97 protein-coding genes, 1 tRNA gene and 1 pseudogene (1 of these 99 running past the window's edge) are annotated in these 115,343 nt (G+C 41.7%); 56 read left to right on the forward strand and 43 right to left on the reverse strand.

What is annotated here, in order from left to right; genetic code table 11:
• From GO009_RS11615 to GO009_RS11665, 11 genes are all read left to right on the forward strand, one after another.
• A partial coding sequence (locus GO009_RS11615; RefSeq protein ID WP_163626372.1) for a gluconate 2-dehydrogenase subunit 3 family protein occupies positions 1-276 on the forward strand: 276 nt, incomplete at its 5' end.
• Positions 277-475: 199 nt separating this feature from the next.
• Entirely contained in the window at positions 476-3,229 is a 2,754-nt protein-coding gene (locus GO009_RS11620) for a Two component regulator three Y domain-containing protein (protein ID WP_163626373.1), read from the forward strand.
• Between the two features lie 234 nt (positions 3,230-3,463).
• Complete coding sequence (locus GO009_RS11625) at positions 3,464-6,514, forward strand: TonB-dependent receptor (RefSeq protein WP_163626374.1); 3,051 nt, start codon at positions 3,464-3,466, stop codon at positions 6,512-6,514.
• Positions 6,515-6,525: 11 nt separating this feature from the next.
• Entirely contained in the window at positions 6,526-8,076 is a 1,551-nt protein-coding gene (locus GO009_RS11630) for a RagB/SusD family nutrient uptake outer membrane protein (protein ID WP_163626375.1), read from the forward strand.
• 23 nt (positions 8,077-8,099) lie between these two features.
• Entirely contained in the window at positions 8,100-10,472 is a 2,373-nt protein-coding gene (locus tag GO009_RS11635) for a LamG-like jellyroll fold domain-containing protein (protein WP_163626376.1), read from the forward strand.
• A gap of 38 nt (positions 10,473-10,510) precedes the next feature.
• Complete coding sequence (locus tag GO009_RS11640; protein WP_163626377.1) at positions 10,511-11,887, forward strand: glucoamylase family protein; 1,377 nt, start codon at positions 10,511-10,513, stop codon at positions 11,885-11,887.
• Positions 11,880-13,259 carry a glucoamylase family protein gene (locus GO009_RS11645; protein WP_163626378.1) on the forward strand — a complete coding sequence of 460 codons (1,380 nt, stop codon included), beginning with the start codon at positions 11,880-11,882 and terminating at the stop codon, positions 13,257-13,259. The genes GO009_RS11640 and GO009_RS11645 overlap by 8 nt, the downstream gene beginning before the upstream one ends.
• A gap of 1 nt (position 13,260) precedes the next feature.
• Positions 13,261-14,064 carry an alpha/beta hydrolase-fold protein gene (locus GO009_RS11650; protein ID WP_163626379.1) on the forward strand — a complete coding sequence of 268 codons (804 nt, stop codon included), beginning with the start codon at positions 13,261-13,263 and terminating at the stop codon, positions 14,062-14,064.
• Between the two features lie 25 nt (positions 14,065-14,089).
• On the forward strand, positions 14,090-16,357 hold the full coding sequence (gene bglX, locus GO009_RS11655) for a beta-glucosidase BglX (RefSeq protein ID WP_163626380.1): 2,268 nt from the start codon (positions 14,090-14,092) through the stop codon (positions 16,355-16,357).
• An 11-nt stretch (positions 16,358-16,368) separates the two neighbouring features.
• A complete protein-coding gene (locus tag GO009_RS11660) occupies positions 16,369-17,997 on the forward strand; it encodes a sulfatase (RefSeq protein ID WP_163626381.1) in 1,629 nt (542 codons plus the stop codon).
• Positions 17,998-18,037: 40 nt separating this feature from the next.
• Positions 18,038-18,964, forward strand: a complete 927-nt coding sequence (locus tag GO009_RS11665; RefSeq protein WP_163626382.1) for a TerC family protein — start codon at positions 18,038-18,040, stop codon at positions 18,962-18,964.
• A 159-nt stretch (positions 18,965-19,123) separates the two neighbouring features.
• Here the strand turns inward: GO009_RS11665 and GO009_RS11670 are convergent, their stop codons facing one another.
• The 3 genes from GO009_RS11670 to GO009_RS11680 form a co-directional block, all read right to left on the reverse strand.
• On the reverse strand, positions 19,124-21,301 hold the full coding sequence (locus tag GO009_RS11670) for a TonB-dependent receptor (RefSeq protein WP_239057452.1): 2,178 nt from the start codon (positions 21,299-21,301) through the stop codon (positions 19,124-19,126).
• Between the two features lie 70 nt (positions 21,302-21,371).
• Positions 21,372-21,701, reverse strand: coding sequence for a DUF6660 family protein (locus GO009_RS11675; RefSeq protein ID WP_163626383.1), 330 nt, complete (start codon positions 21,699-21,701; stop codon positions 21,372-21,374).
• 92 nt (positions 21,702-21,793) lie between these two features.
• A complete protein-coding gene (locus tag GO009_RS11680) occupies positions 21,794-22,369 on the reverse strand; it encodes a Crp/Fnr family transcriptional regulator (protein ID WP_163626384.1) in 576 nt (191 codons plus the stop codon).
• A gap of 225 nt (positions 22,370-22,594) precedes the next feature.
• Here GO009_RS11680 and mgrA point away from each other — a divergent pair, with 225 nt between their 5' ends.
• Positions 22,595-23,602 carry an L-glyceraldehyde 3-phosphate reductase gene (mgrA, locus tag GO009_RS11685; protein WP_163626385.1) on the forward strand — a complete coding sequence of 336 codons (1,008 nt, stop codon included), beginning with the start codon at positions 22,595-22,597 and terminating at the stop codon, positions 23,600-23,602.
• A 197-nt stretch (positions 23,603-23,799) separates the two neighbouring features.
• Here mgrA and GO009_RS11690 read toward each other — a convergent pair whose 3' ends face one another.
• The 14 genes from GO009_RS11690 to GO009_RS11755 form a co-directional block, all read right to left on the reverse strand.
• Complete coding sequence (locus GO009_RS11690) at positions 23,800-24,180, reverse strand: group III truncated hemoglobin (protein WP_163626386.1); 381 nt, start codon at positions 24,178-24,180, stop codon at positions 23,800-23,802.
• Between the two features lie 19 nt (positions 24,181-24,199).
• Entirely contained in the window at positions 24,200-24,523 is a 324-nt protein-coding gene (locus tag GO009_RS11695; protein WP_239057453.1) for a hypothetical protein, read from the reverse strand.
• Positions 24,524-24,621: 98 nt separating this feature from the next.
• Positions 24,622-25,338, reverse strand: coding sequence for an iron-sulfur cluster repair di-iron protein (ric, locus tag GO009_RS11700; protein ID WP_163626388.1), 717 nt, complete (start codon positions 25,336-25,338; stop codon positions 24,622-24,624).
• Between the two features lie 65 nt (positions 25,339-25,403).
• On the reverse strand, positions 25,404-25,838 hold the full coding sequence (locus tag GO009_RS11705; protein WP_163626535.1) for an Rrf2 family transcriptional regulator: 435 nt from the start codon (positions 25,836-25,838) through the stop codon (positions 25,404-25,406).
• Positions 25,839-25,981: 143 nt separating this feature from the next.
• Positions 25,982-27,187: a hypothetical protein gene (locus GO009_RS11710; RefSeq protein WP_203532445.1), complete on the reverse strand. Its 1,206-nt coding sequence runs from the start codon at positions 27,185-27,187 to the stop codon at positions 25,982-25,984.
• Positions 27,188-27,212: 25 nt separating this feature from the next.
• A complete protein-coding gene (locus tag GO009_RS11715; RefSeq protein WP_163626389.1) occupies positions 27,213-27,995 on the reverse strand; it encodes an ABC transporter permease in 783 nt (260 codons plus the stop codon).
• Complete coding sequence (locus GO009_RS11720) at positions 27,988-28,698, reverse strand: ABC transporter ATP-binding protein (protein WP_163626390.1); 711 nt, start codon at positions 28,696-28,698, stop codon at positions 27,988-27,990. The genes GO009_RS11715 and GO009_RS11720 overlap by 8 nt, the downstream gene beginning before the upstream one ends.
• Entirely contained in the window at positions 28,695-29,894 is a 1,200-nt protein-coding gene (locus GO009_RS11725; protein WP_203532450.1) for a nitrous oxide reductase family maturation protein NosD, read from the reverse strand. The genes GO009_RS11720 and GO009_RS11725 overlap by 4 nt, the downstream gene beginning before the upstream one ends.
• Positions 29,895-30,026: 132 nt before the next feature.
• A complete protein-coding gene (locus tag GO009_RS11730) occupies positions 30,027-30,494 on the reverse strand; it encodes a pyridoxamine 5'-phosphate oxidase family protein (protein WP_163626392.1) in 468 nt (155 codons plus the stop codon).
• Positions 30,495-30,496: 2 nt separating this feature from the next.
• Positions 30,497-30,931 (reverse strand): nitrous oxide reductase accessory protein NosL, encoded by a 435-nt coding sequence (locus GO009_RS11735; protein WP_163626393.1) that lies wholly within the window; start codon positions 30,929-30,931, stop codon positions 30,497-30,499.
• Entirely contained in the window at positions 30,928-31,551 is a 624-nt protein-coding gene (locus GO009_RS11740) for a hypothetical protein (protein WP_163626394.1), read from the reverse strand. The genes GO009_RS11735 and GO009_RS11740 overlap by 4 nt, the downstream gene beginning before the upstream one ends.
• Before the next feature lie 125 nt (positions 31,552-31,676).
• Positions 31,677-33,629, reverse strand: coding sequence for a Sec-dependent nitrous-oxide reductase (gene nosZ / locus GO009_RS11745; protein ID WP_163626395.1), 1,953 nt, complete (start codon positions 33,627-33,629; stop codon positions 31,677-31,679).
• A 26-nt stretch (positions 33,630-33,655) separates the two neighbouring features.
• Positions 33,656-34,237, reverse strand: coding sequence for a fasciclin domain-containing protein (locus GO009_RS11750; protein ID WP_163626396.1), 582 nt, complete (start codon positions 34,235-34,237; stop codon positions 33,656-33,658).
• A gap of 5 nt (positions 34,238-34,242) precedes the next feature.
• On the reverse strand, positions 34,243-34,755 hold the full coding sequence (locus GO009_RS11755) for a cytochrome c (RefSeq protein ID WP_163626397.1): 513 nt from the start codon (positions 34,753-34,755) through the stop codon (positions 34,243-34,245).
• A 115-nt stretch (positions 34,756-34,870) separates the two neighbouring features.
• Here GO009_RS11755 and GO009_RS11760 point away from each other — a divergent pair, with 115 nt between their 5' ends.
• Complete coding sequence (locus GO009_RS11760; RefSeq protein ID WP_163626398.1) at positions 34,871-35,302, forward strand: Rrf2 family transcriptional regulator; 432 nt, start codon at positions 34,871-34,873, stop codon at positions 35,300-35,302.
• A gap of 10 nt (positions 35,303-35,312) precedes the next feature.
• On the opposite strand, the gene GO009_RS11765 is transcribed toward GO009_RS11760, so the two are convergent.
• From GO009_RS11765 to nirB, 6 genes are read right to left on the reverse strand one after another with little or no spacing between them, the layout of a single operon-like run.
• A complete protein-coding gene (locus tag GO009_RS11765; RefSeq protein WP_163626399.1) occupies positions 35,313-35,906 on the reverse strand; it encodes a molybdenum cofactor guanylyltransferase in 594 nt (197 codons plus the stop codon).
• On the reverse strand, positions 35,900-36,277 hold the full coding sequence (locus GO009_RS11770; protein WP_163626400.1) for a hypothetical protein: 378 nt from the start codon (positions 36,275-36,277) through the stop codon (positions 35,900-35,902). The genes GO009_RS11765 and GO009_RS11770 overlap by 7 nt, the downstream gene beginning before the upstream one ends.
• Entirely contained in the window at positions 36,267-38,114 is a 1,848-nt protein-coding gene (locus GO009_RS11775) for a type IV pili methyl-accepting chemotaxis transducer N-terminal domain-containing protein (RefSeq protein ID WP_163626401.1), read from the reverse strand. The genes GO009_RS11770 and GO009_RS11775 overlap by 11 nt, the downstream gene beginning before the upstream one ends.
• Positions 38,115-38,140: 26 nt before the next feature.
• The gene (locus GO009_RS11780; protein WP_163626402.1) at positions 38,141-38,728 is read right to left on the reverse strand and encodes a DUF4202 domain-containing protein; all 588 of its coding nucleotides are present in this window, start codon (positions 38,726-38,728) and stop codon (positions 38,141-38,143) included.
• Between the two features lie 20 nt (positions 38,729-38,748).
• Entirely contained in the window at positions 38,749-39,126 is a 378-nt protein-coding gene (gene nirD, locus GO009_RS11785) for a nitrite reductase small subunit NirD (RefSeq protein WP_163626403.1), read from the reverse strand.
• Between the two features lie 11 nt (positions 39,127-39,137).
• Entirely contained in the window at positions 39,138-41,657 is a 2,520-nt protein-coding gene (gene nirB, locus GO009_RS11790) for a nitrite reductase large subunit NirB (protein ID WP_163626404.1), read from the reverse strand.
• A 122-nt stretch (positions 41,658-41,779) separates the two neighbouring features.
• Here nirB and cobA point away from each other — a divergent pair, with 122 nt between their 5' ends.
• The 7 genes from cobA to GO009_RS11825 all read left to right on the forward strand — a co-directional run bounded on the left by cobA (position 41,780) and on the right by GO009_RS11825 (position 53,237).
• Complete coding sequence (cobA, locus tag GO009_RS11795; protein WP_163626405.1) at positions 41,780-42,556, forward strand: uroporphyrinogen-III C-methyltransferase; 777 nt, start codon at positions 41,780-41,782, stop codon at positions 42,554-42,556.
• 207 nt (positions 42,557-42,763) lie between these two features.
• On the forward strand, positions 42,764-44,164 hold the full coding sequence (locus tag GO009_RS11800) for an MFS transporter (protein WP_163626406.1): 1,401 nt from the start codon (positions 42,764-42,766) through the stop codon (positions 44,162-44,164).
• A gap of 42 nt (positions 44,165-44,206) precedes the next feature.
• On the forward strand, positions 44,207-45,496 hold the full coding sequence (locus tag GO009_RS11805) for an alginate export family protein (protein ID WP_163626407.1): 1,290 nt from the start codon (positions 44,207-44,209) through the stop codon (positions 45,494-45,496).
• 103 nt (positions 45,497-45,599) lie between these two features.
• On the forward strand, positions 45,600-46,283 hold the full coding sequence (locus GO009_RS11810) for a response regulator transcription factor (protein WP_163626408.1): 684 nt from the start codon (positions 45,600-45,602) through the stop codon (positions 46,281-46,283).
• A gap of 134 nt (positions 46,284-46,417) precedes the next feature.
• Positions 46,418-49,951 carry a nitrate reductase gene (locus GO009_RS11815; protein ID WP_163626409.1) on the forward strand — a complete coding sequence of 1,178 codons (3,534 nt, stop codon included), beginning with the start codon at positions 46,418-46,420 and terminating at the stop codon, positions 49,949-49,951.
• A gap of 4 nt (positions 49,952-49,955) precedes the next feature.
• Positions 49,956-51,395 (forward strand): rubredoxin, encoded by a 1,440-nt coding sequence (locus GO009_RS11820; RefSeq protein ID WP_163626410.1) that lies wholly within the window; start codon positions 49,956-49,958, stop codon positions 51,393-51,395.
• Positions 51,396-51,620: 225 nt separating this feature from the next.
• Positions 51,621-53,237 carry a carboxylesterase/lipase family protein gene (locus GO009_RS11825; RefSeq protein ID WP_163626411.1) on the forward strand — a complete coding sequence of 539 codons (1,617 nt, stop codon included), beginning with the start codon at positions 51,621-51,623 and terminating at the stop codon, positions 53,235-53,237.
• A 90-nt stretch (positions 53,238-53,327) separates the two neighbouring features.
• On the opposite strand, the gene GO009_RS11830 is transcribed toward GO009_RS11825, so the two are convergent.
• From GO009_RS11830 to GO009_RS11850, 5 genes are all read right to left on the reverse strand, one after another.
• Positions 53,328-54,371 carry an LLM class flavin-dependent oxidoreductase gene (locus tag GO009_RS11830; RefSeq protein ID WP_163626412.1) on the reverse strand — a complete coding sequence of 348 codons (1,044 nt, stop codon included), beginning with the start codon at positions 54,369-54,371 and terminating at the stop codon, positions 53,328-53,330.
• A 36-nt stretch (positions 54,372-54,407) separates the two neighbouring features.
• A complete protein-coding gene (locus tag GO009_RS11835; protein ID WP_163626413.1) occupies positions 54,408-54,677 on the reverse strand; it encodes a helix-turn-helix transcriptional regulator in 270 nt (89 codons plus the stop codon).
• Between the two features lie 190 nt (positions 54,678-54,867).
• Complete coding sequence (locus GO009_RS11840) at positions 54,868-56,265, reverse strand: Gfo/Idh/MocA family protein (RefSeq protein WP_163626414.1); 1,398 nt, start codon at positions 56,263-56,265, stop codon at positions 54,868-54,870.
• A gap of 25 nt (positions 56,266-56,290) precedes the next feature.
• The gene (locus GO009_RS11845; protein ID WP_163626415.1) at positions 56,291-57,649 is read right to left on the reverse strand and encodes a PD40 domain-containing protein; all 1,359 of its coding nucleotides are present in this window, start codon (positions 57,647-57,649) and stop codon (positions 56,291-56,293) included.
• A gap of 55 nt (positions 57,650-57,704) precedes the next feature.
• Positions 57,705-58,406 carry an arylesterase gene (locus GO009_RS11850; RefSeq protein WP_163626416.1) on the reverse strand — a complete coding sequence of 234 codons (702 nt, stop codon included), beginning with the start codon at positions 58,404-58,406 and terminating at the stop codon, positions 57,705-57,707.
• 43 nt (positions 58,407-58,449) lie between these two features.
• Between GO009_RS11850 and GO009_RS11855 the strand changes: the two genes are divergently transcribed.
• The 7 genes from GO009_RS11855 to GO009_RS11885 all read left to right on the forward strand — a co-directional run bounded on the left by GO009_RS11855 (position 58,450) and on the right by GO009_RS11885 (position 70,083).
• Entirely contained in the window at positions 58,450-59,127 is a 678-nt protein-coding gene (locus GO009_RS11855) for an ABC transporter ATP-binding protein (RefSeq protein WP_163626417.1), read from the forward strand.
• A 1-nt stretch (position 59,128) separates the two neighbouring features.
• Complete coding sequence (locus GO009_RS11860; RefSeq protein ID WP_203532446.1) at positions 59,129-61,666, forward strand: FtsX-like permease family protein; 2,538 nt, start codon at positions 59,129-59,131, stop codon at positions 61,664-61,666.
• A gap of 306 nt (positions 61,667-61,972) precedes the next feature.
• On the forward strand, positions 61,973-63,427 hold the full coding sequence (locus GO009_RS11865; protein WP_163626418.1) for an efflux transporter outer membrane subunit: 1,455 nt from the start codon (positions 61,973-61,975) through the stop codon (positions 63,425-63,427).
• Complete coding sequence (locus tag GO009_RS11870) at positions 63,417-64,625, forward strand: efflux RND transporter periplasmic adaptor subunit (RefSeq protein WP_163626419.1); 1,209 nt, start codon at positions 63,417-63,419, stop codon at positions 64,623-64,625. Before GO009_RS11865 ends, GO009_RS11870 begins: the two co-directional genes overlap by 11 nt.
• An 8-nt stretch (positions 64,626-64,633) precedes the next feature.
• Positions 64,634-67,780: an efflux RND transporter permease subunit gene (locus GO009_RS11875; protein ID WP_163626420.1), complete on the forward strand. Its 3,147-nt coding sequence runs from the start codon at positions 64,634-64,636 to the stop codon at positions 67,778-67,780.
• A gap of 85 nt (positions 67,781-67,865) precedes the next feature.
• Entirely contained in the window at positions 67,866-68,708 is an 843-nt protein-coding gene (locus tag GO009_RS11880; protein ID WP_163626421.1) for an ATP cone domain-containing protein, read from the forward strand.
• Positions 68,709-68,712: 4 nt separating this feature from the next.
• Positions 68,713-70,083: an MBL fold metallo-hydrolase RNA specificity domain-containing protein gene (locus tag GO009_RS11885; RefSeq protein ID WP_163626422.1), complete on the forward strand. Its 1,371-nt coding sequence runs from the start codon at positions 68,713-68,715 to the stop codon at positions 70,081-70,083.
• A gap of 4 nt (positions 70,084-70,087) precedes the next feature.
• Here GO009_RS11885 and upp read toward each other — a convergent pair whose 3' ends face one another.
• A complete protein-coding gene (gene upp, locus GO009_RS11890) occupies positions 70,088-70,741 on the reverse strand; it encodes a uracil phosphoribosyltransferase (RefSeq protein ID WP_163626423.1) in 654 nt (217 codons plus the stop codon).
• 177 nt (positions 70,742-70,918) lie between these two features.
• On the opposite strand from upp, the gene GO009_RS11895 reads away from it, so the two are divergent.
• The 3 genes from GO009_RS11895 to GO009_RS11905 all read left to right on the forward strand — a co-directional run bounded on the left by GO009_RS11895 (position 70,919) and on the right by GO009_RS11905 (position 73,093).
• Entirely contained in the window at positions 70,919-71,833 is a 915-nt protein-coding gene (locus GO009_RS11895; RefSeq protein WP_163626424.1) for a DnaJ C-terminal domain-containing protein, read from the forward strand.
• 6 nt (positions 71,834-71,839) lie between these two features.
• The gene (locus tag GO009_RS11900) at positions 71,840-72,130 is read left to right on the forward strand and encodes a chaperone modulator CbpM (protein WP_163626425.1); all 291 of its coding nucleotides are present in this window, start codon (positions 71,840-71,842) and stop codon (positions 72,128-72,130) included.
• A gap of 141 nt (positions 72,131-72,271) precedes the next feature.
• Positions 72,272-73,093 carry a universal stress protein gene (locus GO009_RS11905; protein ID WP_163626426.1) on the forward strand — a complete coding sequence of 274 codons (822 nt, stop codon included), beginning with the start codon at positions 72,272-72,274 and terminating at the stop codon, positions 73,091-73,093.
• Here GO009_RS11905 and GO009_RS11910 read toward each other — a convergent pair whose 3' ends face one another.
• Positions 73,094-73,501 (reverse strand): hypothetical protein, encoded by a 408-nt coding sequence (locus GO009_RS11910; RefSeq protein ID WP_163626427.1) that lies wholly within the window; start codon positions 73,499-73,501, stop codon positions 73,094-73,096.
• A gap of 86 nt (positions 73,502-73,587) precedes the next feature.
• On the opposite strand from GO009_RS11910, the gene GO009_RS11915 reads away from it, so the two are divergent.
• From GO009_RS11915 to GO009_RS11965, 11 genes are all read left to right on the forward strand, one after another.
• Complete coding sequence (locus GO009_RS11915; protein WP_306770404.1) at positions 73,588-75,117, forward strand: PAS domain-containing sensor histidine kinase; 1,530 nt, start codon at positions 73,588-73,590, stop codon at positions 75,115-75,117.
• Positions 75,095-76,144, forward strand: a complete 1,050-nt coding sequence (locus GO009_RS11920; protein ID WP_163626428.1) for a response regulator — start codon at positions 75,095-75,097, stop codon at positions 76,142-76,144. Before GO009_RS11915 ends, GO009_RS11920 begins: the two co-directional genes overlap by 23 nt.
• An 88-nt stretch (positions 76,145-76,232) precedes the next feature.
• Positions 76,233-77,069, forward strand: coding sequence for a universal stress protein (locus GO009_RS11925; protein WP_163626429.1), 837 nt, complete (start codon positions 76,233-76,235; stop codon positions 77,067-77,069).
• A gap of 151 nt (positions 77,070-77,220) precedes the next feature.
• Entirely contained in the window at positions 77,221-78,063 is an 843-nt protein-coding gene (locus GO009_RS11930) for a universal stress protein (protein WP_163626430.1), read from the forward strand.
• A gap of 15 nt (positions 78,064-78,078) precedes the next feature.
• A complete protein-coding gene (locus GO009_RS11935; RefSeq protein ID WP_163626431.1) occupies positions 78,079-78,888 on the forward strand; it encodes a universal stress protein in 810 nt (269 codons plus the stop codon).
• A 58-nt stretch (positions 78,889-78,946) separates the two neighbouring features.
• Positions 78,947-79,798: a universal stress protein gene (locus tag GO009_RS11940; protein WP_163626432.1), complete on the forward strand. Its 852-nt coding sequence runs from the start codon at positions 78,947-78,949 to the stop codon at positions 79,796-79,798.
• Positions 79,799-79,812: 14 nt separating this feature from the next.
• Entirely contained in the window at positions 79,813-80,241 is a 429-nt protein-coding gene (locus tag GO009_RS11945) for a hypothetical protein (protein ID WP_163626433.1), read from the forward strand.
• Positions 80,242-80,324: 83 nt separating this feature from the next.
• Positions 80,325-80,729: a hypothetical protein gene (locus GO009_RS11950; protein ID WP_163626434.1), complete on the forward strand. Its 405-nt coding sequence runs from the start codon at positions 80,325-80,327 to the stop codon at positions 80,727-80,729.
• 77 nt (positions 80,730-80,806) lie between these two features.
• Positions 80,807-81,247: an Hsp20/alpha crystallin family protein gene (locus tag GO009_RS11955; protein ID WP_163626435.1), complete on the forward strand. Its 441-nt coding sequence runs from the start codon at positions 80,807-80,809 to the stop codon at positions 81,245-81,247.
• A gap of 51 nt (positions 81,248-81,298) precedes the next feature.
• Complete coding sequence (locus GO009_RS11960) at positions 81,299-81,742, forward strand: hypothetical protein (protein ID WP_163626436.1); 444 nt, start codon at positions 81,299-81,301, stop codon at positions 81,740-81,742.
• A 21-nt stretch (positions 81,743-81,763) separates the two neighbouring features.
• Entirely contained in the window at positions 81,764-82,771 is a 1,008-nt protein-coding gene (locus GO009_RS11965) for a 2-hydroxyacid dehydrogenase (RefSeq protein WP_163626437.1), read from the forward strand.
• Here the strand turns inward: GO009_RS11965 and cls are convergent.
• The 3 genes and pseudogenes from cls to GO009_RS11980 form a co-directional block, all read right to left on the reverse strand.
• A complete protein-coding gene (cls, locus tag GO009_RS11970) occupies positions 82,766-84,172 on the reverse strand; it encodes a cardiolipin synthase (protein WP_163626438.1) in 1,407 nt (468 codons plus the stop codon). The genes GO009_RS11965 and cls overlap by 6 nt on opposite strands.
• A gap of 90 nt (positions 84,173-84,262) precedes the next feature.
• On the reverse strand, positions 84,263-85,591 hold the full coding sequence (locus tag GO009_RS11975) for a rhodanese-like domain-containing protein (protein ID WP_163626439.1): 1,329 nt from the start codon (positions 85,589-85,591) through the stop codon (positions 84,263-84,265).
• Positions 85,592-85,643: 52 nt separating this feature from the next.
• Positions 85,644-86,309: pseudogene (locus GO009_RS11980) on the reverse strand (peroxiredoxin).
• Positions 86,310-86,715: 406 nt separating this feature from the next.
• Between GO009_RS11980 and GO009_RS11985 the strand changes: the two are divergent.
• Positions 86,716-87,570: a DUF2911 domain-containing protein gene (locus GO009_RS11985; protein ID WP_163626440.1), complete on the forward strand. Its 855-nt coding sequence runs from the start codon at positions 86,716-86,718 to the stop codon at positions 87,568-87,570.
• Positions 87,571-87,622: 52 nt separating this feature from the next.
• Here GO009_RS11985 and GO009_RS11990 read toward each other — a convergent pair whose 3' ends face one another.
• The 6 genes from GO009_RS11990 to GO009_RS12015 form a co-directional block, all read right to left on the reverse strand.
• Positions 87,623-89,332, reverse strand: a complete 1,710-nt coding sequence (locus tag GO009_RS11990) for a sodium:solute symporter (RefSeq protein WP_163626441.1) — start codon at positions 89,330-89,332, stop codon at positions 87,623-87,625.
• Between the two features lie 111 nt (positions 89,333-89,443).
• Entirely contained in the window at positions 89,444-91,975 is a 2,532-nt protein-coding gene (locus tag GO009_RS11995) for a PIG-L family deacetylase (protein ID WP_163626442.1), read from the reverse strand.
• 92 nt (positions 91,976-92,067) lie between these two features.
• Positions 92,068-93,024 carry a septum formation inhibitor Maf gene (locus GO009_RS12000; RefSeq protein ID WP_163626444.1) on the reverse strand — a complete coding sequence of 319 codons (957 nt, stop codon included), beginning with the start codon at positions 93,022-93,024 and terminating at the stop codon, positions 92,068-92,070.
• 35 nt (positions 93,025-93,059) lie between these two features.
• Positions 93,060-93,659 carry a Maf family nucleotide pyrophosphatase gene (locus GO009_RS12005; protein WP_203532447.1) on the reverse strand — a complete coding sequence of 200 codons (600 nt, stop codon included), beginning with the start codon at positions 93,657-93,659 and terminating at the stop codon, positions 93,060-93,062.
• Positions 93,652-94,179, reverse strand: a complete 528-nt coding sequence (locus tag GO009_RS12010) for an HAD family hydrolase (RefSeq protein ID WP_163626448.1) — start codon at positions 94,177-94,179, stop codon at positions 93,652-93,654. Before GO009_RS12010 ends, GO009_RS12005 begins: the two co-directional genes overlap by 8 nt.
• Positions 94,163-94,924, reverse strand: coding sequence for a Rossmann-like and DUF2520 domain-containing protein (locus tag GO009_RS12015; protein ID WP_163626450.1), 762 nt, complete (start codon positions 94,922-94,924; stop codon positions 94,163-94,165). The genes GO009_RS12010 and GO009_RS12015 overlap by 17 nt, the downstream gene beginning before the upstream one ends.
• 133 nt (positions 94,925-95,057) lie before the next feature.
• Between GO009_RS12015 and ccsA the strand changes: the two genes are divergently transcribed.
• Positions 95,058-98,225 carry a cytochrome c biogenesis protein gene (gene ccsA / locus GO009_RS12020; protein ID WP_163626458.1) on the forward strand — a complete coding sequence of 1,056 codons (3,168 nt, stop codon included), beginning with the start codon at positions 95,058-95,060 and terminating at the stop codon, positions 98,223-98,225.
• Between the two features lies 1 nt (position 98,226).
• Here ccsA and GO009_RS12025 read toward each other — a convergent pair whose 3' ends face one another.
• A complete protein-coding gene (locus GO009_RS12025; protein ID WP_163626460.1) occupies positions 98,227-99,522 on the reverse strand; it encodes a M14 family metallopeptidase in 1,296 nt (431 codons plus the stop codon).
• Positions 99,523-99,753: 231 nt separating this feature from the next.
• Here GO009_RS12025 and GO009_RS12030 point away from each other — a divergent pair, with 231 nt between their 5' ends.
• From GO009_RS12030 to bshB1, 5 genes are read left to right on the forward strand one after another with little or no spacing between them, the layout of a single operon-like run.
• Positions 99,754-101,163: an MATE family efflux transporter gene (locus tag GO009_RS12030; protein WP_163626461.1), complete on the forward strand. Its 1,410-nt coding sequence runs from the start codon at positions 99,754-99,756 to the stop codon at positions 101,161-101,163.
• Positions 101,164-101,214: 51 nt separating this feature from the next.
• Complete coding sequence (locus tag GO009_RS12035) at positions 101,215-101,448, forward strand: hypothetical protein (RefSeq protein WP_163626463.1); 234 nt, start codon at positions 101,215-101,217, stop codon at positions 101,446-101,448.
• Entirely contained in the window at positions 101,432-101,734 is a 303-nt protein-coding gene (locus GO009_RS12040; RefSeq protein WP_163626465.1) for a type II toxin-antitoxin system RelE/ParE family toxin, read from the forward strand. The genes GO009_RS12035 and GO009_RS12040 overlap by 17 nt, the downstream gene beginning before the upstream one ends.
• Before the next feature lie 19 nt (positions 101,735-101,753).
• Positions 101,754-102,923: a PLP-dependent aspartate aminotransferase family protein gene (locus GO009_RS12045; protein ID WP_163626467.1), complete on the forward strand. Its 1,170-nt coding sequence runs from the start codon at positions 101,754-101,756 to the stop codon at positions 102,921-102,923.
• A 7-nt stretch (positions 102,924-102,930) separates the two neighbouring features.
• Positions 102,931-103,653: a bacillithiol biosynthesis deacetylase BshB1 gene (bshB1, locus tag GO009_RS12050; RefSeq protein WP_163626468.1), complete on the forward strand. Its 723-nt coding sequence runs from the start codon at positions 102,931-102,933 to the stop codon at positions 103,651-103,653.
• On the opposite strand, the gene GO009_RS12055 is transcribed toward bshB1, so the two are convergent.
• A complete protein-coding gene (locus GO009_RS12055) occupies positions 103,654-105,603 on the reverse strand; it encodes a tetratricopeptide repeat-containing sensor histidine kinase (protein ID WP_239057455.1) in 1,950 nt (649 codons plus the stop codon). It abuts the gene before it with no gap.
• A gap of 404 nt (positions 105,604-106,007) precedes the next feature.
• On the opposite strand from GO009_RS12055, the gene GO009_RS12060 reads away from it, so the two are divergent.
• Positions 106,008-106,083 (forward strand) — tRNA-His (locus GO009_RS12060).
• A 228-nt stretch (positions 106,084-106,311) separates the two neighbouring features.
• Here the strand turns inward: GO009_RS12060 and GO009_RS12065 are convergent.
• Positions 106,312-107,868: a M28 family peptidase gene (locus tag GO009_RS12065; RefSeq protein ID WP_163626472.1), complete on the reverse strand. Its 1,557-nt coding sequence runs from the start codon at positions 107,866-107,868 to the stop codon at positions 106,312-106,314.
• A gap of 133 nt (positions 107,869-108,001) precedes the next feature.
• Here GO009_RS12065 and GO009_RS12070 point away from each other — a divergent pair, with 133 nt between their 5' ends.
• On the forward strand, positions 108,002-109,258 hold the full coding sequence (locus tag GO009_RS12070; RefSeq protein ID WP_163626473.1) for an FAD-binding oxidoreductase: 1,257 nt from the start codon (positions 108,002-108,004) through the stop codon (positions 109,256-109,258).
• A gap of 77 nt (positions 109,259-109,335) precedes the next feature.
• Positions 109,336-110,262, forward strand: coding sequence for a hypothetical protein (locus tag GO009_RS12075; RefSeq protein WP_163626474.1), 927 nt, complete (start codon positions 109,336-109,338; stop codon positions 110,260-110,262).
• Positions 110,263-110,265: 3 nt separating this feature from the next.
• Here GO009_RS12075 and GO009_RS12080 read toward each other — a convergent pair whose 3' ends face one another.
• Positions 110,266-110,910, reverse strand: coding sequence for an alpha/beta hydrolase (locus GO009_RS12080; RefSeq protein ID WP_163626475.1), 645 nt, complete (start codon positions 110,908-110,910; stop codon positions 110,266-110,268).
• 62 nt (positions 110,911-110,972) lie between these two features.
• Here GO009_RS12080 and GO009_RS12085 point away from each other — a divergent pair, with 62 nt between their 5' ends.
• The 5 genes from GO009_RS12085 to GO009_RS12105 form a co-directional block, all read left to right on the forward strand.
• Positions 110,973-111,395 carry a PaaI family thioesterase gene (locus tag GO009_RS12085; RefSeq protein ID WP_163626477.1) on the forward strand — a complete coding sequence of 141 codons (423 nt, stop codon included), beginning with the start codon at positions 110,973-110,975 and terminating at the stop codon, positions 111,393-111,395.
• On the forward strand, positions 111,376-112,437 hold the full coding sequence (locus tag GO009_RS12090) for a chorismate-binding protein (RefSeq protein ID WP_203532448.1): 1,062 nt from the start codon (positions 111,376-111,378) through the stop codon (positions 112,435-112,437). The genes GO009_RS12085 and GO009_RS12090 overlap by 20 nt, the downstream gene beginning before the upstream one ends.
• Before the next feature lie 54 nt (positions 112,438-112,491).
• The gene (menD, locus tag GO009_RS12095) at positions 112,492-114,234 is read left to right on the forward strand and encodes a 2-succinyl-5-enolpyruvyl-6-hydroxy-3-cyclohexene-1-carboxylic-acid synthase (RefSeq protein WP_163626479.1); all 1,743 of its coding nucleotides are present in this window, start codon (positions 112,492-112,494) and stop codon (positions 114,232-114,234) included.
• Positions 114,235-114,272: 38 nt separating this feature from the next.
• Positions 114,273-114,614, forward strand: coding sequence for a DUF2853 family protein (locus GO009_RS12100; RefSeq protein ID WP_163626480.1), 342 nt, complete (start codon positions 114,273-114,275; stop codon positions 114,612-114,614).
• 107 nt (positions 114,615-114,721) lie between these two features.
• Positions 114,722-115,343, forward strand: partial view of a S1 RNA-binding domain-containing protein gene (locus GO009_RS12105; RefSeq protein ID WP_163626482.1) — the 5' portion only. Its footprint extends 209 nt past the window's final position; only the first 622 of its 831 coding nucleotides appear in the window; its start codon is at positions 114,722-114,724; the stop codon falls past the right edge of the window.

The following is a 115,343-nucleotide window of genomic DNA, read 5'->3' on the forward strand; positions in this document are numbered from 1 at the left end:
TACGACCCTGAGGTACCGGGCAACGAGCGTCCCTTTGAGGTGAACTTCTTCTCCTTGGTGAGGAACCTGACGATGACGGGCTTCTACACGAGCAAGATCGGGATCGAGGAGATCGGTTACAAAGGGAACCAGCCGAACGTATGGGACGGCGTTCCGGAGGATGTACTGGAACAGCACGGGGTAAGCTACGACGAGGAATGGCTCGCCAAGTGCGTGGACCAGAGCAAGCGGGGCATCATCGCAGAGTGGGACGAGGATGGAAACCTCTTAACGTAATGTATATGGAATAACCAAAGCTTCTTTATGGAAAATTCAGCCATAGATTGGATTTGAGTTAGTTTAGTTAATTTGATACAGGCTCCTAAAAAGGAGCCTGTATTCATTAATTCACATCACTTTTTAAATAAATTGAAAATTCCTGTGGTTTTGTATATTCAAAGATTCGAAAGATCTTTACCATACATAACTATACAGTATGCATTTCAGGCTTTTATCAATTGTATTATTGATCTGTTTATCGGTTAACGGACAACAATTATTACCACCGATCCAAAATTATCAATTACTGGATTATAAGGGGGGAAGTAAAAACTGGGATGTTTCTGTAAATGATAAGGGTGAACTTTTTGTAGCCAATAATAAAGGATTGCTTCATTTTAATGGGGAGCAATGGACTTTGAACAAATTACCGAACAATACCATAATACGATCTGTAGAGAGTATTGGCGATAGAGTGTATACAGGTTCGTACGAGGAGTTTGGTTACTGGACCAAAAACAAGTTTGGAGAGTTGGGCTATACCTCTTTAACACACCTTATTAAAGACCATACTTTTACCAGTGAGGAATTTTGGGAAATTTTTCCATCTAAAGATGGAAAGGTAGTGTTCCGCTCTTTTTCAGCAATCTATTTCTATGATAACAATGATATATCCGTTGTAGACCCTCCAGATGTGGTCTCTGATTTTATTGAGTTCAATGATAGATTAATTGTGGCAGGGGGATCTGTAGGGCTTTTTGAGGTTAAGAATGAGGGATTGGTGTCCTTGCCAAATCAAGATCTTTTGTTGGGAAAGACAGTTAATGATATGGCCATTTTCCAAGATAAACTTTTGATTGGGACTAAATTGCATGGTTGTTTTTTGTATGATGGCAGCACATTATCACCATGGTCTGCTCCTATAAATGAAGACCTTAAACAACATCAACTAAATAAGATAACCGTTTTGGGCAACGGTCTTCTAGCTTTAGGAACCATTAAAAATGGAATGTACCTATACGATACGGTTTCCAAGCGTTACAGCGTATTGAATAGGGAATCTGGTCTTCAAAATAATACGGTACTATCTTCTCTATTGTTCAAAAATCAATTGTGGTTGGGGCTGGATAACGGAATTGCCCGGGTGAAACTGAACAACCCAATATCATACTATACCGATTATACCGGTACGTTGGGCATGGTCTACGATATAGCATGGTACAACGGTAAATTATTTTTAGGGAGCAATACGGGGGTCTTTTATTTTGAGGGCGACGAACTTAGGTTTGTAAGTGGTTCACAAGGTCATGTTTGGGACTTGGAAGTTATAGAGGGTGATTTGCTCTGTGGGCACAACACAGGTACTTACAGGGTAACCGAGAATAGCTTTGAACTTGTGGGAGCAATAGCGGGGGGATATCAAATAATCAAAGTACCGGATGCAAGCTCAGCCTATGTTCAGGGCACGTACAACGGACTCGCAAAGTTCAAAAAAATGGATAACGGCAAATGGGAAGTGACAAAAATTGAAGGATTTGATGATCCCATTAAACAGTTATGTTTTGAAACACCCAATATTCTTTGGGCAGCACACCCCTACAAAGGTTTTTATAGGATTCATTTGGAAAAGGGAGCAAACAAAAAGGTCAAAAGGATTCAAGGTTTTGAAAACGATGGCGCTCCGAGCGAATACAATGTAAAGCTCTATAATATCAAAAATAATATTGTACTCAACAGTGAGGGCAATTGGTTTACCTATAACCCTATCGTGGACCACATGGAAAAGTTTGAAGCGTTCAAGAATTACCAGAATAAAGAGCTGTTGTTTTTTGATGAACAATATTTCTGGTTTGTAGATGATAAAGAGCAGAAGGCCATTATCCATACCAATTTAAAAGGCGATAGCCTAATAATCACGGATCTTCCTTTACGGGAACGATTGGCACCGGATTCACAGAAAGTGATAAGGGTGAACGATAGTACATCCTACATTACTTTAACGGATGGATTTGCCAAGATAAACACCCATGAGCTAAAGAGTCTCTCTGAAAATCAGGAGCTTCCTGTGCCTAATTTTGTTGTATTAAAGGATCAGAAAGTCAAATATTCCGTTTTAGGTGGAACCGTGGAGATACCTTTTGGGCGTTCCCAATCCTTGGCTATAGAGGTGGCATCACCAGAATATATAACCCCCCATTATTATTATAAATTGGAAGGACCTAAAGAATATTCGGAGTATGCGGAGAACGGGTTCATCAACTTTCAAAACCTACCCTATGGAGCATACACCCTTAAAGTGGCTACTATAGGTATGGGCAATGCCTTATCCAACTACAATAGCTTAAATTTTGAAATCTTGCCACCATGGTATTATTCATGGTGGAGTCTTTTCCTTTATGCAGCATTAGGGGGCTTGGCAATTTATTTGGTAAGGCGGTACAACAGAAAAAAATTGGAAAGAAAGCATAGGGAACTTATGGAGCGAATGGAGAAGGAGCAACAAGAGCGAATGGCAAAATTGGAAAAAGAAGAACTGGCAAAGGAAGTAAAGCTCAAACAAAATGAATTGGCCAGTACAACACTGAACATCGCCAAGAAAAATGAAATGATATTGGAGCTTAAGAACATGTTGGTGATGAACAAAGATAAATTCCCCAATTCCCAGCGATACAGGTCCTTTATTAAAAAACTGAACAGTTCCATCGAGGATACGGAAGATTGGAAACGTTTTGAGGTCAATTTTAAGGAATTGCACGAGGATTTCTTTGAACGATTGCTCAAATCATACCCGGTATTGACCCCAAAGGATCTTAAATTATGTGCATACCTTAAAATGAATCTTTCTACCAAGGAGATCGCACCTCTTATGGGGATAACAATTAGGGGAGTGGAAATACACCGTTACCGACTGAGAAAAAAACTCGATATGGACAGTTCGGAGAACCTTTCCAATTTTCTTATCACTTTTTAAAAACCATAGAATTGCATGCTTAGGGATGTTAAAAGCGGCTTAACAAACTACATCAACACTACATCATTGTGTTAATTCTTTTTACATCAAAACTTGGAATACTACTGCAAACGCGATGAAACAAGGGTTTTGGGCCCTTTGTTTGATGATGTATTTTTTATGTATTCCAACTAGCCCTTAAGCACAAGTTACTTTGTTAATTTAGTAAAAATCTAACTCTATTTTTGCACAATTATGAAAATAAAAAGCAAACTATTGCTAATCTCGTTTTTGTTGTTTCAAGCTGTACTTTTAGCTCAAGACAATATAACGATTTCTGGGACGGTCATGGATGATCAAGGACAACCGTTGCCCGGGGCAAGCATAGTGCTACAGGGCACTACTACAGGAATTCAAACAGACTTTGATGGCAATTATCGTTTGGAGAACATTCCGGGTAACGGAACATTGGTGTTCAGTTACGTCGGATTTACAACTCAAACTGTACCTATTAATAATAGGACAACCATTGATTTGACCATGCAGGAAGACACCCAAAGTTTGGACGAAGTTGTCGTGGTAGGTTACGGTACCCAAAAGAAAGCCGATTTAACAGGTTCCATTGCCACAGTAGATGCGGAACAAATTGAAAAAACACCATCCGCAAACCCACTTCAGTCTTTGCAGGGTAAAGTGGCCGGGGTACAGATTGTTACCACCGGTACGCCAGGTGGTTCACCTAATGTGCGTATTAGGGGGCTCGGAACATACGATTCCGAAGATTCAGCAGCAACAAAGGTGCTCTATGTGGTAGACGGCATGTTTTACAGCAATATAGATTTCTTGAACCCCAACGACATCAAGTCGATGAACGTGCTAAAGGATGCTTCCTCTTCAGCCATTTACGGGGTAAGGGCGGCCAACGGTGTTATCATCATTGAAACCAAGTCCGGCGGAAAAAACAGAAAACCCACCATAGAGTATAATGGCTATACAGGTATTCAGCGTGCCCAAAATGTTTTACAAATGGCCAATGCCGAACAATTTGTCACCATGGCTGTTGAGTCTGGCTCCGAAGCGGACGTCCAATTTATATTGAATGCCATGCAACGCTATGGCAGAAGTCGTATTAATCCGAACGTGCCCGATGTAAACACGGATTGGTACGATGAGATCATTCGTGATGGACTTATTCAAAATCACAGTATAAGTGTTACCGGAGGTACCGATAATGTATCCTATTCCCTTGGTACAAACTACTTCTCCCAAGAAGGTCTGTTGGATATGAAAAACGAGTACGAACGGTTCAATATCCGCTCCAAACTGGATGTGGATGTTATGGACAACTTAAGAATGGGGGTGAACACGGTTTTTAGTAACGCGACCCAGCAAAAACCGGAAGATGCAGCATGGTTCAAGGCATATTTTGCCGTTCCCATCCTCCCTGTTTTTGATGAAATGAATACTGAGGCAACGCCGACCCGCTATGCGAATGCGCAAGCGCTTGGGTATAGGAGTACACAAAACCCGTTCCCGGATATGGACTACAACGATAACAGATTGAAGATTCGTAAGTTGTTGGCCAATATCTATTTGGAAACAGACCTGATAAAGGACAAGCTTACCTTTAAGACAACCTATAATATAGACTTTTCCGCACTGGAAGAGCGCTACGTAAACCTTCCTTACAATATGGGCTTTGGAGATCAGCGAATCTCGGACATCAATAGAAAGCAGAACAATTACTATAACCAAATTTGGGACAACGTTCTTACCTATTCCGATACCTATGCCGAAGACCACAATGTAACCGTAATGGCAGGTACATCTTTTAGGGACGAGGCTTCCAATAGGTTTGAGGCAACTGGTAGCGATATTGCCGGAATCAACTATGAGACATCGTGGTATTTGGATTTTGCAGACCCGTTGTCGTTCAACAACAATGTAGAAGAAGAAAACAAAAGGATTTACGGACAATCCTATTTTGGAAGGGTATCTTATAACTTTAAAAACCGCTACTTGCTCTACGGAACATTTAGGGCAGATAGATCCTCGAAGTTTACCAAGGAGCAGTGGGGGTATTTCCCTTCGGTAGGTGCCGGTTGGGTAATTTCCCAAGAACCGTTCATGGAAAACGTGGGCTTCTTCGATTTCTTAAAATTAAGGGCCGCATGGGGTCGATTGGGTAACGACAATGTTCCTGCAAGTGCCGGAGCCAACACTATTGAAAATGAAACTGTTGATTTGGGCGATACCCCGAATACAGGGGTTACCGCTACAAGTACATACACCGATTTAACCTGGGAGGTAGTGGAAGAGTTGGACTTTGGTTTCAACATGAATACCTTCAACAATCGTTTATCGCTTGAGGCTGATTACTACATAAGGGACACCGAAGATGCCATTATGCCCGTGTATATTCCCATTGCGGACCAAACAATTTCAAGAAACTCGGGGGTTATCCGCAACTCGGGAGTAGAGATCGCATTGAATTGGAGTGATGAAATTACGTCCGATTTCACCTATACTGTTGGAGCCAATTTTACCACGGTAAAAAATGAGGCCATCGAGATTGAGGACGAAAGAGGTTATATTGATTCAGGTTCTGCCGAGTATAGACAGCGAACTATGGAGGGAGAACCATTGTATGCATTTTATGGATACGAAACCACCGGAGTTTACCAAAATCAAGCCCAAATTGATGCCGACCCTGTGGCACAGAGCGCGATTGCAAATGGACAGAATATTCAACCCGGTTACTTGATATTTAATGATAGGGATGGGGATGGCGCCATTACAGATCAGGATAGAACCGTATTGGGCTCTTTCCTTCCCAAGTTTACCTACGGAGGTAACCTCGGATTAAATTATAAAGATTTTGGTTTCTCCATGAATTTTTATGGTCAATCAGGAAATAAAATCTTGAACAGAAAACGGGGCGAGGTCATCTTTACCAACGATACCAACATGGATGCCGATTTGGCCAAAAACCGTTGGCATGGCGAAGGTACTAGCAACAGCTACCCTTCATCGGCAGGACTTAGAAACAGTTGGAACCAACGATTGAGCAATTTTTGGGTAGAGGACGGAGATTTCTTCAGAATCCAGAACATACAGTTGGCTTACACCTTACGTGGTGATAAACTTAAGGGCAACATGCCCGATTTTAAATTCACATTGACAGCCGAAAGACCTTTGACCATCTTCAGTTACAATGGATTTAACCCAGAAGTATCCGATGGGGTTGATCGTCAGACCTATCCCGTTCCTGCGATTTACACCATAGGTGTTAATGTTAAACTATAAAAAAAATTGAGATGAAACGTAATAATAACCTATTATATAAAGTAGTATTTCTCCTGATTGCGATGATTGCCATCCAATCATGTTCGGACAAGTTCGAAGAAAGAGAAGGACAGCTCAATGCCGATGATTTGGATTACACCGCGACCGAGGATATGGTCCAAGCATTGATCGGCTCCTATTATGTAATTGCCACAAGAGGATGGGAAGAACCCTTATTGCTTTCCGTTCGTGGAGACGATGTAAACGCAGGGGGACTCGGAGACCAACAACCTTTTGCGGACACCGATAATTTTGTTTACGATCAAGGGTATTGGATGTACAACTCACTTTGGAATGTCCATTATGGTGACATAGTCGAATTGAACACCCAGATAGAGCTGATAGAAAATTTCAAGGACTTCGCCGATGAAAGCGAGAAGGCAACAGCAGACCAATACATTGCAGAGATAAAAGTGATGAGGGCGTGGTTGCATTTCAACCTGGCAAGGGTTTGGAACGATGTTTTTATCATCGAGTCCACACAACCCGATGCCGAGATCGCCAATGGACCTGCAACCAAGCAAGAGATGATGCAATACATATCTGACCAAATGGATGAGGCCATTCCGGTATTGCCCAACTTAAGACCAAATGAAAGAACGGACATTCCCGGTGGTGTAACCCGCTATACGGCTTATGCATTAAAAGCCATGGCCCACATGGAAATGGAAGATTATCAAGGTATGGCAGATGCCTGTGCCGCAATAATCAACTCCAATAAGTTTTCATTGTACCCCGATTTTTATAGCCTTTTCAAAAAACCTGGCGAATTGAGCGACGAAAGCCTGTTCGAGCTACAATTTTCCGATTACGGTTCCAGTACCAGTGATGAGTTTTACCATCTTTATGCACCTTTTGGCCCCCAAGGTTGGACCCCCGCAAGGGAAAACGCATCCGATGGGTGGGGCTTTTACGAACCAAGTATGAAGTTCATCAAGTTTATGTTGGACAGGGATGAAGCTGTTCGTTTGGAGACCAGTGTATTGTGGACAGACCGTGGCATTGCAGAATTACAGACTGACCCCAATTATGCCACGCTTCCTTCTTTTGTAAATAACACAACAAGAGATGGGGATGTCATAAATGATTATGCAAGAGCATTATTCTCTAGTGGCAAACACTACCTGCCATCAGTACAGCTCACTGATCAACGAAATGATTACGGAGGAGGAAAAAACATGATTGTAATACGTTATGCAGAAATATTGCTGATGTATGCCGAAGCCTTGACCAGAGGAGCCAGCGGTTCAGGAATGACCGCAGACCAAGCCGTAAACTTGGTTCGTAGCAGAGCGGGAATGCCTTCGTTGTCTGGAGTTTCATCCAGTGACGTAATGGACGAAAAATTTGCCGAGTTAGGTATGGAATGGGGAATCCGCTATTATGATATGATTCGTCTGGACAATTATTCAGAGCTCAGCTATGACGGACGCACTTTTACAGCGGACAAGGAACTATTGCCATATCCACAAGCACAAGTGGATGCACTTCCGACCTTGGGTGGTGGAAGTAGTGAAGATTAAACTAACTAAATAAACAGCATAAGATGAAATATATAGTTAAATCCATAATGATGCTTCTGGGGCTTCTGGTGGTTTCATGTAACGAGGGAATCGACCCTATAACGGCTGTAGATGCCGGAGTGGATGAAACAGCTCCTCAGGTTACCATAACCTATCCTACCGAAGGGGTGGAACTCATGCCATTTGAAGAAGAAACCTCAATAGACATTACTTTTGAGGTAACCGACGATATCGAAGTGGTCAATGTGACCGTGTCCATGGATGGCTCACAAATAGCAACATTCAATTCTTTTAAAGATTATAGGATCGTATTGGAAGAAGTAACCTACGACGGATTGGGCAATGGAGAGCACACAGTTACCGTATCGGCTACCGATGCCGAAGGTAAAACAACGACTCAAGAGGTGAATTTTACCAAATTGGCTCCGTACAGTGCACAATTTGATGGAGAGGTTCTTTATATGCCGTTCAATGCAGATTATATGGACTTTATTAGCTTCCAAGAGGCTGGGGAAGTAGGCAATCCAGGTTTTGCTGGAGATGCCTTTTTGGGTGCAGATGCTTTTCAAGGTGCTGTAGATTCATATTTGACTTTCCCGATGGATAACCTAAAAAGTACAGAATTTAGTGCCGCATTCTGGTACAAAGTCAACCCAACACCAGATAGAGCTGGAATTTTAGTAGTTGGCGACGATGCCGAAGACAGAAACCAAGGTTTCCGTTTGTTCCGCGAAGGAAACGCCGACGAACAGCGAATTAAATTAAATGTCGGTACCGGTTCCGGCGAAAGTTGGAACGATGGTGGAGTGATTGATGTAACTGCGGGGGAGTGGGTTCACGTAGCCATTTCAATCTCCCAGACCCAGAGTACCATATACTTTAACGGAATAGAAATGCTAACTTCCGATATGGCAGGACCAATAGATTGGTCAGGTTGTGAGGAATTGCATATTGGTGCAGGAGGACCAACTTTTGACTATTGGGATCATGGCTATGACGCCAGTCAAATGGACGAGCTACGCATTTTTGACAAAGCATTGACGCAAAGCGATGTTCAAATTATGATAAATGCCGCCAATCCATACATCCCTCAATACGATGGCGAATCATTTTATATGCCATTCGATGGAGATTACATTGATCTAATGGGAAGCAAAGCTGCCACCCAGGTAGGTTCGCCAAGTTTCACCGATGAAAGTCAAGTAGGGGAACAGGCGTATTTGGGTGCCACCGATTCCTATATCAACTATCCAGCAGAAGGATTGATGACTTCCGAGTTCAGTGGGTCTTTCTGGTACAAAGTAGACGCCAGCCCAGATAGGGCGGGAATCATAACAATTGGAGATGACGAAGTAGATCGTTTTCAAGGTTTCAGACTTTTCCGAGAAGGAAGTGCCGACGAACAGCGTATTAAGCTAAACGTAGGAACAGGAGCTGGAGAAAGCTGGAACGATGGAGGTGTAATAGATGTAACCGCAGGTGAATGGGTTCACATCACTTTTACCATATCAAATAGTGAAAATGTTATCTATTTCAATGGGACCGAAGTATTGTCATCTGCTATGTCGGCACCGATTGATTGGACGGGTTGTGATACCTTCACTATAGGTGCAGGCGGACCAACCTTTGATTATTGGGGACATGCATCGGATAATAGCATAATAGATGACCTGAGATTCTATAGCAAATCGCTTTCTCCTGAAGAAGTAGCAGAAGTTTTTGGAGGAGAAGTCACACCAAAAAACTACGGCTCCACACTTTACATGCCTTTTGATGGATCTACTATTGATGACAACTCCGGACTAGAAGCCACAGTGGTAGGTACGCCTAGTTTCGCAGGTGAAAGCGCCGTAGGTAGCGACGCCTATGCCGGTGCAACCGATTCTTACCTTGCTTTCCCGATTGATGGATTGTTCAATAATCAATTTAGTGGAGCTTTCTGGTACAAGGTAAACGCTGACCCGGATAGAGCTGGGATCCTTACGGTAAGTCCACCAATGAGTGGAACCGATAACGATCTTTCTGCAGGCTTCAGGCTTATTAGGGAAGGTACCGCTGATGAGCAGCGTATCAAATTACATTTGGGAACCAATGCCGGAGACGTTTGGAACGACGGAGAAGTTATTGATGCCACCGCAGATGTGTGGGTGCACGTAGCCTTTACCGTTACCGAAACGGAAACCTTGATTTATTTGAATGGAGAACCTGTTGTCAACACAGGGGATATGGCTGGAAAAACCATAAGTTGGGAAAACTGCTCTATACTTTCAATAGGTTCCGGTGCACCAAATTTTATTGGTTGGAACCACTTATCCGATTTGAGTTATATCGATGATCTATACCTTTTCGATAGGTCGCTGACCCAAGAGGAAATCCAAGAAATTATGAACAATTAATGTGCTATAGCACTATAAAAATTTGATTCAGTTAGTTTATGAGGTTAATCATTTTACCATTGGCCATTGTTACTTTACTTGTAGGGTGCAATGGCCAAAAAACTAAGGAAGAGGCCAAAAAGTCAACCGAAATGGATGCGGACAGTCTTGCCATTGCCGATGAGGCACTATTGGATTCCGTACAGTACCAAACCTTCAATTATTTTTGGGAAGGTGCGGAACCCATTTCAGGATTGGCTAGGGAGCGTATGCACATGGACGGAGTTTATCCCAACCACGATAAGGATATTATAACCACCGGAGGCTCTGGATTTGGTCTTATGGCCATTCTAGTCGGTGTAGAAAGAGGGTTTATTTCTCGTGAACAGGCTCTCGAACGCTATGAGCGTATCGTTGGGTTTCTGGAAAAAGCCGATCGTTTCCATGGTGCATGGCCGCACTGGTTATTACCATCAGGAAAAGTGACCCCCTTCAGTAAAAAGGACAATGGAGGGGATTTGGTGGAGACTGCCTTTTTGATTCAAGGATTGTTAACGGTTCAAGCGTATTTTAAAGATGGAAATGAGCGTGAACAGCAATTGGCGGAAAAAATCCAAGAGCTTTGGGAAGGCGTAGAGTGGGATTGGTACACCAAAAATGGTGAAGATGTACTGTACTGGCATTGGAGTCCCGAATATCAATGGGAAATGAACTTTCCTGTCGGTGGCTATAACGAAGCCCTTATTATGTATGTCTTGGCCGCGGCATCCCCGACACACCCCATCAAAAAATCCGTTTATGAAAAAGGATGGGCCGTGGACGGTCAGATCGCTAAGGACACCACTTACTATGGTTTGGAAACAGAGCTAAACCATTATGAACATAGTGATGCTCCTGTAGGACCACTTTTCTGGGCACATTATTCCTATTTAGGTTTGAACCCAAAAGGGCTTACCGATCAGTTCGGTGATTATTGGAAGTTGAACCGGAACCATGCGCTAATTCATTATAAATATTGTGTGGACAATCCAAAGGATTATGAGGGGTATGGAGAAGATTGCTGGGGCTTGACCTCCAGCTACTCCATAAAAGGCTATGCCGGACACCGCCCAGGAGAAGATTTGGGCGTAATATCCCCAACCGCTGCACTTTCCTCTATGCCCTATACTCCGGAAGAGAGCAAACAGTTTTTAAGGTTCATGTACAACGAACAGGATAGCCTGATAGGCAAATACGGACCTTATGATGCCTTTAGTTTGGAGGATGATTGGTACCTGCCAAGATATTTGGCTATAGATCAAGGGCCAATCCCCGTAATGATAGAAAATTACCGTAGCGGACTATTCTGGAAATTGTTCATGACAAATAAAGAGGTTCAAAACGGCCTCAAAAAATTGGGCTTTCAAAGCCCAAATATGGAAATAGCAAATGATTAAAACCGCGATATACCTTTTTCTTGTTTCTTTAGTGATGTTATCCTGTGGGGGAGGAGATGATTATACCTATGTTCCCACAGAGCCAGAACTTCCGGGTAACGGTTCTGTCGACGACGACGATGAGGAACCCACGATTTCTGATGAGGAATTATTGGACCTTACCCAAGAGACCACCTTTAAATATTTTTGGGACTTTGCCGATGCCGATTCTGGAGGAGCCAGGGAAAGGTATCATCCAAATGACCCGGGCAACAGTGAAGGGGTGGTGACCGCTGGAGGAACTGGGTTTGGCCTGATGGCCATTTTGGTCGGAATAGAAAGAGGGTATATTTCCAGGGCCGAAGGATTGGGGCGATTGACCACCCTGTTGGATTTCTTGGAAAACGCCGATCGCTTTCACGGAGCATGGTCACATTGGATTAATGGTTCCACAGGGGCCGTAATTCCATTTAGCGATTTGGACGATGGAGGCGATTTGGTGGAAACCGCTTTCTTGGCACAAGGCCTCATCTGCATCAAAGAATATTTTAAAAATGGCTCAGATACCGAGCAAGCCTTGGCCTTGCAAGCCGATGAGCTTTGGAAAGGTGTGGAATGGGATTGGTATACACAAAATCAAAATGTGTTGTACTGGCATTGGAGCCCAAATCATGGTTTCGATATCAACCTTCAACTAAAAGGGTATAATGAGGTGTTGATCACCTATATCATGGCTGCTGCCTCACCAGATTTCGGCATTGAAAAGGAAGTATATGCCAATGGTTGGGCCTCCGGTGGAGGAATCCAATCGGCGAATACACAGTACGGTTATCCACTCTTGGTAAAACACAATGGCTCTGAACAGTTTGGTGGACCTTTGTTTTGGGCGCACTATTCCTATTTAGGGCTGGACCCTCGAAATCTTTCCGATGATTATGTGGATTACTGGGATGTAAATGTCAACCATACCATGATCAATTACGAGTACTGCGTAGCCAATCCCGATTTTTATCAAGATTATGGCGAAGATTGTTGGGGGTTAACGGCGAGTTACTCCCGAAACAACGATGGAAGCATGGGGTACAACGCCCATAGCCCAAGCAACGACACAGGAATCATATCCCCAACAGCGGCAATAAGCTCAATTCCTTATGCACCGGACGAATCTTTGGATGCTATGCATTACTTTTATAAGAATAGAGATGATTTGTTGGGTCCAGCCGGGTTTTACGATGCCTTCAGCCCAGAATACGATTGGGTTGCAGAAGCATATCTGGCCATAGACCAAGGACCACAGATCATCATGATTGAAAACTATCGGACCGGTTTGCTTTGGAATTTGTTTATGGGTAACAAAGACATTCAAGCTGGTTTGACCAAACTTGGATTTTGATATGACAAAACAATTATCATTTTTTCTTTTGTTCTTGGCTTGTAATTTGGTCGCTGCACAATGGCAATCAAAATATGAAGCCAAAATGCTTATTGATGGGAACGATACTTTACGATATCGTATTATGTATCCAAAGAATTTTAAAGAGGACGGAAAATATCCCGTAGTACTTTTTCTTCATGGGGCAGGAGAGCGCGGAAATGACAACGAAAAGCAACTGTGGAATGGTGGCAAATTGTTCGCTACGGATTATCTGCAAGAACGATATCCGGCAGTTGTCATATTTCCTCAGTGTCCAAAAAACAGTTATTGGGCCAGTGTAGATGTGGATAGAAGTTCCTATCCCATCAATTTGGACTTTACCTACAGCGAAGGACCCACAAAACCGTTGGAAATGGTAATGGATTTGCTCGAGACCACCATAGCGGAACCTTATACCAAGGATGATCAGGTCTATTTGATGGGTCTTTCCATGGGAGGAATGGGAACTTTTGAATTGTTGAGCAGAAAACCAGGGACATTTGCTGCCGCAATTCCAATTTGTGGAGGAGGGGAACCTGAATCCGTTTCGGTGTATGCCAAAAACACACCATTGTGGGTGTTTCATGGAGCACAGGACAATGTGGTAAACCCCTTGCAGTCCATGGAAATGGTTTCCGCTTTATTAAAAGCAGGTGCTCACCCAAAATTCACCATGTACGATTTTGCCAATCACAACAGTTGGGACCCAGCGTTTGCCGAGCCAGATTTATTGCCTTGGTTGTTTTCGAACACTAGAAAAACAATTCAGGAAACATCAGAATAAAAAGCATACAGAAAACAACCTGATCATGAACTATAAAAAATCACTCTTCTTCATTTTAGTTTTCGTTTTGGGAAGTGCCAATGCCCAGGAACGAATTCCTGAAGTAGAGGAGCTTTTACAAAAAATGACCATTGAAGAAAAAATTGGTCAGTTAAACCTGCTGACACCAGGTGGTGGAGTTGCTACGGGCGAAGTAGTGAGTGAAAATGTAGGAACCAAGATCAGGGCAGGGCAGGTTGGGGGCCTTTTTGGTGTGGCAGGCCCAGGTAGGGTTAGAAAAGCTCAGGATTTGGCAGTTACGGAAAGCCGATTGGGGATACCCCTGTTAATAGGTTCCGATGTGATCCACGGATACAAGACAACATATCCAATTCCCTTGGGCCTATCATCCACTTGGGATATTGATTTGGTAAGACAAGCCGCCCAAATGGCTGCTAGGGAAGCCACTGCTGATGGCATCAAGTGGAATTTTTCTCCAATGGTCGATATTGCCCGTGACCCACGATGGGGCCGTATTGCCGAAGGGGCTGGAGAGGACCCATACCTTGGTTCCAAAGTTGCCGAAGCTATGGTAAAAGGATATCAAGGGGATGATTTGGCCGCGGCCCATACCATGTTGGCCTGTGTGAAGCACTTTGCCTTATATGGCGCTGCGGAAGCGGGACGTGATTATGGTTCGGTGGACATGGGCAAGATCAAAATGTTCAACCAATACATGCAACCGTACAAAGCGGCCATTGATGCTGGTGCGGCCAGCGTAATGAGTTCTTTTAACGATGTGGATGGTGTGCCCGCTACGGGAAACAAATGGTTGTTGACCGATGTTCTCCGTGATCAATGGGGGTTTGATGGTTTTGTGGTTTCGGACTATACATCCCTCAACGAAATGATTCCGCATGGGTTGGGTGACCTTCAAGCCGTTTCAGCTTTGGCATTGAAAGCCGGTTTGGATATGGATATGGTAGGCGAGGGCTTTTTGACCACTTTGAAAAAATCCTTGGACGAAGGAAAGATTACAGAAGAAGATATTACCAAGGCTTGTAGAAGGGTGTTGGAGGCTAAATATATTTCAGGACTTTTTGATGACCCATACAAATACTTGGACTCCAAACGCCCCGAAAAAGATATTTTAACGGACGGAAATAGGGCGTTGTCGCGGAAATTGGCGACCCGTTCCTTCGTGTTGCTCAAAAATCATAACAACATACTTCCGCTAAAAAAGAATGGAAAGATCGCCTTGGTCGGTCCCTTGGCCGATAGCAGGGAGAATATGTTGGGGACCTGGGCACCCACTGGGGATTTTAATCTGGCAGTTACAATTTTGGAAGGATTTAATAATGTAGCTTCTGGAGCAACTATACAATATGCAAAAGGAGCCAATATTTCTGATGTTGCCGATTTTGCCAAAAATGTGAATTCTTTGGGAGAGCGAATCATGATTGACGAGCGTTCCCCGGAAACCATGCTCCAAGAAGCGGTGGACTTGGCCAAAACTTCGGATGCTGTGGTGGCCGTGGTTGGTGAAGCTACCGAAATGAGCGGAGAATCTTCCAGCCGTACCGATATTTCAATCCCAGATAGTCAAAAGAAATTGATCAGAGCATTGGTAGAGACAGGAAAACCTGTCGCATTGGTGTTGATGAGCGGAAGACCGCTGACTATCCCGGAAGAGTTCGACCTACCCGTGTCCATTTTACAGGTATGGCACCCCGGAGTGGAAGCAGGGAACGCTATTGCCGATGTGGTTTTCGGAGATTACAATCCCTCTGGAAAATTAACGGCTACCTGGCCCGTGAATGTGGGGCAAATACCCATTTACCACAGTACAAAGGTTACTGGAAGGCCTGCACCGGAAAGCGGGGAGTTCCAAAAATTCAGGTCAAACTATCTGGATGCACCCAATGCGCCTTTGTTGCCTTTTGGATATGGATTGAGCTATACTACTTTTGAGTATTCCAATCTCAAGCTGAACAAAAAAGAAATTACCCAAGGTGAATCTATTTCAGTTACTGTAACCGTAAAAAATACAGGAGATTACGATGGCGAAGAAGTAGTGCAATTGTACTTGAGGGATGTGGTGCGAAGCATTACACCCCCAAAACGCCAATTAAAAGGTTTTCAGAAAATCATGCTCAAAAAAGGGGAGAGTAGGGAAGTGACCATCACTTTATTGCCGGACGATTTAAAATTCCATAATGCCCAACTAGAATTCGTATCGGAACCAGGTGACTTCGAAGTCTTTGTTGGGACAAATTCAGATGCCGAGTTGTCAGAAACCTTCACGCTAAAATAAAATATTTTACTATGCGCATTGGATTAACGCTTCTTGGACTGCTCCTCATCGTTTCTTGTAAGCAAAAAGAGAAGCCTGAAGAAGAAGTTGCTCAAGGTCCTCCGAACATCATTTTTATAATGTCGGATGATCATGCCTTTCAGGCCATTAGTGCCTATGGGCATGAACTGGGGAAATTGGCACCGACCCCGAATATTGACCGCATCGCCAAGAATGGAGCCATTTTTCAGAATAACTTTTGTACCAACTCTATTTGCGGGCCAAGTAGAGCGGTTATTCTAACAGGAAAACACAGTCACATCAACGGATTTCGGATGAACGGGGAACGGTTTGACAACAGTCAGCCCACCTTGCCAAAGCATTTGAAAAAATTGGGTTATGAAACCGCCATTGTCGGAAAGTGGCATTTGCACGGTAAACCCACAGGATTTGATTATTGGGATATTCTGAACGATCAAGGGAACTATTACAATCCTGAATTTATTCAAGGTGAGGATACCACCGTGGTCGAAGGCTATGCCACCGATTTGATAACGGACAAGAGTTTGGAGTGGCTAAAACAGCGGGGGGATGACCAAAAGCCTTTCTATTTAATGGTGCACCACAAGGCCCCGCATCGCAATTGGATGCCGGCACTACGTCATTTAAATGTTTATGATTCGATTACATTTCCCTTGCCCGACACTTATTTTCCAGAATTTGAGAATCAGCGGGCCGCTGCCGAACAACAACAGACCATCTACAAAGACATGTACGAGGGGCATGACCTAAAAATGAGCGATGGTTATGGTAGTACCGATTTGGCCCATAATCCTTGGACCACTGATTTTGATAGAATGACCCCAGAGCAACGTAAGATTTGGGATGAGGCCTATCTTCCCAAAAACAATGCTTTTTATGAGGCCGATTTACATGGTAAGGAACTGGCAGAATGGAAAGGGCAACGTTATTTGCATGAATATTTGGCCACGGTAAAATCTGTTGATGAAGGTATTGGGAAAATTTTGGACTATTTGGAAGCGACTGGATTGGACGAAAACACATTGGTGGTCTATACCTCCGATCAAGGATTCTATTTGGGTGAGCACGGTTGGTTCGATAAGCGATTTATGTACGAAGAGTCGATGAAAATGCCTTTGTTGATGCAATTGCCCGGGGTCATCGAACCAGGAACCCATATTGATGCCTTGGTGCAAAACTTGGATTTTGCCCCGACCTTTTTGGACTTGGCGGGCGGCCAAGAATATGCCGCTAAGATGCAGGGCGAATCTTTTAAGGGGTTATTGGAGGGCACCGAAGACGAATTCAAAGATGCTGTATATTATCACTACTATGATTTTCCAGCCTTCCACATGGTAAAACGGCACTATGGGGTGCGAACAGATAGGTACAAACTTATCCATTTTTACGATGATATTGATGAATGGGAGTTTTATGATTTGGAAGAGGATCCCAAAGAATTGCACAATGCCATCAATGATGAAAAATATAGAGGTGTAATAGCTTCCATGCACAAAAAACTGGATAGTTTACAAACGTATTACAAAGTAACCGATAAGGAGTTTGGAACTACGCCGAAGGAAAAGGTGGACAAAACTTATAAAGCTTTTGAAAAACTGCGTGGAATACCGATTCAATAGTGTTATATTTTTTAATTTAGCTAGCTAAATCTTCGAAATTATGACCGTTTGGATTCTGTTCCTATTGGGAATCCTTGTCTTTTTGGCCTTGGATCTTGGTGTTTTCAATAAAAACCCCCATGTTATAAGCGTCAAGGAAGCGTCTATATGGACCAGTGTTTGGGTTACCTTATCCATTTTATTTTCAGGGGTTGTCTATTGGTTATATGGTAGCGGAAAGATAGATAATGTAGATGCGCTCACCCCCATGGATGCCAGTTTAAAATATATTACTGGCTACCTCATCGAACTTTCGTTGAGTATTGACAATATTTTTGTTATAGCGGTGATTTTCGGATCATTTCAAATTCCACAAAAATACCAACATAGGGTATTGTTCTGGGGAATATTGGGAGCTATTGTTTTTAGGGCGCTCATGATATTTTTTGGAGTGGCATTGATTAAGAAGTTCGGTTTTATGACCTATATCTTTGGTGCTTTTTTGATCTTTACGGCCATAAAAATGCTGGTTTCCAAGCAGGAGGCCTTCAATCCCAAAAAGTCGTTCATCTATAGGAACCTTAGAAAGGTCATGCCCATCACGACGCATATGCAGGGTCAGAAATTCTTCATCAAATTACGCCATATTACTGCCGCCACGCCATTGTTCATAGCTCTTGTGATTATCGAGTTTACGGATATCCTCTTTGCTTTGGACAGTGTTCCGGCCATTTTGGCGATTACTTCCGACCCCTTTCTGGTCTTTAGTTCAAACATATTTGCCATTTTGGGCCTCAGGTCGATGTATTTCTTCCTTTCCAACATGATAAGTAGGTTCTACTACCTCAAGTACAGTCTGGTGGCCATACTTAGTTTTGTGGGTATAAAAATGATTCTCGCACACCACTATACTTTTCCAGAATGGGTTTCGTTGTGCTTCATTGGAATTGCCCTGTTTGTTGGCGTGGTCGTTTCCAAGAAGAGCTGATGGTAAAGTACTAAAATTGGATACAATTAATAATGGACAATATGTATGTCCAATATCATCAAACTTATTTTAAATTGATGTAAAGAAAAAGGGATGCCGATATATTGATGGTCGACACCCCTTAAATCCAATGCCTGCCAAGCTAATTTGATTTAATCTCTATAGCTGTATCTTAAAACCACCATTGATGACAAAGCCATCGACCGGTGCATAAATATCCAAAAACTCTGGGTCGCTCAGGTTCCCTGTGTAAATTGCACCGAAACGGGTTTGCCTGGTATCCAAAAAGTTTTCAAAATTTAGAAAAATCGAAAATTTCTCACCGAGTTTCTTTTCACTCATCAATCCAAGAATCCAATAGGATTGGCCCGTTTCACCATTACCCAGTTTTTGTGGACTGTAATAATAGGCTTCGAGCCCTACCCAAAGATTTTCTTCCTTTTCGTACATCAGCACATTATTTAAGCGGTGTTTGGCCACCAATGGAAAATCTGACACCATTCCGCTTTCATGTTGTTTAACATTGGCATGGGTGTAACCGGTGAACAACTTGAAATCACCATACTTAACTTTTAGGTTGACCTCGACACCACGGGTGTCGACATATCCGTCTGGTTGCTGAAAGCTATAGAACCCATTTTCATTTGGGACCAACGTTATGGGGTCGTTGATTTTGGTATAAAAAAGGAGTGTATTGATGGACATTGTCATTCCTGGCATTGGAACCCACTTATAGTTTACATCAAAATTACCCCCCAGGGAGCGTTCAAGTTCGGCATCATTTGTATTGATGGGCAGTACGTTCCTGAATTGCAGGCGTTCCGCATCTTCTGTGAACACCGTAGGAGTTTTGTATCCCATTCCACCACCTAATCTAAAGGTCAGTGCGTTATGGGGCTCGTAAAGTATCGATAATCGCGGAAGGGCCATGGCTCCATAATCGGAATGGAAATCGGCACGAAACCCGGTTTCCACGGAAAAAGTCTCGTCGATGGGCCATACATTTTGTGCAAACAGGCCAAAAATCTGATAGGATTGGTCCAGGGCATTGGTATCGCTATCCCTTGTATCATTAAAGTATTCTGTCCAGAGATTGGCTCCAAAGACCCATTCCAGGTCATTTTCTGAATTTGCAGAAAAGTTTAGTTCGCTAAAAGAAGAGCGTTGGTAACCTGTAAATGTGAAATCGGGAATCGCTATACTTCGATCATAAAAACTGAAACTGTTTTTGACTTCCAATCGTTTTTGATCAGTAAATGTATGTTTAAACCCCAATTGGGTGGAGATTCGCTCCGTTTCATTGGATTCAAAATAGGGATTGGACACGGGCTTGCCTTTTACATAATCCATGTTTCCCCCAAGACGGTCTTCCCAAATGGCATTAAATCCCAGTAGGACTTCGGTTTGTTCGCCCAAATACCAGTACAATTTGGGATTAAGGGTAAAGCGGTCAAACTCTGGGATGGCTGTTAATCCAATATCAGCGGGATCGTAGGGGGTGCCCAAGTTATAAGAAGCGAATACCGTTGTTCCTATTTTGTTGAATTTTTGGGAGTAAAAACCACTAAGGTCCAATCCAAGGGCAGAGGTTCCGTTTGCCATAAAGCTAAGCTCGGGCTCCTCCTCGGGCGTTTTGGAGATTAGGTTTACCAGTCCTGCAATGGCCCCTCCACCGTATAGGGTAGAGCTGGAGCCTTTGATTACCTCTACCTGTTTTAGGTCCAAAGGTGCGATTTGCATTAAACTGAGCCCGCTGGCAAACCCCGAATACAACGGAAATCCGTCACGAAGAAGTTGGGTGTACTTGCCATCCAGCCCTTGAATACGTATGCTTGAATTGTAACTTGTGGCAGATGTTTGCTGTGTTCGGATGCCTGTACTCTCGTTAAGCAACATTCGAATATCCCCAGGCTTCATATTGCCTTTTTCGGAGAGTTCCTCCCCCGCAATAACCTCGACCCTGGTGGGAATGTCCTCAATGGTTCTGGTGCTTCTTGTTGACACTAGTGTAATCTCTTCCATCTCCTCTGTTTGGGGCAAAAGGAAAAAGGTCTGTCCTTGAACCGTCCCATCCAAAGGAAAGGAAAGGCTGCGTTCCATGGTAGCATAACCAATATAGCTTAACCGTAGTTTGTAGATGCCATTGGGGATATTTTCCATATGGATTTTACCCGCTTCGTCGGAGATGGTTCCTTGGTTTAGGGAAGGCAAAACCGCAGTAACCCCAATTAACGGTTCATTGCTGAGGGAATCCTTTACTGTAATGTCAAGTGTGTTTTGTGCGTATATGGATACCATCCCGAGAAGGGACAATATCATGAATGATTTTATTTTCATTAATATGTGTTTTGAAGTATGCTGAATTACGGCCAAAAAAGAATTGACCAAGATTTTATTTTAAGGTAAGCTACACTTCAAGAGTACGTGGGGGTTTCAGGGAAAAGAAATATACTTCTTTGGGAAGCAGTTCAATGTAGTGGGGGATTGGATGGTTTTCCTTTGGGGGTTCCAAGGCTGCGAAATCCAATGTTTCAAAATTCATTGTAAACCCGGGACAGCGTCCACAGGCATAAAATGGGGAGCAAGGAGTGCTGTCTCCTTCGGACTGTTCTTCAGAACCGTCATCATCACAGTGACTCACGGTCGTAGTGCTTGAACAAGAAACCGTTTCCTGACAACATGGATACGAAGACAGGAATATGGTAAGCAAAGACAAAACAATCACCAAGAATTTCATGCTTCAAAGATAATGAATTCCAAAGGTTGGATATGGAACAGTTTAAAGTGTGGATAGTTTTTTATGACCACGGATTTTATATACTTCAACATTTATTGGTGCACTCTCTTTCTTAATTTGCTCAGGAATTCTTGAGATATCCCAAGATAGGAGGCAATATGATATTGCGGAACACGCTGTACAACGGTAGGGTATTGCTCAAGGAATGTCAGGTATCGATCCATCGCATTTCTAGACATATTTTGGAGCAATCGTTTTTTAAGGACGTGTACATGGCGTTGCATCATAATTCGGAACATTCGTTCTACGGACGGAACTGCTTCAAGAAGTTCTTTTTTTGATTCCAGGGAAAGGAACAATATCTCTGTTTCTTCCAAGGTTTCTATACTTACCTGGCTGGGAACCTTGTTCTCAAAACTATTGATTTCACTTATCCACCAATCTTCAACCGCAAATTCAACTGTGTGTTCGTTTCCCTTATGATCGGTAAAAAATTCACGGGCACAACCCCGTTTAATATATGCTTCAAAGCTACAGATGTCTCCCGAGCGTAAAATAAGCGTGTGCTTTGGGAATTTCTGATACTCAAAAAACCGAAGTGCCATATCGGACTCTTCATCCGATAATTCAATAAAACGTTCCAAATATTTCTTCAGCTCATTTTTCATAGAACACTAGTTGAAAAACCAAAAGCAATTTCTTGTCCTAGTTCAATAAAAAGGGATAAAAAACCCAATACATTTGTTTTGGCAATGTATCAAAGAATTTTGAAAGAAACATCTTTTCAATAATAGATGCCATGTTTTATGATAAATGAAGTACCAGTATTTTACTGTACCATAAAATTGTTTGAGGACTATTATGCATTGGTATAAACTTTTAATTTAACCGTTATGGATTACCGACCAAACAAGAATAGATATAATGAAATGACTTATAATCGCTGTGGCGATAGCGGTTTGTTGCTACCTGCTTTTTCCCTGGGCCTCTGGCATAACTTTGGCCAAACGGATAGTTTTGATACTGCCCGGACGATAGTGCAAAAGGCATTTGATGCAGGTATCACCCATTTTGACCTAGCAAACAATTATGGTCCCCCACCTGGTTCGGCCGAAACTACTTTTGGAAAAATCCTAAAATCGGATTTGGCCCAATACAGGGATGAAATAATTGTGAGCACCAAAGCAGGGTGGAAGATGTGGGAGGGTCCTTATGGTGATTTTGGCTCCAAAAAATACTTGGTCTCCAGTTTGGACCAGAGTTTACAACGTATGGGGTTGGATTATGTAGATATTTACTATCATCACCGTCCGGACCCAAACACACCTTTAGAGGAAACCATGGGAGCTTTAGATTTAATAGTTCGACAAGGAAAGGCACTTTATGTTGGAATATCCAGTTACAATGCAGTTGAAACAAAGGCTGCCCTAAAAATATTAAAAGAAATGGGAACCCCATGCTTGATACACCAACCTAGATATTCCATGTTCGATAGATGGATAGAAGAAGATGGTTTGTTGGATCTGTTGGGGAATGAAGGTGTGGGAAGTATTGTGTTTTCACCCTTGGAGCAAGGGTTGTTGACCAACAAATATCTTCACGGAATTCCAGAATCGTCCAGAGCTGCTTCTGGACGTGGAAACGGTGCTTTGGAGGTTGACCAAATTACTCCAGAAAAGCTGGAGACCGTAGCAAGATTAAACAAAGTGGCAAAAGAAAGAGGTCAAAGCTTGGCCCAAATGGCACTTTCATGGGTAAAGCGGGACCCAAGGGTTACATCCGTCTTATTGGGGGTAAGTAGGCCCGAACAGTTGGAAGACTCTTTGCGGGCTTTGCAAAATCCTGATTTTGACCAAGAGGAATTGAGCAAAATCGAAAACATCCTTTCAGGTAAAGGATAATGTGCAACACACCTTGCTACATTAATTTAAAGGATATTACCACTAATATTTTATCCGGCAAGTGCAATCCGTTAGGGTTTTTTAAGACTCTAAGAGCATATGTGGTTTAAAGTTTGGCCCCAATTTTTTTGGGAAGTATTGTTTACAAAGTAACTGTATTGATCGACAGGAATAATTTGAATTTTCAATTTGGCGGTTCAAGTGTGTTTCTTGATATATTCAATCTTCAACTGGAACATTTCAGCCATTTTTTCGGCCCTAAATTTAGCTTCCACAGCTTTTTCTCCATGAAAGTTTTCATCAACAGTCTCAAAAAATAATTGTTTCCACCGATTAAAATGCACTTTGTTTACAGGAAGTTTGGCATGAGGAGCGAAAGGGCTACCTTGGTAGGTGTGCTCCTGTAATAATACTGTTTGCCAAAAGCGATACATTTTTTCTAAATGGGTCGGCCAATTGTCCTTTATGATAGCATTGAATATACCTGCCAATAAGGGGTCTTTTCGGACTTTTCCATAAAAGAGGTCTACCAATTGCTTTATCTCCTCCAGGCTTTGGATTTCCTTTTTTTGCACCATTTTTATAGATTCTCCAATATTATATGATATGGGCAATAATAACTAAAGTACTAAAGACAACACTCAAAATTAACAGATTAAATGTGGTCAGGGGTTTTAGTTGGGCCAATACGGCCCCATTGAACGCCATACAGAAAATGGTAACAAAAAAAAGCAGTACCATTTTTAAGACCATATCCATTCCCCCCATCAAAAGCGCCATTGCCGCAGCGGAACCAAGGCAGCTCTGTGCTATAATGGCGATGGTGGAATAACCCAATTGTCTTTTTTTGAACTCATTGAACATGAGCCTGTAAATGTTTTTCGATCCATTTGTGTTAGGTACGGTTTTAGAATGGGCCATGTGTATTGTTGTTGAATTTTCCATTGTTTTTTTTGATGTTTGTGAGATGCTTTATAAGAGGGCACTGTACATTAAATGCGTGTGCCCCCATATTCAAATCAGTTGTTTAATACGTTGTTTTCCAAAATTTCAGCCTTGGGAAAGAGGATGTTGTTCTCCAAATGGATGTGGCGGTGAAGGTCTTCCTCAAATTCCTGCAATAGCGAGAAGGCTACCCGATAGGTATTGCATGCATCGGCCGGAGGGGTATAATCATGGCTCAATTCAGCGATCTTTCGGAAACGCTCGCCTTCATTGTCGTGTTCTTCCATCATCATTTTGATGGGATTTTTAACGGTTCCAAAATGCGGCTGTTCATTTGTAGGACCACTTACCATTTTACGTATCCACGGAAAAAGTACCAGTTCCTCTTTTTTCATGTGCATGGCCAATTCGCCCGCAGAGGCATTGAAATGTTCAAAAATGTCGAGCAGTTCAGGATGACGTGCTCCGTGTACCTTACAAAGTTTGTTCAGGTATTGTTTTAGAATTGGAATTTGTTGCTCCACATAACGATGGTGCTTCTTTTCAATATAGTCGGCCAAAAGATCTAAAGGCCAGGTTTTAAAATCGGGCTGGTCACTTTGGTTTTGATTTTGTACCGTATCAAGTTCTTGAACCAGGCTGTCCAAATCGAGCCCTTTTTTCTCTGCAACCTCTTGGAGCGTGCGGTTGCCTTTACAGCAGAAATCTATTTTGTGATTTTTGAAAATCTGGGCAGTCCGGTAATCCTCTGCTACCATTTGCCCTATTGTTTTATCCAAGGTATCGTTCATAATAAATGATTTTAAATATATTTTCATTAATCGGACAAAAATGTCCTTTATTTGCTCAAATTTTTTTATCGTTTCAAATAGGTCAACCCAACCTCCAATCCCGTGGCCAGTTCAAATAAACTGGTACTTTTCAGCATTTTGCTCAAATCGGTACGGATATCAACGAATTTGTCGTGCAGGGGGCAGGGTTTTTGGGCATTACATTCTTTGAGTCCCAGACCACAGCCCACATAAATCTTGTCACCATCAATGGCTTTGACTATCATGTTCAATTTTACCGCATCCATATCTTCCCGGGCAATTTGAAAACCACCAGTGGGCCCTTTAACGGAGTGGATGATGTTGTTCCTAGAGAGTTGTTGCAAAATCTTGGCCGTGAAAGCTATGGGCGAATCTATTTCCTCGGCAATTTCATTGACACTGACACGTCTTCCATCCAAGGATTGCAGCGCAATATAAACCGCTGCCCGAATACCATATTCACAGGCTTTTGAAAACATCATAGGGAACTTTTACAGGTACAAAGATACCATTAAAATTTAATTCGGACAAAATTGTCCTTTATTATTTATGAAAAGATTTCTTTGAAAGAAATCAAATATACGCCATTGTAGGGGAGGTCATATAGGTTCATACAAAAAACTTAATTGGGGACTCGGTTTTCTATGAGCATCATTGCAATCCCCAAAGGAATTAAAAGAGTGAGCAGCGCCAAGATTTCTAAATGTCCATTGAAGATGTTCCACTGCAGCCACGCAGCCATACCCCTATAAAAAATGAGAGCTTCGGTGAGAAGGAACCCCAAAAAATACCATGAGTAAGATTTCTTCGATATTCGAAACAAGCTAAAATAATCCATGAATAGGAACAGGCCAATACTGATGATGCCCAAAAAGGTCAAATGCAGATACCCAATGGTCAGATCAAGGTAGTTGGCCGCAATATTGGCAAAATAGGGGAGAGCGGTCAAAAGTTGCAATACTATTTTGATCCATATCAAAACCAGTACTGTTCTGAACAGTAAAAACTGCACTTTTGACAAAGATAATTTACCGATGTTACGCTTTAACATACCCCATAATACTGCAAAGGCATAAAACTGTGAAACAGCTCCCAGACCTGCCAACACATAAAACCAAAAAGAAGGTTTTGTCCAAAGTGTGGACAAGAAAAAGGTGAGCACAATCCCCACATTTAGACTTATAAAAAAGCGAGCGAAGGTTTTTGTGGGAATTTCAAGACCGCGCTGTTCCCAAACATAAATGAAAAGCCCTACCAAGGCCAATATCATCCAGCCATTGTATTGAAAATGGAGGTAAAAATATATCGCCAGTCGGTACCAAATGGATTGAGCTCCCAAACTGTTCATGATTGCTCCCAAGGCCCAAGGTCCCAAACTGGAGATTACCATATAGATCAGGGCCGCTTTTGCACATTGCAATCCTTTGCTGTGCTTGTATTTTGGGTTGATGTTTTTCCAGAAATGGTAAACGTAGACATACGACACGATCAGGAACAGCGTAGAAAAAATAATGGAAAACAGCGCATACCCTTGAAAAGGGAAGGTCACTAACATTCCCACTAAGGTGGCTTGCGTACACCAAAATATACGTTTGTACCTTCTGCTGGACGCATCCTTATCCACAAAACAATAATGTAGTAAGGTGGTCAAAGCTACATATACCCAACCCAAGAGGGCTATGTGCGAATGGGCATGGACAACAAACCTGTAGTTGAAATCAAAAGCGAAAATAGGGTAGGAGCGCAACAGCAACCCCAATAGGGCCGCCACAAGAAAGTAAATCAAGGCAATTAGGATATGCGATTGATACGACTTATGCTTCACCATGAGTTGTTTATTGTTTCCAATCAACCTAAAAATCTTTTTTTCCAGCTTTATAGCGTAAGCCCAATATAGGCAGAATGGTCCATAATAAAAGTATCACTATGGAGATCAAGAAACCCAAATCTGTTCCAAAAAACTTTTTAAAAATGGCACCGGTATACCCCAAAAGGGCAGAGATATCCAATTTAAGGAGAATCAATATGCGGGAAAGATCTATTGGATTTAGCGCAGTGGCCACCAAGGAAAAGGTATCCAGCGGATACTCCTCAAAAACAATCAAAGACATCAGGAACAATCCATCATAGACCACGGCCAAGAACAGCCAAAGCAATACGGCATATCCAAATCCTTTTATCTTGTTTTCGTTGGATATGGCAATCACAAAGGAAAGTCCCACAAAAATAAAGGTGAGAAAGGCCCCTGTGATCAGTAAAAGGGAAAAATCAAAAATAGCATTGCTTCGCAAAAGTCCATACAGCACAAATGGAATCCCCAACCCTAACACCAGACTTAGCGTCAACGAACCTGCCACACCAAAATATTGTCCCATAAAAATGGAACTACGTTTTATGGGCTGCGCCAATAGGAGCTCGGTAAATTCTCGAGAATTGTAGTAGTACATCACCCCGAAAATGGTACCTATCAAAGGAATCAGGACAATGATCACATTCATTAGGGTAATCACAGCCTTGGAAACATCGTTGTTCAAGAACAACAGCACAAATCCAAGGGCGAGGTAAAACAGAAAATACACGTAGCTCCATCGGCTTCGTATCAAATCGTAAAAACTGTATTTTAATATTTTAAGCATGGCTACCCGTTGTTATGGCCGCAATGGCGTGTTCAAAATTGGTTTGTTCGGTCTGTTGCAAAAGTTTTTCGATGCTCCCCTTGAAATAAATCTCGCCTTCCAAAAGGTATAGGATTTCATCGGCCATTTCTTCCACAAATTGCATGATGTGTGAAGTGATCAAAATGGTCTTGCCTTGGGCCCTTTCTTTTTGGATCAATTCTTTTAAACGAATCAATGCTTTGGGGTCCAGGCCCGTTGTGGGCTCATCCAAAATGATCAAGGGACTGTCGAACATAAAGGTCAATACAATGTTCACTTTTTGCTTGGTACCCCCGGAAAGGGTGGATAGTTTTTTGTTCAGAAAAGGTTCCAATCCAAAAAGCTCGATAAGCTCTGCTTCGGTACTTGGGGCGTTTCTCAGATCCTTGATCATGTTGATCAATTCCTTGACCTTGATATTTGGGGGGAAATTGGCAATCTGGGGCAGGTAGTCGATTTTTTTGCGGTACTTCCACCCTTTTTTAATGGATTGTTCCAACACGGATATTTCTCCTTTGTCGGGGATTACCATGCCCAGAATACTCTTGATCAAGGTGGTTTTTCCCGAACCGTTCGGACCAAGGATGGCATAAATGCGGCCCTCGTCAATGGACAGGTCTATTCCTTTCAATACTTGGTTTTTGCCAAATCGCTTATGAAGGTTGTGTATTGCAATGGTCATGGGCGTATTTTCATTAAGGGTTGGGCATCTTTTAAATTATCGGGCGTAAAAACGGGGGATACTCGTTCGGAAAAATCAATAATATCCATGAACAAGCTCCGTAAAAGTACAATGGTCTCGGGGGTGCGGTTCACTACATAGGAAAATAGCTTAACAGGGCGGTAAGGGACATCCCCAACACCGTCTTTGTCCAGGTCATAACCCGTGTAGCTGCTCCAGAAATTACCCTCGAACACATTATCGTTGAGTTTGCTGTTGTAGGAGATATCAAAAGAGTTATATAAAAAATTATTGCCCTTAAAACTATTGGTATAGCAGGCTCCGACCACTCGTATGGCCCAGCCATTGCTTATAAAGTCATTATCGGCGTACTTGATGCGGTTAGAGCCTTCGATATTGATGCCGATGGTATTTTCCTCGAAGATATTCCCCACAATCTCAGCATCAGTAATCTCTTTCAATAGCATGCCGTAGGCCGCTGTGCCCCAATTCTTGCGAAAAGTGTTGTTTTTCATGGTGATGAACTTGGAGAACATCACAGCAACTCCGGCACCGTTGTTTTCGAACGTATTGCGGGTATACACATCATGGTTGGAAAACATAAAGTGGAGTCCGTAGCGGAGATTGTTCATGCTCACATTATCGGAGATGGTGATGCGGTCGGAAAACTCCAGATAGATACCATCCCGAGTGCCCTGGACATGGTTTTTAGCCACTTCTATATCCGAGGAATACCAAAGTTGAATGCCATTGCCCGAGTTATATTCGTCCACAGCTTCGCCAATAATTCTATTGTGGTAGACCTTGCCGTGTGATGATTTTTCCAAATAGATACCAAAGAACAATTGCTCCAATACCATATTCTGGATGAGGAAATTTTTGCTTTGTACCACCCGTATGGCCGCGTTGTCCTTGGTGTAACTAACCCCTACATTGATGACGAAAAGCCCATCCAATGTAACATCATCCGATGTGATTCTAAAGATTTCTCCCTTTTTTTCGCCATCAACAATGGGATAATCAATCCCTTTGATGACCAAGGGTTTGTCCACCAAAATCTCAAATTCCTTGTAGGTGCCTTTTTCAATCAACAGGGTGTCGTAGGGGGCAGCACGTAAAATGGTTTCCTTGATGGAACTGTTCTCGCAGGTGCTACAAACGGTCCAGGTGTTTGCCAAGCCTATTTGAAAGCCCATCAAAAATGCAAATCCTAGAATACGTTTTATATGTTGTACATCTAATTTCATAAAATAATTCGATTCTTGCACTAAATCCTATAGGTGGCGCAAAGTCATACCGAGAGCCATAATTTCCATTTTTTATTTGAATTATGTTAAATCTTCCACTGACTTTCCTGTTATTTTAGTTACTGCAATGCGGTATACCACGGGCATTTCCGCTTCTTGCAATTTTCCTGAAAAGTGGCTTAAAAAATGGGGGCGTTCAGCATTTTTACTGTCTATGGTTCGCTGTACGCCGTCTGCAAAACGTTTTAAACATAGCTTGGCACTATCTCCGGTAAGTTCTTGAAATGTACCATGTACTTGTACCGATTGCCAATTACGAAACGACTCGATACTATCCACTTGAAAAGAAACGGTATTGCATTTTCTGAGGGCGTTTATCCGATGTCCGTTGGATGCAAAACACAAAATACTCTTTTCATCCTTGTCAAAAAAATAGGTCGACGGTACTACATGAGGTTCATTATTGGCAATGTAGGCCAGATGTCCCACATAATTGTCTGTTAAAAGTCCGGTGCATTTTACCAGTTCCAAATCTGCAATTGTGCTCATATTCAAAGTTTAAATCGGTTTTTAATTTCAGCCCATGTAAAAAGTTCGCCACCTTGGTTGGTCCTAGTTTCCTTGGCGGTTTTTTCATTGGTAAAGGCACTTAGGTATTCACCCATGGGACTGGGAATGTTCTCGCTGATTAAATAAGTGGCCTCTTTGGCATCCACAAGTTCACCGGGTTGGTCAAAATCATTGACCAAGAAAAGGGCCATGGATGATTCATCTTCATCCTTTAATTGGTTCATCATACATTCAATGGCATCAAAATTAAAGACCTTGCCTTTTTTGGTCACCAATTGTGCGGCATGTTGTTTGTCCACAATGGTCATACTGCAATAATGACAGCCCACATGCCCATAATCAATGGGTTTTGGTGCCACGGTGCATCCTATACTGCCGATAAGCACGATAAAGAGCAATGTTATGTGTTTTTTCATGATATACTTTTTACTGTTTTTTGGTTTTTCCACCCAAGGAATGCGGCAAGTAATGTTAGCATCATTCCAGCGAACATTAACCAAGCTCCGGAAGCAGGTAAAGAGGTTACATCAAAGTTGAGCATTTTTACATGTCCCAGCAATGGAGGTTTATAGGTCATTGGGCTTCCGTCGGTGTTGGTCAATTTCATAATGGCATTGGGATCCAAATTAGTACCATAGTCTATCAACCATTCATTAAAATCGTACATGCCCAGTACACCGAGAACAGACATGGTCAAGAACCATCCCAAGAACCATTTGTAGCTTAGTTTGTTCAAGTAGCCCAAAATACCGATCAAAACCCCAAGGGCAACCATAATCCCTATAACGATCGGAAAAGTACCAAATTCCCACATTTCGTTTGCTTTGGGCAGTGTTTGCATACCAATATAGTGGTTAAGGCCATCAATGTTCTGAATATCGAACTCGTTTACCCCCTTGAGCCCACTAATGTAAATGTTCATTCCCAATGGGTCTGGGTATTGAGGGGCACCCAGCATGATGTTCCAAAGCGGAAAGATGTAGAGGCCCAATAAAAGCAACGGGCCAACAATCATTATAATACTAGCCTTTTTCATTTTTTATGATTTAAAAGTTACAAACTGAGTGTGGCTTTTTGGAGGGTAGATGGTATTCCAATTTGTAAGAAAAGCGGGCAGGTCGTGGAGACAGCCCGCTTTTTTTAATGGTGACTCAATCCGAATTATTCACCAAGTGACCATTTAAGCTCCACATTGGAGTTAGCGGGGGAAACCCTAACGTATCCTTGCATTTCTTGGTGCAGTGCAGAACAGAAATCCGTACAATAGAATGGCCATACCCCAACTTTTTTAGGCTCCCAAACCGATGTTTTGGTCTGTCCGGGCATAACCAGAAGCTCGGAGGTGTTTTGCCCAATCATTGCAAAACCGTGTGGAACATCAAAATCCTGCTCGTGGTTGGTAATGTGGAAGTATACCTTGTCACCAACCTTGATGCCTTCAATATTATCCGGGGTAAAGTGACTTCTAATAGTGGACATATATACATGTACCTCATTTCCGTCCCGTACCACTTTGGATTCGGTGGGGGATAATACGGCGTAGGGGTGTTTGTTCTCATCCAACCTATATATTTTCTTGGATTTTGGTGCCAAAATCTCAGCTGGGATTCCTGCGGCATAGTGAGGTTCACCATGCGTAGGGAAGTCATAGATTAACTCCATTTTTTCTCCAGAGATGTCGTAAATCTGGGCTGAATGTTCCATTTCGGGTCCTGTGGGCAAGTACCTGTCTTTGGTAATCTTGTTTAGTGCCACAACATATTTGCCGAAAGGTTTTCTGGAGTTCCCTCCGGGAATCATCAAGTGACCTACGGAATAGTATGTCGGTTTCCTGTCAATAACCTCCCAAGTTCCTAATTTCCATTTTACCACTTCGGAAGAGATAAAGAAAGTAGTGTATGCATTTCCTTCATCGTCGAACTCAGTGTGCAATGGCCCTAATCCGCCACTTTTTACCTGACCTGCCAGCACATCTTCAAATTTGAGAATTGGAATGCCGTAGGCTTCTCCATCAAATTTTTCGCCTTCAATGGCGGCAATCATTTTATCAAAGGAGTGTACAGTCAAGTCTGCTGACAATTTACCGTTACCAATAATATACTGTCCGGAGGGATCTACATCGCAACCGTGGGGAGATTTTGGGGTGGGCAAAAAGTAAACAGCCCCGGGAACTTTTAATGGATCTACCGTCAACACCTCTTTTTTCATGGTAGTGGTAGCTGTATGGGTACTTTCATCGTATATATTGTGGGCGTATTCGGCGGGCACCTTGGTACCTCCGCCATTGTTCACATATTCCTCAATTTTCTTCCAGTTGACGGCGGCAATAAAATCCTTGTCGTTTTGAGAGGAATTTACCTCTTGAAGGGTGTGTGCCTCTTCTGTGTTATAGGTAGTGAAGAAGAACCAACCATGGGATTTTCCCCTTCCTGGATGGGAAAGATCATAGTTGAAACCGGGCATCATCAACTGGAATTTGATGTCCATGTGACCGTGTTCCGGGTCTACGCTGATAAAGGACAACGACCCTTTAAAATTGCTTTTGTATTCATTGATGGGGATGTCCCTTTGCGGAATGGGGACAGAGAAACGGGTTCCTGCCACTACATATTCCGTGTTTTCCGTGATAAAAGAAGAACTGTGGTTACCGGCACTATTTGGTACCTCAATGATTTCTTCGGTCTCAAAAGTGCTAAGGCTGATACGTGCAATTCTGGGGGTATTGTTCCCATTGATAAAAATCCAACGTCCATCCAATTCTCCATTGGTCTGTGATATGTCAGGGTGGTGGGCATCGTCCCAAGGCACAAAACCATGGGAAGTGTTGAGCATCGGTTTGGTTTCTTCGGAGTAGCCATAACCTGATGTTGGAAATTGCGAGAATACCGGAATTTCCTTGAACATTCGTCCGGAAGGCAATCCGTAAACAGTAAGGTTTCCGCTATAACCGCCCGACATAAAGGCGTAAAATTCGTCCTGCTCACCCGGAGCTACGTATACTTTTTCGGCAGCACTGGACGACAGCGCACCGTTTGAACTTTGGTTCTGCTGGCCACAGGAAACCAGCATTAGTGCTGCTCCCATGGTCATTGTTAAATAGCTATAAATTTTCATTGTATTAGTTTTTGTTTTTATAATTATTATTGGGTAGGAGGTAGGATTACCTTATCCACTACATGCACGATTCCGTTTCCTGCAGTTATACTGGCCACTATTTTAGCTCCGCCTATATAGACTTCGTTGTCTTTTACTTCAACGGTTACATTTTGATCATTGGCCTGGCCGAATTTTTTGAAATTCATCAAAAATTCTTTGGAATAGTTCCCAGGGGTTACATGGTATTTAAGGATATTGGCCAGGGCATCTTTGTTTTCTGGCTTCAATAGGTCTTCCACAGTAACCTCGGGCAGTGCATCAAAAGCAGCATTTGTAGGAGCGAAAACCATCAGCGGACCAGCATTGACCAATACATTTTCCAATTTTGCCGCCTGTACGGCAGCAACGAGTGTGGTATGGTCAGGAGATTCCAATGCTATTTGCAGTACATTGGGCGTGGATTCGTCATCGGCTATAAAGGCTTGCCCTTTGTTGTTTTCCGAATTAATAATGGCCTCGTTTTGACTGGAGTCCGTTGTTTTGTTTTGAGACTTGTTTTTACAACTGCTGATAAGTGTGAACAGTGAAAACAATCCCATCATACTGAGTTTAATGGACGATTTCATAACGTTTATTCTAAGGTTCTAAAATATTCAAGAACTGCCCTGGCCTGTTCCTCAGTCAATCCTTGGTTGGCCATGGGAGATCCGTTGAACTCTTGGAGAAGATCTTTTGCCAAGGGATCTTCTTTCACCATGTTCTCAGGGTTCAAGATCATGTTCATCACCCATTCCGGGGTTCTTCTTTCCAATATTCCATTAGGAGCTGGTCCAATGAATTTTTTACCGATCCTGTGGCAGGCCAAGCACATTTGGTCATATACTTTTTTACCGTTTTCCGCCATGGCTTGGTCAATTTCTGCCGATAATTCAACAGATGTAATGGGGCCAACCCCCTTTGTGGTCATGTCCACACGCTCAGAAGGTTTAACCTCATCAGTGGTGTTGGTTTCTGCAGGTTGTTCTGTTTGAGCCTTTTTGCGTTGTACGCTAAAGCCTTCCTCTTTTTTTTCCTCTTTCTTTCCACCACAACTAATCATAATAAGGGCGAAGAGCAGGGCCATACTTTTTACTATTGCTTTCATGTGATCAATGGTTAAAATTTCGTTTCAAAAGTATATAGAGGCATAGACCTATAACATGATATTAATCATAAAAAGGATAAAAATATCTTTTAATCTTTGCTTAACATTTCAAGCCATGCTTTCCAATTCATCCAAATATGCCATTAAGGGGGTGCTCTATTTAGCATTGAACTCCAATGAGTCCCATAAAATTATGGTCAGGGATATTTTTGAGGTAGTGCATGTGCCGGAAGCATACTTGGCCAAATTATTGCAAGAATTGTCCCGCCATGGAATTATTTCCTCAGTACGGGGGCCCAAGGGAGGTTTTTATTTGAGCGAGGATGACCGAAAGCGTACCTTAATGGATATTGTAAGGGTAATCGATGGTGAAAAACGTGTGCACTCCTGCGTCATGGGTATGAGAAACTGTGATATGGACAATCCTTGCGTGCTTCATAAACTTGTAGGGGCCAATAAGTCTAAATTTATTAACGTTCTGGAAAATACGACCATTTTAGACTTGGTTGAAGGAAAACAAAATATTGAAGAATTTTTTCCATTATAGTCCAGAACTGTCAATAGTTAGGTTTCTTTTCTATTTTTTTGATTGTTCTAAAATCCTCCAGCGTGTTAATGTTCCATACTGACTTGGAGTGGGACTTGGGCAAATCAATGGTTTTTGTACGTAATGTTGCCAGTAGTTTTTGCAGGCCTAGCTTTTCCTCATCAATGGCTTCCTTAAAACAAGCTATGCTACTTTTTCTGTAGATACCGATCAATGGCATGGGTACATCTTCATGTTGTACGATAAAGCCATCATGCTTATCATCAATTCCATCAATCAAAATACCAATGGTTTCCTTGCTCAATAAAGGGGTGTCACAGGCAACAACTAGATTAAACTCGGTGTTTGAGTGGGTCAGACCGGTATAAATGCCACCTATGGGGCCAAGACAGGGAATCAGGTCAGCGTGCCTTGTTACGCCCAAACTATCCAATTTTTGATTGTTTGATATGATGAGGACATTTTCAGCACATTGTTTTACTGTTTCTAAAATATGGGAGATAAAAGGTTTGCCCTCAAGCATCAAAAAAGCCTTATCCTTGCCCATACGGGTACTTTTTCCACCCGCTAAAACAATACCCGTCAAATTTGAAGGATTCAGCATTCGGTAGTGCTACTTTTTGGGTTGGGATAATTGTCCGATTGGTCCTCGGTAGTGTTGTCCAAGCAAGCAAAATCCTTTTCAACCAATAACGAAAGCTGTTTTCCGTTGGGTAAATCCATTATGCCGCTAAAACCAACCTTATCCGAAATGTCCCATCCCGATTGTTTCTTATCGGCCAGGTACAGGGTAATGGTATTTTCCTCAAAAGAGGCCTCTAGGCTATCAATGCCTTTCTTTGCTTTTAGCGCATAACTGAATACTCTATGACCAAAATCTGTGTTTTCCTTGAACATTCCTGTTTTGCAGAAGGTTTCCACTTCGGTCTTCGTCAATCTGTATCGTATCGAATTTCCTTTTATCCTAATCTTCATACGTTTCTTTTTTTGGCTTTTTGGTCTCGTTCAAATTGTAATTGATGGTAACACGTGTTCCTTCACCGGGGCTGGAATTGATGAACAATCTGCCGTTTATGTAACTGATCCGCTCCCTCATAAAAAACACGCCCATTCCGCCTTCACTGTTGTTTTTTGGAGGACGCTCCAAAACAGTCGGGTCAAAACCTTTGCCATCATCGTCTATCACCACGCTCAACAAATTGTCCGTATGGTTTATGGAAACCAAAATATAATTGGCATCCGCATATTTAATGGCATTGTTCACGGCTTCTTGTGTAACCCTGTAAATATTGGTTTCCGCCAACGAATCAAAACGGATGTTCTGTTCTGCCTTGTTTTCGAACAAAATGTTCTTTCCTGTTAATTTACTCAATTCCGAAGTCATTTTTTGCAATGCGGGAAAAATACCGTGGTCGCCCAATTCGGGAGGAGTAAGATTAAAGGTGGCGGTGCGCACCCCTTTGATTAAATCGGAAGTAAGCTCTTTTAGGTAAGCTATTTTTTCTTTTGTGCGCTCCTTTTGGTCCAAGTTGATGGATTCAATATTGAACCGTAGGGCCGTAAGCATTTGCCCTATCCCATCATGAATGTCCTTGGCAATACGTTTTCGTTCCTCTTCCTGACCCTCCACGATAAGACTGGCCTGCAATTGTTTCTGGCGCATGCGATCTTCATAATTTTGAAGTGTAAGTTGTTCCACCTTTTCTTGGTTGTTCTTGCGCTCCGTTATATCTGAACATAACAGCAAAACACTTTGTTTTAGGCTTGTTTGGTGCATGGGAACAATGGACATGTCCAACCACAATTTGTTGCCCGCTTTGGTCTTAATTTCAATTTCCTCCGTTCTGATGCTCTTCCGTGGTTTGGTCAAAATTTCGGCCAGATATTGCCGTTGCCCTTGGTCGGTGGTCAATATTTCGGAAAGATGGGTATTGGGGGGGATGTTGGATTCCTCCAGAAGGGTCAGGAATTTTTTGCTGATAAAGACGACCGTTCCATCATTACGGGCACTGGCAAATAGTGCGGCGTTGTCAATAACAAAGTTGAGTTCCTTAAGTTCTTGGAGGGATTTTTCTTTCTCTTGGAATATTTTCTTGATCTCTTGGGCGTCCTGTTCCGATTGTAACCTGCTTTTTACCAATTTCTGAATGGTTTCCTTTATCTGAATGGATAATGGCCTGAAGATGAAAAGTACTTCCAAAATCAGAATCAATAGCGAAAATGCGAGTAATAGATATTCTTTGAGTTTCAGTCGTTGCAGGCGTTCCTTACTGATGGCATCATACTCATTGACGATGGCGTCCATTTTTTCTAGGAAAGGAGCTTCATTGGCCAATAAAATATCCATTTGTTGCTGATGGGAACCACTGCCACCTTGTTTCAATATAGCTTTTACCGCATTTACCATGGCGTTGTGGTGTGGGGAAAGTCCCTCAAAATGTTTTAAGATAGATGGGTTTTCCTCTTTGGGCAGGCCAATACTGTCATTCCCGTTTTGAAGTCCTTCATGGGAAGTCTTCCAAATAAAAAGGGTGTTTTCCAATCTTTCCAAAAGTTCCCCGTGCTCATTTTTGTCAAGGTTTCCACTTTGCAGTAAAAGGGCTTCTTTGACCAATTTTTGACTGTAGGCACGTTGTCTGCCCGCTACATTGATTACGCGGGAGTCGTTTAATTGGGAGTTGAGGTGCTGTTGTATCAAAATTTGGGCAACAATAATGGTTATGGCTATGGCCGATAGGGCCAGTAGATACCACTTGCGGATTCTCAAAAAGGTTGAGACGTCCAATGTTTGTTGCTGTTTGTTACTTTTCATTGATTTTTTTAAACCCAGGTAGGGTGTTAATTAAGGGCTTTGGTGACCAATTCCTTCCCTCTCTCCGAAAAAGATATGGACAAAGCGGCCTTATGTCCTTTTGGGGACATCTTTTTCCAGGTTTTTTGTAAAATGGAGACGATTTTATCGTCATCGTGCTTGACCAGAAAAGGTTCGTAATAATACTTTAAAAAAACCAGGCAAATAACATCTTCCAGGGTTTGGGTCTCCTCATCTTTTTTCAATTGTTTTTTGAGAAGTAAAAAAGCAACCCTGTCAATGGTTTCATCATCGTATCCCACTTCTTTTAATATGGACTTGGATTTTTCGGCATGGAACTTTTTGAGCTCTTGCCTCCATTTTAGGTAGCCAACGCGGTTCATTTCGTAGGATTCCCTCGGGATTTCCCAACGGCAGATGTGCTGGCAGCGTGCCGTTAACTGAAGGGCCTCCGAAGCATCGGGTTCAAATTCATTCAGAGTATCCGTCATACGCTGTGCATATAAAAGCTCTTTTGGGTATGCTGTCCCTTCAAAATTTTCCTTGTTGGGGTCTTGTGTATTGGCCTCATCAAATAGCTTGAATGCTTCCAAAAGTTTTTTGGATTTGCCCATATCTAGTGGTTTTCTTAAAACTATTCAGAAAAACCAATATACACAAAGCCATTTTCAACTTTTATGGGGAAAGTGGCAATCGAAGGCAGATCACCGTTGAGGTTTTCCCCCGTTTCCAAAGAAAATGTTTTTTTGTGCATGGGGCAGGCCACTTTGGCAATACCTTCGGAATCTCCTATCATGCCCCGTGAAAGTACCATTTCCATTTTATGGGGACACAAGTTTTGACAGGCATACCATTTTTGTTTTCGTTTAAAATGGTACACGGCAATTTGCTTGTCCTTGTATTTGATGCATGCCCCGCCATTTTCTGGTATGTCTTGCTCATGGCAGGCTTTGAACCAAACCGTTACCTTGTCCAAGGCAACGGGAGCGTATTGGTGAAATAATGTTTCCATGTTATTGGTGTTTAGTTGGTCCATGGTTGTGGCATTTTCTGCTCTCTCATAGGAACAAAAACCAAGTTGTCGTCTTTATCATCAGTATTCACAAAGTGCTTGAAACGCTTTCCGATTTCTTCATTTTCCACAGCTTGCTTCCACTCACATTCATACTTGTCCACAAGGCCCTGCATATCAGTTTCGAGTTCTTCGGCAATGTTCAAGCTGTCTTCGATTACTACCTTTTTGAGCTGTTCAATGCCGCCTTCCAGTTTTTCAAGCCATGCTGCAGTACGCATCAATGGAGCAGCTGTTCGGATGTAGTACATTAAAAAGCGATCCAGGTATTTTATGACGGTTTCGTTATCAATTTGTTCTGCCAACAATTGTGCGTGTTTTGGTGTGGCTCCTCCATTTCCACATACATAAAGGTTCCAACCGCCTTCTACCGCGATTACCCCAAAATCCTTGCCGCGGGCCTCCGCGCATTCGCGAATGCATCCCGATACGCCGCCCTTTAGTTTGTGGGGCGATCGGATTCCTTTGTATCGTTCTTCCAGTGCTATGGCAAAACTTACACTTTCGTCCATACCGTATCGGCACCAAGTGGAGCCCACGCAGCTTTTTACTGTACGTAAGGACTTGCCATAGGCGTGACCACTTTCAAAACCTGCAGCAATGAGTTTTTTCCAGATGGCGGGAAGATCGTTCAGCTCGGCACCGAATAAATCAATGCGCTGTCCCCCGGTAATTTTGGTGTACAGATTAAATTCCTTGGCCACTTCCCCAATAACGATCAATTTTTCCGGGGTGATTTCTCCTCCGGGTATCCGTGGTACGACCGAATAGGAGCCATTCCGTTGGATGTTGGCCAAAAAACGATCGTTGGAGTCCTGTATCACATCTTCCTTGTTGGCCGTGTCATTATAAATGGTGGCAAAAATGGAGGCAAGAGCAGGTTTGCACACTTCACACCCATCGCCCTGTCCACATTTGTCGAGGGCTTCATCATAACTTGTGATGCCCTTTACCTTGATAATGCCGTAGAGTTCTTGCCGGGTATATTCAAAATGTTCGCAAATAACATCTTTTACCTCTTTCCCCATGGATTTAAGGGTCTCATTGACCAGTTCCACCACCATGGGCTTGCACCCTCCACAGCCTGTGGCGGCCTTGGTACAGCTTATAATATCTTTGAGGGAATCGGATTCGCCATTTAACAGGGACGAGCAAATATTTCCTTTGGAAACACTTTCACAGGAGCATATTTGAGCTGTATCGGGCAAATCCATGGCACTGCCAAAGGCGGACCCTTCCTCGCCACGAGCTCCCACAATCAATTCTTCCGCATTATCGGGCAAGGCCATTCCATTAAGGTACATTTGGTGCAATATGTTGTAATCTGCTGCATCCCCTACAAGAATTCCTCCCAGTAGCGTTTTTCCGTCGTGGCTTACATTGATTCTTTTGTACAGGAACTTGGTCTTATTTTCAAAAATGATGGACAAACCTTTATCCGCAGGCATATATGGAGTGCCAAAACTCGCCACGTCCACGCCCATTAGTTTAAGTTTGGTGGACATATCAATATCTTCCGGCATAGTCACTTCTTGGTTACCCAAAATTTGGTTTACGGCCACATCGGCCATTTCGTACCCGGGGGCCACAAGACCATATATCATCTGATTGTAAAGGGCTACCTCACCAATGGCAAAAATGTCCTTAGCGGATGTTTGCATCTTGTTGTTGACAACTATTCCGCCACGAGTACCCATGTCAAGCCCACAGGTTTTACCTAGTTCATCCCTAGGGCGTATTCCGGCCGAGATAATGAGCATATCCACATCCAATCGGTCATCTTCCCCAAATTCCATTCCCTCAATGACCCGGTCTCCCAAAATTTGGTTGGTTACCTTGCTTAAATGAATCTGTATCCCCATGGATTCCAATTTCAGCTGAAGGACGTTACTGCTTCGCGTGTCCAATTGCCTGGGCATGAGTTTTGGGGCGAATTCCACTACATGAGGTTCCAAACCCATATCCAAGACCGCTTTCCCAGCTTCAAGACCTAAAAGGCCACCTCCAAGGATGGCTGCCCTTCCATTGGGTTTGATGGCTTTGATTTGTGAGGCATAAGCCAGCATATCTTCCAAATCTTCTATAGTACGGTAAACGAAGACACCTTCCTTTTCAACACCGGAAATGGGAGGTACAAAAGGTACAGAGCCCGTAGCCAGTACTAAATAATCGTATGTATAGGAATGGCCCGTAGCTGTATGGATTTCCTTATTCTCTTTTTTAATATCTGTGACCCGCTGTCCTGTAATAAGTTCTATACCATTGTCGCTGTACCAAGAAGCAGGTGCGAGTTCTAGGGCCTTTGCATTTTGATTTTCAAAATATTCACTGAGATGCACCCTGTCATATGCAGGTCTGGGTTCTTCCCCAAATACCAAAAGTTTATATCCATTATTGGAGGATGATGCGATAAATTTTTCACAAAACTTATATCCGACCATCCCATTTCCCACTACAATTACAGTTTTCATATCCATATGATTTTGAAATACGAATCAAAACTAAGTATAATTACGTATATTATTGATGTTTTTTTAAAAATAAATACGTATTCTTGTTGAGGGATTCATAAAAATCAAAACAAATATTTACAATGAAACAATACAATAAAGAAGCAAGAGTGACCTTGGTCGGAGCTGGTCCAGGTTCTTCGGACCTTATATCTGTTAGAGGTTTGAAAGTATTGAAGCAAGCAGATGTTGTTTTGTACGATGCGTTGACGGATGTTGCTCTGTTGGATGAAGTTGCTGATGGTGTTCCGAAAATATACGTAGGTAAACGATGTGGAAAGCATAGCTTTGTTCAGGATCAAATCAATTCAATGATTGTGGAAAATGCATTCACATACGGCCATGTAGTGCGACTAAAGGGAGGGGATTCTTTTGTATTTGGTAGGGGGTCGGAAGAACTTGAATATGTTGAATCTTTTGGAATTCCCGTAGCTGTTGTGCCAGGGGTTTCCAGTGCCATAGCTGTGCCTGCAAGTCAAGGAATACCTGTAACCAAAAGAGGGGTGAGCGAAAGTTTTTGGGTGGTGACCGCGACTACAAAAGAAGGTGGTCTCTCCAAGGATTTTCAATTGGCTGCACAATCTTCCGCCACCCTTGTCATTTTAATGGGAGTACGCAAATTGGTTGAAATAGCCAAGGAAATAGTGATGTATAGGAAAAGTTATACGCCGATTGCCGTAGTTCAAAATGGAACTTTACCCAACGAGAATTGTATCACGGGCACATTGAATGATGCTGTCCATATATCGAACAAAATGGATTTGTCATGCCCTGGAATCATTATTATAGGAGATGTGGTGGCCGACCATCCATCATTTTTTGAAGATGCCATCCAACGAGTTGTAGATATGGAGCTTTGAACCCATACCTTAATATAATATAACTCATCAATGTGCTATATATTGATTTTCAAATTATCAGTAACAAAAGGTTCAATTTTAATATGTCGTAATAAGATGGGCGGTATTTGCAGTATTTTGTAAAAATACGTAGTTATTTGGTGTTGAAAATATATAAATACGTATAAATACTTAGTTTTGATTGTCTAATCAATTAATCTAAGTATTATGAAAGCCACACGATTAAATCTATTGAACCTTAAAAGTATTCCCATTAGAACGTTTTGGATATCTGCCATAGCCTTCTTCATTTGTTTTTTTGCATGGTTTGGAATTGTTCCATTTATGCCGGATGTAGTAAAAGATTTAGGGCTCACACCAGCCCAAAAATGGAACTCTATAATTCTGGCGGTTACAGGTACTGTTTTTGCCCGATTGCTAATCGGTAAATTGTGTGACAGATTTGGTCCGAGACTGTGTTACACTTGGTTACTGATTATCGGGTCGATACCCGTGATTTTAATTGGTTTGGTACAAACACCGCTTCAATTTCTTCTTTGTAGATTTTTAATTGGATTCATTGGTGCTTCTTTTGTGATTACCCAATTCCATACATCCATAATGTTTGCTCCCAATATCGTAGGTACAGCCAATGCCACATCCGCAGGATGGGGAAATCTTGGGGGCGGGGCCAACAGGTTGGGTATGCCTTTGATTGCGGCCGCGGTCGTGAGCTTTGGCGTGGCCGATGAAATTGCTTGGCGCTATTCTATGGTCATAGCTGGAATTGTATGTTTTTCCATGGGGCTAGTGTATTATTTCTTTACACAGGATACGCCCGAGGGAAATTTTTCCGAATTACGAAAAACAGGAAACATGCCTGTTTTGAAGAAAGATAAAGTATCCTTTGCAAGCACCTTAAAAGACTATCGTGTTTGGATATTGTTCTTGGTGTATGCCGCATGTTTCGGTATGGAGCTTACCGTTTATGGCACTATGGACGATTATCTGCAAAACACTTTCGGTTTGGAAAGAATTACAGCAGGGAACATTGTTTTGTCCTTTGCCCTGATGAATATTTTTGCCCGTACGTTGGGTGGCTTTTTCGGAGATCGTTTCGGAAAGTTAAAAGGTCTTCGTGGAAGGGTATTGTTCCTGACTTTTATTTTGATGGCCGAAGGCGTTATGCTCTCTGTATTCTCATTGACCACAAGTCTTGCGGTTGGAATCATCTTTTTAGTGGCTTTTAGTCTTACGGTTCAAATGGCGGAGGGTGCTACATTTTCTGTTGTTCCCTTTATCAACAAAAAAGCCATTGGTTCCATCTCGGGAATCGTTGGGGCGGGGGGTAATGTTGGTGCATTTTTGGCTGCAATGTTCCTGAAATCCAAATCTGCCGTAGCAGAAACCACGGCGATAAAGGCCAACGTCGCCTTAGGGGAAGAAGCGGTAAAAGCTGCCCAAGCTGCCGCTGCCTCGAGTGCTGTGTCCAGCGGATACTTTATTATTGGGGTTTTTGTGGTCGTAGCGGCCATCAGTGCCTTCGCCATCAAGTTTTCTACGGCTGATGAAGAGGCCGTACTTCAAGAGATGGAAGGTAAAATGGCCTTGTCAACAGTGGAAAACTAGACTTCATTGTTTTCTTAATAATTCAACCAAATAGTAAACAATATGAAGTTTTTCAATAAGAAAAGGCTATTGGCGTGCCTATGTCTCATGGGAATACATTTTTCCTTTGCCCAATTCGTTGTCGACGGACAGTTTAGACCAAGAACAGAGTATAGAAATGGCTTTGGTAGTTTAATTTCAGCTGCCTCCGACCCCGGTTTTGCGACCGCTACGCGTGTTCGCTTGAATACGGATTACCAAACCGAAAAGTATAGGTTCTACCTGAGTCTTCAGGATGTTTTTGTATGGGGTGAAAACCGTCAATTACAGCCTGAGGATGAAAACAATTCATTTGCTGTTTTCGAAGCTTGGGCCCAACTTGAGCTTGGCTCCGGCTGGTCTGCAAAATTGGGTAGACAAGTACTTTCCTATGATGACCAGCGCATCTTGGGCGAAGTGGACTGGACCCAACAGGCGAGAAACCATGATGCGGCCCTGATACAGTATTCTAAAAACAATTTGGTTATCGATGCTGCCTTTGCCTTTAATCAGGACTTTGATAATCCAAGTGGGTTTCAATCTATAGGAAATACCTATAATACCCCAGGCTTTTTTAGTTATAAGACCATGCAGATGCTCTACCTAAAACAAAAATGGGAAAGTTTTGCAACAAGTCTGTTGATGCTCAATAATGGCTTTCAAAATTTTGATGGTAACGATACCGCAAATGGAGTAAGTAATCTGCAGACATTGGGTATGCACTTCGCGTATAAAAAAGGAGATTTTGGACTGGCCGCGAATGCATTTCTACAAACAGGGGAAAGACGAGGGGAGTTGCAAGTGAAAGGGGCTTACCTGATAGGGTTGGATGCCAGCTACAAAGCTTCAAAAGCAATTGGTTTGGGGGCTGGATTTGAAATCATAAGTGGAAATGATGGACAAACAGCGGGAGAAACAGGAGCTTTTTTTCCGTTGTATGGCACCAATCATAAATTCAATGGTTTTATGGATTACTTCTATGTGGGCAACCATGCCAATTCCATAGGATTGTTCGATATCCATGTCAGTGCCAATATAAAATTAAGGAAGAAAACCAGCTTGTTAGCAAAAGTCTTGAATTTTCGGGGAGAAAAAGATTTGCCCAGTGGTGAAAATGCTTTGGGAACCGAGGTGGATTTGGTATTCGCCCAAAAGTTTAAGGGGTATGCACTAAAAATCGGGTATTCACACTTGTTTCCATCAGATGGGATGTACGAACTCAAAGGCGTGGCCGAGAGTGATGCCGCCAGTACCCAAAATTGGGCTTGGGCCATGCTGATCATAAAACCCAAGTTGTTTTCCTCGGACAAATGAAATTAAAATATTGAGTTGGTCAGATGATTGGGCCATTCCGTTTCAAATGGGATGGCCCTTTTTTATGTTCTACGTATTTCAATAATTCGATTATTTTTGTGCAATGCAAGATTCTGAACAGCAACAAACCATAACCATAGTTTTGGCAGATGACCATTCTTTGGTTCGGGATGGCATACGCGCTTTATTGGAAGAGGAACCTGATTTGGATGTAATCGGAGAAGTTTCCAATGGATTGGATGCCCTTAAAATGGTCAGTGAAAAATCCCCGGATATTCTGATCATTGATATTCGCATGCCCGAATTGGGCGGTATCGAGACCGTTGAACGTTTGAATGCCAAGGGCGAATCCAAAACCAAATCCATTATTCTTTCCATGCACGATTCGGAGGAATACATTCTTAAATCGGTACAGGCCGGGGCCAATGGTTACCTTTTAAAGGATACGGGCAAAACTGAGTTTGTCAAGGCAATTCACATGGTTCAAGAAGGCGGGAAATATTTTAGCGGGGATATTTCCAATGTTTTGGTCAATAATCTCTTCGGTCCGGACAAAAAGACAAAGCCAGCTTCAAAGGATAGGAAAAACAACCCGTTCGATCTTACCAACAAGGAGCTTCAGGTGTTGGAACTTATTTTGGCAGGGTACACAAACAAGGAAATTTCGGAAAAGCTGCAGAACAGTAAACGTACTATCGAGACCCATCGTTTCAACCTGATGAAAAAGATGGAAGTGAAGAACTTGATAGACCTTTCCAAAAAAGCCAGCAAGTATAATTTGGTTTAAGTTTCATTTTTTCAAGCATTTGCCGAAATTTTTATCATTCTCTCGATTTAGGGCATCACTTTTATGAAATTATCACTACGTATTTATACGTAAATTTTTAATTTTCGACATCGAAAAAATACGGTGTTGCCCGAATGCAGAAAAAAGACACACATAAAACTATTTGCTCGTATTGCGGAGTGGGGTGCGGCATCGAGGTATCCAAAGATGCCAAGGGCATACTGTCCGTTAAAGGGGATGATAATTACCCTGTAAACAAGGGCATGCTGTGTTCCAAAGGAAAAACCTTGAATTACGTGGCTCAGGACACTACCGATAGGATATTGTATCCCCAAATGCGCTGGAGCCGTAACCACTCCATGCAACGGGTCACATGGGATACGGCATTTAAAAGAGCAGCGGCCGTTTTTGGAAGTATCATAAGACAACATGGTCCGGACAGTGTAGGCCTTTATGTTTCCGGGCAGTGCCTTACTGAAGAATATTACTTGGCCAACAAGCTCACCAAGGGCTTTTTAGGAACCAATAATATCGACACGAACTCCAGGCTTTGTATGAGTTCTGCAGTAGTCGGCTATAAAAAAACAGTGGGCAATGATGCTGTTCCCATTGCTTATGCCGATATAGAGTTGGCAGATTGTTTTTTGATCGCAGGGGCCAATCCTGCATGGTGCCATCCCATTTTGTTCCGCCGTATTGAAAAGCATAAGGAACAAAACCCAAAGGTTAAACTGATTGTTGTAGATCCCCGAAAAACGCAGACCTGTGCTCTGGCCGATTTACACCTGCAGATTTTACCAGGTACCGATGTCATTCTTTTCAATGCCATGGCTAGATGGCTCATCGAAAAAAAGAAAATCGACAAGGCGTTCATCAAGAAACATACCTCCAATTTTGAAGCCTGTAAACAGATAGCCTTTGAACTTTCCATTCGTCAGGCAGCGGAAAAATGTGGCATCACGGCCAATGAAATACTGACGGCGGCCAAAATGATAGCCGATGCGAAAGGGTTCATCAGTATGTGGACCATGGGGCTGAACCAAAGCGTGATCGGGGTCGACAAAAATGTATCGCTATTAAATCTTTCCTTATTGACGGGACAGATTGGAAAACCGGGTTCCGGTCCTTTTTCTTTAACAGGGCAACCCAATGCCATGGGGGGAAGAGAAGTAGGGGGGATGGCCAGTTTGTTGGCAGCCCATCGGGATTTGGGAAACCCCAGACACAGAGAAGAAGTCCGGCAATTTTGGGGAGGCAAGGAAATCAATGGCGATCCCGGTCTCACGGCAACGGAAATGTTTGATGCGCTGGAATCCGGAAAAATGAAGGCCATATGGATTATCTGCACCAATCCCATTGTGAGTTTGCCCAATGCCAAGAAAATAGAAAAAGCTCTCGAAAAGGCCAATTTTGTGATTGTTCAGGATATTTCCCATAATTCGGAGACCACAAAATATGCTGATTTGTTGTTGCCGGCAGCGGGTTGGTTGGAAAAAGAAGGCACTATGACCAATTCCGAGCGTCGGATAAGTTATTTGCCCAAGGTAATCGACGCTCCCGGGGAAGCCTTGCCCGATGCGGAAATCCTGTGGAGGTTTGCCCAAGAAATGGGGTATGGGGGTTTTGACTATAACAATGTGTCGGAAGTGTATGACGAATACTGCCTCATGACCAAGGGAACCAATATTGATATCTCTGGATTGTCCCACGAACGTCTCAAAAAAGAGGGGAGCTTTCAATGGCCCGTTCCTTCTCCAGAACACAAAGGGACACCACGGCTTTTTCAAGACCAAAAATATTTCACTGCAAATGGGAAAGTACATTTCAATGCACCCAGAAACCTGTACAACAAATCAGAAGTCACAACAACGGACTTTCCATTGGTGCTCAATACCGGAAGGATCAGGGATCAATGGCATACTCGCACAAAAACGGGAAAAGTAAAACGATTATTGACCCATATCCCATCTCCTTTCCTTGAAATGAACAAAGTGGATGCCTATGTGCGGAACATTAAGGAAGGCGATATTGCCGTTGTTAAGAGCAGGCGGGGCAATGTAAGGGTCAAGGTCAAGATCAATTACGATATTCGTGAACGGGTGGTCTTTCTTCCCATGCACTGGGGCAAAATCCTGAATTCTGACTTTAGTAGGGCCAACAACCTTACCAATAATATTGTAGACCCCGTATCCAAAGAACCCGATTTTAAATATTGTGCCGTTCAGGTTGAAAAATATAAGAAGCCCCAGCAAAAAATAGTTGTTGTTGGAGCTGGGGCCGCAGCTTACCGTTTTATCCAAACCTATCGGGAAAAGAATAGAACAGATGAAATCCATGTGTTTTCCAAAGAGGAACATCCTTTTTACAACCGTGTCTTGCTCCCGGAATATGTGAATGAAGAACTGTCTTGGGAAGCCCTTCAAAAATTGAAGCAAGGAGAACTGGAAAAGCTCAAGGTCACATTGTACCCTAACAATGGGGTCAAAGACATCAATGCCAAGAAAAAAACGGTAACCGATGATTTGGGAAGCACACACAATTACGACCTTTTGATTATGGCAACCGGGAGTCGCGCTTTTGTGCCAAATGAAGTACGGATGGACCTGCCAGGAAGATTTACGATGCGGGAAAGGGGCGATGCGGATAGACTCAAAGACTATTTGTCCAAAACGGAACTCCCGGCAAGTGAACAGCACGTAGTCATTGTGGGAGGAGGTTTGCTCGGTCTCGAACTCGCAGCAGCACTTAAAAAAATCAATATCAATATCAGCATAATACAACGTGCCCCCAGGTTAATGGAACGACAGTTGGACCCGGTTTCCAGTAAATTATTGGCCGAAGATGTTTCAGAAAGGGGAATTCAATTGTTTTTTGACAATGAGGTAAGCACCATTTTTGAGGAAGAGGAATCTCAATATACTTTGATGGTCAATCTAAAGACAGGCCGGACCCTCCGGTGTAATGCCATTGTTTATGCTATCGGAACCCGTCCCAACATATCTTTGGCAACAAGTGCCGGGTTGGAGACCCGAAGAGGGGTTTTGGTGGACCCTTATCTCAAAACGAGCGATCCGTCCATCTTTGCATTGGGAGAGATTGCCGAGTTCGAAAATGCACTCTACGGCATTACCTCGGCGGCGGAACAACAAGCTGACGTGGCCGCAAATTATATTTTGGGCGATTTGGGAAGTATGTACAGCGGTTCTGTATTGATGAATATCCTGAAGTTTGAAAACCTCGACCTCTGTAGTATCGGAATGGTAAATGCTCCAAAAAACGACCCTTCCTACGAAGAGATTTTACTGATGGATGTAAGCAAAAGGTTCTACAAAAAATGTATCGTAAAGGACGATACGCTCAAAGGAGCCATCCTGATGGGAGATAAGAACGAGTTTGCAGAATTCAAGCGGCTTATTGAAGAGGAAATAGAGCTCTCTGAAAAAAGAGAGGAATTGCTACGGGGTACATCAACAATGGAACCGCTCAAAGGAAGTCTGGTGTGTTCTTGTAGCCAAGTGGGCGATGGTAATATAAAAGATGCCATTACAGGTGGTTGCACGGATTTTGCACAGCTCTGTTCCCAAACTGGTGCCGGATTGGGTTGTGGAAGCTGTAAGCCCGAAGTTCAGGCAATATTGAATGGACAACTGAAAACAACAATGGTTTAAGGCTATGAACGATGATTTGCACAGGATATTGATGAAAGGAGGCATCACTTCTCCCGGAGAACTCAAAGATAGTATTGCCATGTTAGAGGCCGCAGGGCTATCGGAAGTTTATTTTGGCTCAAGGCAGGATTTGCTTTTTCCGTTGGACAATAACAAAAAGCGCCCTTTGGAAAAGACCTCGAAATACAAGATGGATATTGTTGCCGATAGATCTTACCAAAATATTGTTTGTTCTTATGTATCGGCAGATATCTTTGATGGCACCCATTGGCTCAAAGGTTCCACCTACCTGTATCTTTTGGAACAGTTTGATTTTATGCCAAGGTTAAAGATCAATATTACCGATCCAAAACAACGCTTGGTGCCTATTTTCAGTGGAAACCTCAATTTTGTGGCATCCGAAGACGAAGATTATTGGTATTTGAACATCCTGCTGCCGCATTGGAAGAAAAGTGCTTACTATCCTGTATTGATCTACAGCTGGGACATGGTTTCGGTATGTAGGGCCATAGAAGAAGTTTACCCGGCCATGGACAATGTGGATCAACTCTTTGCCATACTGAACCAGAAATTGCAGACCCATAACAACAGGACCATAAAAAAGGAACTTCAAATTCCTTTTGTTACATTTCCCTACTACGAGGGAATGAACCGAATGGGGTTGGACCAATTTTGGTTGGGGCTATATTGGCGCAACAACCGCTATGATCTTCAATTTTTAAAGGAATTTTGCGGATTTTGTCTGGACAACAGCATAGGTAAAATATGCATCACGCCTTGGAAATCGTTCATAGTAAAGGGAATTTCTAAGGAGAGCCGCCCTGAGCTGGAAAGGTTCCTTGGGCAAAGGGGAATCAATGTTCGGCACTCGCAATTGGAAATGAACTGGCATTTGCCCGTGGATGACCAGGAAGCATTGGAACTTAAACAGTATTTGGTAAACAATTTTGACCAGAACGACATCAGTACTTATGGGCTTACCTTTGGTATTAGTAAAGATGTGGGAAAACAGTCCCATTTTTCATCCATTGTCATTGAGAAGAACCCACCAACCCAGATTGGATTGGATTATAAAGTAAGACCAACGTACAATGTTTGTTACTTTAAAGACTTTGACCCCAACACAAGACACTATTTAATCTATGCCCGAGATGTGGACAAAAAGGAATTGCCCAACCTCTTGATCGAGTTGAGCAGAGAATATTTCCAGCAACTTGGACAAGAGAAAACCGCACCAACAAAGAAAACAGCAAAAAAGGAACAAGTAAAACACAAGGTTCATCAATGCCCAAACTGCTTAACGGTGTATGATAGTGAAACGGGAGATGCCCAAAACGGTATAGAGCCCCATACAAAGTTTGAGGATTTGCCCGAAGCTTATATATGTCCTGTTTGTGGTTCTGAAAAAGATGTTTTTGAACCTGTAGAGCTGCTTTTAGGTTAATCTAGGCGCTTAAGGAAAATAGTATCGAGAATTGATTTCAATACTTAAAACCCTTGTTCTCGATATCCTCCCAAAGGCGGACAGGCTTTTTCCAAGGAAAAAATCAAACTGACGATTATTTTGTTATTATCATTCAAAAACAGGCATTCTTTAATGGGTTTATTCCTGAATCAGGAAAAAATACATTAAATTTTACACATAAATTTAACAACTAAACAAACTGTAATGAAATTAAAAACAATGCTCCTAGCAACCTTGGTCTGTTCAGGGTTGAGCTCAATATATGCACAAACTGAAGTTGTTACCGGAGAAAATGTTGCGGTCACCGACACCGAATCCGGAAAAGTCCGCGGATTTATCCAAAATGGAATTTACACCTATAAAGGAATTCCCTACGCAACGGCAGAACGTTTTATGCCAGCAACAAAAGTGGAACCTTGGGAAGGAGTGAGAAGCTCGACCATGTATGGTCCCGTGGCACCTTTAATGACTCCCACTACACAGGTTCAAGATGAACCTGAATTTGTTTTTGACCACGATTGGGGCTATACCAGCGAAGATTGCCTGCGTATCAATATTTGGACCCCAAGTATTGATGATGGCAAAAAAAGACCGGTGCTTTTTTGGATTCACGGTGGGGGATATACGGCAGGTTCCAGTCAAGAACTTCCTTCTTACCATGGTGAAAACTTAAGTGCTAAGGGAGATGTTGTCGTGGTTTCCATCAACCACAGGCTCAATATTCTCGGCTTTTTGGACCTATCCGCCTATGGCGATAAATACAAAGAATCCGCCAATAACAGTATGTTGGATATTGTTGCCGCTTTGGAATGGGTAAAAACCAATATATCCAACTTTGGTGGTGACCCTAACAACGTTACCATTTTTGGTCAGTCCGGGGGAGGAGCCAAAGTAAATACATTGATGGCCATGCCCAGGGCCAAGGGACTGTTTCATAAAGCGATTAACCAAAGTGGGTCGTTCAGGGGCAGTTTGTCCAAAAAGGAAACCACAAGAGCTATTGCAGCTGAGGTGTTGCAGCAACTTTCGTTATCCGAAGACCAAGTGGACAGTCTTCAAACCATCCCGTTCGATAAATTAAGCGCAGCGGGAACTGCAGCTTTGCAAAAAGTAGCCAAGCAAATGAATGCCAAAGGCATTGTTCCTGTAGGATTGAGCCTCAATTGGGGGCCAAGTATGGATGGGAATGTACTTCCGCACGATTTAATGTCCGACGAAGCATTCGAACTTTCCAAAGATATTCCCTTGATGTTGGGAACCACAAAAAATGAATTTACACCATTTATGAACGGACGTTTTTTCCAAGCATCCGAAGAAGAAGTGATGGCTCATATTAAGGAGACGTACAAAGACAAGGCAGATGATTATGTGGCAGCTGTAAAGAAAGCATATCCTAACGATACCAGACCGTCCGACCTGTTGGACATAGATGCCACATTTAGGCCAGGGGCCGTTTTCCAGGCCAATAAAAAGTCAGAATTAAATAGCGGGGCACCCGTTTATATGTTTATGTTCACATGGCAATCCCCTGTTTTTGATGGGAAGTATAAAGCCCTGCATTGCATGGAACTTCCTTTTGTTTTTGATAATATTGAATGTGCCCGACAAATGACAGGTGGTGGACAGGAAGCCCATGTACTTGCCAATAAAATGAGCAGTGCCTGGATCAATTTTGCGAAAACAGGAAACCCGAACCACAATGGATTGCCGCAGTGGCCTGAATATACCCCAGAGGATACACCTACCATGTTTTTTGACAATACTTGTGAGGTAAAGCCACAGCACGACAAAGAGTTTTTGGCCCTGATGGCGGAGATGTAAAAGCAATCCAAGTGTTGAGAGAATAGGTGCAATCAAAACACATCAAAAAAATAACCGCAAGCATGGATAGCCGTCCATGCTTGTTTTTTATTACTCCACAGCAGATGTTTTGTGGACTTCGGAACTTTCATTGATCTCCACCATAATCTCCGCGAATATTTCAGCCGATTTTATTCGGTCTTCGGTACTGTACATTATGGATGAAACTATTAGTTCATCAACCTGTGTTTCGTCAATAAAGCCCTGAACCTGTTTTTTTACCGTTTCCTTGCTGCCTACAAATGAGTATCGCGTCATTTGCATAATGGCAGGGTGCTGTCGTACCTCTTGTAAACTCGTGCTCATTTCGGTAGGAGGTTCAATAAACTCGCTTTGGGTCCCCGACAAAATATTGATGACCATTCTTAAGGCCGATGTATACAAACGTTCAGCTTCCTTGTCGGTATCTGCTATGATTACATTGATACCAGCAATAACATAAGGTTCTTGTAATACTTCCGAAGGTTGAAACTGCTCCCTGTAAATTTCTAGGGCATTGAAGAGTTGGGCCGTTGCAAAATGACTGGCAAAGGCATAGGGCAATCCTTTTTGGGCGGCCAATCGGGCACTACTGGTACTTGAACCGAGAATGTAAATGGGTACATCCACCCCTTCGGCCAAGGTTACCCTTACTTTGGACGTTTTGTTGTCGCTTGAAAAATAGTTCTGAATTTTTTCAATATCGCTCGGAAAAGAATGTGTAGCCTCGATAAATCCTGGATTAATGGCGCTGGCCGTTTGTTGGTCGGTGCCCGGAGCCCTACCCAGTCCCAAATCGATACGGTTGGGGAACAAATTTCCCAAGGTTCCGAATTTTTCTGCAACAACAAAAGGGGAGTGGTTGGGCAACATTACCCCGCCCGAACCTACACGTAAAGTAGAGGTGTGCTGCGCCACATGGCCAATTAAAATTTCGGGGGCACTACTGGTAATGGCGGGCATGTTGTGGTGTTCTGCAAACCACATCCGTTCATAACCCAAAGCCTCGGCTTTTTGGGCAAGGGCTACCGTGTTTTTATATACTTGGTTAATAGAGCTCCCTTTGGGAAGAACGGCCAGTTCCAGAATAGAGTACGCTATTTTTTTTGAATTCATATATTTATATGTATCGATGTATTGTTGAAATAAAAATCAAAGTTTTTTGAGGGCTTTCAAGTAGTTTTCCATCACATCTTTGTTGAGTGAATAAAAATAGAACCGTCCCTCTTTTTGAGGTTCGATCAATTCAGCATCGACCAATTTTTTTATATGATGGCTTACCGATGGTTGTGATAGATGCAGTGATGCAGTAATCGTGCTACATTCAAGTTTGTCATCACAACATTGGATTGCTTGAAGAATCTTCAACCGATTGACATCGCTCAAAGCCTTTGATATTTTTTCTACTTGCTTAAGGTTCAAATCAAACTATATATTGAAACATGTAAATATATCAATAAATATAATTGTGACAATGGTAGAGGGTGTAATTCTGGGCAAAACATCTCTTTTGGGGGAGACAATAGGATATCCAAAGCTTGGTAAAACAATCCGATGTACCATTGAAAAAGCTCCTAATGCCTCCAATATCTTCCAAAAGAAACTTGGGAATTTAGACCAATTTCATATTTATGGGGTCCCAGGTCATTATTTTCTTGTCAAAATAACTGGTGTTACAGGCCAAGGCCGGAGCCGCTGCCCTAAAGCCAAATTCAGCATCTTCCACCACTTCTTTTCCAGACCTTATGGCATCAAAGAAATTGGTAAAATGGTCCAAATGGGCACTATAGCCTTCGGGCGCTTTGTAAATAACATCGCCTTTTGGATGTTTATTTTGTTGCGCTTTGGTCCATTTGGCGTTATAGTCGGCCGTCATGCGGTCTTGCATTTCCTTTGGAAAGGTGAATACTGAATCATACCCACCAAAACCTGGTGCTTCGGGCATTTTGCTGTACCCAACGGTAATATCATTTCCGTTTATGGTGATGGTACCTTCGGAACCTATCATTTGTATAATTTCCTGGCCTCCCGTACCGCTAATAAAGTTTACGCGCAGATTTAATTGAAACGCAGGGTGTTCCTCACTATCCGGGTATTGCATTACACCGGACATTACATCGGGCATGTTTCTACCATCTTTCCAATAACTAAATTGGCCTGTACTATAAATATCTTCCGGTCCTTTGGAATTCGTAATAAAATGGGTTCCGCTCAACAAATGGATATAAAGGTCGCCAGCTACACCTGTACCAAATTCCTTAAAAGCCCGCCACCAAAAGAATTTTTTGGCATCAAACTCCATTTTATCGGTTACCTCTATAAAAGTGTCCCAATCCGTGGTTTCCGCACTGGCGTCGTCAGGAATGGTATATTCCCATGCCCCGATGGAACTTTGTCGGTCCCAGGCCGCTTGCACCATGTTAAGGTCGCCGATTTCACCTGCGGCCAAAAGTTCTTTGGCCTTGGCATACCCAACACTACTTACTCTTTGACTACCTATCTGAACAACCTTACCGGATCTTTTGGCCGCTTTCATCATAGGGTAACCCTCCTCAATTTTGTGCATCATAGGTTTTTCCAGATATACGTGTTTGCCTTTCGCAAGGGCATCCAATGTTATTTGGGCATGCCAAACATCGGTAGTACAAATTAGCACGGCGTCAATATCATCCCTGTCCAATAGATTTTTATAACTTCGGGTAACAAACAGGTCTTTTCCAAATTCTTCTTGGGCCCGGACCAACCTGCCTTTGTACAGGTCACAGATACCCGCAAGTTCAACCCCGGGGACTTGTAGCGCGGTGTTTAGGTCAAAATGCCCTTGTACCCCGTATCCGATTACTCCGATTCTTATTTTATCGTTGTTAGAAAATCCTTTTTCATATCGTAACATGCGCTCTTCTGCTTTTTTTTGTGCTGCAAAAGATGCGAATGGGGTGGCAGCAGAGGCCAAAGTAGTGGCTCCTATCTGTCGTAAAAATTTTCTTCTTTTGTTTGAATTGTTTTTCATCAATTGTTGATTTTATATATAGGTTTTAGTTTACTGAATAACTCACAAAGGCCAATTTTTTACTGTCCGGACTCCAAGAAGGCACATTGATGGTACCTTGGCCACCAAAGAAAACAGGGGTAATATCTTTTATGGCCTTCGTCTCAATGTTCATAAGCCTAAGTTTTACTTGTTTGCCGAACAAATGGTCTTGCTTTTGGTCGGAAGTGTAGGCGATATACGCAATCCATTTTCCATCGGGCGATGGATGTGGAAACCAATTGGAATTTTTATCAAAGGTCAACTGCTCTTGTTTTCTTCCGTTGACAAGCATCCGCCAAATCTGCATGTGTCCAGATTTATAGGAGTTGTAATAAATATATTTTCCATCGGGCGAATATTCAGGCCCATCGTCCAGCCCTTCGGCCGTGGTCAACCTTTTTTCTTTTCCACCATTCACACTGATGGTGTACACATCGTAATTACCGTTTCGTTCTGCGCAATAAGCCAATCGTTTTCCGTTGGGAGACCAACCGTGCCAGTAGGATGGTACTTTAGAAGTTACTTTTCTAGGTTTTCCACCTTCAACAGGCATCACATAGATAGCGGATTTATAAGGTTTGGGCGAGGGATCGGTCACATCGTTGTGGCTAATGGCCAGCCATTTGCTATCTGCGGAAATCCCGTGGTCGTTGTTGCTCTGGTCAATAAAATCGGTGTCCAACACCTCCAAATTTTTGGTTTCTAAGTCCAAAGTGTACAGCTTTCCCTTACTGTTTACAATAAGATAATTGTCCGGATGCCAATTTGGAGCCTCAAAATGTTCGTTTATGGCAAGTACGGTCTCAATGCTGCCCGTTTCAATATCCACTGTTTGTATGTAGCTAGTGGTATCAATTTTATTTTCAGGTGGATGATCGTAAAAATGGATGGATTGTCCCACCAATTTCCAATGGCCATCAAATTTTTCCAATAAACGAAATTCAGTAGAAAGACTTTCCTTGCCATCGGTTCCAACTGAAACCTCGTCATGCATTACCCAAGCTGTACTGCCGACAATCTTCATTTTATGGTTGCTGTGAAAAGCAAAACCACCATTCCCGATCATATCGGATGGAGGATCTATGATGGACTCTATTGGAATATCAATGGTGCGCCCATCCGCGGTAGATACCATAAAGCGACTGTAAGGCCGTTTTTCCCAGTATTTCGCATGAGCTTCTTTGTCGCCCATCCGCCAAGTAAGCCCTTCATTTTCCAAAAGTTTGATGATAGCAAGTGAATCTTGCTGCTGGGAATACAGGGAGAAACTGCATAGTGCGCCCAGAAAGAACAGGAAATATTTTTGAAACAACCGTTGTGTGCTGCCAAAAGTATACTCCTGAAGTACATAAAATGACTTCATGATGTTTAGTTTAGTTTTGTGTGCTCGATAAATATACACTTTGCGCACAAAAAAATTAGAGCATCGGACCCAAAACCTCCCAAACATTTTCAGCCACCAACTTTTGTCCCGCTACTGTTGGATGAATGCCATCCCCCTGATTGAGTTCGGGAATTCCAGCTACGTTTTCCAATAAAAAAGGAATCAATTTTATGTTTTCTGATGAAGCCAATTCAGGAAATATATTTTCAAATTGAGAAGTATACTCAGGGCCCATGTTCGGTGGAATCTTCATTCCTGCCAGAATAATCTTGGCATTGGGCAATTTGCTTTGGACGGTGTCCACCATACTTTGAAGATTCGATTCCGTTTCCGTAAGCGGGACACCCCGTAGCCCATCATTGGCACCCAATTCTATAATAATGATGTCGATACCGTCTTCCAAAACCCATTCCAACCTATTTTTTCCGCTTGCCGTAGTTTCTCCACTGAGTCCAGCATTGATTACGGTATAATCCAAACCCAAAGAGTCTATTTTTTGTTGAATAAGTGCTGGAAAGGCCTGACTGACCTCCAACCCATAGCCAGCGGTAAGACTGTCGCCAAAAAACAGGATTTTCTTGCTTGATTCACTGGTCTCGGTAACCGTTGCTTCTTGAGTGGCCGAAGCTTCATCAGTATCTTTTTTAGCGTTTTTTTCCCCACAACCAAGAAGTAGTAGCGATAAAAAATAACAAAACATTAACGGTAATGGGAAGCTCGGGGTTTTCTTGGTCATGATCTATTTTAGTATTTTGAGAGTTTTTAATCTAAAGCGTGGTATGTCAAAGATATTAAAAGTTCAACACCTCTCTAAAACCTATCGAAGTGGGGAACACGACCTCAATGTACTCAACAATGTTTCATTTGAAGTGGGAAGTGGAGAAAGTTTTGCGATTGTCGGCCCATCGGGCAGTGGAAAAACCACCTTGTTGGGACTCTGTGCAGGATTGGATACCACTGATGAAGGCGAAATTTGGCTTTGCGGCCAAAATTTGTTTGAACTTGATGAAGACGGAAGGGCACGATTAAGAAATCAAAACGTAGGTTTTGTTTTTCAGGACTTTCAATTGCTGCCTACACTGACCGCTTTGGAAAATGTGATTGTTCCCTTGGAACTTCGAGGTGTTAAAAAAGCCGCGGATCTGGGGAAGGAACTTTTGGCCAAGGTTGGATTGCAGAATAGGGAAGACCATTATCCGTCCCAATTATCGGGCGGGGAGCAACAGCGTGTTGCATTGGCGCGTGCCTTTGCCAACAAACCTGCCATACTTTTTGCCGATGAGCCCACAGGAAACCTGGACGATGAAACAGGTACCAAAATAGAAGATTTGCTTTTTGAACTCAACAAAGAGCAGGGCACCGCACTTGTAATCGTTACCCATGATCTGGAGCTGGCCCAAAAAACAGATAAAAGTATTCGCCTAAGATCAGGTAAAATCGAGGAAACCGTTGGTTAATATGGGGAAGCACAACACTGGATTTTCTTGGTTGCTAAAAATGGCGTGGCGTGATGGTAAGGCAAGTTATGGTAAGCTATTATTATTTGTATTCTCTATAACCTTGGGCGTGGCCGCTGTAGTCAGTGTCCAGTCATTTAGTGGATTGTTAAAAGAAAATATTGCTAAACAGTCCAAAGCACTTTTGGGCGCGGATTACCTTATAGAAAGTGATAGGCCCGTCAACGATAAAGTAATTGGGATTATGGATTCCTTGGGAGGGACCGATGCGCGTGAGATCAATTTTCTGTCCATGGCAGCCTTTCCGGGAAATAACGGCACCAAGCTCATGGAGGTTAGGGGAGTGGAAGGCGGTTTTCCATTTTATGGGGAATTGGAAACCACACCCGTTTCAGCGGCAAACGATTTTAGAAACGGTGGGGCATTGGTGGATGCCACTACCATGCTTCAGCTCAACCTAAAGGTTGGCGACAGTATAAAGTTGGGGGCAGTTACCCTTCCCATAGCAGGGGAATTGGAAACAGTTCCCGGCAGTACCTCGGTTTTTGGGGCGATTGCACCACCTGTTTTGATTCCTTTTCAATTTATTGAATCAACAGGTCTGGTACAAACAGGTAGTCGGGTTGAGTACAAATATTATTTCAAGGCCGATGAAGACCAAGATATGGCTGTATTGGGCGAAAAAGTGGAACCCATACTGGATGCCGAAGAAGCTGATTTGGACACCCACCTATCCGAAGCGCAACGCTTGGGACGCCGTTACGAAAATTTTGGAAAATTCCTCAATCTGGTCGGTTTTATAGCATTGCTTTTGGGATGCGTAGGTATTGCCAGTGGTATGGGGATTTATGTTCAAATGAAGGTAAAATCCATTGCCGTGCTCAAATGTTTGGGGGCTTCAAAACGGCAGAGTTACCTTATCTTCTTTGTTCAAATAGCCTGTATGGGAATCTTGGGCGGATTGCTGGGAACAGCCATTGGTTATTCGCTCCAACATTTGTTTCCCATCTTATTGGGCGATTTATTGCCCGTGGATGTTGAAATTGCCCTATCCCTTCAAAGTGTATTGCTGGGACTTTCGTTGGGATTGGCGATGTCCGTGCTCTTTGCCCTTTATCCTTTAATGAAAACCTTATATGTTTCACCTTTGCAGGCCTTGCGTGTGGTTCAGGAAACCAAATCCCGATCAAAGCGGGCTACCACAGCAGTTGGTTTGGGCATTGTATTGTTTGTATTCAGTTTTTCGTTTTGGTTGCTCGGCGACTTCATGCGTTCCTTGTTTTTTGTTGGAGGACTTTTGGTCGTCTTTTTGATTTTGACCGCAGTAGCCCGACTCTTTATGGCTATGTTGAAAAAGTTTTTCCCGTATTCGTGGGGTTTTATTGCCCGCCAGAGTTTGAAGAATTTGTTCAGGCCCCAAAATCAAACCTTGGTATTGGTATTGGCCATTGGCATTGGAACTTTTTTGATAAGCACTCTGTACTTTACAAAGGATATGCTGTTGGAGAAAGCAGCCATTGAGGATAGTGCCAACACTGCCAACATGATTTTGATGGATATTCAGAACCAACAAGTTGATGGAGTTTCCAATAGTATCAAAGCTTTGGGGTATCCAGTAATCGATAAAATTCCGATTGTGACCATGCGGGTGGAAACCCTTAAAGGAAAACATGTGGAAGATATCAGGAAAGATACCACATCGCAAGTGAGCAGATGGATTTTGAACCATGAGTTTAGGGTGACTTATCGGGACAGTCTTATTGGGTCCGAACGTATTTTGGAAGGGGACTGGGTAAATAGGGTGGATTCGGATTCCGATGTTCCCATCTCTGTGAGCAGTGATTTTGCCGATAGGGCCAAAGTAGCTATTGGGGATGCCGTTACATTTAATGTACAGGGCAGGATTATGAACACGGTGGTGCAGAGCATACGGGAAGTAGATTGGAGCAGGTTACAACCTAACTTCTCCATAGTTTTTCCATCGGGAGTACTCGAAAATGCCCCACAGTTTGGAGTAATGACCACCAGGACCACCGATGATAAAGGCTCTGCACAACTCCAGCAACAATTGGTACGCGATTTTCCCAATGTGTCCATTTTGGATTTAAAACGAATCCTAAGTCTGTTGGAAGATATTTTAGGGAAAATTGGATGGGTCATCAACTTTATGGCCTTTTTTAGCATATTTGTTGGAGTTGCAGTGCTTATGGGAGCCATTTACAGCAGCAAGCACCAACGTGTAAAACAAGGGGCCTTGCTTCGGACTTTGGGGGCCCAAAGCTCCCAAATTTTAAAAATGATTGCCATTGAGTACGCCGTCCTCGGATTTTTAGGAGCTTTTATGGGGGTGTTGCTCGCTGTGGTGGGAAGTACCTTGTTGGCCTATATGTTGTTTGAAACCACTTTTGCTCCCTCATGGGTGCCGTTCTTCGTGATACTTCCCGCCATTACCTTATTGGTTTTTGCCTTGGGTGTGGGAAATAGTATAAGTATTGTAAGGAACTCTCCGCTTTCCGTTTTAAAGAAGGAAAAGGAGTAGTGAACCCAATAATTACCTTGATCATTATCCATATACCAAACATGTGGGATAATGATTATTGTAACAACCATTGAGAGGGTTGGAGCTGAAAGGAAAACTGCTAAAAACCCCAACCTTAAACAAACTGGGCAATTTTTCTTATGGATAAAACGCTTAAATCCATTCAAAACCTACTTTTTGGGGCAATTTTTGTTGTTGACGGGGCCTGTACGGTTGTTTGAACGTTTTTTTTTTCAAAACATCTTGAAATTCACTTAATTATATTGGTGGTGTTTTTTGTTAAACTTAGTTTATCAAATCAAGACAATGGAAAAAAACAAAACAGAGGGGTATTATTTAAACATCAAAAACAGACAGAGCTTCGCAGTTTTGTTTCTTTTTTCTTTTTTTGGATTGCTCTATTTCAATTGCTCTCCCAAATATTCAAACCTATCACCTCCAATTGATGATTTTCAAGAGTTCACATCAAGCGGGGATTCCTTGATCACAGATAAGTGGTGGGAAGTCTTTAATGACGATAAATTAAACATATTGATAGATAGCGCAATGCGGTCCAATTTAAACTTGGCTGCCACTTGGCAACAATTTTTGTCGACGAGGGCCACGGTCAGGTCCCAAGCCTCCAATAAATGGCCGGCCATTGAAGCCTCGGCCCAAACGGCAAGAACCCTTCCAGAACCGGATTTTGTTGGTGGCGAGAATACTCAGTTGGGATTTTTGTCCAGTTACGAACTCGATTTATGGGGTCGTATAGGTACTGCCGTAAACGCAGAAAAATTTAGGTCGGAAGCCAGCTATTTCGACTACCAGACCCTTTCCTTGTCACTCTCTGCCGAAATTGCCACAACTTGGTATCAATTACAGGCTGCTAAAAGACAATTACAGATTACCGAAGACCAGATCAAAACCAACGAAGCCATCATTAAACTCATACGCTCTCGTTTTGTGGGTGGTCAACTACGAGCGGTAGATATTTTACGGCAAGCCCAGTTACTGGAAAGTACCAAGGAACAGAAGATAATTTTTGAAACCAATATCCAACTTTTAAAAAACCAATTGGCCGTGCTTTTGGGTAAACAACCTCAAGAAGGAATTGTCTTGGATGGGGCTACTATGCCCACTGTTCCTGAATTGCCAAAAACGGGCCTGCCCTTGGAATTGGTTCGCAGAAGACCTGATTTAAAACAATCCTTTGCAACTTTGTTGGCCGCAGATAGGGATATGGCCTCAGCGGTCCAAAGTAAATATCCACGAATTACTTTGAGCGGTCGCGGACAGCTTCGTTCCAATAATTTTGATAATCTTTTTGATAATTGGGCGTATTCGTTAGCAGGTAATATTTTGGCACCTCTATTTTATGGAGGACAATTAAAGGCCGAGGTAGATAGGGCCACAGCGGTTAAGAAGCAACGATTGTACGAGTATGGGCAGGCTACTTTGGTCGCTTTTAGAGAAGTTGAAGATGCCTTGACCCAAGATATGAAACAAGCAGAACGATTGGATAATATTGCTAGGCAACTGGAATTGGCCGAAAAAAGCAACAAGCAATTACGGGTTGAGTTTTTAAATGGCTTTAGTCCATACCTGGATGTGCTATTGGGCCTAGACCAAGAACAACAGTTGCGAAGAGATTATGTTGCTGCCCAATTGCAGCACGTGCAAATAAGGATAGCCTTGTATCGGGCATTGGCAGGAGGATTTGATACTGGAAGAAATTTAGATGAACAAAAAAATAAATGGGACGAATTCTATGAGCAATAAAAAATTAGTTTTGATTTGTTTGGCCATTCTCTTGGGAGGAATATTGGTGACAACACTCATATTTTCCACCGAACCCGAAGCACAACAGGAAGGAGCCACCATTGAAACCGCTATTTTGGTAGATGTGGTACCGGTGGAGAAAGGTACTTTTGCCCCTACCATTGTGGCAACAGGTACCGTGCAACCCGTGGAGGATGTAATTCTCAGCCCTTTGGTTTCGGGGCAGATCATTCGTCGTGATCCAGCATTCACTCCCGGTGGTTTTGTAAAAAAGGGAGAAGTGTTGCTGCAGATAGACCCATCAGACTATCAAAATACATTGGAGCTCCGAAAAAGCGAATTGCTGCAATCCGAAACAACTTTGGCCACCGAAATGGGACGGCAACAAATTGCGGAACAAGATCTTCAGCTCATAAACAACGATTCCTTGTTCGGAGATAACCCACTTTCCGACAACGAAACACAATTGGTTCTCCGTAAGCCCCAATTAAATGCGGTGAAGGCTACCATTGAAGCTGCACGAGCATCCGTAAACCAAGCACAATTAAATTTGGACCGCACCACCATACGTGCACCTTTCGATGCCCATATTTTGAGTCAGAATGTTACTGTGGGGAGTCAAGTAGCTCAAGGAGATGATTTGGGTAGAATTGTTGGGACTGATAGTTATTGGGTAACGGCAACAGTACCAATTTCCCGACTGCAATGGTTAAAGTTTCCCGAATCGAACTCAGAAAGAGGGTCTTTGGTTCATATTAAAAATTCTTCGGCATGGACAAAAGGTGCCCACCGTAAAGGTTATTTGGATAGACAAATTGGTGCATTGGACGCCCAGACCCGACTGGCTAGGGTTTTGGTCAGGGTAGAAGACCCATTGGCAACATCAAAAGAGTTGGAAGGTGCCCCCAAATTGATGATCGGAACTTTTGTGGAGGTGAATATCGAGGCAGATTCCATTCCCAATGTTGTACGCATCGATAGGGATTTGGTCAGAAGCAATCAAACCGCATGGGTAATGAAAGATGGGCTTTTGGAAATACGGGAATTGGACATCATCCTTACCGATAATGAATACGCTTATATAAGGTCAGGCTTGGAACAAGGAGAAAAAGTGGTTGTAACAAACTTGAGTACGGTTACTAACGGGATAGAATTGCGTACAGGAGGCAAGGAGACTTCGCAAGAAGAAAACGACTAAAAGTTGCTATGATGGAAGAAAAGGATTCGGACAAAAAAGTAAGAAAAGAAGGAGCCATAGGCTTTATGGCAAGAAATTCCATTGCCGCCAATTTATTGATGCTGATATTGTTGGGCGGGGGTATATTTACGATGTACACCATCCAAAAAGAAGTATTCCCCGAGTTTCAACTTGATTTTGTGGATGTATCCGTAGCCTATCCAGGAGCCTCTCCCGCAGAAGTGGAACAAGGCGTGCTTCAGCCTGTGGAAGAAGCTGTGCGTAGTGTTCAGGGCATCAAGGAAATCGTTTCACAGGCCAATGAGGGTTCTGGGGAAATCAGCATTGAGTTGGTTGCTGGTTTTGAGCGCATGAAAGCCTTTCAGGATATTGATCAGGCCATCAACCGTATCCGAACCTTTCCAGCCGATATAGAACGACCCGAAGTAAGCTTAAGGTCACGACAGCGGGATGTACTGCAAATCGGTCTATACGGAGAAACCGATATTTGGACCCTGCGGATACTTGCGGAGCGATTACGAACCATTTTGTTGAGCAATCCCGAAATTACGCAGGTAGAACTCAACAATGTCCCCGATTACGAGACCCGAATCGAAATTACAAGGAATAATCTTCAAAAATACAACCTTACCCTCGGGCAGGTAGCCAACATTATTCAGCAAAGCAGTAACGATGTGCCTGCAGGTGCGGTACAGACCCAGAGCGGGGAAATTTTACTGCGGATGAAAGAGCGTAAACAGTGGGCGGAGGAATACGGAAACATCACTGTTGTAACGTCACCTTCCGGGGCAAAGGTAAGTCTCAGCGACATTGCTACCATTACCGATGGTTTTGAAGAAACCGGGTTTCACGGTCAATTCAATCAACAAAATTATGTAGGACTTCAAATTTTTAGGGTTGGAGACCAATCCCCTTTGGAAATTGAAGATGCTGTGCTCGGTATTTTAGAGGACTTTAAGTTGCCTCCAGGTGTTAATCACCGTGTTGATAGCAATAGAGCATCCGATTATAGGGAGCGATTGTCCCTATTGACGGAGAATGGTATTCTGGCCATTATAATTGTATTGTTGATCCTTACGTTGTTTTTGGAATACCGATTGGCATTTTGGGTGATGATGGGTATGACCGTATCCTTTGTTGGAGGGATAATTTTCTTGCCCCTTATCGGAATAAGCGTCAATATGATTTCCATGTTCGGATTCCTGGTCGTACTAGGTATCGTGGTGGACGATGCCATTGTGGTAGGGGAAAATGTATACGAATACCGCAAAAAAGGATTGAGCCCCCTAAAAGCGGCAATTGCAGGAACCAAAGATGTATCCAAACCTGTTATTTTTAGCATTACCACCACCATTATTGCCTTTGTACCCTTACTGTTTATGCCGGGCGAAACAGGTAAATTCTGGCAACCATTGCCCGCGGTGGTCATCGTAATATTGGCCGTATCGTTGTTGGAAGCTTTGTTCATCTTGCCATCACACTTGGCGCATTTAAAGAAAGACCCAAGCAAGAACAAATGGGTGCATAAATTGGAGGGGTGGCAAAGTTCTTTCGCCAATGCATTCAATGAATTTGTGGATAGGCGCTATCGTCCATTGCTGGATAAGTGCCTGAAACACCGTTACATTACATTGTGCAGTGCCATAGCCCTTTTGTTGATTGTGGGCGGATACGGGTATAGCGGCCACATGGGAATGATCATGATGCCCGAAGTAGCGGCAGATGAAATTGAGGCGGGGGTGCGGTTGCCCGTAGGTACCACGCCCGACCAAGCAGCAAAGGTCGCCCACGATATTTCTGATGCCACCCAAAGAATGTTCGAAGAACATAACCTGTACGAAGTTGCCGAAGGCATCAAGACCAATGTAAGGGGACAAAACTTTATTGATGTGGAAATCGTGATGCTGCCACCCGACCAAAGGGATATTACCGCAGCAGAAGTAATTGCACTTTGGCGAGACAATATTGGAGATATCGAGGGCGTGGACCAAATTACTTTTGAGGCAGAACGTGGACCGGGAGGGGCACGGCAAGCCATAAGCATTGATTTGAGCCATACCGATATTGAGGTGCTGGAAAAAGCCAGTGCTGCTTTTGTGGAGCGTATGGAAGCTTTTTCCAATACCCGAGACGTTACCGACAACTACAACAACGGGAAGATGCAATATGATTTTAATCTGTTGCCACAGGGCAGAAACCTTGGGTTAACATCCAATGATATAGGGAGACAGGTAAGAAATGGCTTCTTTGGGGCTCTGGCGATGCGTCAACTCAGAGGCATGGATGAGGTAGAAGTACGGGTAAAACTGCCCATGGAAGAACGAAAGGATATCAGAAATCTGGAAAACTTTCTCATTAGAACGCAGGATGGGGTAGAAGTACCCTTAATGGATGTTGTTGAGGTAAAACAACGTGAAGCGTTTACCAGTATCAACCGTAGGGATGGCCGTAGAGTAGTCAACGTAGGAATGGACGTGGAACCCGCAAATACCGTAAATAGGGTCATAGCTAAAGTACAGGAAGAAACCTTGCCCCAGCTTAGAGCGGATTTTCCCGGAATAACATGGACTTTTGAAGGAAGTCAGGCCGATATGCGGGAAAGCACAAGTACATTGCGTTCCGGTTTTGCCATTGCCATGCTCTTGATCTACGCCTTGTTGGCCATAGCTTTTGGTAGTTATGTGCAACCCTTGATCGTGATGACGGCCATTCCTTTTGGAATCGTTGGAGCCGTAATTGGTCATATTTTGCTTGGCTACGATCTTTCTTTGGTTAGTTTGATGGGAGTTATTGCATTGTCGGGAGTGGTGGTAAATGATTCTTTGATCATGATTGATTACGCCAACAAACGTCGAAAAGAGGGCGACCCAATCTACAAATCCATTCACGAAGCAGGGTTACGAAGATTTCGTCCCATTATTTTAACGACCATGACCACCTTTGGTGGGCTGGCCCCCATTATTTTGGAAACATCCAGCCAAGCCTTTTATTTGATTCCGATGGCCATTTCGTTGGGGTTTGGCATTGTGTTCGCCACGGCGATTATCTTGGTGATCGTACCCTGTCTTTATTTGGTTTTGGAAGATGTTCGGCTGTCCATTCAAAAAGGGAAGACAGTTAAGGAAGTCGATGTCTCTGAAAGCGCCATTTCATAATACCTATTTCACATAAGCATTCCAACCACACCCGATTTTGATCAAATTTGAGGATGGGAACTAAAAGGTTGCGTATTTTAGTAGCATGGCAACCAAGGAATTTCATATTACCAAATCTACAGGGGAACAGGTCGGATTTTCTGTTGAAAAATTAAAAAAATCACTTCAGTACAGTGGGGCTTCCGATGATATGGTCGAAGAAATTGTGCAGCGTGTTCAGGACGAACTTTACCATGGTATCACCACTCGAGAAATTTACAACCGAGCCTTTGCTCTATTAAAGAAAAAGGAGTCGGTCTACGCATCAAAATATAAACTCAAAAAGGCCATTTACGAACTTGGCCCAACTGGCTTCCCCTTTGAGAAATTTATCAGCGGTATTTTGCATTACTCCGGTTATCAAACCAAAGTAGGAGAAGTGTTGCAAGGCAATTGTGTGTCTCACGAAATTGATGTTGTAGCCATAAAAAATGAAACCTTGAATGTTATTGAGTGCAAATTTCATGGTGAGGATGGGTTAAAATGCAATGTGAAGGTTCCTTTGTACATACATTCCAGGTACCAAGATGTTAAGTTGCCTTTAGAGTCCCAAAACAATAAGGACTTTAAGGAAACCAAAGGTTGGTTGGCCACCAACACCCGTTTTACGCAAGATGCCCTAGAATATGGGAAATGTGTCGGGCTCTATCTTTTAAGCTGGGATTATCCGCATGGAAACGGTTTAAAAGAAAGAATAGACCGATTGCGATTATACCCCATTACGGTTTCAACATTGTTGTCCAATAGGGAAAAGCAATTTTTGCTGGAACGCGATATTGTGCTGTGCAGACAATTGATAAAGAATAGCTTTTTGCTCGACCATTTAGGGGTATCCAATGGTAGAAAACAACGGATTCTGAAAGAAATGAAATCACTTTGTAATTCGTAAACGGATGAAAAAACTTCAAATTTATTTTTTAGGTGCCTCGGAAACGGTGACAGGTTCAAAATTTTACCTGCACTCCGAAGAAATCAAAATTTTGGTGGATTGTGGTCTGTTTCAGGGTGTAAAAGAATTACGAAAACAAAATTGGGAGTCGCTGCCTGTGGATGCTTCGCAAATGGATTATGTGCTGCTTACCCACGGACATTTGGACCATTGTGGATATTTACCGCTTCTGGTCCGACAAGGATTCAGGGGAAAGATACTCGGAACTGGCCCCACCTTGGAAATTGCCCGCATCATATTGGAGGATAGTGCCAAAATACAGGAGGAAGAAGCGGAGAGGGCCAATGAAGAAAAATACAGCAAGCATGATCCTGCCCTGCCATTGTATACAAAACAGGATGTTGCTTTTACCTTGAAGTTTTTTGAACAAGTCGAGGAGGGAGAGGAGATTTCCCTTTCGGACCATTGTTCCGTAACATTTTTGTACAATGGGCACATTATTGGCTCTACCTATTTAGATATGGATCTCTATGGAAAACGATTTGTATTTTCAGGTGATGTCGGCAGGCAAAACGATGAATTGCTCAACCCACCAAAACAACCGGAGTGGGCCGACTATTTGTTTGTGGAAAGCACCTATGGCGATAGGAATCATCCTAAAGAAAATGTAGAGCAGATCTTAACGGAACTCGTAAAAGAGACTTTACATAAAAAAGGTATTTTGATCATTCCTTCCTTTGCGGTGGAACGTTTACAATCCCTAATGTACCAATTGTGGAAGCTTTACAAGAAGAACAAGATACCCAATATTCCCATTTTTGTGGATAGCCCCATGGGGAACAATGTATTGGAAGTATTCAAGAGTTTTCCCAACTGGCACAAGCTAACATCGGCGGAATACAGAAATATGTACAACCATATCAATATAGTGAGCTCCTATGCCGAAACTTGGGAGACTATTGATGACCCCAGACCAAAAATTGTGATTGCAGGTAGCGGAATGGTCACTGGAGGTCGGGTTCTCACATACATAAAGCAATTGGCTGAAATGGATTCCACTTCCATTTTACTTGTTGGGTTTCAAGCTGAGGAAACTAGGGGAAGAAAGCTACTCGAAGGAGCAACGGAACTTAAAATTTATGGAAAATATGTTCCCATTAAAGCCAAGGTCCATCATTTGGAAAGCCTATCGGCACATGCGGACCAAGCCGAACTGTTGAGATGGATGGGATCTATAAAAAATGTTCCTGAAAAAGTGTTTCTGGTACATGGGGAAAAATCCGCCTTGGATGCTTACAAGAATAAGGTCTATGAAAAATTTGGTTGGAATTGTCATATTCCCAAAATGCACGAGGTTGTTGAGGTAATTTTGTAATGCATCATAATTTTACTCCGTAACTTAAATCGCCTGCATCGCCAAGTCCGGGTACAATATAACCTTTGCTGGTAAGGCCTTCATCAACGGCAGCGATCCAAAGTTGTGTGTCTTTCGGAAAAACCTTTTCAACCTTTGCTACACCAGATTTGGAGCCGATTACCGATATAATGTGAATTTGCTTGGGGGTTCCATAACTTTTAAGGGCGCCGAGCACATTTTCCAAAGTTTTACCCGTGGCCAACATGGGGTCGGTCAACACCAAAATTTTACCTTCTAATGATGGCGCGGCCAAATATTTCACGATGACTTCAAAATCATCATCGTTGTTTGGATGATGGCGATATGCCGAAATAAAGGCATTTTCGGCTCCATCAAAATAACTTAAAATACCATGGTGCAATGGGAGGCCGGCCCGCAGTACCGAACAGAGCACTAAGTTGTCCGAACATAAAAACGATTTTTTAACGCCCAAGGGAGTTTTCACTTCGCTTTCCCCATAATCCAAGGTTTTGCTGAGTTCGTAGGCCAGAATCTCACCGATACGTTCAATATTGCGTCGAAAACGCATGGGATCTTTCTGGATTTTTACATCCCTGATTTCTGAAATAAAAGTATTCAGGATGGAATTGGTCTGGTCAAACTGATGGACGATCATTATTTGGAAATTGAGTCTTCTTAAAGGTAAATGTTGTTGGGAAGATATAAAAATGAAAAGCGTTGGTTAAAAGTATCTGAATGGATACTGATAAAGGTCATTGTAAAAAAAGAAGATTTTTAACGAAATTTGAAAGAGTAATGTGAGGTATTACAAATTCAGATTTCTGTATCGCCTATGGATTTTATTGATTATTATAAAGTATTGGGGGTAGATAAAAAAGCACCTACCGACGAAATTAAAAAAGCATACCGAAAGCTCGCAAGAAAATACCATCCCGATCTAAATCCCAACGACGAGGAGGCGGAGAAAAACTTTAAGCGCGTTAACGAGGCCAACGAAGTGCTATCGGATCCCGAGAAAAGGAAAAAATACGACGAATACGGAAAAGATTGGCAGCATGCGGAAGAGTTTGAGAAAGCGAAACGGTCAAGAGCCCAACAAAGTCGAGGTGGGGATTATTCAGGCTATACCTACAGTCGCTCTGGAGGGTCTGCTCAAGATTTTTCGGACTTTTTTGAATCCATGTTCGGAGGGGGAGCATCTGGATTTGGCTCAGGAAGGCAAAGGGTTCGTTTTAGGGGTCAGGATTACAACGCCCAACTCCAATTGTCCTTGATGGATGTATACACTGCCCAAAAACAGACACTCACCGTAAATGGGAAAAATATCCGCTTGACCATTCCCGCTGGTATCGAAGATGGGCAGACCATCAAAATAAAAGGGCACGGTGGACCAGGAATTGAAGGCGGCCCTGCTGGCGACCTGTACATTACGTTTTCCATTACCAACAATACCGCATTTAAACGCGATGGAGCAAACCTTTATAAAACAGTTGAAATTCCTTTGGTAAAAGCTGTGCTTGGGGGAGAAATTCAAGTAGATACGCTAACAGGAAAGGTAAAATTAAAAGTGGCCCCTGGCACGGATAGCGGCACTAAGGTGAAACTTAAAGGTAAAGGCTTTCCGAAATACAAAAAGGAAGGCCAATTTGGTGACTTGTACCTCACCTATACGGTAAAAATACCCAAGAACTTGACACAAGAGCAGCAATCGCTTTTTGAATCTTTGGAGAAAACCAACCTAGAATAAAAAAACATGAAACAAGAGAATTACATATCCATTAAAACTTTTTGTGAATGCCATGGGGTTGGGGAATCTTTTGTTTACTCCATGTACGAATACGAGATTTTACAAATAGCATACGAAGAAGATGAGGGAAAGCTTCATGTTGAGGATTTACCGCTTCTGGAAAAAATGGTGCGCCTGCATAAGGAGTTGGATATAAACCCCGAAGGAATTCAAGCTATCCATCATCTTTTAGGGCAAGTGGAAAGTTTACAAGAAGAAGTGGCCTCGCTTAAAAAGAAGCTGGACACATTCAAGTAAACACTCTATCAATTTTAGATATGACCAAGATCATAGGAGTTGTTACATCCCCATCTTACCTTTAAGGGAAAATGTAACAAATGGAGATGGTTCATCCCCCTTTTTTTAAAAGAGAACCATTTTGTCTTAACATCGAAAGTCATGAAAAAAATATTGGTACCTGTCGATTTTTCCAAACATTCCGAATACGCCCTAGAAGTAGCTTCAAAAATTGCAAAACAGCATGGAGCTGGCATTGTGTTGCTTCATATGATCGGTGTGTCAGATTCTGTTTTGGCCAATTCTGAAATAGCGGAGGAAGCCGAGGCCAAATATTATCTAAATCAGGCCAAAGAAAAAATCAAGCAGTATACGGAAAAAGAGTATATGAAAGAGATTTCTTTAGAAGCAATTATCCAAAATTATAAAGATTTTGAGGAGGTAGGCATTGTAGCTGGGGAGAAAAATTGTGATTTGATCGTAATGGGCTCGCACGGAACAAGTGGTTTTAGTGAACTGTTCGTTGGCTCCAATACAGAAAAGGTGGTTCGCACCGCGGATGTCCCCGTAATTGTAATCAAAGATCAGCACGAAGATTTTACAATAAAAAGAATAGTAATGGCCAGTGATTTAGCCAAGGAAAACATTTCGGTTTACAAGAAAGCAGATGCATTTGCCAAATTATACAAGGCCAGTTTGGAAGTCGTATATATCAATACCACCGGGGCAAACTTTATAGGGTACGATATCGTGGAGAAAAGAATGGAAGCCTTCAAAAAAGAGTTGGGCAATGATGTTCAAATCAATTTTTACAGCCACCCAAGTTTAGAACGGGGAATCTTTAAATATTGTAATGAGAAGGGTGCCGATCTATTGGTCATTCCAACCCATGGAAGAAAGGGTTTGGCCCATTTTGTAGTGGGAAGTTTAGCGGAAAATGTATCCAACCATGCCAAATTACCTGTAATGACCATTAAACTATAATCAATTGTTGAAGAGCAATTGCAAACGCCCCAATAAAATGAGTTCCGCTTTATTGCTCCCCGAAAAAGAAGCGGTAATGGCCCTTGATGTGGACATGGCCAGATTTTTGATCTGGGGAGTAAACAGAACCTTGTTGTCTGTATAGAACGCTTCAAATTCTTCATAAATTTCTTCACTGTCCTTTTCATATTCCAATAGCCAATCAAAAACGGACACTATCTGGAAAGCGGCATCCGTACCATATTCATCCTCAATATCATCGACCTCTAACCAGTAATCACGAACCACTTCGTTGAGCTTTTCCACTTCTTGCATATGAATGCTGTGATCAGCCATGGCCATGGCATAGAACAATTTTCCCAAGCTTTGGTAAAGTTCGTTTCCGAACTTTTTTTTAGATTCCAACATTTTCTTAAATTTAGTTGTAAAAGTTTAAATATAGTCATGTTAAAGCTTTCCCCTCATGACTAAAATCAGTAAATTCATTTTTTGTTTTGGAAGTATTTGAAAAAAGTAATGTGCTACGTATGCTATCCGAGGTAATCTCGGAAGGCATCCTTGTTGTTGATGAACAACAAATGATTACTGCCAGCAACACTACCACCGATAAAATGTTCGGTTATCCCGAGGGTGAACTTGTCGGTAAACCGTTACAATTATTACTTCCGGATAAAATAAGGAACCACCATACTGGATTGGCCAATAATTTTATGACAGAGGGCAAGGCCAGACAGATGGGAAAAGGCAAGGATTTGGTGGGGAGGCGTAAGGATCGTAGTGAATTTCCTTTGGAAATAAGTCTAAATCCGTTCCAACTGCGCCAAAAAAAATATGTTTTGGCCCTGATCATGGATATTACCGAGCAAAAGAAAGCTAAAGAGGCGATGGACCATTGGTTCCGAATCTTTGATGAGTCCCTTAACGAAATTTATGTTTTTGATGCAGAATCATTTGTCTTTATCAATGTAAACCGAGGTGCCCAACACAATTTAGGGTATAGTATGGAAGAGCTGGGCCAAATGTCGGTGATGGACATTAAACCAGCACTTACCGAAGAGGTATTTCGTAGGCTGGTATCCCCCTTGCTATCAAAAAGGAAAGAAAAAGTAATTTTTGAAACGATCCACAAACGAAAAGATGGTTCCACTTATCCAGTTGAGGTACACCTACAATTATCATTATTGGGCAAACAAGAAGTATGCGTGGCCATTGTACTGGATATTACCGAAAGAAAAAACTATACCCAACAACTGGAGAACAAGGTAGAGGAGCGTACACAGCAGTTAAAACAGGCACTCCAAGCAGAGAAAAAACTGAATGAGCTGAAAACGAAGTTTCTTTCCTTGGTCTCGCACGAGTTTAAAACTCCGCTCAGCAGTATCCTAACTTCTACCTCACTCTTGTCCAAATATATCGAAACCGAACAGCAGGACAAAAGGGACAAGCACATTGGCACCATCAAATCCAAGGTAAAGTATTTGGACAATATCCTTACGGACTTTTTGTCCATAGAGCGTTTGGACCTTGGAAAGGTCAACTATTCCATGTCCCCTTTCCCTTTGAGTAAATTGATCAATGAAGTGGTCTACGATTCCAACATGCTCCTAAAGGAAGGGCAGCGAATTCAATATCCCGAGAACATTGATGGGATTGAAGTGGAATTTGACGAAAAAATCTTGGGATTGGCCCTTTCAAACCTTGTGCACAATGCCATAAAATATTCACCGGAAGATTCGACTATTGAGCTTGTGGTATCAAAAGAAAATGGACATCTTTATATTGATATTGTCGACCAAGGTTTGGGAATACCTTTGGAAGACCAACCCTTTATCTTTGATAGATATTATAGGGCCAGCAATGTGCTCACCGTACAAGGAACCGGCATTGGCCTCAATATTGTAAGGCAGCACCTGCACAACCTCAACGCCAATGTAACTTTTAAAAGCGAATTGGGCAGAGGTTCCACATTTACATTGTACATACCCATAAATAACAAGGAAAATGAAAAAAATATTACTGGTTGAGGATGACACCTCGCTACGGGAAAATGTAGCTGAACTGTTGGAATTGTCCGGTTTTAAAGTGTGTTCGGCATCAAATGGAAAAATAGCGGTGGATAAGGCTATTAAAGAACAACCAGATTTGGTTTTATGTGATATTATGATGCCGGAGATGGACGGTTATGAAGTTTTGGAACAACTTTCATCAATTGAGACTACCCGTTACATTCCCTTCATCTTTGTTTCCGCCAAAACCGAGAAGCAAGATGTTAGAAGGGGCATGAACCTTGGGGCTGATGATTACTTGACCAAACCTTTTGAAGAGGAAGAACTTTTGTCTGCCATTCAATGCAGGTTGGAAAAAGCCAAAGAAATGGGAGCCGCTCTGGCAGAATACCCCAAAACAACATCGGAGGAACAGGAAATTAGATCTTTGAACGAGCTGAAGAACTTTTTTGATGACCATGGCCAAATTTTTTCCTTTAAAAAAGATGAAACAATTTATTCCAAAGGCGATCACTCCAACATGGTGTACCTAATTTTAAAAGGGGTTGTAAAAAGTTGTGGATTGGACGAAGAAGGAAAAGAACTGATTACATCGGTGTACTCCGAAGACGATTTTTTAGGATTCACCTCTTTGACGGACCACTTGCCATATCAGGAATACGCATTGGCAATGGAAGAAGTGGAATTGGCCGGAATATCCAAAGAAAAAGTGAAGGGCATTTTGGAAGACAACAAAAGTGTTTCCCTAGAACTTATGGATGTTATAACAGGTGATTTGGCAAACATTAAAAACCAGTTGTTGCAAATGGCCTATAGCTCCGTAAGAAAAAAAACGGCCCAGACCCTTTTAATGTTCAGCAGGGCCATTAATAAAGATAAGCAGGAACCCTTAAAAATATCCCGAAGCGACTTGGCCGGGGTGGCCGGTATTGCAACGGAAAGCCTCATCAGAACCTTGTCGGATTTTAAACACGAAGGCCTTATCACCATAGAAAACAGAAGCATTATGGTGCTGGATAAGCAAGCATTGCAGAGCGTGAATTAAAAAAATACGTGTCATAAATAGTTTAAGTGATATTTATCATTCCTTTTTTTTCTGCGAATGATAAACTTGTGCCCATAATTTATGACACATGAAAAATGTTCTTGTTCCAACAGATTTTTCCGAGAACTCCATTCAGGCATTAAGGTATGCCCAGGTACTGTTCAGTTCCCTGGAATGCAATTTTTATTTGCTCTATGTCGGTACGTTGTTGGATACAAAGATAGATGCCGAGTCCTTTCAGGAATCAGATGGGGAGCCCACAGAAAACACAAAGAAAAAATTATTGGACTTGGTTAAGGAATGCAGGAAGCATAGCATCGAGGCAAACCACTTTTTTTTTGCATTGCATGAGTATGGTTTTTTTACTTCTACCATCAAAAAACACATAGCGGAGCAAAACATTGACCTGATTGTAATGGGAACCAAGGGGGCTTCGGGAATCAAAGAGAAAATATTGGGAAGCAATGCTGGTGATGTTATTACCAAAGTGCAGTGCAACACCCTTATTGTTCCTGACCAAGTTAAACTGTCCAAACCCAGGGAAATAGCTTTTCCCACAGATTTCAATATTTTTTATTCCTTACGTATTTTACACCCAATGGAAGAAATGGTGGAATTGGGAAAATCCAAGCTTAGGGTCATGAATGCCTTAAAGGAAGGGGACAGTCTAAATAAAGAGCAAGAGAAGAATAAGGAGCACCTTTTGGATTTTCTAGAGGATACATTACCTGAAGCGTACAGTATGCATACCATTACAAACCAAAAGGTTAAGCCGGCCATACAGTGTTTTATGGAGAGCCGTGAGATCGATATGATCGTGATGGTGGCCAAAAACCTAAACTTTATCCAGCAAATCCTCTTTGATTCCATTGTGGAGCAAATAAGTTTCCATACAAAAGTTCCATTCTTCGTGATCCACGAATAAGCACTGTTTTTAACTGTTCTTGAATTCCTTGGGGAGTTAAGAACCTATTTTATAGCTTTAAAATGGTGTGGGTATGTGATGTAAATCATAGTATTTGACCAACACCATAATTAGCTTTGTTAACAGCAGTAGGTTTTTAAATAATGGAATTATGATCAAAGTAGTATTGCCCACCGATTTTTCCGAAAATGCATTCCATGCCATTTCACACGCGGTGAAATTATTGGAGAATTCCACCTGTACATTTTATTTGGTACATACTTATACCCCGGCCATTTATAGGGTTGACTATACACTGGGCAGCCCTGGGCAATTGGGCCTGCCCGATGATGAAAGATATAGGGCGGAGGAAGCCTTGGAAAACACCAGAGAGAGAACCCAAGCCCAGTTCAATGTATCAAAACATACTTTTGTTACCCATACGGCCTTTAATTCGTTGACGGACGAGATTACATCTATTTCCCAAAAAGAAAATATAGATTTTATTGTGATGGGGACACAAGGAGCAACCGGTGCCAAGGAAATTCTTTTTGGTTCCAACACGGTACATGTAATCCAAAAATCGGACATTCCAATTTTGGCCGTTCCTTCTAGTTTTGAATATGAACCCCCACGTAATATTCTGTTCCCCACCGACTATGAAGTGGATTATAAAAAAGTCAATCTGGATTTTCTGCTCAAATTTTCAAGACTATGGCACTCCAAACTGCACATAATGCACGTAACTGCTCCAGAAGGGCTTAATATTGATCAGACAGACCATAAAACCTATCTGCAAGGTAAATTACTGGAACATAACCATAAGTTTTACGATTTACCGGACCAAGAATTGATAGAGGCCATTAATGGGTTTCAACAAGAAACCCCGGTGGAAATGCTCGCTATGGTAAAAAACAAACATACGTTCTTGGAACGCCTGTTTGTAGAACCGATAATCAAAAATATAGGTTTTCACAGCAAGGTTCCTTTTTTAGTACTTCCCATCAACCCATAAGTAAAAAACAAAGCCATGTTACAGATTTTAGTGTCCACCGATTTTTCCAACAATTCCTATAATGCATTGTACTATGCAGCACAGTTGTTCAAGGGCAAGGAATGCATATTTCATATTGTAAATGTGTGCAGTAGCGAGAATGATCCAGATATGGAAAAAGCGAAACTGGATTCAAGCCAAGGGTTGGACGCCTTGGTACACCGTTTGGTCCGAGATGTGGGAGAGAACAAAAGACACAGCTTTAAAAAAGTTTCACTTTGCTCCGATATGACCAAGGGAGTTGCTGAATATGCCAAATCGAACAAGGTGGACCTTACCGTTATCGGAAATAAGGAACAAGAAGAGATAAAACATATATTGTTCGGGAACAATGCCATGCAACTGGTAAGGGAAATAACTAGTTGTCCTGTGTTGATCGTTCCTTTGGAGATTGATTTTAAAAAAGTCAATAAAATCGCATTTACATCCAATTACGCGAGACCAATTGCAGAAAAGAACATTAAAACCCTCCAATTTTTTAGTGGTTTAACAAATAGTGCAATTGTCCCCATGATCATTGAGGAAAATAAAGATAATCGAACGGCCAAGAAAAATAAGACCGATTTTCTCAGTGCCATTTCCGAAAACAGCTCCAAAGAAGTTGCTTTACCCGTATTTGATGGTAAGGCGAACACCATTTTGGAATTCGTGGATCTCTGGGGTATAGATATACTCTGTATGGTGTATTACCCACATCACTTTTTCTTGGAGTTTATTGGAAAAGGCATCATTAAAGAGCTCAATACAAAATTGAAGGTACCCTTTTTGATCCTGCCGAACAGTTGACCAATATCATGGTACAAGATTTTGAGGTATTGTAATTTTCGTTAAAACAAAAACCATTATGAACAAGAGAGTTTTGTTGCCCACGGACTATTCCAAAAATGCATTGAATGCCATTAGGTACGCAATGGAGCTATACAGTAATGTGCGATGCGATTTTTATATACTCAATGCCTTTCATATTTCAGGTTATACTTTGGACAGTATGAGAGTTCCCGAAATAGGGGAACCTTATTATGAAGCGGCAAAAAAAGAGTCCGAAGAAGGCATGGAACGATTGATGCAAATTATAAAGCTGCACCCTCAAAATAATAAGCACCAATTCCATACCATTACAACCTTCAATAGCTTAAGCGAGGCCATTAAAATTGTAATCGACAAAAAGGACATTGATATTATTGTAATGGGCACCAAAGGGATTACCGAATCCAAAGCCCGCATATTTGGTACCAATACCGTAAATGTGATGGAGCAGATACGAGAATGCCCCGTTATTGCGGTACCCAACGATTATATGTTCCAAATACCAAAGGAGATTGTTTTTCCCACAGATTACAAAACCCCTTTTAAGAGAAAAGAAATAGGGGACTTAATAGAGATAGCCAAATTGCACGATGCAAAGATCAATGTGGTACACATAGATAAGGACAAGGATGGAAAACTCAGCCGAAAAGAAGAGGTGAACAAGGAATTGTTACAAGAAATTTTACAGGGTACAGATTATGAAATGTATTTTTTGCCCGCAAATAAGATCAGTGATGGCATCAACAAGTTTATAGAGGAGAACAATTGCGACATGGTAACCTTTTTGAACAGAAAGCATTTGTTCTTTGGAAGTATCCTTTCAAACCCCTTGGTGAAAAAGATAGGGTTTGACCCCCAGGTGCCCATTTTGGAATTGAATGATAACTAAAAAAAGATGAGTTTATGAAGCAAATAGGAATATGGTTGGACAAATTAGAAGCCAACGGAGTAATATTGGAGAATGGAAAGGAAAGTCATTTTAACATTCCTTCGGAACTGGAATTTTTTAACCCCAAGGGAGGGTCACGATCCAAAACCAGATGGGGCCCGCAAGATGTGGTTCAGGACAGCAAATATCTTGAGAGGGAAAAACACCAATTGAAAAATTATTTTGAAGAGATAGCCGAACAGATTTCCGATGCGGATCAAATAGCCATTTTTGGACCGGCCGAGGCCCCGGAAAGATTTGTTGAGTCCCTAAAAGACAACCATCCAAAATTAGCCGCGAAGATAAAGGCCACAAAAACGGTGGATAGCATGACTAAGAACCAGTTCAAAGCATTGGTGAAACAATCTTTTGGAATGGATGACCGGTATCCGGATGCCACTTAAAAAATCATTAATATGATTTAGATCATTTCACAATAACCGACCAAACCTTACATTCAATAGCAATTTAATAAAGTGCCACAATAATGTTAAGGGAGAGACAAATAGAGGTAATGCACGGAGAACTGCAAAATTGGAAATCCTATTTACAGTTTATCGAAAGAGAAATGGCCTTTATCCAAGGACTGTTGGATTCTTATGTGTTTGAGCCATGTACTCCCAAACTCTTTGAGCGTCTGGAAACATTCAAAGAACATTTTAACAATTCCAAGAGAAAAAGAAAATCACTATCCGAAACCATTAGGAAACATGAGAATGGACTTGGTGGCATTTTTGAATGTGTACACGATGAATGTGATGACCACTACTACGAAAAGCACCAGAACCTCAATGAGAAAATAACGGATTATATCAAAGCCTACATCAATCTTAAAAACGAGGTTTATGATTATGCAGGATCTGTGCTCAAAAAAAAGAAACCATCATACTGACATGACCGTGTTTTGTAACGTAAAATATAGTACTTGTCGGATTGTCAAATATTCATTAATCAGTAAATTAAATAGTTATGTCGCTTGTAAAATTGGACGGAAAGCGATTTCCGTGGAACGAGAGATTGATTGATCTTTTCAATCGAGATGCATTTGTTGATGATGATTTTTTCAATTTGGAAAAAAAACACCCGTCAATGAATGTTAAGGAACACAAAGATGATTTTGAAATTGAATTTGCCGCACCCGGATTCGAAAAAGAAGATTTCAAGATCACTATAAAAGATGATGTATTGGAGGTTTCTGCACAAAAAGAAAAGGAAGAAACCGAGGAAGAAGAAACTTTTACCCGAAGGGAATTCAACTACAATGCATTTACGAGAACCTTGCAATTGCCCGCTTCTGTTGATCGATCAAAAGAAGTAAAGGCTGTTTACAAAAATGGTATCCTTAGCCTTAAAGTCTTTAAAAAGGAAGAGGCCGAGGAAGAACGGAAAAAAGTAATAAAGGTAGTATAACCAGAGTTCGCGGCAGATGAACTTTCATCTGCCGCTCAAAGCATTTAAGTGATGGAAACAAAATCAAACAAAAGAAAGTTTAGGGAATGGTTTAGTGCGGACGAGCTGCACGAAGAATCAAAAAAGTGGTCTTCTGAATTAAAATTTGCCCGGGATGAGCAAAAATTTCTGAACCAAATGGTAAAGGACTATACGTTGGACATTATAGATTCCGATATGTTCAAAACCGTACAACCCGTTGTTGAGTCCCTGAACAAATTGGAGACCGACTTGGTAGACCTCTTCAAAAAAATACAATTGCACGAGAATCAACTCCAGATTATGGTGGATGAGGTAAACCAAGAAAAAATGGAGGAGGCCTACTTGGATACGCATAATGATCTGGGCAAGGAGATGGAAGATTATTTTGTAAAATACAGGGACTCCAAAACCAAAATATTCAATATCGTATCCAACGTGATCAAACGCAAAAAGCAAAAAAGATTGTTAAACTAAGCTTATTTAGAAACAAAGTATATGAAAGTACTGGTGTACAGCACTAAGGATTTTGAGATAAAAGAACTGAAAAAATCCAACGGTAACAAGCATAAGATCAAATTCGTAACCGATACACTTAACTCCACAACTGCGGTTATGGCAGCTGGGTACGATGCTATTTCCATTTTTTCAAATGACGAAGCATCTTTGGTGGTTTTGGAGATTCTAAAAGAGCTCGGAGTAAAATACATTACCCTAAGATCAACGGGCTATAACAATGTAAGCGTTAAGTCCGCCAAACGAATAGGGCTTAAAGTGGCCTATGCTCCAGAGTATTCTCCCCACTCCATAGCCGAGCATGCGGTAGGGCTATTGTTGGCACTAAACCGTAAGTTGATCCAGTCCAATGCCCAAGTAAAACAGTACAATTTTTTATTGGATGATTTGGTAGGGTTTGATCTGAACGGAAAAACGGTCGGTATTGTGGGAACAGGAAGAATCGGTTCCATTTTGGTAAAAGTATTCCATGCTTTCGGATGCAAGGTGGTAGCCAACGATGTGAAGCGGAACCAATACCTAGAAAATCATTATGATGTGGAGTACCTTCCTTTGGAAGAACTGTGCAGAAGGTCGGATGTGATCAGTATAAATGTGCCCTTGAATTATGAAACACACCACATTTTTCACGAACCATTGTTCTTGGCAATGAAGCAAGGAGCTTTATTGATCAATACGGCAAGAGGAGGTATCGTAAAAACGGAAGACGTTATCGGCGCATTAAAAAATGGCCATCTTGGAGGGTATGCCACAGATGTTTATGAACATGAAAGAGGTGTGTTCTTTAAGGATAACAGTAAAACAGGATTAAACGATGCACTTTTACAAGAATTGATTGCATTGCCCAACGTACTCTTAACGCCACACCAAGCCTTCGCAACCAAAGAAGCCCTTGAAAGAATCGCGGAGACCACCATTTATAACCTCGATTGTTGGGAAGAAGGGAAAATCTGTAAAAACGAATTGGGCTACGAAACCATCTCGTTATAGCAAAGGGCTCAACAATTTGGCAAAGCCTTGGGCCAATTTTTTGATCCAAGGTCTATTTTTGTATTTTTCATAATCTGTTAGGACAATGGATTTTTCGCAATCCTTTAAAAAATCAGATTTCATGCGTTTGCACAGGGCGACATCATAAACAAAGACTTGTGCTTCATAATTTTGCTGTAGGCTCCTGTTATCGAGATTTGCCGTACCAATGCTGGCAATCTCATCATCGCACAGCATAACTTTACTGTGCAAAAAACCATCATCGTACAAATAAATTTTGATTCCGGCCTTAAGGTACGACTCGTAATAGGCCCTAACGCACCAGTCCACAAGTTTAATATCTGTACTGGACGACATTAAAATCCTCACATCTACCCCGCTTAATGCTGCGGTAATAAGAGCTTGTAAAATGGCATGGTTTGGAATGATGTATGGATTAACAATGTAAAGGTATTTCTCGGCATTATTGATAATGGAAAAAAAGGCCTGTTCCATAACATCAAAATCATCATCAGGACCACTTGGAACTATTTGCAACGAGGCACCTTTTTTTGGGGCCTTGTACGTCTTGAATGCAGCAATATCCACTTTTTTTTCACTGGCAAGAAACCAATCACCCACAAAAATCCGGTTCAAAAAATCAACAGCCTCACCTTCAATTTTTAAATGGGTGTCGTGCCATTTGCCCAATGCAGGGTCCCCTTTCAGGTACTTATCCGAAATATTGATACCGCCCGTAAAACCAATCTTATTATCGATTACAATAATTTTTCTGTGGTTTCGGTAATTCAGCGCGCTAAGGAACCTTCCAAATTTAAAGGGAAGAAATTGGGCGGTTTCCACCCCGATTTGCTTTAGTTTTTTAAGGTATTTTTTACTCAAGGAGTAACTGCCAATCCCATCATACAACAATCGAATAGTAACGTTTTCAGCTACTTTTCGTTCAAAAACTTCCAATAGCTTATCGGCCAAAATCCCGTCTTCAAAAATGTAATATTGTAGGTGAATGTGTTCTTTGGCTTCTTCCAGCGCTTCAAATATACTTTCAAAGGTGTTCTTCCCATCTTTCAGCAATTCCAGATCATTAAGGCAGGTAACGGGGCATTTTGAAGTTTTGTTGATCAAGGAAGTTATTTTTTGTTTGTTGGCGGATATTTCTGAATGGCAATGGGCATTTTCCAATTCATCCAAAGGATCAAACTGATTTTTTAAAGAAAACATTTTAACTTTTCTTCTGTTCCTGCCAAACAAAATATAGAGAAGAACACCGGCCACGGGAATGGTAAAAATGGCCAACAACCACGCCAAGGTCTTGCTGGGCCTAACCCCATTCAACAGCAAACTAACAACCATCAAAAGGGCAATTATGATGTAAAGTCCTATGAGAATGGGTATGAGCATCTATTTTTTGATACCTATTAAGTTCTATTTTTACAAGTTAGCAAAAGTATTTGGTGGTCGGTGGTGAATCGGATATTTATCTTACATACTTTAAATAAAATCGTTGATGTTGTCTCCAAGGTCATAGACCTGAACATTATCACTGATGCTTTCAATGATACTACTTCCGGCCGAACTTCGATATCCTCCCGCGCAGTGAACTATAATAGGTTTGTTTTGTGGTATTTGTGTTAATGAAGCCCTTAGTTCGTTGAGAGGGATGGTCAAAGCACTTTCAAAATACTTCCCTTCTTCTATTTCACTTTGATTACGGATGTCTACAATAGTATATTCGCCTGGGTTGTTTTTAAAATGAGTAAGATCTAGTTTGTCACTTTGTACAAGTGAAGTTTCGTCCACCGTTAAAACTAATTTTACTTGTTTCTCATATCCAATTTTGGCAACCCTTTCCAATATACCTTCCAAATCGGAAGGCTTTTTAATAACCAAGCTGAATGGCTCCTCTGGATTTATGATGGCTCCCAGCCAAGTCTCAAATTTGGAGTGTTCGGAAACTGCCATAATATTGATGCTTCCTGGTAAGTGCCCTTTTTTAAACTCGGTTTCGTCCCTTACGTCCACAATAAGCCCATTAATGTTGGTATTCAATTGCAGAGGCACTTGTGCTATGGATGTTCTTAAATTTTCAGGACCTTTTCTATTGGTGTCAACATTAAAACCAAAATAGGATGGGATAAAGGGTTGACTGTCCAAAAGGGTACTTACAAATTCTTCTTTTGATTGTGGTTTAAAGGCCCAATTGCCCATTTTTTCGTTCCCTAAGGTACTGCTGTTGTCGGAACTCAAATTTTTTCCACATAGAGAGCCCGCTCCGTGTGCAGGATAGACCAAGGCTCCATCGGGCAGGTCTTTGAATTTATTTTGAATGGTATGGTACATCATTTCGGCCAGTTCCTGGCGTTTTGCAGTCATATTACCTGCTTTTTCGCGTAAGTCTGGTCGGCCAACATCGCCAATAAAAAGGGTGTCACCAGTAAACAACGCAGTTTTCCCATTTTTTTCGGCCACAATGGTAATACTGTCAGGGGAATGTCCTGGAGTGTTCAAAGCAGAGATTTTGACGTCACCGATCATAATATGTTGGCCTTCATCAAAAGATTCGTATTCATAATCGGCTCCCAAATCTTTGCTGTGATAAATAGAAGCTCCGGTTTCTTTGTGTATCTGCAAATGGGAGCTTATAAAATCGGCATGTGGGTGGGTTTCAATAACCGCTACAATTTTTGCTTCATGTTCTTGGGCAAAAGCATAGTATTGCATAGGATTCCTTTCTGGATCTATAACGGCCATTTCACCATTGTCCACAATGGCGTAAGAATAGTGTGCCAAAGGTTTATATTCAAACTGTTTAATTTCCATAAAATAGGGTTTAAAGGGCACCTTTAAATGGGTGCCCTATATTCAACATTTTTTAGATTTCTTTTTTGGCAAGGTACCAATCTACCTTTTCCAAAGAATCATCTTTTATTCTTTCGTTCAACTCGTCCAAGGTCTTGGGAGGAGAAACTATGACTTTGTCTCCTTTTTTCCAATCCAAAGGCATGGCAACTTTATGCTCATCCGATGTTTGTAGTGCTTCCAAAGCTCTCAAAATTTCATCCATGTTTCTACCAACATTTAATGGATAGTACATGATCAGTCTGATTTTTTTAGTGGGGTCAATAAAGAAAACTGCCCTCACTGCCGCTGTTTCACTTTCATTGGGTTGAAGCATTCCGTATAACTTGGATACCTTCATGTCCAAATCCGCGATAATCGGGAAGTTGAAGTATACACCGGTGTTTTCCCTTACATTTTATACCCATCCCAAGTGAGCATGGATACTATCAATACTCAAACCGATAAGCTCTGTATTTAATGCATCGAATTCATCCTTTCTTTGTGCAAACCCACTCATCTCTGTAGTGCAAACGGGAGTAAAATCGGCAGGATGAGAGAACATAACAGTCCATTTATTCTTAGCAAATTCTGAGAATTTGATTTTTCCTTTGGTAGTTAAAGCCTCAAAATCCGGAGCCATATCCCCAATTCGGGGCATTTGATTTACTTTTTCATTTTCTGAATAAGAATTCTCCATAATATCATAATTTATATTTATTGATTTTTATTTCGCAATAAAATTAAACTATAATCATGGTTGTTGCAGTAACGTAAGTTACACAATAGATACTTAACAGGAGTTTAGCTGTTGGAAACAAATTCAATATTGATAGGGTATATTATTAAGGGAGGATTGGCCCAACCGTCAATTATTTTTGATGCAGTTTGATTAATCGGACTGTAGTGGTCTAAGTTGGAAATGTCAAGAAGTGTTCCCCTAATCAATCCCAAGGTTTTTATATTTTCTACGATTTTTCAAAAAATGTCAGTAATAGTGTAGTATTTGATTGATTTTAATGCTGTTATTTTAAGATTTCCTTAACACTTGAGGGAGGCTTTATATTTAGCTTTGTTATGCTGAACTATTAATATAAATAACAACTATGAAAAATTTTGCACTCTTACTATTTATGGTGTCCATGTGTTTTTCCTTGGAAGCACAAATACAGACACCAGCGCCCAGCCCAGCTTCAACATTGGAGCAAAAGGTGGGACTGACCGATGTTACCGTAAAATATTCACGCCCTGCGATGAAGGGAAGAAAAATATTCGGAGACTTGGTTCCTTTTGATGCTATTTGGAGAACTGGAGCCAATGAAAACACTACAATTACTTTTAGTGATGATGTCACTGTACAGGATAAGCCGTTAAAAGCAGGTACCTATGCTATTTACACAAGACCCAATGAGGCCGTTTGGGATGTTTTCTTTTATACCGATACCGAGAATTGGGGCACACCGCAGGAATGGGATGCATCTAAAGTGGCTGCAACGGTAAAAGTGGAAACAATGGAAATCCCGATGCCTATTGAATCTTTTACCATTACCATAGATGATCTTCATAACAATGGAGGGACCCTGGGAATTATGTGGGAGAACACTTATGTAGGTGTTGACTTTATTGTACCTACAGCAAAAAAAGCTATCAAAAGTATAGAAGAGACCATGGCTAACAATAAAAATTTGAAAGCCAATGACTATTTTGCAGCAGGTTCGTATTATTTTTCTGAAGGTATGAACATGGAGCAAGCTAAGGAGTGGGTGGACAAAGCTGTTGAAATGGGTGACGGAAAAGCGTACTGGATGATGCGTACACAGTCTTTGATCTATGCAAAAATGGGCGATAAAGAAGCAGCTATTGAAGCTGCCAAAAGATCATTGGCCGCTGCCCAAGCCGCAGGCAACCAAGATTATGTGAAATTGAACAAGGACTCCCTGAAAGAGTGGGCAAAAATGTAGTTGCCACGTAACAATAAATAAAAATGAAAGCCCACTTTTTAAGTGGGTTTTTTTATTCCTCTACAGCAGAGGAGTTTCCTAAAAAGTTATCGAATATCTGAGTAATAGTGGCCAGTACAATTACCAAAACACAACCAAAGGCATTCAGCCATAAGTAGGACATCCAGTCTAGGTTGTAACCTACAATCACAATAATCTGGGTTACGATTGCCGCCACAAAAACAGCATTTCCTTTTACAAATTTGAAAAAGAACGCCAGTAGAAAGATACCAAGCACATTTCCGTAGAAAATGGAACCAATAATATTGACCAATTGAATCAAATTATCAAAAAGATTGGCCACATTGGCTATTATTATTGCAATGATTCCCCAAAGTAGGGTAAAGGCCTTGGTCGCCTTTAAATAGTGTTCTTGGGTATGTTCTTTTTTTACATTTCTTTTATACAGATCCAAAGCGGTAATGGTGCCAAGTGCATTTAATTCAGAAGCGGTGGAAGACATGGCTGCGGAGAGAATTACGGCCAAAAGGAGACCGATCAGCCCCATGGGTAAATTGTTTAGGATAAAATGAATAAACACATAATCCTTATCGTTGGTTTCCACAGTGCCATCTGCTTTGGAAATTAAATTTTTGGCAGTCTCCCTATTTGCTTTTTCCTTTTCATTTATTTTAATAATATCCTGCTTTGCCTGCTCAATGGCATTGTACTCTTTAAGTTCAAGTGCTGCGGAAAAGGAATGTTGCGCCATCCGTTTTTCTTTTTCCAGTTCCTTATGATCTTTTGAAAGCGATTGGTAATCGTTGGCATATTCCGATTGCATTACAGCTTCGGTAGCTGCAGGGTTAAAGTTTAAGGGAGATGAATTATATTGATAAAATACAAACACCATGGTACCCACCAATAGGATAAAGAACTGCATTGGTATTTTAAAAATCCCGTTAAAAATCAATGCCAACTGGCTTTCACGAACCGATTTGCCCGATAAATAACGCTGCACTTGACTTTGATCGGTACCAAAATAGGCCAAGGCCAAAAAGAAGCCTCCTGTAATACCGCTCCAAAACGTATATCGGTTATTGGTATCAAAAGAGAAATCCAAAATTTCGAGTTTATTGTTCGCCCCAGCTATTTTTAAGGCCTTATCGAAAGATATATCCGTAGGGAGTGCTCCCATGATAAAGAAGAAAGCAAAAAACATCCCCAACATAATGATGAACATCTGCTGTTTCTGGGTCATGCTAACCGCTTTGGTGCCTCCCGACACGGTGTAAATAATCACAAGGATTCCGATAATCACGTTCAATGTCCTTAAATCCCATCCCAATACGGCGGATAGGATTATGGAAGGGGCAAATATGGTAATCCCTGCAGCCAACCCACGTTGTACCAAGAACAAAAGAGCAGTAAGGGTTCTTGTTTTAAGATCAAAACGCCCTTCGAGCATTTCATAGGCGGTAAAAACCTTTAATTTTTTGTAAATGGGTATAAACACAAGGCAAATCACGATCATGGCCAAGGGCAGTCCAAAATAGAATTGAACAAAGCCCATTCCGTCGTGGAACGCTTGCCCCGGGGTAGATAAAAAAGTTATGGCACTCGCTTGGGTAGCCATCACGGACAATCCGATGGTCCACCATTTTACGTTGTCACCACCACGGACATAATCGTCCACATTATTATTGCCACGTGTTTTCCAAACACCGTATGCCACGATGAAGAGTAGGGTGCTACCAAGAATAATCCAGTCGAGTAATGCCATTCAGGGGTCTAATTGTTTAAAATCATTATAAGGTAAAAAACCAATATATAAATGGCATTTAAAAGGATAACAATGCTGTATTCCTTTTTCCATTCAAATTTGGTATTCATATTATCCTTTGACATTACTGTCTCTTTTTACTTGATCTTTTCCTACGGAAAGCATATTTGCAAATAGTTTATATGCTCCCGAAACCCCAACAGGTAATTCCCTGAAAAAGCTTAAACCTGTATAAATATAGTGACCTTCTCCATAAGGTGCTACAATAAGGCTTCCTTGTTTTTCGGTTTCGCCCTCATCTTTCATAGAGAGAATTGGTGTAAACTCTGAACTCCATTCACTTGGAAAATACAATCCACGTTCTTGTACCCACCCATCAAAATCCTTTTTTGTGATGGCATTCGGGAAATTCATCAAAGAATGGTTGGGGGCCAATATTTTTACCTCTGCATTTTCGTCCGTAACCCTATCTCTGGAAAGCGTCACATCGTATGGGGCAATGTTTTCAAATTGACTTGCCCATCTTCCGGCCGTATTGTACTGTACAATCATGGTGCCGCCATTTTTTACATAATCGAACAGCACGGGTTGCTTAAATTTTAAGGCTTCCACCACATTGTAGGCTCTAATGCCCACGACCACAGCATCGTATTTATCCAAATCCCCATTTTGAACATCGTTTGGATCAACAATATGGACTTGGTAACCGATTTGTTCCAAATTTTCGGGCACCATATCTCCAGCCCCCATAATGTAAGCGATATGCTCCCCTGATTTTTTAATATCCATGCGAACCACTTTGGCTTCCGAAGGAAGTAATACGGATTGCTTTGGAATATGGTCGTAATCGATTTCTACCAATTCTTTATCGTAAACTTTGTTGCCCATGGTAATTTTGGGCTCAATTTTTCCTTCGCTTTCGGTATCTGGAGGCGTAACTTTGAATGTTACCGAAATTTCTTCGCCTTTTTGCGCAATGGAAAAAGGAATGTTTTGTGGTGAAACTGTCCACTCGGCTGGATGATCTAACTCAACCGTTCCGGATACACCATTTTTACCTGCTCGTACTTTTACTTGTATCTCCTTAGTGTCCGCACTGGCAAAGATGAGCACCTTTTCATCAATTTTGGAAGTGACTTCGGGCAAAATGGCAAAGGGTTCGTACAATTCGCCCCTGTCTGGTCTGGAATAGCGGTGTACCACCGATTTTTCAAACGGAATATCCACTCCATCAATAACCAAAGTAAAAACTGCCACAAAGGCACTTGGGGTTTCGGGTTTACCGATCAAACTTTGGTCGTTCACGGTATAGGTTCCCAAAGTTCCAGATTCGTTTAGCCAATATGGGCTGGTGTAGGAAGTGTTTTCGGGAACGGTGAAGCTAATTTCAAAATTCTCTTTTTGGTTGTTTCCTAAAATTTTGTTCGGGCTTAGATGGGCATCGGTACCAACAATCTCAATTTCATTTAAAGTGATATTTGAAGAAGATCTGTTTATGGTCTCTATATTGATGGTTACCTTACTGCCAGGAGTAGCAGAAGCACTTGCCGAACTGGCCTCCAAATATAATCCGGCCGAAGCTAGGATGATGTTTTTTAATTCTTCCGATTTTAATGTTCTCCAGTGTTCATCTTCAACTTTTTGTAATTGCTGATAAGCTTTTACAAGTTCAGGTATATGCTTGGATGGATTTTGGAAATCAAAATTCTCTTCAACCTTATATAAAATGTTTCCAACAGCTTCGCCTCCTTTAACACGGGACCAAGTGGTATTGATGCCTTCAAAAACATCATTTTCCTTGGGCATGTCGCCTTTTAGTAATTCAATATACTCATTGTCAGTACCTCTATCTGTCAGCCTACCAAATCCTTGACAAAGGTGTTGGCTACGTGCCATGGCAGCAATTTCGTTGTTGGAGAGTCCGAGCTCTGGGTAATAGGTGCCTACATCTAGCCGGACCATACCGGACTTGTCAACTTTTTCAAATGCTTCCTGACTGCCGTATTGCCACCACGAAGTATTATAAAAAATACGTTTGGGCTGCCAGGGGGTTGTCCATTGCAATTGCTCGGAATAAACATCTGGATCATTTGCGAGGTCAAAGGCCTCCATGCTCAAAATAGCCGAAGACGTATGGTGACCGTGTGTGGAGCCAGGGGTTCTATGATCAAATCTGTTGATGATCACATCAGGTTTAATGTTTCGAATGGCCCAAACCACATCGGCCAAAACTTTATCCTTGTCCCATATTTTTAAGGTTTCCTTTGGGTGTTTGGAAAACCCAAAGTCAATTGCACGTGTAAAGCGTTGTTCACCGCCATCTAGATGTCTTGCAGCTAAAAGTTCTTGTGTGCGCAATACCCCCAAAAGCTCAGCTAGTTCAGAACCGATCAAGTTTTGTCCACCGTCACCCCTTGTCATCGACAAATAGACCGTTCTCGCTTTTTCGTGGTTGTCGAGATAGGAAATCAGGCTTGTGTTTTCGTCATCGGGGTGGGCCGCTACGTAAAGGGCCGTCCCTAAAAAATTCAGTTTTTGTATGTCGTGAAATAACTCTGCCGAAGTAAGCTTATCCGGTTTTTGGGCAAAAGAATTAGTTAAAAGTAGTATGGTAAGGGAAAGGAATACCCAAAAATGCTTCATAGTTGGTCGTTTAGTGGTTATTTCAAATATAGGTAGTTTGTATACAGTCATCCGTTTATTTAGAAGAGTTTTAACATAGGCATTAATTGCTGTTATAAACCTAAACTATCCCTTAATATTAGATCTTTGTTTTTGTTTTGGCTCCAATAAGCGGTTTTTATTGTTTTGATTTTGGTAGCAGAAGTGGTCAACGTTTTCGCATCCGATCCAAATCCACTCTTGAATTCTTCCGTCCAACTTTCAATGGAAAATGGAAAGTCAGCCATGAAATTTATCATCAATTTTCGTTCCAATTTTGGATAGGAAATGGTGTAAGTTGTTATGCCGCCTTTAGATGAGATGGTTGCAATGGCATTATATGCCTTCATTTCCTGGTGCCTCAAACGGAGAAACTCCAAAGAAGGTATCATTGAAATTTCACCTTGTGGGAGGTTTTCGGGGTTTATTCTGATTTTGTTCCAAATTTCATTTTCTAAGAATGATTTTTCCATGGAAAAGTCTTGGTCGGCCTCGCTTTCAAAATACGAATGTGAGGTAAATTCAAATTTTTCACGATTGTTGATCTGGGCATACACATGTCCGCACCATTCCTGAACGGACAAACTGGTTTTCAACGCGTGCTGATTATCGTAAACGGGATAAAATGTACTGCTCATAATGGAGTAGGGGTAAATCCCGGTCAAAAACTTTTTAGTGGCATTCAATTTTAAAACCGAAATGTTTTCAGGGTTGTTGCCGTTTGCTTTTACCTGTTGTTTGGGTAAAAAAGGTTCCGTTACATAAATCAGAACCGCGTTTCCGTTCCGAAGTTCACCATACCTCGCTTGTTCCAATTTATAGGAAGTGATTTCGGCATCGTCGGCATACCAATAATTTTTGAAATTATTGGTGAGGGGTTGTTTAGGTTCGGTTTTTAATGTTTTGGATTTTTTATTGCTAGCTGTTTCTCCGTTCTCTGTTGTTTTGCTTTTATCGGAACAAGAGACCAATAAAAGCAAGGCCAACATACATTCAAGAATTATACTGTTGGATATTTTTAAGGTTTTCATGAGTAGAGGATTTTAGTAAAGTTACACATCCAAACTCAAGAAACCATATCCATTAGGGTTTGGTAGACCAAATCGGTAGGAAGTCCCACCACATTGGTATAAGAACCTTGAATTTCGGCGATACCGATCATACCGATCCATTCCTGAATGCCGTAAGCTCCTGCTTTATCAAAAGGCTGGCAGGTATCAATATAGTAGTTGATTTCGTCATCCGTAAAATCCTTTAGTTTTACTTTAGTAATGCCACTTACGGTTTTTTGAAAATCTTTTGTGGTAAAACAGACCGAAGTTATAACCTCGTGCCAATCGCCTGAGAGGGTACGAAGCATTTCATAGGCTTCAGATTTGTTCTTAGCTTTTGCCAATGAGGTTTTGTTGTGCCAAACCACCGTATCCGAAGTAATTACAATTTGGTTGGGTCCCAGCTCTTCTTTAAAGGGAGTGGCCTTGAGTTGTGCCAAATATTCGGATATTTCTTGTCCTTGCAACTCTTCAGGGTAGATTTCTTTCACCGATTTTGGCCGAACCTCAAAGTCCAGCCCCAACTCTTCCAAAAACATTTTGCGTCTTGGTGAACCTGAACCAAGAATGATTTTTTTGCCTTTAAGTTTCTCTTTGAGTGGATTTTTAGTCATTCTCGGCGCTAAAATTATCGTTCCAGTCTCCACGAACCTTTAAAACTTGCTCAATAATATCACGAACACAGCCTTCGCCGCCATTTTTATGCGAAACATAGTCAGAGATGGCTTTTACCTCAGGTACTGCGTTTTGTGGGGAGGTGGCCAATGCTACCATTTTCATTGGGGGGATATCGGGTACATCGTCACCCATATAAACCACCGATTGAGGGTCAATGCCATGAATATCCAAATACTCTTCCAAAGGTTCTTGTTTGTGGTGTGCGCCCATATAAAAATCGGTTACCCCGAGTCCTTTTAAGCGCTCTTTTACGCCTTGGTTGGTGCCACCCGTTATAATACAAACGTTGTATCCTTTTTTTATGGCCGTTTTAAGGGCGTATCCATCTTTTACGCTCATTTTCCGGAGCAGTTCCCCATTTGTAGTAATCATAACCGTTCCATCGGTAAAAACTCCATCAACATCAAAAACAAAGGTGGTAATGTTGCTCAAAAGCTCTTTATAATTCTTCTTCATGCGCTTGTTTTATGGCTTGGCTCAATAATTTATAGAGTGTAATGTGTTCTTTTTTGTTTAAAAGTTCCAGATGACTTTCCATACTCTTGGTATCGTTTCTGCGTGCTGGCCCTGTTTGTGCTTCTTTTGGCGACATGGCTTGGATTTTATCGGCCGTTTCCATGATCAATGGTTTCAACAAATCAAAAGATAGTCCTTCTTCCAAACAAAATGCTTCGCCAACACTGTACAGGTAATTGGTAAAGTTGTTCACAAAAACGCCTGCAAGATGCAATTTTTTTCGTTGTTGCGAGTCAATATGGTGCACATTGTCAGAAATGGAATCTGCCAACTTATGCAGGGTTTGCAGTGATTCCTTTTCTTCTGCTTCAATGCAAATGGGAATAGAGCTAAAATCAACCGTTTTACCTTTGGTAAAGGTCTGCAATGGATAAAAAACACCTCTGTTTTCGGGTTGAATCGCATCGAGACCTATAGCGCCCGAGGTATGGGCCACGATTCCCTTTTTCTTTAATAAATGTTGAGACACTTCGGAAATGGCATCGTCTTTTACCGCAATCAAATAAATATCGGCATCAACTATAGAATCAAAGGAATTGGAGATAGTGGAATGCTCGGAAAATTGCTGTAATTCTTTCTGGTTTCGGCCCACAATTTGGACCAAATCAATATCAGCGGTGCTTGTTAAAGCAGTGTACAAGTGTTTGGCGAGGTTTCCGGTCCCCAGAATTACAATCTTGAGCATGATCAAAATTACGAATTTAGGTTCGATGGATTATGGTAAGAATTAACAAATCTGTTTGATTTTTATGACTTAATGCAGCAAGGAAGTTCTAAAAAGACCGTATTTTTGCAAGCCGAAAGTAGACCGAATTTCCATGATCGATATTCTTAAGAAAACACTTTTTTCCACAAGACTTATGGCTGTTCTTTTTTTGGTTTTTGCCGCGGCATTGGCCATGGGAACTTTTGTGGAAACCTGGTACAGTACCGAAACTGCACGAATTTACATTTACAATGCTACCTGGTTCGAGGCCATTATGGTGTTTTTTGTGATCAACTTTTTTGGTAACATTTATAGATATCGGTTGTTGCAATGGAAAAAGTGGCCCGTACTCATGCTTCACCTTTCTTGGATTTTGATCATACTAGGGGCTTTTGTAACCCGATATATCAGTTACGAGGGTATGATGCCCATTAGGGAAGGCGCAACGGAAAAAGTATTTTATTCGGATAAAACCTATTTGACTGCGTTTGTGGATGGTGATATCAACGGGGAAACCAAACGAAAGGTGCTGGAAGATGATATTTTAGTGACTCCCGAAGGGAAACGTTCCAGTTTGCCATGGAAGTCTGATTTTAATGGTCAACCATTTTCCATTAGCTATGTGGATTTTATCAAAGGAGCGGAAAAAGGATTGATTCCAGATGAAAATGGAGCAGAATACCTTCAAATTGTAGAGGCCGGTAATGGTCAACGCCACGAGCATTATTTGGAGAATGGTAAAATAGCCAGCATCCACAATATTCTTTTCGCCCTGAACAATGAAACCGATGGGGCCATCAATATTTTTTATGATGATGAGAACGGCTTCCGCATCAAATCTCCTTTCGAGGGGGATTTTATGAGAATGGCGGACCAGTTCCAAGGAGAAGTGACAAGTGATAGCATTCAACCCTTTCAATTACGTTCGCTATACACTATGGGAGGCATGCAGTTTGTGGTACCCGAACCTTTTGTTAAAGGAAGATATGGTATTGTTAAAGTGCCCGATGAAGAAATTACCAAGGTAACGCAGGATGCTTTGGTTGTTTCTGTTTCTGTGAATGGAGAAACCAAAGAGGTAAAATTACTTGGAAGCAAGGGAACGTCCAATTTCTCGGATAAGATCAATGTAGGCGGGTTGGATTTTTCATTGAGCTATGGATCTAAAGTGTATGAGCTTCCTTTTTCTATTGAGTTGAACGATTTTATCGCCGAAAAATATCCTGGAACCGAAACTGGGTATGCCTCATTTATGAGTAAAGTTACGGTACACGATAAGCGTTCTTTTGATTATGATATTTATATGAACCATGTACTGGACCACCAAGGATACCGATTTTTCCAGTCCAGTTTTGACCCGGACGAACGTGGAACGGTACTTTCCGTAAACCACGATTGGTGGGGAACCTGGATTACCTATATCGGTTACTTTTTGCTCTATATTGGTTTAATGGGCATTATGTTCTTTGGAAAAACACGTTTTAGGGATTTGCAGGCCATGCTTGAGAAGATAAAAGAAAAAAAAGCAGCATTGACGGCTATTGCTCTTTTCTTTGCTTTTGTTTCTGCAAATGCTCAAGAGGGCCATAGTGAACATTCCTTGGTGCCAACAAAAGCCCAGATTGACTCTGTAATCCAAGCTACGACAGTGGCTACGGAACACGCCGAAAAGTTCGGTGCATTGGTCATCCAAGATGAAAATGGTAGAATGAAGCCCGTCAATACCTTCGCCTCCGAATTATTGCGAAAATTGAGTGGGGATGATAAATTCAAGGATCTTTCTGCCAATCAGGTTTTCCTTTCCATGATGCTGAATCCCGGGGTTTGGTACACTGCGGACATTATTGCTTTGGGCGATAAGGGGAATGATAGTATTCGTAAGGTTGTTGGTGTTCCCGGAGATACGAAGTTTGTTAAGGCAACAGATTTCTTTGACGCCAAAGGAAATTATAAACTCCGACCTTTTTTAGAGAAGGCAACCTCCAAGACCAATCCAAATAAATTTGAAAAGGACTTTAAAAAGGTAGGGGAGCGGTTAAGTTTATTGGACATCGCATTGAGCGGACAAATAGTAAAGATTTTTCCCTTGCTCAACGATGAGAACAACAAATGGATCTCTGCCGTGGAATATCGCTCTGGTCAATATCAAGTGCAAGATTCGTTGTATGCGAATTTCATCAAAAATGCGATGCCGTATTATTTGAATTCCCTACAACAATCCATTGGTACAGGTGATTACTCCCAACCAGATAGGTTGCTGGAGGCCTTCAAACAAAACCAAAAGAACCATGGGGAAGAGGTATTGCCATCGGATAACAAGATAAAAACCGAGATTATATACAACAAGCTGGATTTGTTCAACCGTTTGTACAAATACTACGCCATGGTCGGGTTGTTGTTGCTCTTTGTTCTAATAGCAAAGATTTTTAAGGAGCGTAAAATTCTTGATGCCGTTGCTTACCTATTAAAAGGTACCATCATCATATTTTTTATTTGGCATACAATTGGCTTGATTTTGAGGTGGTACATTTCTGGTCACGCACCTTGGAGTGACGCCTACGAAAGTATTCTTTATGTAGCTTGGGCAACTATGGGCATTGGTTTGGCCTTGGGCCGAAAAAGCGAATTGACCATAGCCTCTAGTGCTTTTGTGACCTGTATGTTGTTATGGGTTGCCCACCAAAGCTGGGTAGATCCTGCTATTGCCAATTTACAACCCGTACTCGACAGTTATTGGTTGATGATCCACGTTGCCGTTATTGTGGGAAGTTACGGTCCTTTGACTGTTGGGATGATTCTGGGTGTGGTCGCTTTGTTGTTGATGGTGCTTACCACCAAAAAGAACAAAAAACGAATGGATATCAACATTAAGGAGCTTACTGTTATCAACGAACTGGCACTAACAGCAGGTTTGGTGATGCTTACCATAGGTAACTTTTTGGGCGGTCAATGGGCCAATGAGAGCTGGGGCCGTTATTGGGGCTGGGATCCTAAAGAAACTTGGGCATTGGTCTCGATTATGATTTATGCATTTGTTCTACACATGCGGTTGGTTCCCGGTCTTCGTGGTAAATGGAGTTATAATTTTGCCAGTATTGTGGCTTATGCCAGCATTATGATGACCTATTTTGGAGTAAATTTCTATTTGGTAGGACTGCACAGTTATGCTAGTGGAGACCAAGTAATAACCCCAAGCTTTGTGTGGTACACGGTACTCGGGGTCTTTATTCTGGGAGGTATCAGTTTTTGGCGATACAAGGCGCATTACGCCAAAAAATAGTTTATTGTTCCATTAAAAGTTTCATGATTTCCTCTGCTGCCACCTTGCCTTTTTCCTTTAGGAAAGGTCTGGAGGTATTGTCGCCCAATTCAAATACAATGGCTGGCATTCCGTGGTGTACATAAAAATATTTGCTAGAAACCATCGTTGGGTCAATTTCGTCGGAAGCACTTATATTGGTTTGCTTTTGAGGTAATCTTTCGCTGATGTTTTCAATCCAATCAAAGATTATTTTTCCTTTTTCGCCTGTAACCGTAGTATCAATAGGGTAGTAGATATCGTCCCATGTAGAGTGGAAATCTGCTCCGAAAACAAAATCATAGGTTTTATCCTTTTCTACGAGAAAATCACGGACGTTTCTGGTCTCAGGCTGATTAAAGTTTTGCCAATCCCTGTTCAAATCAATACCACCTGTATTGTGTCTCCAATGACCGTTATCCACTCCGTCGGGGTTCATCAATGGCACCACAAAAACCGTGTGCTCTTGTCTAAACTCTTTGGCTAGTTCAGAATCACCAGAAATGGTTTCAATAAACGATTTCATTGCCAAAAAACCTGTTACTTCGGGCGGGTGTTGTCTGGAAATAATCATAATTGCCTTTTTGGAATCCTTACTTTCATTGATTTCCATTAATGACATGGTACGTTTCTCTTTTGAAAGACCGATTGGATAATTCGTAATAAATGGCTTTTGGCTTAAGGAATCCACCCATTCTTTTACCACAGATGATGTGTAAAGTTCTTGTGCGGTTATCCAAGTCGGTTCTTCGGTCACACTTATGGTAATTTCTGCCGATTCTGGTGCTGCTTTTATCCCAAACTCTCCCTCACCAGGATTAATGGCCTTAAAATTTGTACTGTCCAGTGGAGTAAAGTTTCTTCCGTCCGTACTGATTTTTGGATAATATCTGCTTCTCGAGTCTTGATAATTCAACTGAACTGTAATGTCGCGTGGTTTTTTTGACCAGACCTGAAAGGCGTACCATGGACTCACGTTGATCGGGGTATTTTCGGCAGTCACCCAAATGGTATAGTGGTCGTTGCCATCATAAGCTACACCGTTCAATCGGGCACCATCAAACTTATTGGAAAAGAAAGTGGTACTATCGTTAAAGGCCCAAACACCTCTCCATTGTTTTTGGATAGGTTTGTCAACCGTAGGTACAACTGGACTTTTACCTTGCCCTTGGTAACCTGTTTTTTCTTCTGTTTTTGTGGTTTCTGAACTTTTTTTACAAGATGTAGTGAGTGCTATGGAAGATAGTATTCCAATGGCAATCAAACTTTTAATACGCATGGTTTTTGAATTATTTGAGTTGGTTTGATTACGAAGGTAGGGACAAGGAATGAAGTAGTAAATAAAAAATTATTAATAATATCTCATTTTTTTTGCATATTTGCATCATCATGAAGCTATAAGAATTATGTACGCGATAGATGTCACCATTGGGGAAACCCGATTTATGTAACCGAACTCTTCTCGGTTACTGGACATTTCAATTCTTTTTTTACACATAATTCTTTTATAATGACACATCAACATACAAATTCATTTAAAAAATTTATCCAGTATTTCTGGATAGCAATTTCCGGTAAGGAAACAGAATTTACTTCGGGAAGCATCCGCAAGGCCATTTTTATGCTTTCCATTCCCATGATCTTGGAAATGCTCATGGAATCAATCTTCGCACTGGTAGATATTGCCTATGTCTCCAAAGTGAGCGTTAATGCTGTTGCAACCATTGGTTTAACGGAATCCGTGATTACATTGGTCTATGCGCTTGCCATTGGCCTTAGTATGGCCGCAACGGCTGTTGTTGCCCGTAGGATTGGCGAAAAAGATGTTGACGGTGCACGTATTGCGGCCGTACAGGCTATTAGTCTAGGTGTGGTAATTTCCATTATCATTGGTGTCGTCGGAATCATCTATGCCAAAGATATTTTAGCATTAATGGGCGGTGAACCCGATTTAATTGCCGAAGGATATGGTTACACCCAATTTTTGATAGGAGGTAACATAACCGTGGTGCTATTGTTCTTGATCAATGCAATATTCCGTGGTGCGGGGAATGCATCCATTGCCATGTGGGCTTTGGTGCTCTCTAACGGACTCAACATTATTTTGGACCCCATGTTCATATTCGGTTTTGGACCAATTCCAGAAATGGGAGTTAAGGGTGCGGCCGTAGCTACGAACATTGGTAGGGGAACTGCGGTACTTTTTCAATTGGGGATTTTGTTCTTTGGTTGGGGCAAAATCAAACTAATGGCCAAGGACTTGGTTTTGAACTTTAAGGTGATGCTCAATTTGATCAAAGTCTCGTTGGGCGGTATTGCCCAATTCTTGATAGGAACCTCAAGTTGGATTTTCTTGATGCGCATTATGTCGGAGTTTGGAAGCGAAGTACTGGCAGGATATACCATTGCCATCCGTGTAATGATGTTCACCTTGATGCCATCTTGGGGCATGAGCAATGCCGCTGCAACTCTGGTGGGTCAAAATCTCGGAGCCAAACAACCAGATAGGGCAGAGCAGTCTGTTTGGAAAACAGGGAAATACAATGCCTACTTTATGGGAACAGTTTCTTTGGTCTATCTGATTTTTGCCAATACCATAATATCTTGGTTCAACACAACACCGGAAGTTGTAAAAAGTGGTGCACTTTGTCTTCAGGTAATTGCTTTGGGGTATATTTTTTATGCCTATGGCATGGTCATGACCCAAGCTTTTAATGGAGCAGGGGACACGGGAACTCCGACCAAGATAAATTTGATTGCTTTTTGGTTTTTTCAATTGCCATTGGCCTATATATCGGCATTGGTTTTGGGTTGGGGCGCAACCGGTGTTTTTGTTGCCATTACTGCGGCGGAAATACTTATAGCCGTTTTGGCCATGATTTGGTTTAAAAAAGGGAAGTGGAAGAAAGTCCAAGTATGATGGGTTTCGTATCTTTGATATAATCCGTTTCAAAATCGTAAATTGAGATTCATGGATATAAACATTCAAAATAAAAAGATTGAATTGATTCAATGGCTTTCTACCCTAAATGATGAATCTATTATTGAGAAAATAATGAAGCTTCGGGAAAATGAGAAGGCTGATTGGTGGGATGAAATTTCCAAAGAAGAAAAAGAATCCATTAAAAATGGTTTGAAGGATGCTGCTTCTGGAAATATGGAGTCGCATTCAAATGTGAGAAAACTATATGACAAGTGGTTATAAAATTCTGTGGACTCACAATGCAATTTCTGAATTGAAAGGAATCGTAGAATATTTGCAGGAAAATTGGACGGAAAGGGAATTGACAAACTATTCTCAAGAACTTGATCATATTATTGAACTGATTTCCAAGAATCCTGAATTGTTTCAGATTTCAAAAAAGAAAAAGAATATTCGTAGGGCTGTCATTGCCAAATACACAAATCTTTATTACCGAATCAATGGTAATTCGATAGAGATACTTTCGCTATTTTCCAATAGACAGAGCCCGGACAAACTCAAAGTATAATAAAGAACAACCTTTTAAAATGATCAACGATAAAAAAGGACTCAATACCATCTGTACCCATGTAGGGGAGTTGGAAGACAAGGAGTTCAAGGGAGCTGTTTCCCCTTTATATATGAGTACATCCTATCAATTTGAGGATGTAGACATCAAAAGATACCCAAGATATTACAATACGCCCAATCAAGAGGCATTGTGCAAAAAACTGGCAGCTTTGGAGCATACCGAGGCTGCTTTGATTTTTGGTAGCGGCATGGCTGCTATCAGTACTGCTCTGATGACTTTTCTTCAATCTGGCGATCATGTGGTACTTCAGCAGACCATTTATGGCGGTACGTATCATTTTGCCGTTAGCCAATTCGAGAGATTTGGTATTGAGTACTCATTTACCACAGGTTGGGAAGTAGAAGATTTTGAGAAAGAAATCAAACCCAATACCAAAGTGTTGTATTTAGAAACCCCATCAAACCCCTTATTGACCATTACTGATGTGAAAGGCGTGGCGGATTTGGCCAAGAGAAAAGGAATCTTATCAATGATCGACAATACCTTTGCCAGTCCCATCAATCAAAACCCAGTTGATTTTGGAATCGATGTAGTAGTGCACAGTGCCACAAAGTACATGGGCGGACATTCCGACATCTGTGCAGGTGTTGTTGCGGCATCCCAAGAAAACATGGACAAGGTTTGGCAAACTGCGATTTGTTTTGGAGGAAGCCTTAGCGATTATACTGTGTGGCTATTGGAACGTAGTTTGAAAACCATGGCCATTCGGGTAAAGGCACAAAATGAAAATGCCATGAAGATGGCCGAATACCTTCACCAGAGCAGAGATGTTGAAAATGTGTATTACCCGGGTCTTAAAGACCACCCAGGTCATGAAGTGGCCAAATCCCAGATGAAAGGTTTTGGGGGCATGCTATCTTTTGAGCTGAACACAGAAATAGACACATCCCTGTTTTTCAAGGAATTAAAATTAATAAAACCGTCCATGAGCTTGGCAGGAATAGAAAGTACCATGCTTTCGCCGACCCAGACCTCCCATGCATTGATGAGCCCGGAAGACAGGGCAAAACAAGGAATAAAGGACTCCTTGATTCGTTTTTCATTGGGCATAGAGGAGACAGAAGATTTAATAGCGGATATTGAACAGGCGGTTGCCAAAGTAAAATCCATGACCGTTACGGCTTAAGATTCTTATGAAATTAGACATTTTAGTATTCGGAGCGCATCCAGATGATGCCGAATTGGGGGCAGGTGCCACCATAGCAAAAGAAGTTTCCAAAGGAAAAAAAGTAGGTATCGTTGATTTGACCCGTGGCGAACTCGGAACCCGTGGTTCTGCCGAAATCAGGGATAAGGAAGCCGCTGCCGCCGCAAAAATACTGGGAGTTTCCGTTAGGGAAAACATGGAGTTTGCCGATGGTTTCTTTGTAAACGATAAGGAGCACCAACTGGAACTCATCAAAATCATTAGAAAATACAAACCGGAGATTGTACTCTGCAACGCCATTGATGACCGCCATATCGACCATGGGAAAGGTAGTAAATTGGTCAGTGATGCCTGCTTTTTGAGCGGTTTGGTTAAAATCGACACCAAAATGGACGGGGATGATCAATGGCAAGAGGCTTGGAGGCCCAAGTTGGTCTATCATTTTATTCAATGGAAAAGTCTAGAACCCGATTTTGTGGTTGATGTATCCGGATTTATTGATAAAAAAACCGATGCGATCATGGCATATAGTTCCCAGTTCTATGACCCAGACAGTAAGGAACCTGAGACCCCCATCAGCAGTAAGAATTTTACCGATAGTGTTAATTACCGGGCAAGGGATTTAGGAAGAATCATTGGTGTGGAATATGCAGAAGGCTTTACCGTAGAACGCTATATTGGTGTGGATAGCTTGGAGGATTTAATCTGATCAAGAAGCCTTTTGATATCTGTTTTGTGCTTTGGGAACAGTGAAAAAGAATGTGGTTCCTTTGCGGGGGACACTATCTACCCAAATTTTTCCATTGTTTTTGTGTACCATTTCCTTGCATAGCGAAAGGCCAAGACCCGTACCTTTTTCGTTATTGGTACCGTAGGTTGTAATATTGGAGGAATCTCTAAAAATGGAGCGTTGCATTTCTGCTGTCATCCCAATACCGGTATCACGAACGGATATTTGCCACATATTCCCTTTCTCCTCAGCCTCAATAGTGATAAGCCCATTCTCTGGTGTAAACTTTATTGCATTGCTCAGTAGGTTACGGATAACAATATCAATTTGATTATTATCGGCCCAAATACGGGGGTTTTCCGGTAGTTGATTTATAATTTTAATGGACTTATTTTTTGCAATCTCCGATAACAATCGGATGTTATTGCCAACAAGGTATGACAAGGATACCCGCTTAGGTTTGGTGACTACACCATTGAGTTGGTTCAATCCCCAAGATAAAAGGTTGTTTAAGGTAAAGGAAATATTTTCGACATCCGTTTTTAGTTTGGGAATAAAGGAAATTAGTTCCTTTGTGGAAATATCACCATCTGTAAACATTTTAAGTATTCCCTGTAGCCCACCAATGGGACCTCTAAGATCATGGCCAATAATGGAGAACAGCTTTGTGTTTGTTTTGTTGATTTCATGGAGTTGGGCCTCCCTTTGAATCACAGCTTCTGATTTATCCTGAAGTTTTTTGTTCAGTTTTTTCTGGATGTTCTCACTTCTCCTGATCACAAAGATTATTATACTAAGGATGAAAAGAATGATTATTGAAAAATAGATATAGTTACGCTGCTTGGCAAGGGCAGCTTCATTGGCCTCGATCAGTTCCTGTTTTTCCAGTTCGTAATGTAATTTGGTCTCTAAAAGTGATAAGCTCTGTTTGTTTTTGTCCTTGAACAAGGAATCGGACAAGGTTTTAAAAGTTTCCAAATAGGCTAATGCCTCGGGGTTATTACCGTTTTTCTTGTGGACTTTGTACAAAGTTTCCGAGCAATCAATTTGCCCTTGCAGTGATTTGATTTTTTTTGATAGAGCCAGACCTTCTTCCGCATATTTTAATGAAAGGCTATCTTTTTCCAATCCAAAATATACTTTGGCCATACCGTTCATCAATTCGATTTTTATTCTGTCATCTTCAATTTGGTGTTTAAACAGCATATTGCTCTGGTCGAACCAATACAGGGCCCATTTATACTTTTCTTGATTAAGGTAAATATCTCCTTTAACCTGGTAGGCATAAGCCAACCAATCGTATATTTTATTTTTTTCAAAAGTGTTTATACTCCTATTGATGTTGAACATTGCACTTTTATAATCCTTGGCATCTTTATAGAGGGAAGCCATGTTGCTCTGCGTTTCAGCATCTATTACCTCATTGCCCAGTCTTCTATTTATTTTTTGGACCGTATCATAGAACATCAGGGCGTTTTTAAAATCTTTTTGATCCGCATACAGCCCAGCAATGTTTTCATTGAGAATAGATAGCATTTGTTGATTGCCAGCTTCCCGTGCCAAGTCGATTCCCTTAAGATTCCAGTTTAGTGCTTCGGCATAATTTCCTTCAAAGCTATAGTTTTGTGCAAGGGTGTTTATTAGGGATACTTCGCACTCTATATTTTCAATTTCCTGCGCCAATTCCAATGCTTCCTTAAAGAGTGGCATTGATTTTTCTCGATTACCTTTACTATAATAGTAATTGCCAAGAGCATCCAAACCTTTTATTTCACCATAGGCATAGTCAATGTCCTTACTGTATTTTAAAACCCTTTCGCCAATGGAGTACAAACTGTCAGTATCCAAATATCTGTAAGAAAAGGCCAAGCGGGACAAAAGGTTAATATGGGAAGTATCTTTTGGGTTGAATCTATTGGTAGATTCCAATCGTTGTAATTTAAAGGCTAGACTATCTCTTTTGCTAGACTGTGCCAAACTAGGTATGGACAAACAAAATGTGAAGGCACAAAGCACTAATTTTGCTAGTGAGCTTTTACGAGTGGATATGAGGTTATTTTCTGACAATGCCTAGGTGAAAATATTTAATGCAAAAATAAATTCAGAGCACCTTTTTAAGAATTAAATGTTGTGAAATGCCCAAAAAAGTGTGTTTGGTCTTAAAAACGTGTATTTAGTCGGTAAATTGTACAGGTTTGGTTTAATGTAAGTTACGGGCAGATGTAATGTTACAGAAAAAGAAAGAAGTGAAGACAGGTATAATAAATTAAGGGAAATTGAAAAATCTTTTGGTTGAATCATTACAAAAAAGTATTTTTGCATCCGCTTTAAATGGTGGTTGTAGCTCAGCTGGTTAGAGCGCTGGATTGTGGTTCCAGAGGTCGCCGGTTCGAACCCGGTCTTCCACCCTTTTATATTGAGACAAGTCCCGGACCTTGATTGTTCCGGGATTTTTGTTTTTGAATGCAATCGAGGGCGAGAAGCCTGTGCCGAGCGCAGTCGAGGTAAACCCGGCCTTCCACCCATTTATATTGAGACAAGTCCTGGACCTTGATTGTTCCGGGATTTTTGTTTTTGGATTAATAAAAAAGACCCTCGATGATGAGGGTCTTTACATTTTTGGGCAAAATATGGTGATTAATCCGAAGCTTTATCAACCACCAATCTGTTGTCCCTATTGGCAATTTCCCAAGCGGTATGGAAAATAAGCCGTGTACGGTTTTCCAAAAGATCATAATTTATCTTGTCAGGAGTATCAGTTGGGCGGTGATAGTCCGCATGCGTACCGTTAAAGTAGAATATGATCGGAATGTTGTTCTTCGCAAAGTTGTAGTGATCGCTTCTGTAGTAAAATCGGTTTGGGTCGTTTTCGTCGTTGTAGGTATAATCAAACTCAATGTTCGTGTATTTTTTGTTCACCTCTTCGGAAAGGTTGTGAAGCTCTGTACTCAATTTGTCGGATCCGATAAGATATAAATAGTTTCTCGCTCCCGTATATTTTGGATCGATCCTCCCAATCATGTCAATATTAAGGTTGGCGACGGTGTTTTCCAAAGGAAAGACAGGCTCAACATCCGTATAGTATCTGGAACCTAAAAGTCCTTTTTCCTCGCCGGTAACATGCAAGAAAACCAAGGAACGTTTGGGACCATTGCCTTCATCTGCTGCTTTTTTGAATGCTTGTGCAATTTCCAGCAATGCAACTGTTCCCGAACCATCATCGTCCGCCCCGTTGTTGATCTGTCCATCGGCAGTAATCCCAATATGGTCCAAATGTGAAGAAATAACCACATACTCATCAGGTTTTTCGGAGCCTTCTATAAAGGCAACAACATTTTCGGAGTTTACTTCATCGTTGCCACTAGAAATATCCATTGTAATGTTTGTATTGATGGATTTCGGCACATTATCCTCTTCAATATCGCTCTTTAGGGTTTTGGCAGCGTCATCATTCAGGTAAATCAGAACTTCATCACCCGCATCGGATGCCAATTGCATTCTACCGCTATTGTTGGTTTTCATGAATTGAAAATATCCCTGAAACCTTGGGAAACTCAGCATATCATAATAGAGAACTCCTAGTGCTCCCTTTTCATGGGCAATGTCCCGTTTTTTGCCCACAGCTTCGGATGCATTGCTCCAAACCGATTTCTCCATATTTCCTGAAATTGTGTAAACACCATTTTCATCAACAGGTTCGCCCGCTTTTATGAGCACATATTTTCCTTGAACATCAATCCCTTCGTAGTCGGAATAATCACCATCCTTAATACCGTATCCCACGTAAACAATATTGTTGTAGGTTCCTTTGGCCTCGGAAAAAGTCAAAATGTCTTCCCCAAGCTCAAAAGATGTATCGTTTATGCGCAAATTTCCCTCCGGAACTTTGGACACTTCCAAAGGAACTTTCTGAAAATAATCACCATTGGATTGGGCAGGGGGCACACCCAAAGATTCGTAATGGGCCTTTATATATTCAACTGCCTTTTTTTGCCCGGGAGTACCGGTTTCCCTTCCTTCGAACTCATCGGAAGCATAGGTGTACAAATGTTCTTTTAAGTCTTCTTGGGTAATTGTTTCCGCATAGGGTACCGGACTTGCCATTGGTTTGGGTTGCGGGGCTTCTGAAACGGTTTTTTGGGAAGAATTACAGGCAATGGCTAGGCCTAAGACTAATAAGGATAGTTTTTTCATTCGTATGTATGTTTTCAAAATCCTCCAAAAATAGTCAAAAGTTTGCTAAAGAAATCTCAATATATGCATTAACATTCTCCAGCCCTTTATGTATCTTGGCGCTTCTTTTAAAGAACACCAAAAACTTGTAGCTATGGGCAAGAACAAAAGTGTTATTGTTGTTGGGGGTGGAATCGTGGGACTTTCCACGGCTTATTTTTTACAGAAAGCGGGACACCAGGTAACCGTTCTGGACAAATCGGATATGAATTCGGGAGCTTCGTTTGTAAATGCGGGCTACCTTACTCCGAGCCATATTGTTTCCTTAGCTTCGCCAGGTATGATCACACAGGGATTGAAGTATATGTTCAATTCTTCCAGTCCATTTTATATGAAGCCACGGCTGGACCCCGACTTTATTCGATGGGCTTGGTATTTTAAAAAATCGGCCACCCAAACCAAGGTAGAGCGGTCCATGTCCGTTATTCGTGATATCAACCTTTTGAGCAGGGAATTGTATGAAGGAATACAAGCTTCAGGTGACTTGGGGGATTTTCAAATAGGTAATCAAGGGTTGATGATGGTGTACCAAACCGAGAAAGCCCGCGACCACGAAATGGAGGTGGTGGAAAAAGCGGCGAAAATGGGCTTGGTGGGCAAACCCCTTTCCAAATCGGACTTGAAAAAAATCGAACCCCATGTAGACTTTAATGCTGAAGGAGCCATACTTTGGGAGTGCGACAGGCATACCACACCACCGCTTATTATGAAAAGAATGGTGGAGTATCTGGAGAAGTCCGGAGTGGATATTCATAAAAATGAGGGCGTAACAGATGTATCTCTTTCAGACGGAAAAGTAACTGGGATTACCACCCCAAAAGCATCCTACAAAGCGGACGAAGTAGTTTTCGCTGCAGGGTCATGGACTTCCGAGCTATCAAAAAAATTGAGCTTAAAATTGCCATTGCAAGCGGGAAAGGGGTACAGAATCAATGTAGAAGAGCCGACAAATATTACCATGCCCGCCATTTTAATGGAGAAGAAAATAGCGGTTACCCCCATGGAAGGATTTACCCGTTTTGCGGGAACCATGGAATTTTCAGGAATTAACCATACCATCCGAAAGGAAAGGGTAGAGGCCATTGCCAAAGGTGTTGAAGGATATTACAACGGACTTCAGATTCCCGAAGAAGCCAAGAACAATGCAAAATGTGGCCTACGGCCCGTATCGCCCGATGGTCTTCCGTACATTGGAAAGCCCAAGAATATTCACAATTTGACTATTGCAACAGGTCATGCCATGATGGGGTGGAGCATGGGCCCTGCAACAGGTAAATTGGTTACGGAACTTATTTCAGGCCATAAACTGTCGATGGATATTTCACCTTTTGCCACCGAACGTAAATTTTAGGTGATTTCTTGCCAATAGGGGCATGATATATGCGGTTTAGATTTTTCAGTTGCGTTTTTAACGACTAATTTTACAGCATGAAAAAACACTACACCATTTTTCTACTTTTTTCATTCTTACAGATTGTTGGAATGTGGTCCCAAGAGGTGCAAATCTTTACCGTGAAAGATTTTGATTTGAAGGGCAAGGTGAAATCCTGTCTTGTTACCACCGATTATGGAAAGGAGTTGTTTGAGTTTGATAGGCAGGGTATTTTGACCAAAACCGTGACCCAATACAACGATACCGACCAAGACATTACCTATTATAAATATGATAATGGCGAATTGGTCGAAAAGCGTATGGAAAGTTATAAGAACAATGTGCTGGACGAATCCACTTCCATGGCAAATTTTTATGAGATTGATACGGTTCCGAACCGAAAGGTAACTGAGAAAATCATTTCGTACGATAAACAGTTCTTGGAGCAACAGCAGTACCATTATGATGATGAGGGTAAATTAGTCCGTATTATATCGTCCAATGGTGAAGGGGTGGACGAGACAACTTTTGAATATGGTCAAGTTAAAAATGAGCATACCGTGAGCACCTTTACGAACGGAATTCTTCAAAAAGCAGTTAGAACGTCTACCAAAAAAGGACCAAACGGCACCCAAGAAGCAGTTTTGACCAAGGAATATATTGATGGTGAACCCAATACGGCCAACGAAGAGGTTTTTAACGACAATGGTAAGTTGGTTACAAGTGAGGACTTTCTGTACGATGTGGCCGAGAAAGAGTTTGTATCGCAGCAAAAACGCTATTACCATTACTCTGACGGCAAATTGAGCAGAATGGTGAAAAAAACTATCAATACGGAGTCTACGGACAAATATATTTTTCAGTTTGATAGCCATACCCCCAGCAATTGGGTAAAACAGATTGTAACGCCAGGTAACACCTATATCACAAGAACTATCGAGTATTACGAAGAGGAAGTACCAGAGGAAAAAACCTCCAATTAAAAGTTAAATCAAATTTTTGATGATATCGGGCTTCACTTCGTGCCCTCCTTCAAATATGGTAGTTTCCGCATTACCTTGGAACAACTTGTCAATTTTGATTTTCTCGCCTTTTAATCGGTCTGGAGTCAAGAATTCATCCTGATTACCGTAGATTATTTTTATATCGGTGTAACTGTAATCCAAAAACTCAAATTCTTCAGTAGTAAGTTCGTTCGGAATGCCACCAGCATATAAAACTACCAGTTTGCAATTTACTTTTTTACTTGCCAACCATCGGCTAGCTATGGAAACGCCTTGTGAAAACCCAAAAAGGATAAGATTCACATCTTCTGGAATGTTTTCTGCTTCAAGTACGGCATCAATGTAGTTGAGCACGTTTTTTACTTCCATTGATGTATTTTCCTTGGTCAACCAACTGGCACCAACATATTTGTACTCGTTCTTCAAATAATATTTAGATGGGGCTTGGGGAACAATAATGTAGTTTTCCTCAGCATTCAAACCATTAAAATATTTTACAAAATAACGGCTCAAATAGCCAATTCCATGAAAAACCAACCATACATTTTTGGTTTTTTGGGTTAATTCATTCTGCGTTAGATAGGTGTTTTCGGTAGTGTAGGTAACGGTCTTCTCTGTGTTGGACATGATTGAGGTCTCTTGATTTAGCTATTGCCAAAGCTTTGTGTAATTTTACAAAAAATAGAAAGATGAACGAGCATAAAGAGAAGATTCTGTCCGTTTGCAACGAGATTTGCAAAGGCACATTAATGGAAACATTGGATATTACCTATATTGATGTCGGCGAAAATTTTCTCTTGGCCAAAATGCCCGTAACACCCAAGGTGCACCAACCCGATGGTGTATTGCATGGCGGTGCATCCGTGGCACTTGCCGAAAGTGTGGGTAGTGCAGCATCCTATATTTTCTTGGACGGACAAAAGTTTTTTGTTCGCGGTATCGAGATTGCCGCCAACCACGTTCGCTCCATAAAAGAAGGCTTTGTGTATGCCAAAGCATCAATGCTACATAAAGGGCGAACCACCCAACTTTGGGAGATAAAAATTACCGACGAAGAGGGAAACCTTATTTCCAATTGTAAACTAACGACCATTGCACTACCCAGAAAATAAAGGCCTCGAAGAGATTTTAGAAAGGGCCGGAGCTTGTTTGGAAAATGGTCTACCCTTTGTGATTTACCGAAAACCCAAACAGCAGGAACTTTTCGCAGTTTTTCAATTGAATGATGAACTGAAATCATCTAGAGACTTCACTGAAAAAGGTTTTGTTTTCGCCCCTTTCAATTCAGAGGATAAAGTGGTTTTGATTCAACCTGATGAGGTTTGGCAAGGAGAGTTACATCCTGAAAAATCACAAAAAACAAACACGATTACTTTGGATGAATCGGGGAAAGACACCCATATCCAATTGATTAAAAATGGAATCAAGGAAATTGAAAAGGGCAGGCTACAAAAAGTAGTGCTCTCTAGAAAAATTGAGATGTCCATCACAAAATCGCCCGTCAAAATCTTTAAAACACTTTTGAACACCTATCCGAATGCCTTTGGATATCTTTTTCATCACCCCAAAGTAGGGACTTGGTGTGGTGCAACGCCTGAAACTTTGGTTAAAGTTAAAGACAAGAAATTACAAACCATGTCCTTGGCCGCCACTCTACCTTATATTCAGAATGAAGATCCTAAATGGGGCAACAAAGAGATTGAGGAACAACAAATGGTGTCCGAGTATATTGGCGACAAATTGGCACATACCATGGAACGGCTGGAAATTGATGAGGCCGAGTCCGTACGAGCAGGTAATTTGTGGCATTTGCGTTCGGAGGTGCGTGGAACCATGCTGCCCAACCTCAATGTCAAAGAAGTAATCAGGGCCCTGCACCCAACTCCTGCGGTCTGTGGAATACCCTCGGAAGAGGCGCAACGATTTATTAAAGCCAACGAGAACTACAAAAGAACATTTTACACAGGCTTTTTGGGGGAACTGAATTTACGTTCCCGAGGAGAGCTGTCCTTGTTTGTAAACCTTCGTTGCATGCAATTGGAGGATGGTAAGGCTTTCATTTTTGTTGGGGGAGGAATCACCGAGGCCTCCGACCCGGAAAGTGAATGGATGGAGACCCAAAACAAAAGCAAGACCATGTTGGGCATCTTGTAAATTGATGTTTTACCAGTATAGTTTTACCATCAAGATGATGTATTTTTGCAGTTAATGACGTACTCAGATATACCTTCCGCACAAACCTTGGTTTTGTATTTTAAATCAAAGGGCGTTAAAAATATAGTTATCTCACCGGGGTCCAGAAATGCCCCTTTGACCATCAGTTTTACCAAAAATCCTTTTTTTAAATGTTACAGCATTGTAGATGAGCGTTGTGCCGCTTTTTTTGCCATGGGTATGGCGCAGCATTTGCAGGAACCGGTTGCGGTAATCTGTTCATCGGGCAGTGCCATGTTGAATTTTTATCCAGCCGTTGCCGAAGCTTTTTACAGTGATATTCCCTTGATCGTTGTTTCTGCGGATAGACCAAGCTACCGAATTGATATTGGTGACGGGCAAACGATCCGACAGGAAAATGTACTGGAAAAGCATATTGGGTATTCCGCCAATTTGAAGCAGGATATTTCCCATGCTACGAATGCCATTTCAAAATTTGGCAAGTCCTTATTAAATGAAAAACAGGAAGAAATACAATCGTACAATGAACGGGAAATTGCCAAGGCACTTGCGCTAGCTTTTGATGAAAGGTGCCCCGTTCACATCAATATTCCGTTTGAGGAGCCTTTGTACGGCAGGGCAGAGGAGCCTTCGGTGCAAATTAAAGATGATGGAAAATACTTGGAACAAAAATCTTCAAGCGAGGAGAATTGGGCCGAATTAACGAAGGTATGGAACAATAGTCCGCGTAAACTGGTTTTGGTGGGCGTAAACCAACCCAACGCGATTGAAGCAGAAGTTTTGGAAAGCTTGGCACAGGACCCAAACACTTTGGTGTTTACCGAAACCACATCTAATTTACACTATCCGGAATTCTTCGAAAGTATTGATAGTATTATTGCACCAATTGAAAAATCCAAAAACAGAGAAGAACTTTTTACAGCTTTGCAACCTGAGCTTTTGGTAACTTTTGGAGGATTGATCGTTTCCAAAAAAATAAAGGCATTTTTACGAGCGTATCAGCCCAAGCAGCATTTGCATGTAGACATCAAAAAGGCCAACGACACTTTTTATTGCTTAACAAAGCACATCAAGACAAATCCCAATCAGTTTTTTAAAAAAGTTGTTTCAGAGAATAGTAATCCAACAAGCGATTACAAGGCGTTTTGGGAAAACAAAAAGAATAAGTACGAAGCAAAACGGGATGCCTATCTTAAGGAAATTCCATTTTCAGATTTTACCGTTTTTGACAGTATCATTAAAAACATACCCAAAGGGTATCAGGTGCACTTGGCAAACAGTTCCACGGTGAGGTATGCGCAACTTTTTCCTTTGGACGCATCATTGAAAGTATTCTGTAACCGGGGCACAAGTGGTATAGACGGTACCACATCAACAGCCGTGGGCAGTTCTATTTACAGTAAAGAACCTACTGTGTTGCTTACGGGCGACCTAAGCTTTTTTTACGACAGCAATGCCTTGTGGAACAATTATATGCGTCCAGATTTTAGGATTGTTCTCATTAATAATTCGGGCGGTGGAATTTTTAGGATATTGCCTGGTATGGAGGAAACGGAAGAGTTTGAGACCTTTTTTGAGACCAGCCACAAATTATCGGCCCAGCACTTGGCCAATATGTACGGTTTTGAACATATTACTGCCCAAAATGAAACAGAGCTGGAACAAGGTTTGGCAGAATTCTATTCAAAATCGGATAGACCAAAAATCTTGGAAGTCGCCACACCACGTGTATTGAACAATAAAATTTTGCTTGGGTACTTCGATTTCATATCTTAGAACCTCAGCTATAAACCAATAAAGAACACTAATCAATTATGAGCAAAAGAGACGAGTTGATCGAAAAGTACGCAGAGGACATCAAAAGCAAATTCGGACAAACACCAGACATGGATTTGTTGACCAAAGTAGCCGTAGGACTGGGTCCTGCAATTTATAATTTAGATGCCTCCAAGGTTTCAGGTTCTGATGAGAAAGAACTGGAGACGGTAAAGAACAATTTTTTGATCAAAAAATTGGGGCTTGCCGAAACACCGGCATTGATGGAATCTATAAACAGTGTTATTGATGCGTACGGAAAGTCAGAAAAGAACAAACACCGCGCAGTAATTTACTATATGCTGACCAAGCATTTTGGAAAAGAATCGGTTTATAATTAGTAAAATTTATTATTTTTAATAAAAATTAATAGGTTAATAAAGTTAAGAAGGGCTGCTCTTGAAGGGCAGCTTTTTTTATACCCATAATTTACAGCTACCTTTGCCGAATGATAGAATTGGGAAACTACAATACCCTTAAGGTGCTAAGAAGCACCAGTATAGGACTTTTTTTAGGTGATGATGAAGGCACGGAAATACTTTTACCGAACAAATATGTGCCCGAAGATTTTGAAATAGATCAAGATTTGGAAGTGTTCTGTTATCTGGACAATGCCGAACGCCCTATATCCACAACCTTAAAACCGAAGATTGTCCGGAACGGTTTTGCCTATTTGGAAGTGGTTGAAGTTGGGAATTACGGCGCTTTTTTGGATTGGGGGCTGGAAAAACACCTACTTGTTCCCTTTAGGGAACAGTCCGAAAGAATGGAGGGGGGAAGCAAATACATTGTTCATTGTTATATGGATGATGAAAGCATGCGTCTCACTGGATCTAGCCGGGTGGATAAGTTCCTCTCCAACGAAAATGTGGAATACGAGCAGAATGATCAAGTTGACCTTTTGATCTATAGGAAAACACCGTTGGGGTGGGAGGTGATAGTGGATGATAGGCATAAGGGGCTTATATTTGATAGCGATATTTTTAAGCCCATCGCTATTGGCGACCGTTTAAGGGGATTCATCAAAAATGTAAGGGACGATAAAAAGATAGATATATCCTTACAGCCCA

The sequence above is a fragment of the Allomuricauda sp. TY007 genome (assembly GCF_010468565.1).
Lineage (GTDB): Bacteria > Bacteroidota > Bacteroidia > Flavobacteriales > Flavobacteriaceae > Flagellimonas.

Coding starts and splice junctions, on each gene's coding strand:
- GO009_RS11620 (WP_163626373.1), top strand. CDS start 476: ATGCATTTCAGGCTTTTATCAATTGTATTATTGATCTGTTTATCGGTT.
- GO009_RS11625 (WP_163626374.1), top strand. CDS start 3,464: ATGAAAATAAAAAGCAAACTATTGCTAATCTCGTTTTTGTTGTTTCAA.
- GO009_RS11630 (WP_163626375.1), top strand. CDS start 6,526: ATGAAACGTAATAATAACCTATTATATAAAGTAGTATTTCTCCTGATT.
- GO009_RS11635 (WP_163626376.1), top strand. CDS start 8,100: ATGAAATATATAGTTAAATCCATAATGATGCTTCTGGGGCTTCTGGTG.
- GO009_RS11640 (WP_163626377.1), top strand. CDS start 10,511: ATGAGGTTAATCATTTTACCATTGGCCATTGTTACTTTACTTGTAGGG.
- GO009_RS11645 (WP_163626378.1), top strand. CDS start 11,880: ATGATTAAAACCGCGATATACCTTTTTCTTGTTTCTTTAGTGATGTTA.
- GO009_RS11650 (WP_163626379.1), top strand. CDS start 13,261: ATGACAAAACAATTATCATTTTTTCTTTTGTTCTTGGCTTGTAATTTG.
- bglX (WP_163626380.1), top strand. CDS start 14,090: ATGAACTATAAAAAATCACTCTTCTTCATTTTAGTTTTCGTTTTGGGA.
- GO009_RS11660 (WP_163626381.1), top strand. CDS start 16,369: ATGCGCATTGGATTAACGCTTCTTGGACTGCTCCTCATCGTTTCTTGT.
- GO009_RS11665 (WP_163626382.1), top strand. CDS start 18,038: ATGACCGTTTGGATTCTGTTCCTATTGGGAATCCTTGTCTTTTTGGCC.
- GO009_RS11670 (WP_239057452.1), bottom strand. CDS start 21,301: ATGAAAATAAAATCATTCATGATATTGTCCCTTCTCGGGATGGTATCC.
- GO009_RS11675 (WP_163626383.1), bottom strand. CDS start 21,701: ATGAAATTCTTGGTGATTGTTTTGTCTTTGCTTACCATATTCCTGTCT.
- GO009_RS11680 (WP_163626384.1), bottom strand. CDS start 22,369: ATGAAAAATGAGCTGAAGAAATATTTGGAACGTTTTATTGAATTATCG.
- mgrA (WP_163626385.1), top strand. CDS start 22,595: ATGGATTACCGACCAAACAAGAATAGATATAATGAAATGACTTATAAT.
- GO009_RS11690 (WP_163626386.1), bottom strand. CDS start 24,180: ATGGTGCAAAAAAAGGAAATCCAAAGCCTGGAGGAGATAAAGCAATTG.
- GO009_RS11695 (WP_239057453.1), bottom strand. CDS start 24,523: ATGGCCCATTCTAAAACCGTACCTAACACAAATGGATCGAAAAACATT.
- ric (WP_163626388.1), bottom strand. CDS start 25,338: ATGAACGATACCTTGGATAAAACAATAGGGCAAATGGTAGCAGAGGAT.
- GO009_RS11705 (WP_163626535.1), bottom strand. CDS start 25,838: ATGTTTTCAAAAGCCTGTGAATATGGTATTCGGGCAGCGGTTTATATT.
- GO009_RS11710 (WP_203532445.1), bottom strand. CDS start 27,187: ATGGTGAAGCATAAGTCGTATCAATCGCATATCCTAATTGCCTTGATT.
- GO009_RS11715 (WP_163626389.1), bottom strand. CDS start 27,995: ATGCTTAAAATATTAAAATACAGTTTTTACGATTTGATACGAAGCCGA.
- GO009_RS11720 (WP_163626390.1), bottom strand. CDS start 28,698: ATGACCATTGCAATACACAACCTTCATAAGCGATTTGGCAAAAACCAA.
- GO009_RS11725 (WP_203532450.1), bottom strand. CDS start 29,894: ATGGGCTTTCAAATAGGCTTGGCAAACACCTGGACCGTTTGTAGCACC.
- GO009_RS11730 (WP_163626392.1), bottom strand. CDS start 30,494: ATGAGCACAATTGCAGATTTGGAACTGGTAAAATGCACCGGACTTTTA.
- GO009_RS11735 (WP_163626393.1), bottom strand. CDS start 30,931: ATGAAAAAACACATAACATTGCTCTTTATCGTGCTTATCGGCAGTATA.
- GO009_RS11740 (WP_163626394.1), bottom strand. CDS start 31,551: ATGAAAAAGGCTAGTATTATAATGATTGTTGGCCCGTTGCTTTTATTG.
- nosZ (WP_163626395.1), bottom strand. CDS start 33,629: ATGAAAATTTATAGCTATTTAACAATGACCATGGGAGCAGCACTAATG.
- GO009_RS11750 (WP_163626396.1), bottom strand. CDS start 34,237: ATGAAATCGTCCATTAAACTCAGTATGATGGGATTGTTTTCACTGTTC.
- GO009_RS11755 (WP_163626397.1), bottom strand. CDS start 34,755: ATGAAAGCAATAGTAAAAAGTATGGCCCTGCTCTTCGCCCTTATTATG.
- GO009_RS11760 (WP_163626398.1), top strand. CDS start 34,871: ATGCTTTCCAATTCATCCAAATATGCCATTAAGGGGGTGCTCTATTTA.
- GO009_RS11765 (WP_163626399.1), bottom strand. CDS start 35,906: ATGCTGAATCCTTCAAATTTGACGGGTATTGTTTTAGCGGGTGGAAAA.
- GO009_RS11770 (WP_163626400.1), bottom strand. CDS start 36,277: ATGAAGATTAGGATAAAAGGAAATTCGATACGATACAGATTGACGAAG.
- GO009_RS11775 (WP_163626401.1), bottom strand. CDS start 38,114: ATGAAAAGTAACAAACAGCAACAAACATTGGACGTCTCAACCTTTTTG.
- GO009_RS11780 (WP_163626402.1), bottom strand. CDS start 38,728: ATGGGCAAATCCAAAAAACTTTTGGAAGCATTCAAGCTATTTGATGAG.
- nirD (WP_163626403.1), bottom strand. CDS start 39,126: ATGGAAACATTATTTCACCAATACGCTCCCGTTGCCTTGGACAAGGTA.
- nirB (WP_163626404.1), bottom strand. CDS start 41,657: ATGAAAACTGTAATTGTAGTGGGAAATGGGATGGTCGGATATAAGTTT.
- cobA (WP_163626405.1), top strand. CDS start 41,780: ATGAAACAATACAATAAAGAAGCAAGAGTGACCTTGGTCGGAGCTGGT.
- GO009_RS11800 (WP_163626406.1), top strand. CDS start 42,764: ATGAAAGCCACACGATTAAATCTATTGAACCTTAAAAGTATTCCCATT.
- GO009_RS11805 (WP_163626407.1), top strand. CDS start 44,207: ATGAAGTTTTTCAATAAGAAAAGGCTATTGGCGTGCCTATGTCTCATG.
- GO009_RS11810 (WP_163626408.1), top strand. CDS start 45,600: ATGCAAGATTCTGAACAGCAACAAACCATAACCATAGTTTTGGCAGAT.
- GO009_RS11815 (WP_163626409.1), top strand. CDS start 46,418: ATGCAGAAAAAAGACACACATAAAACTATTTGCTCGTATTGCGGAGTG.
- GO009_RS11820 (WP_163626410.1), top strand. CDS start 49,956: ATGAACGATGATTTGCACAGGATATTGATGAAAGGAGGCATCACTTCT.
- GO009_RS11825 (WP_163626411.1), top strand. CDS start 51,621: ATGAAATTAAAAACAATGCTCCTAGCAACCTTGGTCTGTTCAGGGTTG.
- GO009_RS11830 (WP_163626412.1), bottom strand. CDS start 54,371: ATGAATTCAAAAAAAATAGCGTACTCTATTCTGGAACTGGCCGTTCTT.
- GO009_RS11840 (WP_163626414.1), bottom strand. CDS start 56,265: ATGAAAAACAATTCAAACAAAAGAAGAAAATTTTTACGACAGATAGGA.
- GO009_RS11845 (WP_163626415.1), bottom strand. CDS start 57,649: ATGAAGTCATTTTATGTACTTCAGGAGTATACTTTTGGCAGCACACAA.
- GO009_RS11850 (WP_163626416.1), bottom strand. CDS start 58,406: ATGACCAAGAAAACCCCGAGCTTCCCATTACCGTTAATGTTTTGTTAT.
- GO009_RS11855 (WP_163626417.1), top strand. CDS start 58,450: ATGTCAAAGATATTAAAAGTTCAACACCTCTCTAAAACCTATCGAAGT.
- GO009_RS11860 (WP_203532446.1), top strand. CDS start 59,129: ATGGGGAAGCACAACACTGGATTTTCTTGGTTGCTAAAAATGGCGTGG.
- GO009_RS11865 (WP_163626418.1), top strand. CDS start 61,973: ATGGAAAAAAACAAAACAGAGGGGTATTATTTAAACATCAAAAACAGA.
- GO009_RS11870 (WP_163626419.1), top strand. CDS start 63,417: ATGAGCAATAAAAAATTAGTTTTGATTTGTTTGGCCATTCTCTTGGGA.
- GO009_RS11875 (WP_163626420.1), top strand. CDS start 64,634: ATGATGGAAGAAAAGGATTCGGACAAAAAAGTAAGAAAAGAAGGAGCC.
- GO009_RS11880 (WP_163626421.1), top strand. CDS start 67,866: ATGGCAACCAAGGAATTTCATATTACCAAATCTACAGGGGAACAGGTC.
- GO009_RS11885 (WP_163626422.1), top strand. CDS start 68,713: ATGAAAAAACTTCAAATTTATTTTTTAGGTGCCTCGGAAACGGTGACA.
- upp (WP_163626423.1), bottom strand. CDS start 70,741: ATGATCGTCCATCAGTTTGACCAGACCAATTCCATCCTGAATACTTTT.
- GO009_RS11895 (WP_163626424.1), top strand. CDS start 70,919: ATGGATTTTATTGATTATTATAAAGTATTGGGGGTAGATAAAAAAGCA.
- GO009_RS11900 (WP_163626425.1), top strand. CDS start 71,840: ATGAAACAAGAGAATTACATATCCATTAAAACTTTTTGTGAATGCCAT.
- GO009_RS11905 (WP_163626426.1), top strand. CDS start 72,272: ATGAAAAAAATATTGGTACCTGTCGATTTTTCCAAACATTCCGAATAC.
- GO009_RS11910 (WP_163626427.1), bottom strand. CDS start 73,501: ATGTTGGAATCTAAAAAAAAGTTCGGAAACGAACTTTACCAAAGCTTG.
- GO009_RS11920 (WP_163626428.1), top strand. CDS start 75,095: ATGAAAAAAATATTACTGGTTGAGGATGACACCTCGCTACGGGAAAAT.
- GO009_RS11925 (WP_163626429.1), top strand. CDS start 76,233: ATGAAAAATGTTCTTGTTCCAACAGATTTTTCCGAGAACTCCATTCAG.
- GO009_RS11930 (WP_163626430.1), top strand. CDS start 77,221: ATGATCAAAGTAGTATTGCCCACCGATTTTTCCGAAAATGCATTCCAT.
- GO009_RS11935 (WP_163626431.1), top strand. CDS start 78,079: ATGTTACAGATTTTAGTGTCCACCGATTTTTCCAACAATTCCTATAAT.
- GO009_RS11940 (WP_163626432.1), top strand. CDS start 78,947: ATGAACAAGAGAGTTTTGTTGCCCACGGACTATTCCAAAAATGCATTG.
- GO009_RS11945 (WP_163626433.1), top strand. CDS start 79,813: ATGAAGCAAATAGGAATATGGTTGGACAAATTAGAAGCCAACGGAGTA.
- GO009_RS11950 (WP_163626434.1), top strand. CDS start 80,325: ATGTTAAGGGAGAGACAAATAGAGGTAATGCACGGAGAACTGCAAAAT.
- GO009_RS11955 (WP_163626435.1), top strand. CDS start 80,807: ATGTCGCTTGTAAAATTGGACGGAAAGCGATTTCCGTGGAACGAGAGA.
- GO009_RS11960 (WP_163626436.1), top strand. CDS start 81,299: ATGGAAACAAAATCAAACAAAAGAAAGTTTAGGGAATGGTTTAGTGCG.
- GO009_RS11965 (WP_163626437.1), top strand. CDS start 81,764: ATGAAAGTACTGGTGTACAGCACTAAGGATTTTGAGATAAAAGAACTG.
- cls (WP_163626438.1), bottom strand. CDS start 84,172: ATGCTCATACCCATTCTCATAGGACTTTACATCATAATTGCCCTTTTG.
- GO009_RS11975 (WP_163626439.1), bottom strand. CDS start 85,591: ATGGAAATTAAACAGTTTGAATATAAACCTTTGGCACACTATTCTTAC.
- GO009_RS11985 (WP_163626440.1), top strand. CDS start 86,716: ATGAAAAATTTTGCACTCTTACTATTTATGGTGTCCATGTGTTTTTCC.
- GO009_RS11990 (WP_163626441.1), bottom strand. CDS start 89,332: ATGGCATTACTCGACTGGATTATTCTTGGTAGCACCCTACTCTTCATC.
- GO009_RS11995 (WP_163626442.1), bottom strand. CDS start 91,975: ATGAAGCATTTTTGGGTATTCCTTTCCCTTACCATACTACTTTTAACT.
- GO009_RS12000 (WP_163626444.1), bottom strand. CDS start 93,024: ATGAAAACCTTAAAAATATCCAACAGTATAATTCTTGAATGTATGTTG.
- GO009_RS12005 (WP_203532447.1), bottom strand. CDS start 93,659: ATGACTAAAAATCCACTCAAAGAGAAACTTAAAGGCAAAAAAATCATT.
- GO009_RS12010 (WP_163626448.1), bottom strand. CDS start 94,179: ATGAAGAAGAATTATAAAGAGCTTTTGAGCAACATTACCACCTTTGTT.
- GO009_RS12015 (WP_163626450.1), bottom strand. CDS start 94,924: ATGCTCAAGATTGTAATTCTGGGGACCGGAAACCTCGCCAAACACTTG.
- ccsA (WP_163626458.1), top strand. CDS start 95,058: ATGATCGATATTCTTAAGAAAACACTTTTTTCCACAAGACTTATGGCT.
- GO009_RS12025 (WP_163626460.1), bottom strand. CDS start 99,522: ATGCGTATTAAAAGTTTGATTGCCATTGGAATACTATCTTCCATAGCA.
- GO009_RS12030 (WP_163626461.1), top strand. CDS start 99,754: ATGACACATCAACATACAAATTCATTTAAAAAATTTATCCAGTATTTC.
- GO009_RS12035 (WP_163626463.1), top strand. CDS start 101,215: ATGGATATAAACATTCAAAATAAAAAGATTGAATTGATTCAATGGCTT.
- GO009_RS12040 (WP_163626465.1), top strand. CDS start 101,432: ATGACAAGTGGTTATAAAATTCTGTGGACTCACAATGCAATTTCTGAA.
- GO009_RS12045 (WP_163626467.1), top strand. CDS start 101,754: ATGATCAACGATAAAAAAGGACTCAATACCATCTGTACCCATGTAGGG.
- bshB1 (WP_163626468.1), top strand. CDS start 102,931: ATGAAATTAGACATTTTAGTATTCGGAGCGCATCCAGATGATGCCGAA.
- GO009_RS12065 (WP_163626472.1), bottom strand. CDS start 107,868: ATGAAAAAACTATCCTTATTAGTCTTAGGCCTAGCCATTGCCTGTAAT.
- GO009_RS12070 (WP_163626473.1), top strand. CDS start 108,002: ATGGGCAAGAACAAAAGTGTTATTGTTGTTGGGGGTGGAATCGTGGGA.
- GO009_RS12075 (WP_163626474.1), top strand. CDS start 109,336: ATGAAAAAACACTACACCATTTTTCTACTTTTTTCATTCTTACAGATT.
- GO009_RS12080 (WP_163626475.1), bottom strand. CDS start 110,910: ATGTCCAACACAGAGAAGACCGTTACCTACACTACCGAAAACACCTAT.
- GO009_RS12085 (WP_163626477.1), top strand. CDS start 110,973: ATGAACGAGCATAAAGAGAAGATTCTGTCCGTTTGCAACGAGATTTGC.
- menD (WP_163626479.1), top strand. CDS start 112,492: ATGACGTACTCAGATATACCTTCCGCACAAACCTTGGTTTTGTATTTT.
- GO009_RS12100 (WP_163626480.1), top strand. CDS start 114,273: ATGAGCAAAAGAGACGAGTTGATCGAAAAGTACGCAGAGGACATCAAA.